Below are 102333 nucleotides of genomic sequence, written 5' to 3' on the forward strand. Positions count from 1 at the left end.
TTATAATCAATGTATTGAGCTATATGTACCACCATTTACATTTACGACGCCATATAAAAAAGACGTAGGATCAACATTGAAAAGATAAGCAAATTGAAATAATGAATCAACATCAATGCAACTTTCGCCAGTCTCGAATCGATTCATTTCTTCTTCTGTTACACCGATTAAGCTTGCCATTTTTTCTATCGATATTTTATGGTTTTCTCGCTGTTTTCGGATTTTTATCCCTAGCATTTTAGCAATGCTTTCCTTGCCCATAATAACCTCTACTAAATATTAAAATGAATATTATCAACCGGTGCGTAAATTATCACCAACCGTAAATTTATAAATTGACTTAAAATAATAAAACTCTGATTAAATGAATCGTTTTAAGACAATCCATTAATGAAAAACAAACAGAAAAACCAGATAAGCAGATGATATAATTAGATTATATCTATTTCATTGTTACATTTTAGTTGTGATGGTCATCACATAACACTTTAAGACCCAATAAAGATAGAAACTAGGTTATAGTCAGTCACCAGCTAATAAATTGTATTTCCAATTTAATTTAAATTCTAGCTTACATTTCCAATTTGATAAAACTATATTGCCAAATTTAATGTTATAACCTTAGGAAATTCGTGACAATTTGTATTCATCCGTATCAATAAGTTTCCACAAAGCAATTATAATAAAGAAAAATTTTTTTCATCATAAAAAAAGACGTTTTTTTTTATTTATTAGTCGAAATAACAAGATTAGATTCAGGTAATAATAATAAGACATTCTATATTACGCTTATAAGGTTAAAGCACTTTTAAGATTAGTAAGTTACATTATTTCAATCTTATTTTGAATCTCTAAAATAGATTACTATAACAGATCGTCTTAGATGTAAATAAAATTATGTCTCACACTTATGCCATATTCATTACTTTCAGTCTATACACAGTATGTAAAAATTAGGCAAATTACGTAAACGCCTAACAAGTGTATTTAAGCATTCAATCTAACCCCTCCCTTATCAAAACTTACTTAACTTCACATCTTTTTAATAAAATTGTCAGTTAGCATGCTATCCTATTACGAGCACCTATGAATACTTACCAGTCATCACACTGAGTTATTATATGACCTCTTATTTTATTGGTAAGTAAAAGAGACCTGAAAGGATAATCATGCTACAAGAAAGTGTTATCAGGGAAATCATTCTCTGGATAGAACAAAATTTAGAATCTCGCCTATCCCTAGATACTGTTGCCGATAAATCAGGATACACAAAATGGCACTTTCAGCGCCTATTTAAAAACCAAACAGGACTCGCACTTGGCTCCTATATCCGAGCAAGACGTCTTTCTTGTTCTGCTGTCGCATTACGGCTAACAAATGACAGCATAATGGACATTTCTCTAAGATACCGCTTTGACTCGCAACAAACTTTTTGCCGCGCGTTTAAAAAGCAATTTAATCTGACCCCTTCTGAATATAGAAAACGAGAAGGATGGAAAGTTGAAGGGTTCTGTTTACCTTTACGAGAGAGTAAAGAGCTCAGTGTTCAAGTTAAATTGGCTCAGTTACCCGCAATCAACTTACTCGGAACTAAGCATCGTTATACTAAAGATATTAATGAGTGGAACCTAAAAACCGATGAACTGCGCCGATACTATTGGAGGGCTTTTTTTGAGAAAAACCCTTATGTCACGCAGCATTTATATGCTATCCATGGTATTGACCAAAGCGCTAATGCAGAAGGGCATTTCCTATATACCACGGCTCTAGATGAACAAGATGTTAGTATTGCGCTTCCGCAAGCAACTAACTTACAGTTACCCTCAGGAAATTATTTAGAAATCAAAATCACTAGTAGCCTTCATGGTATAGATTACAATGACATTATCTATACTGCTTATGGGAAGGTGCTTGCTGAAATGGATATCGTCCGTGGTGAAGGGCCAGATGTTGAGCAATATGTCCTAAAGTCTAAACCCTCTTATGAGGCATTCATTAATGATTCACGCCATTTCATTCAAGAACTAAATTATTATATTCCCGTTATTATTTAACGACTAGGTATTTAACAACTAGCTATTTAACAACCAGCCAGCAAGCAACCCACACAAAAGTTGTATGGGTTGTTGAGCTAATAATTAAAAAGTCACATTCATTTTTGCCCAGAAATTTCTCCCTGGTTCATTCACTGGCACGTTGGATGAATAGCCAAAACCGCTGTTTCCAGCTAAATTAAGGTGCTCGCTATAGGTTTTGTCAAAAAGGTTATCAACACCTGCGCTTAATTTCATGTTTTCATTAATTTTATACGCTGTATTTAATGAAAAAATTGTGAAACCCGCACTTTTGCTAAAATCTTTACCCACTACATTACCATCATTAATGGCAACGCGATTTTGGCGGCTCACGACTCGTACTAAGCCTGTCGTGGTCCAATCGCCTTTTTCCCACGATAAGCCAAATCGGCTTTCCAACGGTGGCATTTGCGGTAATGCCTTTCCATCTGTACGGTTTTCGCCCCATGAATACGCAAGGCTTGCATCCGCTTTCCACTCATCACTGAGTTTTTGTGCAACACCGAGTTCTCCTCCCATAATTAACGCATCCACATTTTCCACCTGGCTCATTCTTGGATTTATTGCGCTATAACGGAAGAGAATAAAATCATCAACACGCCCTACATATGCAGAAACCCATGCATTGGTGTCTTCATGGCTATATTTAGCTCCAATATCTAGCTGAGTCGTTTTTTCAGTTTTTAGCTTATCAAACACATTATTGCTACCATCCGGGCCGAGTTTAGGCGAGAACAATTCCCAATAATCAGGAAAGCGTTCTGTATAACCGACACCTGCATATAACATGACAGGCGTACCCGATAAAGAATGCTCATAACGCGCAAAGCCTGCTGGCATCACAGTATTACGCCCTGAAGAACCTACTCCGGTATTATTTTCGACTATCACGCGGTCTAAACGTACCCCGCTGACCACTTTGCCTTGTTCAGTTGGATGCCAAGTTAGCTCGCTAAAAACACCATAATCTTGAAATTGTGCATCTTTTTTCCAGCTATTGTGATTGTTTTTTCGATGCTTATTGGTTTGCATGTCTGCGCCGACACGCAGTTCATAGTCTGACCATAACCATGTTCCCATCGTTCGCCCCCCCATGGTTTCACGGTCAACTCGCATTTTCATTGGCATATTCATCATGCCATGGCCACCATGCCCCATATGACCACCACTCATTCCGCCACCTGATGGAGAACGAAGCGAGTAGTTATCCATTATATGATCGGCATAATTGTAATAGACATTCGCTTCAATTTTATCTAACACATCGCTGAGATTACTTTTCTCAAAGCGCAATCCTAAGCTTTCGCGTTTAAACTGAGAGCCATCCATTCCCCTCCCCGCATAGCGAGCTTCCCCATCGCCTTTACCAGCAGTCAACTCTAATAATGTGTATTCATCAGGTGTCCAACCAACCGCAATATCAGTATTCCATTTGTCCCATTTAGACGGTACTTTGTCCCCATTACCATCTTTATAATCATTAGAACGTGACTTATTGCCAATAACGCGAATGTAGCCAGACTCATTACCTAAACTCACATCTGCATTGCCATCCCAACGCTCATTAGATGCGGCTAAAACACTCGCGTTTCCTTTCATTCCTGCTTCAGTAAATAGCGGTTTTTCACGTTCAAAACGGATGGTTCCCGCAGAGTTCCCAGGCCCCCATAAAACAGTTTGAGGGCCTTTAATCATATTCAGTACATCAAAGTTTTCCGGTGAGATATAAGATGTAGGCGCATCCATACGAGAAGGACATGCACCTAACATCTCGCTATCATTGGTCAAAATACGCAAACGCGAGCCGAACATGCCACGAAAAACAGGATCACCGTTAGTCCCACCGTTTCGTATTTGTGAAAAACCCGGAATAGTTTTGAGATAATCAGAACCATCACTCGCAGGGACGGGCTGCCTTGGTGTTTTAGGTGATGTCGTAATCGTTAATGGTGAATCAACTGGCGCAGTCACAATCATCACTGAGCTATCTGAAATTGGGCTTTGGTTGATTTCAGTTTTAGCGGCTGTAGACGCCGTAAAAATTGCACTAATTACCAGTGTTGCAATAGGAGCCACTTTAAAAACGTGTGTGTTCATTTTTTACCTGTTTCTTAGAGTATAGCTACGCTGCTTTCACCTCTTAGCTTACAAATACATTTTCAGCCCTCAAGGGGGAACCTCTTAAAAATCAAAGAAATTCAAGATGAACGAAAACGCTTTGCACAATAAAAGCAAAAGTAGCAATTTAATTAATTTGAAAATTTATAATATTAAGAAATCAGGAGATTGGTGGGGCTCGAGCGAGATGTAATGACCATGGTCTAAATAACCAAATGTGAGTGCAACTCTCAAAGGGAATAAATAGCGTTAGCGTGGCAAATTGCCGAATAACCGCAGCAATAAGTAAGATAAGAAATGGGAAGTGGATCAATAATTGGCAGTAACCACATGCAATATCTTCCATCGGAGACTGCCCTATCCCCGTCATTAACATATGGTTCATTGGTATAGAAACGTCACAGCCTTCAGACATAGGCATACTGTGATGCGAATGCATAGAAGAGTCTACCATCTCACTTTGTATATCTGTACAAGTGTCCATATGCACCATGGACTTAGAAACCAAAGGTGCAATAAACAACATTGCAATGGCAAGCAAAGCAAGATAAGCGGATAGCTGTTTGATAAAAGGGCGCAGGTGCAACGTTTTTCCGTCATCTCAGTATGAATTTTATAGTGCGGAATTGTATCTTATTTGGAAGGGTGTTGTTATTTATTTTCAGAATTAATGTTAACCACAGCGCAGCATCGCATACAAAAGACTAAAAAACAGACAATTGCTGATTAAAATCAATCTATTGATTAAATCTCTATTCTCAATACAACAGATTGAAATTAAAGTAAATAATAAGCTCATTATTTACTTTAACATTATTTGGCTATTAACCATCTAACCCTAGCGATTTAGATGAGACCATTTTGTGTTAACCATTACCTTGGTTATCTCTTCTTTAGTTTGAATTGGCTTGAGTTTATCCAGTTCAATCCAAACCGTTTTGGTTGATTGAAATCGGTTATCTGGCGTCAAACCACTCAATTTAATCTGTAAATATTGCTCTTTTTCTTTATCGCTAACACCTTGTTTAAATTCTTCATAAGCAACCATATATTTTTTTACTTCCTTGCCAGCTAACCCTTTTCTGAAAGTGACCAAAATTTTATAGCTGAGCTTTTCGTTAAGAAAATTTTTAACCACATCAGAGAGTGATTGATATGCGGCGATCTTGTCGTCTTTTGCTTTTTGAATATATTGTGGGCTTCTTGGAGCCTGACTTGGCTGATAATTAGGTTGCGCTCTCGCTAATGTCCTCTTTTGAACTGGCGTCCTGTGGGAGCGATTTAGATTGCTTGGCTCCGAAGCCGACCGATTTAATGCCAATGCCCCTGATATATTTTTTTGATGAATACTTGAAGGCTCTGAATAGGCGCGCCTTAAAGTAAAAACCCGAGTGGGAATTTTTGACCCTATCAGGTCAATCTGTTTTTTTTTAATACTACCAGCAAATTTATTTAATTTTAGCTGCTGATTCACAAGCTTTGTTTTAACTTCTTTATCTAATGGGAGTTTATTCAAATCTGATACGACTGGGTGAGAGATATTGGTTTGATGATAATTACGCATTAGTCGAGTGGCCATATTGCTTCCTTTTATCTAGTTATAAACTCAAACTATATTAAAAGAATTGATATCAGCTATCTTTAACAAACCGAAGTAATCAAAATCGTGGATTGTAATATGAAAGGGAGTGTTATACAGGCGAACACCTGTATAACACTATCAGTGAAAAAACTTACTTATCGGAAGGCTGCCCTTTCTTTTCATGCACCATCATCAGAGCTTGTTCAACACTGCGTTCGATAATAGGACGACGTTGGTCATTCTCTGGCAGCAGTTTTAGCATCATTTGCCAAGCAGAAATGGCTTCAGCGTAGCGTTCTTGCTCAAATGCATTGAATGCAAAAATACTCAACGCTTTCACATTAGTGCGGTCTTCTGCGATCAGCTTTTTAAGTAATTCTGCACCTTGGCGGTTATCTTCAGGATCAGAAGAGCGCGTCAAAACCTCCGCATATCCCATCACTACATTTTCATTTTTAGGGGCTAGGCGATAAGCACGGCCATAGGCATCGGTTGCCATAGTAGCATTCCCCAACACCATACCAATACGGCCTAGCATTTCCCACGCTTCTACATTTTGCGGGTCTTCCTGCAGTCGAGTGCGTAACCCTAAAGCAAGGTGTTCCATTTCCGCATTATTGAGTGGCGGCTCAGATGGGTCTAGTGCTCTATCTAACAAAGCAGGGGCTTGTTGATAGGCATTATTCCAATCTGCCACTTTCTCGTAACTGCCTACCTGATAATAAGCCCCACCCGCAACACCTAATGCGATGATAAACCCGGGTAAATAAACCCAATTGCTGGTACGAGAGGCCTCAGGCAATGCTTCCTCATCACCCTGCTCAACCTGTTTTAATCTAACGCGTTTTTTAGAACGGGCAAAAATGATCCAGCCGCCTACCGCTATAGCAACAAATGGTAACCCCCATAGCATCACCGTGAGCGGTGTCAGAGGTGGGTTATAAGTGACGAAGTAACCATAGCGAGCAACCATATAATCAACGATTTCATCGCGGTTTTTGCCTTCTTTCATTAACTCATACACTTTTTGGCGCAAGTCCAGTGCAATCATTGAGTTAGAATCCGCAATACTGTTGTTTTGACATTTAGGACAACGCAGCTCTTCGGTTAACTTACGGAATTGCTGCTCTTGCTGTTCATTATCGAAAGTAAACACTTCTGTCGATGCATATGTCACCGTTGCACTTAACGCTAACATCAATAAACCCAATAAATACCTCATTGGTTCGCCTCCTGATTATAGCGCTCCCAAAGGGGTTTAAATTCTTTTTCCCAAACGCGCTCGTCCATTGCCCCTGCGTGACGATAACGGATCACACCATTGCCATCAATTAAGAACGTTTCAGGTGCACCATATACCCCTAAATCAAGGCCTAACATACCTTCACCATCAAATAAACTCAGAGCATAAGGGTTACCCAACTCACGTAACCACACAATGGCCTTATCCCGTTTATCTTTATAATTCAACCCGACCACACGGACACCTTGTGCAGACAATTTATTCAAATATTGATGTTCTGCACGGCATGTTGGGCACCATGTTGCCCAAACATTCAACAAGATAGGTTGCCCTTGTGTTAGCACATCCGATTCATAATGTTGACCGGGGTTTTCTAGTGACTCAAGGCGAAAAACGGGCACTGGCTTACCAATTAAAGCGGATTCTAATAAGCGAGGGTCATCCCCTTCTGCATTACGCATCAATTGCCATAACAGAACCGCAGCAATTCCTGCAAAAATAATAAAAGGAATTAAGAAGACTTTGCGGTTCATGCTGTTTCCCCTTGTAATTTACGACGACGATAACGTGGGTCAAACAAGCAAAATAACGCACCGATAGCCATTAATACGCCACCAGACCAGATCCAACGAACAAACGGTTTATAATACAAACGCATCGTCCACGTATCTTTAGCAATTTCCTCACCCAATGCGGCATATAAATCGCGAGTAAAACCGCCATCGATCGCGGCTTCGGTCATAACTGCTCGGCTAACGCTATAAAAACGTTTTTCTGGCATTAAAACACCGATGACTTTGTCTTTCTCTTTCACTGAAATACTGCCAATAACGCCTTGGTAGTTAGGGCCATCAGCCTCTTTTACCCCATTAAATACAAAGGTATAAGCACGAATTGAAATGCTATCGCCCGGCTTCATTTTCACATCACGCTCAATACTGTAATTTTGGCTAAAGGCAATACCGACGATGGTTACCGCTAAACCTAAGTGCGCCAGTACCATTCCCCAATAACTTGGCGTGAGCTTGATTTTCTTACTGATGCGCACTCGCATTTCCGCGAACGCAAGAATAGCTATCCAGCACGCCATCATTAAGCCGACAACCGTCAATGCTTCTACCCTATCTTCCATTAATAATGGTAAGGCAAAAGAGAGAATAACGGTTAATACCGTTGCAATGATTAATAATTTTTTGATAGCCGCAGGGCGGTCACGCCCCCAGCGTACGAGTGGGCCAATTCCCAGTAACAAGGCAAATGGCACCATCAACGCGATAAACATGGTATTAAAGAACGGTTCACCAATGGAAATCGTACCCAGACCAATTTGTTTATGGACCAACGGTAGCAATGTACCGAGTAACACGACTAACATCGCTGCTGTTAGGATAACGTTATTGCCCAATAACATGGATTCACGAGACCATAGCGCATTGTTAACTCTTGAGCGTACTTTGTGCCCACGCAGTGCAAACACCAATAAAGAGCCGCCAATCACTAACACCATGAAGGCTAAGATGAATAACCCTCGAGATGGGTCTGAGGCAAAGGCGTGTACAGAAACCAATACCCCTGAACGGACTAAGAAAGTCCCGAGTAAACACAGTGAGAAAGCAAAAATCGACAATAATAGTGACCAGGCTTTAAACGTGGCTCGCTGTTCAGTAACGGAAAGTGAGTGGATCAATGCCGTCCCCACTAACCATGGCATAAAGGAGGCATTTTCCACTGGGTCCCAGAACCACCAGCCTCCCCAGCCTAATTCGTAATAGGCCCATGCGGAACCTAGCATGATCCCCAGTGTTAAAAAGAACCATGCTGCCATCGTCCAAGGGCGAGCGAAGCGCGTGAAAGAGCTATCTAACCGGCCACTTAACAATGCCGCAATCGCAAAGGCAAATGCCACTGAGAAGCCGACATAGCCCATATATAACAATGGTGGGTGGAAAATCAGCCCGGGGTCTTGTAGTAATGGGTTGAGGTCACGCCCTTCAATCGGAAAGGCCGGCAGCGTGCGAGAAAACGGATTTGAAGTGAAGATGATAAACAGTAAAAAACCAACGCTAACCATCCCCATGACGGCCAAAACACGGGCGACAATGTCGAGAGGCATTCGGTAACTGCAAATTGCTACCGCAAATGTCCAGCCGCTCATTAATAATACCCAAAGTAATAATGAGCCTTCGTGAGCTCCCCATGTTGCAGCAACACGATACCAAATTGGCAATTGCGTATTCGAGTTATTGGCAACATAAGTGACTGAGAAATCATTAACAACAAAGGCATTCACTAATACTAGGAATGCCCCTGTTACACAGAGAAAAAGTAACCATGCTAATGGACGCGATGATGCCATCAGGCGGGCATCATTGCGTGCCACTCCCCATAGCGGGTAAAAAGACAGCAAAACGGCAAGACCTAATGCCAAACACAGTAAAACGCTACCAATTTCAGGGATCATGATGCATTGTCCTTATAGGCAGCAGCTGGCCTGCGATGGTTTTCCTGCATCGCCTTTTCAACCTCTGGTGGCGTATAGTTTTCATCATGTTTAGCAAGCACTTCTTTCGCTAAAATATGATTATTCTCTTGTAATTCCCCTTGAACAACAACACCTTGCCCTTCTTTGAATAAGTCAGGCAAAATTCCATGATAACTTACGTCCACTTCACCTTCGGCATCATAAACTGTGAAAGTAATATTGACGGCATTAGAGACGGGGTCAGAATCACGTACCACACTACCGGGCATCACCATGCCGCCAACGCGCAAACGTTGCCCAACTTCAGGGATTTGCTGAGTTTCCCGCTTACCGTAGATGATTTCACCGGGGGTATAAAACAAGTCAATACTTGAGCGCAATGCGTAGAGAATCAATGCGAGGGTTAACCCCACGCCAACCAATATGGAACAGATCAACCAAAGTCGGTTACGACGACGAATATTCACACTCCCTCCCTACGCGCTCTTGCTGCTTTTTGTCTTACTTCACGAGCTTGCTGTTGAATAATTGCATTTATTATCATTTTTCTTTGTATGTATGTATGCAAACAGAGTAACAAAATAGGTATTAATGTCAGCGCAACCGCCAGCCATACATAAAAACCATAGCCGCCCATCGCCCAAAACTCACTCCAAGATGCAAATGCGCTAGTCATGATTGACGTCCTTTTTTATTCACAATATCTAATACCCATGGACGGTTACGTTCTAACATCAATAATTGACTACGTAAACGGATTAACGTTAATGAGATAAAAAGAAACAGGTAACCAAGGATAGCTAAACGTAGTGGCGTACGCATTACAGGATCGATGCTTTCTTGCATACGTGTAGATGGTTGGTGCAAGGTTTGCCACCATTCAACTGAATAATGAATGATAGGTAAGTTAATCACACCAATTAATACTAAAATTGCAGCGGCCTTTCCTGCTGTACGGCGGTCATCAAACGCATGCCATAAAGCAATAATCCCCACATACAGAAAAAACAGAATTAATTCAGAAGTTAAACGTGCATCCCATACCCACCATGCCCCCCACATTGGTTTACCCCATGTCGCACCGGTAACCAATGCGATAAAGGTAAATACCGCCCCGACAGGCGCCATTGCAGCTATCGCCAATTCAGAGACTTTCATTTGCCATACGAGACCGACAAAAGCGGTGATCGCCATGGTGGCGTAGATCCCCATTGACCACATTGCAGCAGGCACATGGATATACATAATACGATAACTTTGGCTTTGGACTTTATCGGTTGGCGCAAAGCCAAATCCCCAAATCCATCCCACTGCTAAACAAATTACACTCAATATGATAAACCACGGTATTAGACGCCCACATAACCGGTAAAGGTTAACTGGGATGGCAAGTTGATGAAGCTTTTTCCACATAGTTTAATTACCCTGATTTATTATATTGTTAGTAAATGCTGCGCGACAGAATCATACAATACACATTAAAAAAGCAAATATATTGATTTAACACAAATATAACTTAGGCTGATCATACTCAAACGCATAACCAGCCTATTTATTGATCATTACTTATAATTCATCGGTATAACTCATCATAAAATGATTACCTTAAATTAAAAGCCAGGTTCAACTTCACGCATGTCCGGCAACTTATGGGCGATCCCTTTATGGCAATCAATGCAGGTTTTGCCATCCGTGATGGCTTGGTCATGCATTTTAGCTGCAACCCCTTTTTGTGCCGTGAAATCCATATACTCAAAGTTGTGGCAGTTACGACACTCTTGTGAGTCGTTATTTTTCATCCGTCGCCACTCGCTTTGCGCCATCGCTAACCGATGGTCTTCAAATTTTTGAGGCGTGTCGATGATGCCAAAAATTTTTCCGTATAACTCCTTGCTCGCTTGAATTTTACGCACCATTTTGGGGCCGAACTCATGCGGTACGTGACAATCTGGGCAAGTTGCACGGACACCACTACGGTTAGTATAGTGAATAGTATCCATATATTCTTCATAGACATTCTCACGCATTTCATGGCAGCTAATACAGAACTCTTCCGTATTGGCCATTTCCATACCCGTATTGAAGCCGCCCCAGAAGATAACACCACTCACGAAACCAATCAGTAATAAGGTTCCTAATGCTAAACGGCTTGGCCTACGCCACCACCGCCATACTCGGCCGATTAGCCCAAACAAACCCTTTTTCTTCGGCTTGTCATCATGTGTTTGCTTATCATTGTTATTTGACATAATTCCCCCTTATTTCCCAAAACCTTTGGATGGGGTAAATGTGTTATCAACAATCGGTGCTGTGTCTGATTGCGGCACGTGGCACTGTAGACAGAAGTAACGGTTTGGTGCGACTTCGCCGAGGACTTTGCCTGTTGCATCCATAAAGTGCGTTGGGCTAACTCTTGGTGCCCCTGTGGTACGATAATTTTCCACGCCATGGCATTGCAAACAACGATTAGTATTAGTGGTAATTTGATAACCTTCAACACTATGTGGGATCATTGGTGGCTGATTCACATAGTTTAATGCCATTCTTTCTTGCTCTTTCGGAATATGAATGCTTCCTTCTGACGTACCGGATACTTCTGGTGATTGGGTCAGGTCTACACCATTAGCAGCCCAAACAAGACTGCTTACAACAAAGGCCATTCCAGCCACCCAACGGCTGATCGTCTTTTTCAGGACAGGATTTTTCATGATTTCGCTCCCGAACTCCATCTTAGTGTTATTTTAAAAACATCCTCAGAACAAACATCGATGCAACGACCGCAAGTGATGCAATCCTTATCTGATATCTGCGCTGGAGCTTGTTTATCTAGGACCGGTGCGCGCAGAACTTGCGGCTCCGGGCAAATGTGGAAACAGTCCATACAACGGCTACAGTTTTCTTTATTTTCCGCTGTAACAACCAATGCGCCTTTACACCCAGCTACGCCATATAGCGCACCTAATGGGCAAAGGTGACCGCACCAACCATGTTCCACAACTAATAAATCGAATAAAAACAGTGCAACTAAAACCAATGCACCGCTGCCAAAACCAAAAATTAAACTGCGCCCCATTAATGAAACGGGATTAAGCCATTCCCAAAGTAAGGTGCCTGTAATCGCAGAGCCGATCAGGATCACCACCAGCAATACATAGCGAATATTGCGGGGTATGGTTGCAGACTGGTTAAAATCAAACTTACGTCTTAACCACGCTGCGGCATCCGTCACTGGGTTTACAGGGCAGACCCAACTACAGAAAATGCGCTTACCCAACAGTGCATAAACCCCAAATACGATAGCAGCCCCAATTAGCGCGGAGATCCCCGGTAAGTAACCACTTGCTAAGCTCTCTAACGTAATTAAGGGATCAGTCAAAGGTACGGTGTCTAACAATAAGCTACTGCTGTAGTTACCATGTAAAATCCACACCCCAAACCAAGGCCCACTTAGGAACATCGCTAACACCAGCAATTGGCTTATGCGTCTAAACACCAACCATTTGTGGCTTTGCCACCAGCCTTTTTTTGCCTGAGCTTCACGTCCGGCATCACGTTTACGATTCGCCATTGTTACCCTCCAGCCAACCAAAGCGGTAATGGTGCCCTAACTCACCTTTTGCCAACGACCTTGGTAATACCTTGATAGCTGCCTCTTCCAATACACAGGCTTGTTCACATTTACCGCATCCGGTGCAGTAGTTGCTATTGACTGTGGGTAAGAAGCGCGCGTGCTTACCGGTTCGGTGGTTTTGTTCCAGTTCCAATGTGATGGCTTCATCAATCAGTGGACATACGCGGTAGCATACATCACACCTTAGCCCTTGAAAATTCAGGCAGTTTTCCTGATCGAGTAAAACGGCTAACCCCATGCGTGCATCGTTAATCGACTCAATGTCTTTATCCAATGCGCCACTTGGGCAAACCTTAGCGCAAGGAATGTCCTCACACATTTCACACGGGTTTTCTCGAGCGATGAAGTATGGCGTTCCAGAAGCCAAGCCTGATGCCAATGTCGCTAACTTCAACATGTCATACGGGCAGGCTTGAACGCATTGCCCACAACGGACACATGCACTGGCAAATGTTTTTTCATCAAGGGCGCCCGGCGGGCGGAGCTTGACGCCACTCGCACGGGACGTTTGTTGCTGAAGCCCCAGCACCACACCAACAGCCGCCAACCCGCCCGCAGTGCGGGCGACATCGCGTAAAAAGCGACGACGGCTGTTCTGGGACTTAGCCTGTTGAGACTTAGCTTTCTGGGGCATGAGCAATTACACCTTTTCCAGTTTAACGGCACATTTTTTGTAATCCGTTTCTTTTGAAAGCGGATCGGTTGCATCCAGTGTTAAGTTATTCACTAGCTGCGCAGCGTCAAAGAACGCCATGTAAACTAAGCCTTTTGGTGGTCTGTTACGGCCGCGTGTTTCAACAATTGTTGTCACATCACCACGACGTGAAACCACTTTGACTTTATCACCACGGCGTAAACCTCTCTCTTTTGCATCGATTGGATGAATAAACACTAGAGATTCAGGGAAAGCACGGTGTAGTTCAGGAACACGACGAGTCATACTACCAGTGTGCCAATGTTCTAAAACACGACCTGTTGATAACCATAAGTCATATTCTTTATCTGGCGATTCAGCTGCAGGCTCAAATGGCAGTGCAAAAATTACCGCTTTACCGTCGGGTTTACCGTAGAATTGATAGCCAGCACCAGCTTCAACATAAGGGTCATTTCCTTCGCTGTAACGCCACTGAGTTTCTTTGCCATCAACCACTGGCCAACGGATACCGCGCGCTTTGTGATAGTCATCAAAATCCGCTAAGTCATGACCATGACCGCGACCAAAGCCTGCGTACTCTTCGAATAGCCCTTTTTGTAAGTAGAAGCCTAATTCACGTGATTCATCGTTAAGTTGGTCTTCTGCTAACTCGCTCACAGGGAACTTCGTTACCGCTTGGTTAGCGAATAACACGTCATACAACGTTTTACCGCGTAATTCAGGTTTTTTCGCGAGTAACTCTTCAGGCCACACTTCATCCGTTGTAAAGCGTTTTGAGAACAACACCATCTGCATTAAGTCAGATTTCGCTTCGCCTGGTGCTTTAACTTGTTGGCGCCAAAATTGAGTACGACGTTCCGCATTACCGTAAGCGCCTTCTTTTTCTACCCACATTGCCGTCGGTAAAATCAAGTCAGCGGCTAACGCACTGACCGTTGGATAGGGGTCAGAAACCACGATAAAGTTGCGTGGGTCACGCCAACCAGGCATACGCTCTTGGTTGATATTCGGGCCCGCTTGCATGTTGTTGTTACACATAACCCAGTAAAAATTCAATTTACCGTCTTTTAAAGCACGGTCTTGGGCAACGGCGTGTAAACCGACTTTTTCAGGGATCGTCCCCGCGGGTAGTCCCCACACACCTTCGACTTTCTCACGGTGTTTTTCATTGGTAACCACCATGTCAGCAGGTAAACGGTGCGAGAACGTACCCACTTCACGAGCAGTACCACACGCGGATGGCTGGCCTGTTAATGAGAATGGCCCACAACCCGGTTGAGAAATTTTGCCTGTCAGTAAGTGCAGGTTATACGCTAAGTTATTTGCCCAAACACCACGAGTGTGCTGGTTAAAGCCCATGGTCCAGTAAGAAACCACTTTAGTTTTAGGGTCTGCGTAAAGTTTAGCTAACTCTTCTAACTGATCTTTTGGAACACCCGTCATTTCTGCGGTTTTGTCTAAAGTATATTCCGCAACAAAGGCTTTATATTCATCCCACGTCATTGGCTCAGATGCATCAGAACCTGCATTTTTCGCGTTTTGTTCGAGTGGGTGAGTTGGACGTAATCCATAACCGATATCTGTAGCACCACGACGTAAATTCACGTGTTTATCGAGGAATTCCTGATTAACTGCATTGTTTTGAATAATATAGTTTGCAATATAGTTCAGGATCACTAAGTCAGATTGTGGTGTAAAGACGATGCCGTTATCTGCTAATTCAAAGCTACGGTGTTTGAAAGTCGATAACACGGCAACACGCACGTCAGGGTTAGACAAACGGCGGTTAGTAATACGAGACCACAAGATTGGGTGCATTTCTGCCATGTTTGAGCCCCAAAGGACAAACGCGTCAGCATGCTCAATGTCATCATAACAGCCCATTGGTTCATCCATACCGAAAGTACGCATGAAGCCCACTACCGCAGAAGCCATACAGTGGCGTGCATTAGGGTCTAAGTTATTAGAACGGAACCCACCTTTGAACAGTTTTGATGCTGCATAGCCTTCCCAAACTGTCCACTGGCCCGAACCGAACATACCGATCCCTTCTGGGCCTTTTTCTTTTAATGTGGTTTTGACTTTTTCTTCCATAACATCAAAGGCTTGTTCCCACGTAATCGGTGTGAACTCCCCATTTTTGTCATATTCACCGTCTTTCATACGCAACATTGGCTGCGTTAAACGGTCTTTTCCGTACATGATTTTTGGTAAGAAATACCCTTTGATACAGTTTAAACCACGGTTTACAGGAGCTTCTGGGTCACCTTGGCTGGCCACAATGCGACCATTTTGAGTTCCCACCAGTACCCCACAGCCTGTCCCACAAAAACGGCAAGGGGCTTTGTCCCATTTAATACTTTCTTGTTGACCAACCACTGCTTTCGCAATGCTCGGTGCGCCAATACCTGCCGCCGCAGCAGCGGCCGCTATCGCATTGGCTTTCATAAAGCTACGACGACTGAGTTTCATAATCTTCCTCACCTTGCTCTTCCTGCTGGTGGTAAACCAGCGAAACATCTAGTACGCCGTCAATATCGCGTACTAAATCAATAGTATCTAACAACGTTCTACTACCTTGCCCTTCAACAACCACAATCAGTTTTCCGTTTTCTGGGGCGCTTAACGCCACCTCACAATTAGAAAATTGATTAATTTCTTCGGCCACAGTAGACAGTCGCTCACTTTTTACTTGTACTATTAAACTGCACACTTGATAGTTACTGTGCATGTTCATGCTCCACGGTAATGGCTGAAACTGGGCAACCTGCTACACAAGCACCACAGCCTGTACAACCTGGTGTTTCTACTTTTGGCTGGTATATACCTGCCATTGACGGACGAAAAGAGATGACTTCAGGCTCACAACTGTCTTGGCAACGACGACATTCAATCGAAAGATAAGCAAGACAATTTTGGCCAATCGAAATTGAGATATCCCAAGGTTGGGAATGTTTTGGAAGGAAAATAGGTTCTGGACATGCTGTTGCACATGCATAGCAAAATGTACATTCACCACGCTTAAAATCAACAACAGGGTAGCCCCCTGCTCCTGGTTGGATAATTGCCGTTTCGCAACTCTCAACACAGGCATTGCAACGGGTACACAATTCAATAAATTGCGTTTCACTACCACTCCATGGCGGCCGAACCACTGGAGCCGCGCTGCGCCACGCACCAGTTAATACTCCCCGACGGGTGAGATCAACCATGTTTTTTTCCTTTACATTGCCAACAAAAAAACTAAAACGTATTGATAAACCGCATTTTTTATATGTGTATTTATGAGAAATATTAACGATAGCAGCTATAAAAATACATACTACCAAGTAGGTAAAAGAGGTAATTCCCCGTATACGACTAGAAATAACCAGATTTACGCTATTTGCTATGCATGGCCTCAAAACAGCCTTAAAATGATAAAGGAATAGGGGTTTTTAATTATTTATTAACATTTTTTTAATGTGGATTATTAATTTAAACTCAATTTTTAATTTTTTAAATTATAACATCAACCAAAAACTACCACTAAAGTGGTATATGCAATGTCATTTAGCAAAAAAATATATGCATTTTTTTTGATATTAAACAAATTTTGTTTGTCACTTTTTTTTAAAAATAACCCAGAAATATTAAAGATAAAAATTTAATTAAAAATCAATAAACTACAACAAGCAAATGTAGAGTGTCAAAATAAGAATCATTACTAATTAATTATTGGAACTAACAATTTAGAACTATTAAAAAATAACTATATCAATTTCAATAATACCTATTTTTTATTATTTTTTCACATTCTATTTCCTTATTCCAAATTAACTCTTGATCAAAAACAATATTTTTAGTGTGGTTTTTTGTTACACATATAAATTGGCAATGTCTTGATAGTCTCTGTGCGCTTACTATCAAACCTAAATAACAAAAAGATACCCAAAATAGTTCGAGTCATAGGTCACAATACAAAAACAACTCGAAAAATGAAGGGATGACTGGCTAAAATTACTCGAGGCCCTTTTTATGGCAAACATAAGAAATAATGCACTATGCTTATTGAGTCTGGTTGCAGGAATATTTCTCTTTACCTCTGTTCATGCTCAAACTCCTACCAAAGATAGTACATCCACTATTAACGCTCGAAATGAAACTTTCGAAGCTGCTCACCCTGATCAATACCACTCTTGGCGAGCAACATCCGAGCAATCAAACCGTGAAGATGCATTAGCGGAAGACCCTCGCTTAGTCGTACTGTGGGCTGGATACCCATTCTCACGCGACTACAACAAACCACGTGGCCACGCTTATGCCATTATCGACGTCCGTGAAACCTTACGAACCGGTGCACCGAAAGACGCCCAAGATGGCCCGCTCCCGATGGCATGTTGGAGCTGTAAAAGTCCCGATGTGGCGAGGCTAATCCAAGAACATGGCGAAGATGGTTATTTCGAAGGTAAGTGGGCAAAAGGTGGCCCTGAAGTGGTTAATGTTTTAGGCTGCGCTGACTGCCATAAAACAGATTCTGCAGATTTTGCAAAAGGCAAACCAGAGCTAACGCTTTCTCGCCCTTATGCGGAGCGTGCAATGGAAACGATTGGCAAACCGTTTGATAAAGCCAGCCGATTCGACCAACAGTCCATGGTGTGTGGCCAATGTCACGTGGAATATTATTTCTCTGGCGATAAAAAAGCCGTGAAATTTCCATGGGATAACGGCACCAAAGTTGAAGAGATGGAAGTTTACTACGACAATGTTGGTTTCTCTGACTGGACCAACTCATTGTCGAAAGCACCGATGCTGAAAGCTCAACACCCTGAATATGAGACTTGGAGTGCAGGTATTCATGGCAAAAATAATGTGACCTGTATTGATTGCCATATGCCAAAACTGCAAAACGAAAAAGGCGAACTGTATACCAGCCATAAAATTGGTAACCCATTCGACAATTTCGAACAAACCTGTAGCACTTGCCATACCCAGAGCAAACAACAGCTGCAAGATGTCGTTGCTGAACGTAAAGTCGCTATCCAAGAGATGAAAATCAAAGCGGAAGACCAATTGGTTCGAGCTCACTTTGAAGCGAAAGCCGCATGGGATGCAGGCGCAACAGAAGATGAAATGAAACCAATCTTAACGGATATTCGTCATGCACAATGGCGTTGGGATTTAGCTATCGCTTCCCACGGTATTCATATGCATGCACCAGATGAAGGCTTGCGCATGTTAGGTGGTTCGATGGATAAAGCCGCAGATGCACGAACCAAACTCGCTCGTCTATTAGGTTCAAAAGGCATCACCCATGAAATTGCCATTCCAGATATTTCAACTAAGGAAAAAGCGCAACAAGCTATCGGTTTAGATATGCAAAAAATCAATGCGGAGAAACAAGAGTTCTTAAAAACTGTGGTTCCGCAGTGGGATGAACAAGCTCGTAAAAATGACCTATTAGCCAAATAACCATGATTTGCCCCAAATAATGGGGCAATACAACCAATGGAGTGAATATGAGCGTACTACGTTCGTTATTAACTGCTGGGGTGCTGGCAACAGGCTTATTATGGGCAACAGCCGCATCCACAACCCCACAAATGGCCCAAGAAAATGCAGAAGGCCGTTGGGTTGTTACGCAGCAACGCAGTGCTGACAAAGCCTGTTTAGACTGCCATAAGCCTGACCAAGAAGGCATGCATGGTACCCACGCAGAAGTGATTAACCCTAACAATAATTTACCCGTAACTTGCACCAATTGCCACGGTAACCCAGGGCCTGATCACCGTGAAGGCGTCAAAGATGTCATGCGCTTTAACAACCCAATGTATACCGTTGAGCAACAAAACAGTGTCTGTCTATCATGTCACTTGCCAGAACAACTGCAAAAAGCGTTCTGGCCTCATGATGTCCACGTCACTAAAGTGGCCTGCGCAAGTTGCCATGACCTTCACCCGAAACAAGACACCATGAAGGTACTGACTGATAAGGGCAAAGTAAAAATCTGCGTCGATTGTCACTCAGACCAACGCAATAACCCTGATTTCAACCCGGCAGCGGTGAAATTGCGTAAGGAGCAGCCATGAGTTGTTCTCGTCGTCAATTCATTATCTACTCAGGAGCACTGGCGGCGGTAGGAGGAGTTGCTAGCCATGCGCTAGCTAACACCATGAAAATAGATGGCGTTCGCTACGGCATGGTGCACGATGAAAATCTGTGCATCGGCTGTACGGCGTGTATGGATGCATGCCGAGAGGTTAACCAAGTGCCGGAAGGTGTTTCGCGGTTAACTATCATCCGTAGTGAGCCTATTGGCCAGTTTCCTGATGTTAAATACCGTTTTTTTCGCCACTCCTGTCAACATTGTGAAAGTGCACCTTGTGTCGATGTTTGCCCTACTGGTGCCTCTTTTATTGATAAAACGACAGGGATTGTTGATGTCAACCCCGACTTATGTGTCGGCTGCCAATATTGTATTGCGGCCTGCCCTTATCGCGTCAGGTTTATTCACCCCATCAATAAAACCGCAGATAAATGCGATTTCTGCCGTAAAACGAATCTAAAACAGGGTAAGCAGCCGGCTTGCGTCGAATCTTGCCCGACCAAAGCATTAACCTTTGGTAATTTAGATGACCCTAAGAGCGATATTTCGTTGATGCTAAAAGAAAAACCGACTTATCGATTCAAAATTGCACTCGGTACTCACCCCAAAATGTATCGGGTTCCGTTCAAATATGGGGAGGTTAGCCAATGACAACAGCTTCTGCTTTCCATTTTGAATCCTTAGTGTGGGACTGGCCCATTGCGGTTTACTTATTTTTAATTGGTATTTCAGCTGGGCTCGTGGTGCTTGCGGTGCTTATGCGCCAGTATTATCCCACTGCGGCTGGCAGTGATAGCACAATCATGCGCACAACACTGATTTTGGCGCCGACCACGATCATCTTTGGGTTATTGATCTTAATTCTCCATTTAACGCGTCCATGGACGTTTTGGAAATTAATGTTTCATTACAGCCCAACTTCAGTGATGTCGATGGGGGTGATGTTATTCCAAGTATATATGGCGGTACTTGTTATTTGGCTGGCTAAAATCTATGAAAAAGAGCTCATTGTTTTACAGCAAAAATGGCTGCCAAAATTGACGCTGATCCCAAGAGTATTAACCCTACTAAACCGTGCGATGCGTTTTCTCGATATTGTAATGCTAATATTGGCTGTTTTGCTTGGGGCTTATACTGGTTTTTTACTTTCAGCATTAAAATCTTATCCATTCTTAAACAACCCATTATTACCGGCTTTATTCCTATTTTCAGGAATATCTTCAGGTATCGCGGTATCGTTAATGGCAATCGCATTGCGCTATCGTAAAAATATCCATAATACTGAAACCGCATTTTTACATCGTATCGAAGGCTTTGTGATTTGGTTGGAGATATTCCTATTAGCGGCCTTTTTCGTCGGGCTAGCATTAGGAGACGATGGGAAAATTCGCTCATTAATTGCCGCATTAGGTGGTGGTTTCTGGACTTGGTGGTTTTGGATTGGCGTTGTTGGGTTTGGTTTTATTATTCCTCTTCTATTCAAAAAATGGATGGATAAAGGGCAAGGTGCAGTAAGAGTATTGATTATCAGTGGTGCAAGCCTACTGGGTGTCTTCTGCTTACGCTTTTTTGTGTTATACGCAGGGCAGTTGACCGTTGCATAATTCACTCAACAATAAGGGTAATCATTGGAACTAATACTCCCAGAAATTGGCTTTCTCTGCCTAACATTGGCACTTTGTATTGCCTGTTTTCAAGCATCATGTGGAGTTATTGGTTTTTTACGCCATATTCCGAGGCAAATGCCTCGGAATGTCCTTTGGACCTACTTACAATTTCTTTTCTTACTCGTTGCTTATTTTTGTTTAACCATCAGTTTTATTCAAAGTGACTTTTCTGTCGTATATGTGGCGCAGCATAGTCACAGGTTATCACCACTATATATTAAAATTGCGGCAGTATGGGGAGGCCATGAAGGGTCAATATTTCTTTGGTTGCTATTTATTTCAGCTTGGAGTTGTCTATTTGCTTGGCGTTATCGTCGGCAAACTCACCCTGTATTTCCCCTCACATTAACCCTACTTGCCATTATTAGTGCAGCATTATTACTGTTTATCGTCTTTTATTCCGACCCTTTTGTACGCATTTTCCCACCCGCTATAGAAGGACGAGATCTCAACCCAATGCTGCAACATTGGGGGCTAATATTGCACCCTCCGCTACTTTATTTAGGCTATAGCGGGTTAATGGTCGTGACCGCCTTGGCACTTGCATCCACGCTGTGCGGGCAATTTAACCAAACTATTTCAGGACTTTGTTGGCGCTTTGTCGTTCCTAGTTGGTGCATACTCACTTTGGGTATCACTTTAGGGTCATGGTGGGCATACAGCGAACTTGGTTGGGGAGGATGGTGGTTTTGGGACCCCGTTGAAAATGCGTCGCTGTTGCCATGGTTAAGTGCAACCGCGTTACTCCACAGCCTCAGCGTTACATACAAAACAGGTCATTATCGCCATTGGTCAATACTACTGGCGATCCTCACGTTTATTTTATCTCTATTGGGCACGTTGATTGTCCGTTCAGGTATTTTAATGTCTGTCCATGCGTTTGCTTTGGATAACGTTAGGGCTGTTCCCCTCTTTTTATTGTTCAGTTTTCTGAGTTTCGGTGCTTTATGTATATATGGCTGGAAAGCTAAAAATATTGATGATTCACCAACCAACATTAATCGCCGTCAGCTTTACTTATTACTCACGTTAATCCTATTTTCAACTGTATTATTTATTGTCCTAACGGGCACACTTTACCCAATGATTTACACATTATTTGGTTGGGGAAAAATATCGGTTGGGGCACCTTATTTTAATCAAACATTATTACCATTTGGTATTTTGATGCTAATTATAATGGCGGTCAGTGCCATTTACCCGCAGAACAAAACTCGCATTAAACCCCGATGGCGTATTCTTTTAATCATACTTCCCAGTATGTTATTAAGCTTCTTTCTTTGGCCTAAAGGGCTTATTATCGCCCTTTCTTGCGGCTTTTTATTTGCAATTTTGCTTATCTTTTGGCTACGTCCTATACATGCTATTCGACAACAATTCCCATCCCTTATTGCTCATACAGGAGTTGTGATTTTTGCAGCTGGCATTGCCTTGTCAGTTGGTAGCCACCACGAAACCAGTGTTAGTCTTTCTATTGGGCAATCTATTTCTCTCGCAGGTTATCAATTTCAATTCAACGAGCTGCAGCTTGGTGCTAAATCTAACTACACAACCGAAAAAGCCATCATACAAATTAGCAAAGCGGATCAACCGTTACACCAGTTAATCACTGAGCGCCGGTTTTATACCGCTCGTCAGCAATTAATGATTGAACCCGGTATATATTGGGGGTGGCTACGTAATTGGTATGCGGTATTAGGTGAGAAAACGGGAACAAATAGTTATGCAATACGTCTTTACGTCCAAGATGGCATTCAATGGATTTGGAGCGGTGCATTTGTGATGTGTTTTGGCCTATTAATAAGCTGGATAAAAAGGAGGATAAGAAATGCTTAAAGCTCTATTCGCACTTTTTTTCCTATTTTGCTCTTTTATATCCAATGCTCAAATTGTTGATGTGTGGCAATTTAATTCCATTGAAGAACAAGAATATTCTTTGCAGATAGCCTCACAATTACGTTGCCCTCAGTGCCAAAACCAAAACTTACTCGAATCTAATGCCCCGACAGCTGTCAGTATGCGTCATCAAGTCTTCAAAATGGTCGCTGAAGGGAAAGATAAAGCACAAATTATGCACTATATGACCGAGCGATATGGTGATTTTGTACTGTATAATCCACCGCTGACTTTTGGAACTGCCCTGCTTTGGTTTTTACCTGGAATTGCTTTAGTTGGAATTTTTTATTTAACGTTCAAATTCAACCGGTCACATAAACAACGGATCATAGAGAACAACTTTAGCCATCGACAGATATCCGAACAGTTATTATCCTCAGATACAACAACACCATCAGCTGTCCGGCTACAGCATGTTAATAAAGTACTTACCATATTCATTGTGTCGGTCGTTGTTGGTTACTTTTTCTCACCTCGATTTGAATTAGCCTATCAGGAATACCAACGTATTTCCGATCCCTTGCTATCATTCACACCATTACAGCAAGAACAAAATGATTTATTACGTTTGCAAAATGATATTCGCCAATCACCTAAAAACAGTGAGCTTTGGGCTACACTAGGTGAATATTATCTCTATCAAAATAGTTATGATAATGCACTGATTGCTTATCAGAGAGCTCTAAAATATGGAGGGGAAAATGCTCAAATATATTCCGCTATTGCAACCGTACTATATTATCAAGCAGGCCAACACCTAACAGATGATGTTAGAGTTGTAATCAATAAAGCATTAGAGATTGATAATCAAGAAGTTACTGCTTTGATGCTAGTCGCTTCAGATGCCTTTATGAATGCAAATTATGAGCAAGCAATTGATATTTGGCAAAAGTTATTAGATAGTAATAGTTCCCGTATTAATCGCTCTCAGCTCATTGAAGCTATTCATATGGCAAAAATAATGAAGAATAAAAAAGGCTAATCTTATTTTTATTATTAACTTTGTTACTTTAGGGATTAATACATAATAAATTATCACAATAGTGATTAAATATCCCTTAATGAAATGTCTATTTATTTAAATGTGTAATTTTTCGTTTCTTATTGATTACCATTGTTTCCCTTCTATATTACTTCAAATAATCTTATGTTAGATTGGCTCCAGTTAATTACCCCAAATGTAATTCAAGTATATCCACCTAAGTGAAATTAACAATTAAATTTAGCTTAAGTGCGGAATATTTCATTTCCTTTATATATTTTGGCATTCTTTGGGGATATCAAAAATAATTACATAAGAAATAAACACTATGAAAAATAAAATATTTTCATTTTTAGTCGTCGGCTTAATTGCGGGCGCTTCCTTTATAGGAGGCGTTGTAAGTAACTATACACCTGATTTAGATATCGTAGAAAAATCTCAAAAAGCAGTTGAGGATTTTTTAGCATTCCCCAAAACAGCTGAATATAAAAATGTTAAATATCATGAGATAAGAGAAACCTTAGATCATGGTATGCTAGGCTATGTATGTGGTGAGGTACTTATTTTCACTAGCCAAAACTCATATTCATTTCAGCGCTTTGTGGTCAAAACCTACCTTCATAATGATGGGCGTAATGTTGTTTCTATTCCATTAATAGATAGAGATGATAAAGAGTTTCCTGATAATGATTTTAATGTTATTTGGAATAAGTATTGTAATAATTAAAGAGATATAAAACCCAGTTTTTTAATAAGATATTTCCGAGAGTCACTTTTAATACTTCATTAATATATTAAGAAAATTCCAATTAAGTAATTACTTATATTTAATACATAGATAGCTATAAAAAATATTTACCATATTATTATCTACAGATTATCTCACACCACTGTATATATTAAGATAAACTAACAAATATCTTTTGAAGAACAACAGCATGCCAGTCCTCCAGTTAACATTACTTCTTGTATTGGAGGACATTTTACTGACCCATATGAACAAAAAACACAGCAATCCCCCTTTAATGGCTTTAATAATACCCCACAGTGCTTACATTCATAAAACCATTGGCAAGCGTCTGTCGACATTTCCTCGACTTGTTTAAAATGACACTCTGGACATGTTAGTTCTGATTTCAGTTCTATATGAAATTTACTCATCGACTTTCCCATAATTTTTTATCACACAGGTAGCTAAGAGCAGCATCTATTGAATACTAAATTCATCGAGATTTCTTTGCGCTTATACCCTATTTAGTGCCAATTCATACTGTTTTCCTCGTCACGCACCTAGCGTACATCACCCATCTTTTAATAGTAATTCATTGTTGCTTGATATAAAGTCTCAGCCTTTTTTCAAAATCGTTATTTTGGAGGCGAAATGTTTATTGGTTTTGATTACGGTACATCTAACTGTGCTGTCGCGGTCATGAAAAACGGGGTACCCACACTATTACCATTAGAAGGCGATAGTGTTTATATCCCATCAACCTTATGCGCGCCAACAAGAGAATCAGTCTCTGAGCATTTATTTCGCCATTGCAAAATATCCCCTTCAAATGAAATCGGGCAGCAAATTTTAAAAAGATCTATCGCGTTTAACCGTGATGAAGGGATCAATTTAATGCCTGAAGACATCGTATTTGGACAAGCCGCTTTAGATTTATATTTAAGCGACCCTAGAGATGTTTATTATGTAAAATCTCCGAAATCATTTTTGGGGGCGTCTGGCTTACATGATACCCAAATTAGTTTTTTTGAAGACCTTGTCTGCGCCATGATGAAAAATATAAAAGACACTGCAGAACAAAAGTTACAACAGATTATTGATGATACTGTCATTGGCCGACCTATTAACTTTCATGGCCGTGGGGGAGAACTCTCGAACCAACAAGCTGAATCAATACTCTATCGTGCCGCAAAGCGCGCAGGGTTTAATCATATTGCTTTTCAATTTGAACCTGTTGCTGCGGGGCTTGAATATGAATCAACATTGAATAAAGACCAGATTATCCTAGTCGTTGATATTGGTGGAGGAACAACAGATTGTTCATTAATCCAAATGGGGCCAACTTATCGAAATGCACAGGACAGAACACAATCCTTACTTGCTCATAGTGGGCAACGAGTGGGCGGAAACGACCTTGATATTTACCTTGCATTGAAACAATTGATGCCGCTTTTTGGGATGGAGAGCCAATCTTTATCAGGTATTAAAATGCCATTTCTACAATTTTGGAACCCTATTGCCATTAATAATGTTGAAGCACAAAAAGAATTTTATTCACGACAAAATTTAACTGCGTTAACACGCCTAAAACAAGATGCAAAAGAGCCTCAAAAAATAGCTCGATTGTTAGAAGTCTATAATGAAACACTAGGTTATAGCTTAGTACGTAAAGCTGAAGAGGCTAAAATTGCTTTATCGGATACGCCTAGTTATTTAGCTCAAATTAAATTAACTTCTGAAAAAATAGAGGTGGATATTCCACATGAATACATGGTGGAATCAATTGAATCACCGAAAAGTAAAATGATTGAGTTAGTTAAAGAAGCAGTCAAGCAAGGAGGAGTCAAGCCAGATGCCATTTACATTACAGGCGGGAGTGCTCGCTCACCAGTATTACACCAGGCTATTAGCCAAGAATTACCTAATATTCCGATAGTACGTGGGGACGACTTTGGTTCCGTTACCGCAGGATTAACACGCTGGGCTGAAACGTGTTTTAAATAAACAACAGAAACACTAATAGCGCAGAATAAATAAGATTCATATTTAGACTGCGCTATTGGTACAAATCTTATTTCTTAACTTTATGAACAATATCAAAGTACTTATCTTTATTATCTTGCTCTGGATAAATACGATATGTGTATTCTTCTGGGGTTACTGTGACATTTTCGACAACACGAGTAAATAAGACTTTACCATCGCCATCTTTTGCTGTTAATGAGCGGCTTTTGCCATTTTCATCAAATGACCAGTCACCTTTCATTTTAGGCTTTCCATCAAACGTGGTCATATTAAATGTACCATCTGGATAATACTCCGCTAAACCAAAAAAGTTAGCGACTTGTTTATCATCCGCATTAACTTCTTTTTTATCTTGATCTAAAGCTTCTGTCGTTGTCCAAACTTTGCCTACCATAATTTCTTCGTGAGCATTTAATTTATGTTCCGCACTCTGCGATTGGCTTGCTGCTGGAGTTGTCGCTGCCTGAACAGCAAATGACATAGTAGATACAACAGCAAAAAGTGTAGGTACTAATAATTTTTTCATTTTTATCCTCTAATAAATTAACTCAAACAACAATTTGATTAAGTTCAGATTAGCGATATAAAACCAATTTTTAAAATTATATTACGTTTATTTACAAGATAACATCTTATTACATTTAATATATATTGTTTTACAATATAAAATATATCGAAAATTAACAACTTTTAGCATTAACAATCTTAATCTTGGCTATTAAGCAACTTATTGACCAACCAATAACCGGCTTTTCCCGGTGGATTATTCTTAGACCAAACTAAATCCACATCAATTTTTCGAGGCCATAAATCATAATTAATACTCACCAAACGATTATGGCCAAATTGCTTAACTAACCATGTCGGTAATATAGCCCACCCAGCACCTTGTTCTGCCATTTCTAATAATAGTAAATAATTAGGTGCAAACCAGTTCTTTTCACTATTAATAATCATTTGGCTACTACTGCTTAGCCGTAGTTGGCGTGTCATTGTTAAATGCTGATAAGTTATTTTTTTCTCTTTAGCTAATGGATGGCTATTTAATACATACAAACCTAGTTCACCTTGAATAGGTAAACGAGAAAAGGAAATATCCGCAGGATATTCTGTTCGGGATTCCATCATTCCAACATGAGCTTGCTGGTTTTGGATCATTTCGATAACGTCATTATTTTCTGCAATTAAAAATTCGAATTCAAGATGTGGAAATTGCCTATCTAATGTCGTTAAAATATGCTCAGCATGTGGAGGTTGATAAATATCTGAAAAAGCACAACTTAGTCTAGGTTCAATATCTGGCAGTAATTCAACTCTTAGCGCTTGAAGACGCTCGTCTGCCGATAAAATATCCTCAACTAAACTCAAAACTTTTCTACCCGCAAAAGTTAATGTTGATTCACGCCCCTGCCTATTAAACAGCACAAACCCTAAATCATCTTCAAAACCACTGATCGTTGAGCTGACGGTTGATTGGCTTTTATTCAATTTACGTGCTGCAGCAGAAAATGATTTTAAGGATGCTGCCTCCACAAAGGTACGCAACGTTTCTATAGAATAATTCATAAGGTATCGCTTTTTTCGATGGCTGCCATTTTGTATATATATAAAAAATAGCAAATAATTGCACCCGATTTTTACCAAAAAAATAATTTTCTATATCTTTGAGGTAGTTATGAGCAAGCATACAAAAACATTAACTGAACGAATTTTTCATGCAGTTTCATTTGAAGTCATTGCTATCGCAATAACTGCACCGGTCAGTGCGTGGCTTTTAGGACGCTCAATTTTCCAAATGGGAACAGTGGCGATTGTCTTATCGACACTAGCAATGCTATTAAACGTAGTTTATAACATGATCTTTGACCGTTATTGGCCTTTGTCTAAGGGGCCTCGCCCAGCCAAAGTGCGCGTTTTTCACGCCATTGGTTTTGAATTAAGCTTTGTTATCATGGGTGTACCCATGTTGGCGTTTTTACTCAAAATGTCATTCTTAGATGCATTCTTACTTGAAATCGGCTTTTTTGCCTTTTTCTTATTTTATACCTATGCATTTAACCTCGGATATGACAACTTACGTGACCGTTGGTTTGCGAATAAAGAGAACACAATACACGTATCAGAAACAGTGGTTAAACGCTCTTAATTTAAAATATTAATTAAATATTCTAACGCCGTGTAGCTTATTATCTACACGGCGTTATTTGTATTTCAAGACACCGATAAAGACGCCAAAATAATTCTCTTTTCTTTTGTGAATGTAAAATGATGAATGCGTTTTATGCACTCATCATTTGCATAGATATCAATTTTATCATTGAACACGATCACCTATATTTACGGCATCGCAATGATTATTTCTACGATAACTTTATAAAAATACAGCTTAGATAGTTTATCTATTCAATAACATACCTAAGATAGAGTGTGAAAATGGGCGTTAAAAATGCTTTGCCTTCATTTTTGAGAACTTATTTATATAAAGTTATCCATTATTTTGTCCAAAATATAGGCAATGTTATTTAAAGGTATTCCGATGAACAAATTATTTATTTCCTCTGCATTTTTATTGGTATTTAGTCTAAATGCTCAAGCAGACGTAACTGCCCATAAAAATGCCATTATTTCTCTCAATTTTATTGAAAATAATACCGCTTATGCAAACCAAGCGGCTATTGCTAACCATGCAAAAGCCGCTAATTTATCTCCTAATGGTATTCAAGGTGTTACGAAATCTTTTGCACAAATGAATTTGCATGAAAAAGCAGTTACTGCATTAAGTTTCAATGAAAATAGTATGTCCGCAGCAAATCAAGCAGCGATTAATTCACATATAAAAGCGGGTAATTTATCAACAAATAAAATTAATGGCATCAGTAAAAGCTTTTTAGCGATGGATGACCATGAAAAAGCCGCTGTCGCCTTGAGTTTTACCGAAAACAACCAATCCCCTTCAATCAAATACTCAGTACAACAACACTTAAGTAGGAGCCAGACAAAGTCGTAAAAAAGAGAATAGTATTTAGCTGATTTATCACATAGTTAGCCTCATTAAGGCTTGGTTACTCACCAAGCCTTTTTATTTGAAATAATATTCCTTAAAAATCAAAGGATTAATATGTAATGAAATACGCCCATCAAAGTTGATAATAACTATCATTTGCAATTGATAATTATTAACATATAATTCGAGTCATTATTTTATCTTATGAGTTACAGTTCAAACATAACTACTTAATACCTGTATGGTTTGCCCTCTTTAGGTTCAGTGAGAAAAAATATTGAGGTTTTATGATGAGTCGAAAATTAGTGACTTTTATTCTATCAATAACATTACATGTTCTTGTTATTGGGTATTTAACCTATGTTACGGCTCAATCATTATCCTTAAAAAACCAAGCACAACAGGATGCGCCTATTATCTCGATCGCATTAACTCAAGCTGTCAACGTTGCAGAACCTGAAGAGATCCCCCAACCTACAGACCCCCTTCGTGAGGTAAAAATAGATCCCAGCCCAATAGCGGAACACGCTGCTATTGTTGTACCTAAAAAACCAAAAAAGGTGATAAAAACGCAAAAAGAGCCTATAAAACCTAGAGAACTGACTAAAAGAAATGAAAATACTCATAAACAAGCTGATTCAGAGGTTAAAAATGATTTACCGATCGCACAACAACAAAAAGCAGGTGACCTTGTTTCGTCTCAATCAGCAGGAATAAAAGGCCCCAAAAACCAATATGCAACGAGTGATACTAATAGCCAATTAATTAATGCTTACCGTGAAAAACTACGCCAAGAAGTTGAGAGAAATAAACAATACCCTCGCCGCGCAAAAAAAATGAAAAACCGTGGTATCGCAACAATTCAATTTCAATTAAGCCAAACCGGAGAAATTAGCTTAATTCGCTTAGCAAGTAGTTCAGGAAGTGATTTATTGGATCAGGCTGCTTTACTTGCAGTACAAAAAAGTCGTTCTGTCGGTAAACCACCAGCAGGTTTTGCTCAATCGATAACACTCAATATTGAATTTAATTAACCACCTTTGAAAATAAAAACTATTCTCACTAAAAAGTTACACCTTAATAGGATATTAGATGAGCAATTTATAGATAATTATTCTGCATTTACTTTTCAATCCTTTTAATAATATTAAAGTTCATTATTTTTTTAGAATAACAAATGATCCGAGAGAAATTTATTATTATTTTCTGACAATACTGCCAAAGATATTTCCCCCATTTCCCGAAAACGCCTTACCAAGAGAAATATTTTCTATATTAAACCCAATATTAACATTTCCAAATTTTTAACCTCTAATAAGAAAATAGAGAAAACCTTTTTATTCATGATGTTAGAGTGATATCAATTATCATTAATATTTATTTATTATGAAAAAGTTACCAGTTTTGCAAATATAACTTCGTTGATATGGCGCAAAAAAAACTAAATATGTCAGAGTAACATAGCCCTTGAATAACACTATATTTAATATGGTCATAAAGGCTAATATCAATGAATACAAAAAATAAATTATTAAATAGCCCTATCACAAGGCGCAATGTCGTGAAATCTGGCACTGCCAGCGGTTTATTTGCTGCAGTCGGTGGTTTATCACTTCCTTTTAATGCAAAAGCAATCGATAACACTCAAAACTCAACATCCCCTGAAGAAAAAGCCGTTTGGAGTTCATGTACCGTCAACTGTGGTAGCCGTTGCCTATTACGCCTTCATGTTCGTGACGATGAGGTATATTGGGTTGAGTCTGATACCACTGGGAAAGATGAGTATGGTAATCATCAAGTAAGAGCTTGCCTACGTGGTCGTTCAATCCGCAGGAGAATGAACCACCCGGATAGATTGAAATACCCAATGAAACGCGTAGGAAAACGTGGAGAAGGCAAATTTGTCCGAATTTCATGGGAAGAAGCCCTAGATACTGTCGGCAATAGCTTACGCGATACACTAAAAAATTATGGTAATGAAGCCGTTCATGTTTTGTATGGAACGGGTGTTGACGGCGGTAATATCACCAACTCAAATGTTCCCTACCGCTTAATGAATTCATGTGGTGGTTTCCTGAGCCGCTATGGCAGTTATAGTACCGCGCAAATTCGTGCGGGTATGAATTATCTGTATGGTTCTCAAGAAGCCAATAGCCCTGATGATATCGCAAATACAAAATTAGTTGTGATGTTTGGAAATAATCCCGCGGAAACTCGTATGAGTGGTGGAGGTGTGACTTATTATGTCGAACAAGCACGTGAACGTTCCAATGCGCGCATGATAGTTATTGACCCTCGTTATAATGACACTGCTTCTGGTAGAGAAGATGAATGGTTACCTATTCGCCCTGGTACTGATGGTGCACTCGCTGCTGCATTAGCTTACGTGATTATTACTGAGGATATGGTCGACCAAGAGTTTGTTGATAAATACTGTATCGGCTATGACGAAAAAACCTTACCGGCTTCTGCTCCTCAAAATGGTCACTATAAAGCCTATATTTTAGGCCAAGGTACTGATGGTGTAGCTAAAACACCACAGTGGGCCGCTAAAATTACAGGTATTCCAGCAGATAAAATCATAAAGTTAGCCCGTGAAATAGGCCAAGCAAAACCCGCTTATATTGTCCAAGGCTGGGGCCCTCAACGTCATTCAAATGGTGAGCAAACCGTTCGAGCAATTGCCATGTTAGCCATTATTACGGGGAATGTTGGCATCAGTGGTGGAAATTCAGGCTGTCGTGAAGACACTTATGATTCCGGTGTTGAATGGTTTCCAATGCTCGATAACCCAGTCAAAACTCAAATTTCTGTTTTCACATGGACAGATGCTATCGAACGCGGTACAGAAATGACTGCTATTCATGATGGTATAAAAGGGAAAGATAAATTAGATGTTCCCATTAAATTTTTATGGTGCTATGCCAGTAACACATTGATAAATCAACACAGTGATATCGCTCGCACTCATGAAATTTTACAAGATGACAGCAAATGTGAAATGATTGTTGGTATCGACCACTTCATGACAGCATCTGCAAAATATTGCGATATTTTACTACCTGATTTAATGCCTACCGAACAAGAAGATCTCATTCCTAGTGAGTCCGCAGGAAACATGTCATACATGATCTTAGGCCAACCAGCCACTAGCGCTAAATTTGAGCGTAAGCCCATCTATGAAATTTTGTCTGAAATTGCTAAACGCTTAGGCCCTGATGTCGAACAAAAATTCACTGAAGGCCGCACCCAACACGAATGGGTTAAATATTTATGTGAAAAAAGCCGTGAACGCTTCCCTGACATGCCAACTTATGAAGAAATGAAAACCGTGGGTATTTTCAAACACAAATGCCCAGATGAGCATGTCATTGGATTTAAAGCCTTTCGAGAGGATCCTCAATCCAATCCATTGAAGACACCTTCCGGGAAAATAGAAGTTTACTCTGAAAGCCTAGCTGAAATAGCGAAAACATGGCAATTAGCACCTGATGATGTGATTGACCCGTTACCAATTTACACCGAAGGCTTTGAAAGCCATATCGATAATCTTAATAAAAAATACCCATTACAAATGACAGGTTTTCATTATAAAGCCAGAACGCACTCCAGTTATGGCAACATTGATATCTTAAAACAAGCTTGTCGCCAAGAAATATGGATTAACCCAATAGATGCTAAAGCACGTGGTATTAAACAGGGTGATATGGTCAAAGTTTTCAATGACCGAGGTGAAGTTCATATTCCAGCAAAAGTGACACCAAGGATCATGCCAGGCGTGACTGCTATGGGCCAAGGGGCTTGGTTAGATGCCGATATGTTTGGCAAAAAAGTAGACCAAGGCGGGTGTATTAATGTCCTCACGACTCAACGCCCTTCACCGCTTGCTAAGGGGAACCCTCAGCATACTAACTTAGTTGAAATTGCTAAATTATAAGGAGCCCGGTATGTCACAACAATATGGTTTTTATATTGATACACAACGTTGCACGGGCTGCAAAACGTGCGAACTCGCCTGTAAAGATTTTAAAAACTTATCCTCTGATGTTCATTTTCGTCGTATTTATGAATATGCAGGCGGTGACTGGACTGAGCAAGATGGTGCATGGCATCAAAATGTATTTTCTTATTATGTTTCCATTTCATGCAACCATTGTGAAGACCCTGCTTGCGTTAAAGTTTGCCCAAGTGGCGCGATGCATAAACGTGAAGATGGCTTTGTCGTTGTCGATGAAAGTGTTTGTATTGGTTGCCGTTATTGCCATATGGCATGCCCTTATAGTGCACCTCAGTTTGATGCCGTTAAAGGGCATATGACGAAGTGTGATGGCTGCTATGAACGTGTAGCTGAAGGTAAAAAACCCATTTGTGTTGAGTCTTGTCCACTACGTGCATTAGATTTCGGGCCTATTGAAGAATTACGTACAAAATACGGTACTATCAATGAGATAGCTCCTCTACCAGCAGCACACTATACCAAACCCAATATTGTGTTAAATCTCAATGCAAATTGCCGTCCTGTTGGCGACACCACAGGTTATTTAGCAAATCCGGAGGAAGTTTAAAATGGGCGCAGGTTTACATGAATATCCGTTAATCTTCTTCACCGTTATAGGTCAAAGTGTTGCTGGCGCATTTATACTTATGGCTCTGGTATTATTAATGAAACCCATAAAAGAACAGCATCATAGAATTGTCATGAGCATGTTCGGTTTATGGGCATTAATGGGAATTGGCTTTTTACTGTCCATGTTGCATATGGGATCACCGATGCGCGCCTTCAATTCAATGATACGTGTTGGTCATTCAGCGCTCAGTAACGAAATAGTCAGTGGCTCAATATTCTTTGTCTTAGGTGGGCTGTATTGGTTACTGTCATTACTGAAGAAGATGCCCAAGTCTATTGGTACTATTTGGTTAATTGTCACAATTATTTGTGCGGCAATATTTATTTATGCCATATCTCGCGTATACCAAATTGATACCGTCCCAACTTGGTTTAATCATTATGGTAGTTTGCAGTTTATCTTAACCAGTTTTATTGCGGGGCCTGTACTTGCTGCATTTTTATTGCGCATAGCAAGCTATGATATCAATAACGTCCGCTTTTTTACATTAATCAGTATTGTTGCGGTGATTGCGAGTAGTATTTTGGTAACGGCACAAGGGTTTGAATTAGGCTCTATCCAAAGTTCAGTACAAAAAGCCTCAGAGCTTGTTCCTGATTATGCCTCGCTAATGGGATGGCGTACTGTTTGCTTAACATTGGGGCTAGCTTTCTGGATTTACCCGCATGTTAAAATGAAGAACCCTTCAATTATTGGGCTATTAGTCGCCGTCTTATTAGTAATTCTTGGTGAATTGATTGGTAGAGGCATATTCTACGGGCTGCATATGACTGTGGGTATGGCGGTTGTAGGCTAATTACTAATCCATTGTTTTTGCGATGATAAGAAGGACAATTACCTTCTTATCATCGACAACAATCTCATGTTTCGCTACGATCACATCAACGCATCATCATCAACATAGCAAGTGGACAAATATGGAACAAAAATTATTGGCAGATTTTTCGCTTTGCGCGCAAACTTTGGGAGCATTATTTTATTATGATCCTTCTGATGCACGCGTAAATACGTTAATTGATTTATTTACAACGAGCGAATGGTTAGCTGAGTGGCCATTTACTCAGGATTATGATTGCCAATCTATTGATAAACTCTTTCAAGATAGTCTTTCTGAAACAGAAACATTACAAGAAGCCTACCAGCGCTTATTTATTGGCCCTTATGCATTACCTGCACCACCTTGGGGTTCCGTTTATCTTGATAAAGAAAATGTTATTTTTGGTATTTCGACACTTGAATTAAGAGCATGGCTTCGTAATAACCAAATTAATATTGAATTAAATCAAAAAGAACCAGAAGATCATGTAGGGCTACTATTTCTTCTCACCGCTTGGGTGATTGAAAATAAACCAGAATTATTACGTGAATTTCTAGAAATACATTTTTTACCTTGGGTATATCGCTATTTAGAAAAAATGCAATTGCAAAGTGGGAATGCATTTTATGTAGCCAGCGCGCTGCTCGCGACTGAAACTTTAAAACATATCCAACAAGCTGTTCAATTAAATCCTGTCAATAAAGAAATCTGTCTTTAATTTTACCTTACTCAAATAAGTATTTTGCGAAGTATAACGCTCTCTAAATAATCTGACTATTTAGAGGGCTTAAAATATTATGGGGGTTTTTTAGGTGTATGGCAGGTATCACTCAGAAGTAAAATGCATCACTAATGGCCTAATTACTGAACCTGCGATAAAGCAGAATCGACATCAGCGAGTAAATCATCTATATCTTCACAACCCAATGAGAACCGTAATAACCCATCTGTTACGCCTTGCAATAATCTCTCCTCATCAGGAATACAAGCATGGGACATCATTCTGGGGTAGGAAATAATTGACTCAATTCCCCCTAAGCTGACCGCAACAAGTGGAATACGAACCGTATCTAAAAATCGTTTTACGTTTTCATAACTCCCTAAATCAAAGGAAACCACCATTCCGCCATTTTTAGACTGCTGCATATGAGTCATATGGTTTGGGTGTGAAGCTAACCCCGGATAAAAAACGTGTTGTACTTTTGGGTGCTCATTCAGATATTCTGCAAGCTTTTGTGCATTTTCACTGGCTCGCTCAACTCGCATTGCCATTGATTTTAAACCACGCATCGTCAGCCAGCTGTCAAATGGTGCAGCAATACTACCAATAGCAACTGCTGACTTATGTAACCACCTAGCGTATTCAGCGTTATTCGTTGCTACCGTCCCCAAGATCACATCACTGTGGCCATTAATAAATTTAGTCGCGCTATTAATAGAAAAATCAATTCCAAGAGAGATAACATCTGATAACAATGGCGTCATAAAGGTATTATCACAGATGGTGATCATATTATGCTGTTTCGCTATCCCAATAACAGTTTTTAAGTCAGTCACTTGTAATGTTGGATTAGATGGTGTTTCAATATAAAACGCTTTGGTGTTTTCCGTTATGGCTTGCTGATAATTCATTGGATTGGTCGCATCAACAAAGGTCACTGAAATGCCATAACGAGGCAGAAACTCAGTCATTAATTGAAAAGAACCACCGTAAATATTTTTGCAGGCAACGATATGGTCGCCCTGACTAAAATTAAGCAATACGGCACTTATTGCTGCCATTCCTGAAGAAAAAACCTCAGCAAATTTTGCATTTTCAATTGCGCAAATAGCCTCACTTAATGCATCTCTCGTTGGATTGGAAAAACGCGAATAAATATGGTCGTAACTTTCCTCAATATTGGCTTGTGAAAAAGTCGATGATTGATATAACGGGATAGAGGAACTTCCGGTATATTTATCCGTCATGGGGTAACCATGAATAACCTTAGTATTAATTTTCATAAATAAATCGCATTATCAAAAGTGTATTTAATCATTGCTACATTGATTTCAGAATAAGCAAAAATAGCGAGTGCACCACCCGTATAAATATCACGACCTAAGTATTCTGAAAGATTATTTAATTTTGCTAACGGTGTTAGCCCTTGAAGTAAATCTATTTTATTTATGGCGACTGATCGTTGTCTAATATTCATTGAATTATTCCCCTTATTAGTATGTAAAACCTAAATAGAGGTAAACCATCAGCGCAAATGCAGCTGTCACAGTGGCATAAGGCATTTGGGTACGAATGTGCTCAATATGGTCACAATCTGTTGCCATAGACGCCACAATTGCATCACTGGAAATGGGTGATGTCATGTCTCCGTATATTGAACCTGCAATGGCTGCACCAATCATATATTCAACAGGCATTCCAACTGAAAGCCCTAACTGCACACCGATTGGGATCATAATGGCAAATGTTCCCCACGATGTTCCCGTTGCTAATGACATCACCGCACTGATTAAAAAGATAAAACCAATTGAGAAAGCCGGCGAAATAACACCCGAGGTGACTTCTGCGATATAAGCACCGGTATTTAAATCGGAAGAAACGGTTCCCATTAAAAAAGCGAGGATCATCACTGAGCTAATTTTTACCATGCTGGCATAGCCGATATATAATTCTTTAAAGAAAGTCTCAATATTGAGTACTCGACGCGCTAAGAACCATACAAAAGAGACTAAAGTTCCAAACATGACTCCCCAATATACCGATGTTGAACCACTACCTTTACTAAAATCCCCATTACCTGTGATATAAAGCGCAACAGGTACCATTAAGACCGTTGATAAAATTGGGATAAAGAAGTTAAGAGAGGTATGACAATTAGGGTGATCAATAATATCTTCATCATCCTGCTCAGTTTCTTCCGCGGATAACAGCGTTAAAGCCTGCTGCTCTGCACGTAAATCTGCCTTTTTCATTGGCCCCCAAGACACATTGGAGAAAATATAAAATAGCACTGAAGCGAGAGAAAACCACGCCATGATATTAAATACCATGGAGCCGGCTAAAATTTCAAAAGGTTCTCCAGTAATAAGGCCTTTAGATATTTGTACGCCAATAACGCCCATCATTGCCGCTCCCCAACCATTGATCATGGCTGATGAACACACTGATACACAGGAAGTCTGCACAATGTAGGACATTTTTTCTGGCGAAACACCGTATTTTTTCGCTAATGTTTTTGTTGATGCTCCAGCAATTAATTGGTTAATAGAGCTTTCAATAAAAATTAATGATGTAATAATCATCGCCATTAATTGAACAGCTTTTTTATTTTTAATTAACTTTGTTTTATTCGTTAATAATTTAACTAATGATCGCACACCACCAGTAACAACGACTAGCCGCATAATACCGCCAATAATGACCATAAATAGAATTGTTTTAGTATTTCCCGGTGATGCAAATGTATTGATAATACCATCGAGCGTTCCATTTATACCCAATAATATATTGTGATCATATATAACGGTAAAACCAACTAATATCCCCAGTAATAATGACAATATAACTTGTCGTGTAAAAATGGCTAAAAGTATCGTCACCATTGGCGTGACAATGGTCCAAATTCCATAATCATTCATTAGATGCTCTCTTATTATATTTTATTTTGATTTTAATAAATTAAGATAATGCGTTTTCTAAATCATTTAATAAGTCTGTGATATCTTCAATGCCTACAGATAAACGTAACGTAGTATCATAGACATGGATACTTTCTCTTTCTTCTTTTGTCATCGACCCATGTGACATGGTTGCCGAATGGTTTACCATGCTCTCAACACCACCTAGCGATTCCGCTAAAACAAAATATTTAACTTTAGATAAAAATATTTTGGTGTCTTCAATATCCCCTTTCAAATTAATCGTCACAACCGCTCCACCTGTACGCATTTGTTTTTTGCATAATTCATGTTGTGGATGTGAAGCTAACCCCGGGTAATAAACCTGCTCCACCTTCGGGTGAGTTGATAAATATTTCGCGACTTGTGCTGCATTGCTACATTGTGCCGCCATACGTAAAGCCAATGTTTTTAATCCACGTAAAGCAAGGTAAGCGTCAAAAGGAGAGGCAATTGCTCCAAGGGTCGTTTTTAGAAAATCGAGGCGGCTGGCTAAGTCTTCTCTTTGGGTGATCACCGCACCACCAATTAAATCGGAATGGCCACCAATATATTTACTTGCCGATAACATCACTAAATCGGCTCCTAATTCTAATGGTTTTTGGTTCCAAGCTGTTGCAAATGTATTATCAACACAAGTTAAAATATTATGCTCTTTGGCAAGTGAACAAATGACATTGATATCAACTAATTCTAATAATGGATTAGTTGGGCTTTCAATCCAAATTAAGCGTGTGTTATCTTTTATTTTTGTTTTAACTTCATCAAGATTATTCAAATCAACATAGTCTATTTGGTGACCGCTATTAATGGTTGAAACTCGTTCAAATAACCGAAATGTTCCACCATAAACACCTTTCATCGCAATAATATGTGAATCTTTTGGTAATAAATTTAATACTAAACTTGAAGCAGCCACACCGGAAGCCGTTGCTGTTGCATAGCTTCCACCTTCGATTTCAGCTAATAAGGTTTCATATGCATAACGCGTTGGGTTGCTGCAACGTGAATAACAATATTCGCCATGCTCGGTTAAACTTTGTTGAACAAATGTACTGGCCGTTGTAATAGCAGGAAAAATAGCATGATTAACAGTATCTTGCTGCTTCCCACCATGAATTAAAACTGTAGCAATATTCTTAGTCATAATCTAAAACCCAATATAGTAAAATAAAAACGATATCTTTATATTTGTTGCCAAAAGAAATATGCCACAGGGAAATAGAAAATTTTTTCTAAAAACTGATGCCTTTTTCCAAATTAAGAGAAAACTTTTCTATTTGGATGTTAATATTCTTTAAATTCATAACGTTAGTTAATTACCAGCAAATGAGCTAGCCGTCACAATATTATTACTTTGTTTATCCTTCACAATCAACCATATCGCAAGAATCATATAACCCATTAAAATAAAACAATAAATGTTTTGTTTTGGTTAAATGTATCATCACGTAATGTAATTGATTGGTGGCAAAAACCGAGTTAATTTAACATTAATATCTGTAATTACTCTTAATTTCCATCGAGTAATACTATTAAAGAAGAATATGAGAGAAATTTATTCTCCCCCTCTCATTTCAGACATTTAACCCATATCGATGATTGTAGGGTTTAACGTTAATCTTGAATTAAAAACAGACAGAGTAAGGTAGGAATAGTATTATTAGCGCCATTATGTCTTTTATTCTATTTGAGATTGTATTGTGACTTCATTTGCTGACCTAAACGCGCTTTCTGCGGAACAACTCGCTAACTTGCAAGAGTTAGGCTACCTAAACATGACGCAGATCCAAGCGGCCGCTCTTCCCCCTATCCTTGCCGGAAAAGACGTTCGAGCACAAGCTAAAACTGGCAGCGGCAAAACGGCTGCTTTTGGTCTGGGTTTATTACAACATATTGACGCTAAATTATTTAAAACTCAGTCATTAGTTTTATGTCCAACTCGCGAACTGGCGGACCAAGTCGCTAATGAATTACGTCGTTTAGCTCGCGCGATCCCTAATATCAAAATTTTAACGCTCTGTGGTGGTGTGCCATTTAGTGTACAACGCGACTCCCTTGCCCATGCTGCTCATATTATTGTTGCCACCCCGGGACGTTTACTTGATCATTTAAATCGTGAAACAGTACAACTTGATGCATTGCAAACATTAGTTTTAGACGAAGCAGACAGAATGCTCGATATGGGCTTTATGCCAGATATTGAGTCCATCATTGACTACGCACCAATTAATAGACAAACACTATTATTTTCAGCTACTTGGCCAGATGAAATTGCACGAATTAGTCAGCAAATTCAGAATGACCCTCAAACAATTGAAATCAATAGTGTTGATGAACTTCCTGCCGTTGAACAACAATTTTATGAAGTCGCTCGTCACGAAAAAATTGAATTATTACAAAAACTCTTGAGCCGTGAACAGCCAGCTTCTTGTGTCGTTTTTTGTAATACGAAGAAAGATTGCCAAGCCGTTTATGATGCCTTAACCGCAAGCAAGCAAAGTGTCTTAGTGCTTCATGGTGACATGGAACAGCGTGAACGCGACCAAACTCTTGTGCGTTTCGCTAACGGAAGTAGCCGTGTATTAGTGGCTACGGATGTTGCCTCCCGAGGGTTAGATATTAAAGCCCTCGAAATGGTGATTAACTATGAATTATCATGGGATCCTGAAGTGCATGTTCATCGCATCGGCCGAACTGCACGTGCTGGAGAAAGCGGTTTAGCGGTGAGTTTGTGTGCACCAGAAGAAGCCCAGCGAGCCAATGCTCTAGAAGAAATGTTAAATATGAAGCTTAATTGGCAAGCCGAGCCTACAGGTATACGTATCGCTCCGTTAGAAGCGACGATGATGACCTTATGCCTTGATGGTGGTAAAAAAGCCAAAATACGCCCCGGTGATATTCTCGGTGCCTTGACCGGCGAAGTTGGCCTCAATGGTGCCGATATTGGCAAGATTGTGATCCACCCTACCCATGCCTATGTCGCACTCAAACGTGAAGTTGCGGTACAAGCTTGGAAACATTTACAGCAAGGGAAAATCAAAGGAAAATCCGTTAAAGCTAGGCTACTAAAATAACCAATATTTTCTGTGTTTCCTTCCAATATAAAAAGGAAGGAAACACATTAGTCATTCTATAATGCCACGTTATTTTCTTGCGGTAATGCCGATTTCGGTAAACCAAATATTTTGTCGAAAGCCCAATTAAAAAAGAAAGTATAAATTGGGATAAAAATAATTAGGGCAAAATCAAGTATTAATGCTTGTAAAAGACTAATTGACAACCACCATGCAATTAAAGGAATTAAAAAAACCACCAGCGTTAATTGAAATAATATGGCGTGTACAAACCGGCGCCTAAAAGTTCTAATGCGTGATTTTTGCTTTGATTCCCAATATTCAAACGCAGTATTAAAAATAAAGTTCCAGCTAACCGCAATCGTTGTTATGACTAAAGCTAATGGACCTGTTGTTTCCGCAGAATTACCAGAAAGAAAAGCTAATGCTAAAGCTGAAATTAACCAACCAATAACCTCATAAGCCGTTACAAAAACAATTTTACGTTTAATCCCCTGCATTTTTCCACCCCCAAAAATATCATTATCAATAAGGTGGTAAAATAAATATAATTCAATGATAATAAAAGTCAGCTTCTATCAGTTTTATTGAAAGGTCAACAATGCCATTTAATAGTGATAACTTAACAGTATTTCTTACTGTATTAGATAAAGGCTCATTTTCTGCAGCGGCAAGGGCCTTAAAACGCGTACCTTCAGCGGTTAGCATGGCAGTAGCGAATCTAGAGGCTGAACTTGGATTTGAATTATTTGATAGACATACGCGGGAACCTAAACCCACAGAAAAAGCGCTTTCATTAGCGCCCTACGCACGACATATTATTGCCAATTTATCTCAACTCAATACTTTTTCTCTGGAATTATCTCAAGGTGTTGAAAGCACACTGACCATTGGTATTGCGGCTGGTATTAATGCCAATTTACTCTTTGATGCTCTACATATTTTAAGCCAACGTTACCCTTTACTGCATATTGAACTGATTACCGCCCCTCAAGATGATCTTTTACCGTTATTACATGAACAACAAATTCATCTCGCAATTGTCTTTGGTGGTTTAAATGTTAATTCCCAAGAGCAGTTTCATTATATTGGCGAAGAATCAATTATTGCTACCATTTCTGCTAAACATCCCTCTCTACAAAATAAAACTTCACTTTATATCGAAGATCTTGTTGAAAGTCGGCAAATAATTATTGCGAGTCGTCAGCGTGAACTGAGTGATATCCGCATTCTAGTTTCCAGTAATTATTGGAAAGCAGACAGTTTTTCTTTAGCTCTCGGTTTAGTCGAAAGTGGTATGGGATGGGGAAATTTTCCTTTATCACTGATTAAAGATAAATTAAACGATGGCTCACTAAAACCCCTTGAGTTTAAAAATACTCCAAATGGCTTTAAGTTGCCTATTCATGCAGTATGTTTGAAAGGGCATGTGCTTAAACGTGGTGCACAAGAATGCATTGAATTACTAAAAAAAGTGACGCTACCCTCAACCCATTCTTAAATCGCCGCCATACTACTGATTCGGAGATAACCGTGCTTAATCAAACTATCAAACATATCCATAATATCCGTTTACCTGAGTGTGATGGGCTGTGGCGTATTGATATCGATAATCAGAAAATCCAAGCTATTCTTCCACAAATTGAAGGCGAAGTATTGCCAGACAGCGTAGACGGTGAAGGTGGTTTAGTAACCGCTCCCTTCGTTGAGCCACATATTCACTTAGATACCACTCAAACCGCTGGGCAACCCAATTGGAACCAGTCTGGAACGCTCTTTGAAGGTATCGAACGTTGGGCTGAGCGCAAAGCGATGCTCACCCACGATGACGTTAAAAGCCGAGCGTGGCAAACCCTTAAATGGCAAATAGCCAATGGTATTCAACATGTTCGCACCCATGTGGATGTGTCAGACCCGACATTAACTGCACTGAAAGCGATGTTAGAGGTAAAACAAGAAATCGCACCTTGGGTTGATGTGCAAATTGTTGCTTTCCCTCAAGAAGGTATCTTGTCTTATCCAAATGGCGAAGCCCTGTTAGAAGAAGCATTACGCCTCGGTGCCGACGTCGTTGGTGCTATTCCACATTTTGAGTTTACCCGTGAGTATGGTGTAGAATCTCTCCATAAAACATTCGCTTTAGCGCAGAAGTATGACCGTTTGATTGATGTCCACTGTGATGAAATCGATGATGAGCAATCCCGTTTCGTTGAAACGGTCGCAGCGTTAGCACATGCACAAGGCATGGGCTCTCGCGTCACAGCAAGCCATACCACCGCAATGCATTCATACAATGGTGCTTATACATCTCGTTTATTTCGCCTGCTAAAAATGTCTGGGATTAACTTTGTGGCTAATCCGTTAGTGAACATTCACTTACAAGGCCGTTTTGATACTTACCCTAAACGTCGAGGTATCACCCGTGTTAAAGAGATGCTAGCCGCGGAGATTAACGTCTGTTTCGGTCACGACGATGTATTTGACCCATGGTACCCACTAGGTACTGCCAACATGCTGCAAGTCCTGCATATGGGGTTACATGTTTGCCAATTAATGGGTTACCAGCAAATCAATGACGGATTAAAGCTGATCAGTGAATACAGCGCACGTACGTTGAACTTGCAAGATTATGGTGTGAGTGAAGGAAAACGCGCTAGTTTATTGATTTTACCAGCAGAAAATGGCTTCGATGCCGTGCGCCGTCAAGTCCCCGTGCGTTACTCTATTCGAGATGGCCAGGTGATCGCCAATACCCAACCTGCGGTAACCCAAATTCATTTAGAACAAACGGAAACAATCCGTTATGGATATACTCCAAAAATCTAACCATTAATTTTTTATTCCAAAATGGCTCCCTATAATCATCGGTGAGCCATTTATCTTGTAGCTCATCATTAAATTTAAATATGATCAGCCCGAAAACTAATCTTAATCGGATAAAAAGCAACTAATAGCGTATTTCTTACACAAAAGTCATTCCTATATACTAGACTTAATCCAATACTTATTGCAGAGCTTAAAAAGCTTTGGAGTGCAAATAAACGTCTTATAAGAACTCCTTTTTTGGTTATAAGTGCCATTTCTACGTATTAAGTGCATTTTCTATTGAAATTCAATGTGAACGTTTTATATTTTTTAGAGAGTTATCTGAAACTGGATTTGAGCTTTATTTATAGCAACAATAACGCTAATACACTGACTGTCATGCAGTGGTGGTCAATATTCCTGTTTTGCTGTACCGCGAATACGTCACAAATAAAGTTCTCTGAATCCCACTTTGAAAAAAATTGGAGATCAGATGAGTACTGAACACATCGTTAACCAAAAAAACACTATCGACCCTTGGCAACGCATTGCTGCCGAGCTATTAAGTGAAGCTGGCATTAAAATTAATGGTTCCCGCCCTTTTGATATTCAAGTTCACAACCCCCTATTCTTTAAACGCGTGCTACAACAAGGTTCAATAGGATTAGGTGAAAGCTATATGGATGGTTGGTGGGATTGCGAGCGCTTAGATATATTTTTCCAATATGTATTACGCCATAGACTCGATAAAAAAATACCTCATAACTTCAGTGATACATTAAAAATTGCTGTTGCACGTGTTCGTAATCTACAAACCTTAAAACGCGCTCGTATTGTTGGAGAAGAACATTATGACCTCGGGAATGACTTATTTTCCTTGATGCTCGACCCTTATATGCAATATTCCTGTGGCTACTGGAAAGGCATAGAAACGGTTCCTGAAAACCTTCATCTCGCACAAGAACAAAAATTAAATTTAATTTGCGAAAAACTGCAATTAAAACCGGGGATGCGATTACTTGATATTGGCTGTGGCTGGGGGGGACTTGCCGCCTATGCGGCAAAAAACTTTGGCGTTTCTGTCACCGGTGTCACTATCTCCGCGGAGCAACAAAAATATGCTCAAGCTCGCTGTGCAGGCTTAGATGTCAATATTAAATTAGAAGATTATCGAGGTCTCAATGACCAATTTGACCGTATTGTCTCTGTCGGCATGTTTGAGCATGTCGGCCCGAAAAACTATGCGGCTTACTTTGATGTTATTCAGCGCAATTTAAAAACTCATGGCCTGTTTTTACTTCACACCATTGGCTCTAACCAAAGTAAAGTGAATGTCGACCCGTGGATCAATAAGTATATTTTTCCAAACGGCTGCCTACCTTCTGTGCAAAATATTGGTGAAACCAGTGAAGGTAAATTAGTGATGGAGGATTGGCATAATTTTGGTGCTGATTATGACCATACACTCATGGCATGGTACTCCCGTTTCCAAGCCGCTTGGCCTGAACTCGAATTTAATTATACACCTCGTTTCAAACGCATGTTTTCCTATTATCTAAATGCTTGTGCAGGTGCATTTAGAGCTAGAGACATTCAGTTATGGCAAATACTTTGGAGCCCACAAGGTGTGAATGGAGGCCTACGGGTTGCTCGCTAAGCTTCTGTCTTGAACATATACCTTCGTTAATCTTACGGGCTAGTTAAAGAATCAATGTGTTTCATTCAACCATTGCTCAATAGCCTGTAAGCCTTGCTGCACATTATCTTTCAATTGAGTATCCGCCATTGGCTGCTGCTCTAATAACTCACAAGTTTTTACTGCACTTTGCATTCCTAAACTGGCACAACTGCTTTTTAACTGGTGAGCAAGGCGCTTGACTTGTTCTGTGTTATTTTCTGCTAGCGCAATGTCAATTTGGTCAATCAAAGGCAAGGAATGCTGTTTAAAAATACTCACCCATTCGCGAATTTTCGGAAGTCCCATTAGTTCGGCATCACTAATAAGCTGTTGTAAATCTATAAATTTCTCCTGAATACTAGGAGCAGGCAATGTATATTCACCGCCTGAAATATATTTAACGATTAACTTGTTTAACGTATCTCTTGGTACCGGTTTTTGAATAATTCCACGAAAAACTTGGCTGGTCCGTTGGCGTAAAGTTTCATCAATCACATGAGCACTAAAACCAATCAAAATCAATTGGGGATAGGTTTTCGCTAATTGTTTAGCTAAGGTGATACCATCGATATCAGGTAAACCGAAATCCACCAATGCCGCGGTAAATTGTTGCCCAGTTTGTAGGGCTGCTAGCGCCTCAGCTGCAGACCCAACAATAGTGACCTGTGCCCCGCTGCGGGTTAACATTTCCCCACTAATTTTCTGAGTCAATGGGTTGTCTTCTATGAGTAATAAATGCACGCCCAACATGTCTAATGGCAGATCAGCCGATTTACTTACGGGATGCGAGGCGATACATAACGGCAGTGTTAAACGAAAACAGCTCCCGCTCCCTAATTGGCTACTAACCGTTAATTCACCGCCCATCGCTTGCGCTAAACTTGCACTAATTGTCAGTCCAAGCCCCGTTCCACCCCGCTGGCTATCTACTTGCACAAATGGCTTAAAAATATCCGTAAATCGCGAGCTATCAATGCCGCACCCTGTGTCTTCCACTTCAATAAACCAATATTTGCCATAACGGCAACTGCGTAACGTAATTTGCCCCTGTTGAGTAAAGCGCAATGCATTACTGAGTAAATTTGTGATAATTTGTCGGATCCGTAGCGGGTCCCCTTGTAAAGCAATCGGCAAATCATCCGCAACATCTGCAACTAACTGAATAGCAGGGTTTTTATTACTCGCATTCATTAAATACAAAGTACTTTCTAATAACGGCTTGGGTTCGAAAGGCTCATCATTGATAGACACATTATGTCCTCCGGCTTCAATTGCGGAGTAGTCCAAAATGTCATTTAAAATGGCTAATAAAGATTCACCTGAGTCAGTAATTGCATATAAATCATCATGATACTGATTAAGTGCTTTATTTTCTAATAACAGTTGCGCTGTCCCCAAAATCCCATAAAGAGGAGTACGGATTTCATGGCTCATTGCCGCCAAAAATGCCGATTTCGCCTGATTGGCTTGTTCCGCTTCAGAACGAGCTTTTCGGTGCTCAACGACCATCACACGCAGTTCTGCCGTCCTCGCTTTGACTTCATCTGCTAGCTGTTCACGCTGATTATTTAAGGCATGAACACTTTCACGAAATGCATCCATTAAACGGCCAATAGTATCAAGCTCTTTCACTCCTGCGGTTTCAGGAAATGCGGAGTCAATATCGCCCTCTAACAACCGTTGAAGTGCTTGAGTCTGCTGCGCCAACGGTTTTGTCACTAAGCGATAAACCACTCGCCAAAGGATCAAAACCAATGAGAGTAGAGAGACAATACTCAATGCTAACAACCAATTCTGCCCCCGCTCACTGGCTTGCTTTAGTTGCCCCAATGCGGTTTGGTTACGCAGCTCAATGATGTTAACTAATTGCGCTACTTCACTACTAAAACGTGCAAATTGGTCAATATTATTTTGTGATAAAATCTGTAAACGTGTTGTGATGTCGTTATCTTGCCGGTACAACGCAATTAACTCTGTATAGCGCTTCACGCTATTTAACGCGTTTTCTACTTGGCCTCGCACTGCGGGGTCTTCAATATATTTTTGCCGACGTTGTAAGATTTTAACTGCAGAATTCAACTGTTTTTCTAATTCAGCCATATTACGGTGGGGCTGGTTTGAACCTAAATTAAGTACCATTTGCTGTACACGCATCGCGCTTAATCGAAGTTCATTCATTTGGCTAGCATATTCAAGGTCAATATCAATTAGTTGATCAAGGGCTTGTTGGGCTTGTTCCCCTTGATTCCTTTCGATAAGGTCATAAATACTGACCTGAGTTGCTCCCGCTGAAGTGGCAGCATTGTTTGCCTGACCATGTGCCATTTGGGCGATATCACCTGCCGCTGCAATTATATGCTGCCTTAATTGTTGTTGCTCTGCGCGCAGTTTTAACCGCTGCCCGACTAACTCACCCTGCTGGCTTAATGATTGAGCAATTTCTTTTTCTTGCTGTTCAATATCTTGTGTATTAAAACCTTGTTCTCGTAATGTTTTCAGTATATTCGTGATTTTCAGGCTTTGTGCTGTTAACATCCGCCCTTGTGCTAACCAAATACTTTCACTATCCGCATTTGTGAGATTTTGTGCAGAAAATAATTCCCAAGCACTTGCTTCGCTCAGTTGCCTTGCCATATTCATGGTTGGGATCAGAGCCTCGGTATTGGCCTGTTCAACTTGGCTAACAAAACGTAAGTTGTACCACCCTACAAGGGTGCTGATAAAGGTCAATGCGGCCATCAGCGCAAAGCCCATCCACAATCGTCTAGTTAGTGATAAATTCACGGTTTGGTTAGCCTAAAAATTAAAATGATTGAGTTAGCAGTAAGAAAGCATTTAGGATAACGGTTTCTGGTTTGTGAGGCTATCATGCGTGTATTGATTTTACTCCTGTTCATATTTCACTCGTTGTTGAACCTAGCAATGGCACAGAATAGTTCATTCATTCAGTGGCGTGATAACCTACATTTTAATCACCAAACACATGATCCCGTAACCGCCACAAAAACCTGGAAGTTGTGCGCGCTTTACCCTAGTTTAAAAGATTCTTATTGGTTATCAATTAATTATGGTATGCAAAAAGCGGCAAAACACTATGGCGTTGACTTAAACGTACTAGAAGCCGGTGGTTATAACCAACTAGCAACCCAACAAAAGCAAATTACGCAATGCCAACAATGGGGAGCAGATGCTATCTTACTGGGAAGTAGCACCACAACTTTTCCAAACCTTAGCCAACTCGTGGGAAATACGCCTGTCATTGAAGTCATCAATGCCACCCACGATAACACAATAAAAACCCGTGTTGGTGTACCTTGGTTCCAAATGGGCTATCAGCCGGGGCGCTATTTAGTGCAATGGAGCCAAAGCAAGCCATTGAAAGTTTTACTCATGCCAGGGCCATTAAATGCCGGTGGCAGCCATGAAATGGAACAAGGATTCCGAGAAGCTATTGCAGGTAGCCAAGTACAAATTGTGGACGTCGCACAAGGGGATAACGACCTTGAGGTGCAACGCAATTTGTTGCATGAAATGTTAGAGCGTAACCCTGATATTAATGTTGTCGTTGGCACAGCGATTGCCGCTGAGGCCGCAATGGGTGAAGGCCGTAACTTAACGAAACCACTGAATATTGTTTCTTTTTACTTGTCTCATCAAGTCTACCGAGGCTTAAAAAGAGGCCGAATAATTATGGCCGCCAGCGACCAGATGGTTTGGCAAGGTGAGCTAGTGATTGAACAAGCCATCAAAGTACTACAAGAGCAGCCGGTTCCAAACAATATCAGCCCGCCGATTTTAGTGCTTACTCAACAAAATGCCGATAGTGAACACTTACGCAATTCATTATCCCCTGGAGGCTTTAGGCCCGTATATCAATATACATCGGCAGCTAAAAAATAGCCTTCACCGTGCTGAGTTACTAATAAATCAGCATTGATTTTATGGCGTAAACGACGAATAAGTACATCCACGGTGCGTAAATCAGGGTGATCGACTCGTCGGGCAGATAACATACGTAACAGACGTTCTCGGGTTAAAATCTCCCGCGGGTTAGTCACAAACGCCACAAGTATTTCATATTCTGCCCGTGTGAGTTTGATAACCTGATTTTCAAATTGGAGTGTATGCATTGAGACATTTAGGCAATAGCCCGCAAACTGATAGCAATTATCTTGAGAAACAACTTGGGTTTGCGAAGGCTTAGCAAGGTCAATGCGCCAAAGTAAATTTTTAACGCGAACGACTAACTCCCTCAATTCCAAGGGTTTAGTAACGTAATCATCTGCTCCCATTTCTAAACCCACAATACGGTCAATTTGGTCACAGCGGCCGGTGACTAAAATAATCCCCACCGTGAAACGCTCACGTATTGCTCTTGTTAACATTAACCCGTTTTCATCCAGTAAATTAATATCTAACAGAATCAAATCAACGGCCTGCTGATCCATAATTTCACGTAGACCTGCACCATTCCCCGTCACAGAAACACGATATCCTTCTTGCTCAAAATAAGCCTGTAAGCGAGCCTGAGTAACGGGTTCATCTTCAACAACCACAATATGATGTGATGTCATTGATACTCTCTCTTCTGTTCATATCTGTTCATATTTGCTCATATCTTGCCGTAAGCTGTTCATTCTGGCTAGTACCGCTATTCATATTAACTCAATAAGATCGCCTGTATTAAACCATATAATTACAGGGGCTATTATGCGGAAACTCTGGAGAGCGTTGCGAAAACCAAGTGCTCGTTGGTCAATGCTAACGTTAATCGTTGTCGGGATTGCAGTGGGTGTTGCGTTAATCGTTGTCCCCCATGTTGGGATGAAAGTGACTAGCACCACTGAGTTTTGTGTCAGTTGCCATAGCATGGAACCCGTTTACGAAGAATATAAACAATCTGTACATTTCCAAAATGCATCTGGCGTACGCGCAGAATGCCATGACTGCCATATTCCCTCCGACCTTCCAGGCATGATTAAACGGAAACTCGAAGCAAGCAATGATATTTATCAAACATTTATTGCTCACTCGATAGATACCCCAGAAAAATTTGAAGCCAAACGTGCCGAACTTGCGGAACGCGAGTGGGCTCGCATGAAAGAGAATAATTCAGCCACTTGCCGCTCTTGCCATGATTATGACTCGATGGATCACGCAAAACAAAACCCAGAAGCGGCTCGCCAAATGCAAATTGCTGCGAAAGAAAATCAATCCTGTATTGATTGCCATAAAGGGATTGCCCATCAACTACCCGATATGAGTAGTGGCTTTCGTAAACAATTTGATGAGTTAAGAGCGAAAGCAAACAGTGATGCTGACATTCTTTATTCACTTGATATTAAACCTCTTTATGCCAATAAAGGGGATAAAGACCCCGCAGGCTCGTTACTTCCTGCCTCAGAGGTGAAAGTTCTAAAACGTGATGGCGATTGGCTACAAGTTGAAATAACAGGGTGGACAGAAACCGATGGTCGCCAACGCGTTCTATCTGAATTTCCCGGTAAGCGAATTTTCGTCGCTTCGATACGCGGTGATGTTCAAGAAAATGTGAAAAATTTAGAAAGCACCGTTGTCGCTGCAACAGATACGTCATGGAGCAAACTGCAAGCAACTGCATGGATGCAACAAGGCGATATGGTCAATGATATCAAACCGATATGGGCTTATGCAGATTCTTTATATAACGGTTCATGTAATCAATGCCATGGTGCGCCAGATATCGCTCACTTTGATGCTAACGGTTGGATAGGCACATTAAACGGTATGATTGGCTTTACCAGTTTAGATAAGCGAGAAGAGCGTACCTTACTGAAATACTTACAAATGAATGCATCTGATACCGCAGGATCTTCACACGGTGATAACGGAGTACAGAATGAAAAATAATCCAACTTTTCAAGCTTCTCGTCGACGTTTTTTGTTCCAGCTTGGCGGGCTCACTGTGGCAGGTATGTTAGGCCCTTCCCTATTAACACCGCGTAAGGCTAGCGCTGCGACAGTTGGCGAACAAGCTGCGGTAGTACAAGAAGGCATTCTGACTGGGTCACACTGGGGTGCAATTCGCGCCACTGTAGTTGATGGCCGTTTTATCGAAGCAAAACCTTTTGAACACGATAAATTCCCATCAAAAATGATTGCAGGATTGCCTGACCATGTACATGGCACCGCTCGTATCCGTTATCCAATGGTTCGTGTTGATTGGCTACGTAAACGTCATTTAAGTGATACTTCTCAACGGGGTGATAACCGTTTCGTACGTGTTTCTTGGGATGAAGCCCTTGATTTGTTCTATCAAGAACTAGAACGTATTCAAACAACTTATGGGCCAAGTGGGCTGCTCACTGCAAATGGTTGGCAATCAACCGGGATGCTCCACAATGCTTCAGGTATGTTAGCCCGCGCCATTGCCCTGCATGGCAATAGTGTTAGTACTGGCGGAGACTACTCAACGGGGGCTGCACAAGTCATTTTACCTCGAGTCGTTGGGTCGATGGAGGTTTATGAACAACAAACCTCTTGGCCGCTAGTCCTCAAAAATAGTAAAACCATCGTATTATGGGGCTCTGACCTGATTAAAAACCAACAAGCTAACTGGTGGTGTCCTGATCATGACGTTTATGAATATTATGAACAACTCAAAGAGAAAGCGGCTAATGGCGAGATAAAAGTCATCAGTATTGACCCTATAATCACCTCAACTCATGATTACCTTGGACGTGCAAATGTTCAACATATCGCTATTAACCCCCAAGCGGATGTACCACTGCAATTAGCCATCGCCCACACGCTTTACAGTGAAGGTTTGCATGATAAAACCTTCTTAAAAGAATACTGTGTCGGTTTCGAGCAATTTGTTCCCTACTTAATGGGAAAAACGGATGGACAACCCAAAGATGCACAATGGGCAGCTGAAATTTGCGGTATTGATGCCGACACAATCCGAGCTTTAGCTCGACAAATGGCAGCAGATAGAACCCAAATCATTGCAGGTTGGTGCGTTCAACGTATGCAACATGGTGAACAATGGTCGTGGATGATTGTTGTTTTAGCTGCGATGTTAGGTCAAATTGGCTTACCGGGTGGAGGATTTGGCTTCGGCTGGCATTATAATGGCGCGGGTACACCAAGCCGTCAGGGGATTATTTTAAGTGGTTTTTCCGGCTCAACTAAAGTGCCACCCATTCATGATAACAATGACTACAAAGGCTACAGCAGCACCATTCCTATTGCTCGTTTTATCGATGCGATTTTAGAGCCAGGAAAAACAATCAATTGGAACGGTAAAGCAGTTAAATTGCCACCACTAAAAATGTGCGTATTTGCTGGAACCAACCCATTCCACCGCCACCAACAAATTAACCGTATTATTGAAGGTTGGCGCAAGCTTGAAACGGTTGTTTCTATTGATAATCAATGGACATCCACCTGTCGCTTTGCCGATATCGTATTACCGGCAACCACACAATTTGAACGTAATGACCTTGACCAATACGGTAACCACTCAAATCGTGGCATTATTGCGATGAAACAGCTCGTTGAACCGCAGTTTGAATCACGTAATGACTTCGACATTTTACGCGATCTATGTCGTCGTTTTGGCCGTGAAGAAGCCTTTACTGAAGGTTTAGACGAAATGGGCTGGCTAAAACGCATTTGGCAAGAAGGCAGCCAGCAAGGAAAAGGCCGTGGTATTCATTTACCATCCTTCGATACGTTCTGGGAAAAAGAAGGCTATGTGGAATTTGAACATCCACAAATGTTTGTTCGTCATCAAGCGTTTAGGGAAGATCCCGACTTAGAACCTTTAGGGACACCGAGTGGTTTAATTGAGATTTATTCGAAAACCATTGCCGACATGCAATATGATGATTGCCAAGGTCACCCAATGTGGTTCGAAAAAGCGGAACGCTCCCACGGTGGCCCTGGTTCAAAAAAATGGCCATTACATTTGCAATCTGCTCACCCCGATTTTCGCTTACATTCACAATTGTGCGAATCTCCTGTATTACGCCAATATTATTCCGTTAGTGGCAAAGAGCCTATCTTTATTAGCCCTAAAGATGCAAAAGCCAGAGGTATACAAAATGGTGATATCGTTCGTGTTTTCAACGACCGAGGGCAAGTGTTAGCCGGAGCCGTGGTTTCGGACCTATATACAGAAGGCGTTGCTCGTATCCATGAAGGAGCTTGGTATGACCCGACTAAGGGTGGAGAAATTAATGCTCTGTGTAAATACGGAAACCCAAACGTATTGACATTGGATATAGGAACCTCTCAACTCGCTCAAGCCACCAGCGCACATACGACGATCGTGGAGATAGAAAAATACACAGGGCAAGTGGATAACGTCAGTGCATTCGATGGGCCAATTGAAATGGTGGCTCAATGTGAATATGTTCCTGCATCACAGGTGAATAGATGACCAAAGAAATTACTTTATCGTCAGAACAAATAGCCTGTGTTTATGCATGGTTAGCACAATTATTCTCACGTGAATTAGATAGTGCAACGATAACGCAACTTCAATCTAGCGAAATGATGGATTGGTTTACAACTATCGAACAGGAACCCGTTTTAATTTCGCCAATTCAAGAGGTTAAAACAAAAATCCAAGCGCTAATGATGCGAAATGATGCTCAGCTCGAATTAGCCGCAGATTTTTGCAGTTTATTCTTAATGTCAGATAAGCAATCCGCCTTACCTTACGCCTCAGTTTATCCAAACAGTGAGCATGGTAATGAACAGATTAAGTACCTATTAGCCGAGGCAGGAATGGAAACCAGTAAGGCATTTAACGAGCCTTCTGACCATGTTTCAATTTTTTTGGAGCTATTAAGCCACTTACATTTTTCATTAAATGAAGCCCATTTGGCGCAAGAAAAAGTGGAACAATTACGCCTAAAAACGTTGTCACTTTTACTGCAATGGCTACCGATATTTAGCCAAAATTGCCAACGATATGATGAATTTGGTTTTTATGCTGCTTTGAGTCAGCTGTTGTTAGCGCTAGTTCAATGGGATAAGCAAACCTAATAAATGCCATTTAAATAATTTATATATTATTCAACTATTATTAAAAACAAAGGGATATTAATAAATAATATCCCTTTTAAATCTTAGTCATAACACCTGAGTTACTGTAAAGAAATAAGTTTTTCACGGCTCAGCCCAGTGCTTTTCATTATTATCTCAATATTAACTCCTTGCTCCAAAAGATTCCGTGCAGTTGTTATATTTGCCTCTTCTTGGCCTTTTTGAAATCCTTCTTGCAGTCCTTCTTGTCGTCCTTTATCTTGCAATCGTTGCGCAATATTCATGATTGTCTCCTTATGCTTTTCTGTCTGTTCCCCTAAAACTTGAATAACTTGTTCAAAATTATGCGAGTCTAAAGCAATAAACAGATAATTGAGGATAGTTATGATGTCATTATCACTATTATAATGTTTATTGAGTGCCTTCGCCAAGAGAGGGAGTACCTGTTGGAATTCATCCCGAAGATATTTATGTTTCATCGCTAATTCCATTACCGCAATTTTTCGATGATTAACGAGTTCATTATCGTCAATAACGGTAATATCTACGAGTGGAAATGGTTGTGTGTATAACTCATGTGCAATCCCTGGTAATGGAAAACAATCCGTCCAAAGTTGTGTATATGGATAAGGCGAACGCGCCCCATGGTAAAATAATATCGGTACAACAATGGGTAATGTTGTTTTTCCTTGCTGAATATGCTGATTCATCGCTAAAAACGCATAATGCATTAAACGCCACGCCATGAGTTTATCGGGAGTTGATTGATGTTCAACTAAAAGATAAATATACCCTTCCCCTTGAGAGGTTTGTACTGAATACAATACATCCGATAACCGCGAGCGAAGTTGTTTATCAATAAACGAGGAATTTGTCAGCGATAACGTATTGAAATCACATAATGATTTTATATATTCCGGTAAATGAATTTCAAAGAAGTCTCGCGCATTTTCAATGTTTGCCATAAATCCTTTAAAAGCCGCATCATGTATCGTTGATGTCGTTTTTTTCTTCATTCAATAATCCTTATTGAAAAGAGCAACGACCACACAATAAAGCAAAATACCTAGATTGTCTGTTCAGTATAACGACATGATAAAATTCGAAATTTTGGAGTGAAATAATATTTATAATGTCAATATTATATTAATAAAAATAACGTTTGAGTAATACCACAAAGTATATCGATGGCTTTATTAAAAAGCACTAAAATAGTTTTTAACACTAGCACATTAAAATCACCACAACCTATTTTGAACAGCGATATACTACTCTACAAGCTTAACCATTTTTCCATTCTCTCCTCTTTGCAATTATTCCACGGTGCTAAATGACAATAGAATATAAACACAAACACACGTCTCAACTTTCAACAGAAAATAGAGAGGCATTGTATTCCGTGCTATATCAAAGCTTTGAGCAAGATTTTACCCATGATGATTTCGAACATGCTTTAGGGGGAATGCATGTTTTAGCCTATGACCATCAACAGATTGTTGGTCATGTTGCTATTATTCAACGCCATATGGCAATCGGTAACACGCCAATAACGGTTGGCTATGTTGAAGCGATGGCTGTACTAGAAAACTACCGTCGCCAAGGGATCGGTAAACAACTCATGCAGGCTACCAACCAAATTATTGCCAGTTGCTATCAGTTAGGCCTCCTTTCTGCATCAGATGAAGGCTTTCATGTATATCAATCTGTCGGTTGGCAGGTTTGGAATGGACCGTTGTATGAGCTCAACCAAGGCCATTATATCCACTCTGTGGATGAAGAAGGTGGTGTTATGGGGTGGTCAAAAAACAATTTAATTGATTTTTCACAGCCCCTATATTGTGACTTTCGCAGTGGAGACCAATGGTAGCCTATATGTGATAAAAGCCAGATAGGCTAAAAAACAACATTAGTTTTATTAAGCGGGTGTCAGGCCGGGTTGTACCACGCTATAAATTTGTTTTTTCAATTCTTCTTGCTTAGCCAATTGGTAAACATGTGAAGCAACATCTGCGCGCATCACTAAACCATGAACTTCAACCTCTTGTTGAAGAGCTGCTTTTCCCGTTGGCTCACCATATAATAACCCACCAGGGCGAACAATTACATAATCTAACGAACTAGTTTGTAGCCATGACTCCGCAAGGGATTTTTCTCTCACTGCCTGGCCAAACGCAGCACGTGACCGAGCAGACAAATAAGGCCATGAGTCTCCACAACCTAGTGACGTGACTAGCACCATACGAGATATACCTGCTTGCTCGGCACAATCAATCACCGTGCGGTGAGCTAAATAATCTTGCGTACCTCCCATGGTTGAAATAACCGTAGCAGTTGTTCCTGCGGCATGACAAGCTGCCTTAACCACCTCACTATCACAAGCATCGCCAATTAACACTTGTCCCCCTAAAGCCTCTAAACCTGATGCGGATTGCCTATTACGTACAACCGCGATGACTGGGCGTTTCTCTGCTATTGCCAACTGAGCAACCTGATGACCAACACCTTTTCCACCCGCGCCAAAAATTAACCATGGAGCCATTTTTTTCTCCCTTTGTTTTGAGTGATACATCAATCTATTTGTGATTTAAAGATCTAAAATTACCACAATATAGATGATAATGCGCATTATTTGCATTTATTATTTGAATCTATTTAAGCCGCGAATAGCTATCATCAACGATGGAAAAGTAAACAACACTAACTTTAATGTTTTTTATGTAATTCATTTAATCAAACTCATTAAAATGTGACTAGTTTAACTTTTTCGTAAAAAAACACTTATCATAAAAAATGATAAACCAACAAATTAATTACAAAAATAAATCGTAATATCAACAACTAACAACAAACAAAATACCAGTATCCCATTGATACCCATAATTATTTTAATGTTAATGCGAAGAATTATCATTTGCATTTATATTATTATTTGATTTAATACCTACCGTCATATATATGCGAAATAATAATTTCTTAATCAATAGTATCGTTAATATCTTTAATAAAAATGGAGTATTTCGATGAAAAAGTTAACTATTATCGCCCTAGCATTCGCCACGAGTGGGGTCACTTTTGCCGCTTCTGCTGAGATCGGCTTTGACCAAAGCCAGCCTTTCAACCCAAATGAACCTTCCGTGCGCGTTGGTAAAACAGAAGGGACAAATGGTGGCCATGGTGGCGCTATCGGAGATCCCGGTATTGGTGTGCAAACTGTATATGGTGGAAAAATAATTTCATTCTCAGGCCTAACAAAAATGGCACCAAAAAAACAGGGAAATGAAGCGCATGTGATTTCCATGCCGAATGGCCCTGGTTCACATGACAAAATGGGCGTATTTAACTTTGCCAAAGTCGCGGATGCTGAGGTGTATTTCGGTGAATGGTCATCGACAGGGCAAGTTAATGACGCCACACACACGGCTTACTACTCAGGTAAAGACATCACCACCAATATGCCAACAGCGGGCACTGCGGAATACTCTGTTAAAGGAATAAGCCAATATAACGGAGGTGCAATGGCCGCAGGTACCCTGACAGCTAACTTTGGTACTAAATCTTTAGCAGGGAATATTGGTGCGACGAACATTGATGCCACCATTAAAAATAATGCTACCTTCGCAGGAGATGCGACACTTAATGGCGCATTAGGTGAAACCCGCGGGCACTTTTTTGGCGACCAAGCTAAACATATTGCTGGGGTAACTGAATTCAGCGACCACAGTAAAGATATGGCCTTTGGGGGAAGCCGTGGGAATATTTCCCAGTAATCCGTAAATCAATCTCGGTGACCACAACAAAGCATCACACATTGCTGGTCACCGCCCTTTATTACCGAAGCTAACCCTATGCAATATCTTTTATTAACCCTTGCCATCATGGTTACAATGGTCGCGCCCTCTGCATTTTCAACCAGTCTGGATACAGACCGTGAACAGTTGTTATGGCAAAAAGATAAACAAAATTATCGTGATAAAAGTGCAGTTGTCCCCCATAAAGACCAATTGCTACTCCCAGATGACCTATCAATCAAACTAAATGGGGAAAACTATACCCTAAAAAATAACGCTCAAGATTTAGGCCAGGCGATTTATTTGGCAATCAACCATCGGCAATTTCAAGACGTACAACGCTTATTGCCTCGCTACCAGCAGCTAACTGATGCGGACCCATTACTTATTTTATTTGCAAAAGCAGAAATCGCTAAAACGCAAAACCATTACCCTGAAGCAATTGCCCACTACCAACAAATACTGGCACTGTCACCAAAGTTTCTTCGCATTAAGTTGGAACTTGCCCGAGCTTATTTTGACGATAATCAAAATAAGGAGTCTTTGGCTTTATTCCAAAACTTAATCAACGATGAAACACTTGCATTACCTGCCAGTGTAAAGCAGACCATCCAACAATTTATTAGCGCTATCGAAAACCGCACAGCTTGGAGCGGGAGTCTCTCTTTCGGATATAAAAATAACAGTAATATTAACCAAGTCCCTGATAAAAATAAAATTTGGGAAGTACCAGGTGGCACATTAAAAATGGACAACCCCATCGCGTCGTCAGGGCTCACCTATGACGCGAGCCTGAGTAAAATAATTCCTATCTCTGGCCATCATTCGCTGCAAATCAAGGGGACATCATATGGCGACCGCTATCCTCACTATGCCGAATTTAGTGAGAATACCACCTCTTTAGCTGCTTTATACCGTTTTAATGATGCGAATACCACTGTCGCCGTTGGCCCATTAGTTGAATTAAAAACAGTCAATGAAAAGCGTCGTTATTTAGGGATAGGTGGCAAAATTGAAGCTGATTATCAATTCAGCCCAAACATGATCCTCAGTATGTCCGCGGATCACCAACAGCTTCATTACCAAAAACCGTATGACAGTGCCGATGGTAATCGAAGTAGCCTACACCTAACGGGTGTCTATGGAATCACCCCAGATACCTCCCTATTTTTGGGAGCTGACGCGACGCGTCTCACCACAGAAGTTCGTAGTGATGATTATGACCAGTTGGGTGTCCGAGGCGGCTTCTATACCGTGATTACACCTGATGTGCATTTATTAGCACTAGCCACCTATCGAGAAAGCCAATTTCAAGCCTTCAATTACCTCCTGAATGTGAAACGCCATGATCGTGAAGCGATGTACTTTGCGCGGCTCAATTTTCCAAATTATTCATTTTTCACATTTACGCCTTATACCAGTTATCGCTTTCGTGACAATCGCAGTTCCGCAGATGGAATTTACTCCTATCACCAGCACGAAATTTCTATTGGGTTAGAAACCCGTTTTTAAGCGTTATGGCACAGAGAAAAACACTATGTATAAATACAAATTAACACCTATTACTACTGCAATTATTACTGCCCTTTTTATTCCATCGATTGCTTTAGGGGAAAAAGAAGAACACATCGGTACCATTACTGTCCAAGATTCCGCAAAAACTATCAAAGAGCGTGATCAACAAGGCTACGATGACCAATATGATGCAAAAGGCTCTAAAATTTATTTAGGAAAAGACCTTGTTGAGCGTTATAAAGGTACCAGTACCGCGGATGTGCTCAATAGCGCAGTTGGCGTCTATAGCGGTGACGCAAGAAACAGTGGTGCGTTAGACCCAAATATTCGAGGGATCCAAGGACAAGAGCGTGTTCCTGTTACGGTTGACGGCACAGAGCAATCACTAACAGTTTACCGGGGTTACAATGGGGCAAATAACCGTAATTATGTGGACCCAAACCTCATTAGTAGTATTGAGATTGAAAAAAGTGGTTCTCTTGCTGGTGATATAAAAACCTCTGTTGGTGGTGGGATAGCCATCAGAACCCTAGGAATAGATGACGTTGTCGCTCCAGATGAAAAGTTTGGTGTCAGCTTAAAATTAGAAACCAGCAGTAATTCAACTCGTGAACGTATTCCTCACTATGGTTATGGCGAAGATTACCGAGATCACCCAGAGATTTATAAAGATAATAACTCCGTATTCTCCGATCCTGTCGTCCACATCACACCGAAATCCCGAGGAAATGCACAATTTTTCAATTTTAAAGATAATGGCGGAAGAATAGCGGTTGGGACTCGACAAGAAAAATTCGATTTAATGGCTGCCTATGCCTATCGCCGCCAAGGCAACTATTTTGCAGGGAAAAATGGCGCTCACCGTTATAAAGAATCCGTTCAACTAAATGAACAACAAACAGTACAGCAACAACTTGGCCCAGATCCTTACTTACCTTTTGCTGCGAATGTATTTCTCCCCGGAAAAGAAGTGACTAATACCTCTAATGAGCTGGAATCTTATTTAGTTAAAACCAATTTATATCTCACTGAAAACCAAACACTACACCTTGGCTTTCGCCGGAGTGAAAGTACCTATGGTGAAATTATGCCCTCACGTTTAGGATTTGCTGAGCTTGAAGGTAAACAAGTGCTACCACAATGGCCGTTGGCTCACTTTACAGTCAATGCCTATAATGCCGAATACAAATGGAAACCCGAAGATAACCAATGGATTGACCTAAATGCGAATATCTGGATGACGCATTCCGTAGGAGATACCAATACCTCTGGCGGCTACCCTCGAGAGCCCAAAGAGCGTGACTGGGCCTTTGAGTATGGCTATGGCGATGGCAAAGATCCTAACATTGATGGCACGTTAATTAATACCGCAGCAACTAATTCTGAAAATGATCGCATTGGATTTAATTTACGCAATACCATGGCGCTCACCCCCGTTCTTGATTTAACCATTCGCGGTTCAATGCTCAAAGAAAAATTAGACTCAAATGACGTTCCACCATCGCAAACTGCTAGCCCGTTTATTGCCCTTCCACGTAAAGGCCATCGGCAAGAAACCAGTATTGCCTTTAACTTTAACTATCGCCCAACGAGTTGGTTGGAGTTGGATGCGGGAGCAAAATATATTGATGGCTGGACAGAAGATGATTACTTAAAAGAGCAAATGCGCAATCGAACCAAAGGTTTTCAAAACCCTGATGAACGACTTGCTAAACAGATCAATTACAACCGAATTTTAACCCAAGATGAATATAATAAGGCTATTGAAAATGGCTACCAACCCTTCAATGGTGGCTATAGGAACAAACAAATCTTACTCAAAACGATAGGGCTTGATGACACGAATTATACTGTTTTCATCACCAAGAGAAATAGCTCTCAACATCCAGAAGAAAATGGCGTTTTAGATGTCAATTTCCGCACGGAATGGAAATCAGATAAAGACGGGCGCTATACGACAAAAACGAACCCTTTCCATAACGGAACTTTTGACTCTCAAGCACGCGCTGTCGACCCAGTAACGGGTAAAGAAGTTTACGTCTATGGGGCAAGTTATTCGCATCCTTCAGATGATATCGAGCGAAAGCTCACTGAAGAAGAAAAATGGAAATTCTCAGGCAAACAAAAAAGCCATGGCTGGGCGCCTGCTTTTGGTGCCAATATTTGGTTGTCTGATAACGACCGCGTTTATGCGCGCTACATCGAAACAGTACGCTTGCCAAGTATTTTCGAAAATAGCATTGGGTTTGCTGGGGAAAGTGAAGCTCGCAAAGAGAAAATGTTATTCAAACCCGAACGTGCGAAAACCATAGAATTTGGCTATTCCCGTAATTTACAAGGGTTACTCGGTGCTGAACGTCACGCTGATGTGAAAATAGGCTATTACCATACTGTCATCGAAAATGCATTTGACCGTGATGGACGTCTTAATTTTGTTCAAGTAAAAGAGCATAAAACCGCGGGGATTGAAGCTTTGGCCCGCTACGATAATGGTGGGGTATTTATGGATATTGGTGTTGATTACCGCCTCAAAAATGAAGTTTGTGATGACTCCGCACCCGCTAATTTGGATCCAACTAACCGCTATAATATCTCTCAATGCACCACCGCAGGTTTCCCCGGTGGCTTTTTACGCACACAATTACAGCCTAAATATGCGATTAACTCTAACCTCGGCATGCGTTTTATGGATGAAACTCTCGAGGTGGGAACACGCTTACGTTATACCAGCAGCGTGCAAAATAAAGATGAACGGAAATTAATGCAGCAATTCCCAGGGAGTTATTCAATGGCAAATAATAGCCCAATGCACTGGACCCCGACCTTTACAGCAGATGCCTATGCCAGTTACCAAATTGATAAAAACATCAATGTCGAATTCTTAGTAACCAACTTAACTGATCGTTATTATATCGACCCACTAACACGCAGTATGATGCCAGCTCCAGGCCGCACACTACGCTTAGGATTAAATGCACAATTTTAGATAAATGCTGTTGATTTACCCACTATAAATATCCGCTGCTAACCTTAAGTAGGAGCGGATATTCATCACTTCAGTATCAGAAAAATAACCGCATAATGGTTTCGTCGAATTCATCTTGGTCAACAACTGCAAAACCAAACTGCTCAAAGAATGGTTTCATCATGTCATTGCCTTCAACATAACAAATTGATACGGACTTATATTTGCCCAAATTTTTAATTTCTTCCAGAACTAGCGGAATAGCCTGAGAACCAAAGCCTTTTCGTTGATGCTTTATATCAATCATCAATTGGTCAATAAACACTTCTTCTGGCCAACCATTTTCATGGTTTGAATAATATTGAACAAAGCCAACAGGCTCATCATCAACATAAATCCCTCGATTAATATAATGATCAAAAAATTTTGAGGCTGCGATTGACTCTGAGTTAAGAGCAACAAAGTCTTCCTGCTCTTTGGTTATCTCGAGGCAGATGATATCCACCCAATTGTCTTTGGTGATATCTTTTAGGGTAATAATCATAAACACCTTGCTTTAGAATTTACCAATTACAATACCGTTGTGATAAAAAGATGGCTAAACATAAATTTAGCAATAAATACTTTTTTGTTCGCGCCATTCGTGCCTTTGTATTTTTCAAGACGCAATAAACAAATAGCAGTCGATATGTTACGGATAACATTAATATCAGCATTTAGACTAAAATAAAATTTCGACTCATTTATTGCTTTCTAATTAATGAATATTCAAAATTGGGATCCAAGTCAAATATCACAGCCAAATACAATATTATTGTAATTTATCAAATTTTTTTGAAGAAACCTTAAAAAAACAAATTGGTTTATTAAACTAATAATCAGACTCAAATCAGGTAAAAGAAAAAACAAAAGATAGAATCACAATAATAAACTCCAATAAAATCTAAATTTTCATCATTATACAAACTCAATAAAAATAAAACCTTTTCATATAAAAATACATAAAACCTGAACAACCTCACATTTATTAGGTATTTGATAACTCTTCGCATTAATGCATCTAAAAATCAAAATCACTTATGAAATAACATGTTAAAAACTTAATAAAATATTGTATCACACTGAAAAGTAACAATATTTTTAATATTAAAATGCAAGAGAAATTCAATAAGCACATTTTTATTAATTAATTTTAATTAATTGATTTTAACCATGCCTTTTAGGCATGGCTAAGAGACTTTCGGAATATTGTCAAGAAAATAGTTTCATGGATAGTATGAATACGAAAATGATGCATTTTTATTATAAATATATACGAATAACTCTTAAAAACATTTCCAATGAAAGGTAACACTATGGGTATATTAAAAGATAGTAAGTTGCTTTTGGTTAGCTTACTTATCATTCTTCTTTCGGAAGCTATAGGGCAAATTAAAATCAGTTTAGTTATGGTTTTTCCAATGCTTTATTCCATGTTGATGGGTGGTATTATCAGTTTTCCAAAATTCAAAATCCTCAGCGAAAAAAACATGGCACACGCAAGCTCTATAATGAGTGTCGCGTTAGTTATCTTAATTGCAAAATTAAGCACCTCCGTTGGTGCATCTTGGGAAAAAATTATTCAAGCCGGTGGTGCATTAATCCTGCAAGAAATCGGTCACTTTATCGGTACCATTTTACTCGGTTTACCCCTTGCCATTATGTTAGGTATGGGCCGTGAAGCCGTTGGTGCAACTTACTCTATTGGTCGTGAACCCAATATCGCCATTATCGAAGCCAAATATGGTTTAAGTTCACCAGAAGGCCGTGGCGTTATGGCAATGTATATTTGCGGAACACTATACGGAGCCGTTTGGATGGGCATCATCGCCAGTGTTATCGCAGGACTCGATATTATGAGCCCTCTCGCTTTAGCAATGGGAGCCGGGGTCGGAAGTGGTTCGATGCTAGCTGCGTCAGTCGCACCATTATTGGAGCTTTATCCTGAACATGCTGCGGATATTCAAGCATTCTCATCCTCCGCAAACTTGATGTCTTCAGTATTAGGTCTGTACATCTATATTTTCTTCTCCTTACCGTTTGCCTCTTTCTTATACAACAAACTCAAAAGAAAACGTGCAACAGCATCAGCAGATACAGAATAAGGATATAAGATCATGAAAAAGATGGCAGAAATTGCAATAATCATCGTGTTAGTCATCATCTTCACTTCACTGGGTGATGCTCTCGGAGGCTCAATTTATGGCCGCGGCAGCTTTGGCGCAGTCTTTAGCGACTCACTTATCGCCATGGCATTATTAGGGGGTATGTCATTTGTGGCATACTTAATTGCACAGATCCCACCATTAGGTAAGTTACCTGTGATTTTCTGGGTATCTTTAATTGCTGCAGGTCTGTGTTCACCATTATTCCCTTACGATAAAGAAATGATCGCAATGACAGGTAAAATTTCACTCGCTGTCATCAGTACGACAGTTCTGGCATTTGCCGGTCTTTCACTCGGTAAAGATATTGATAAATTTAAAGCCATTTCATGGCGGATCATCCCAGTTTCACTGGCGGTCTTTACGGGAACTTTCTTATTCGCTGCACTTATTGGTCAAGTGACACTTTCATGGAGCGGCGTTATCTAACCAGAGGAAATATTTACCATGACAATGACCAAAGACCAATTGAAAGCCATCGTCTGCGAAACAATTGCATCCCATAAAGGGGATATCAAAAAATTAGCAGAAGATATTTGGGCAGAGCCAGAGCTAGGCTACAAAGAAACGAAAACAGCAAAAAAAGTGGAAGCCGCATTTTCTGCATTAGGCGTTAATTACCGAAACCAACTCGCATTAACAGGGGTTAAGGCTCGTCTAAAAGGTGGAAAAGGTAGCAAATATAGCATTGCTGTGATTGGTGAGCTCGACGCGATTATTTGTGCTGAACACCCAGAGGCCGATGATTTAACGAGTGCAGCCCATTGCTGTGGGCACAATGCGCAAATAGCCAATATGATGGCTGTGACTATTGGTCTGGTTAAGTCAGGTGCTATGCAATACCTCGCGGGAGACGTCGTTCCTTTCGCCGTTCCCGCTGAGGAATATGTTGAACTGGCTTATCGTAATAAACTGATTGAACAAGGAAAAATTAGTTATATCGGCGGTAAGCCAGAGCTGATATCCCTTGGCGAATTTGATGATGTCGATATGGCAATGCAAATTCATTTAACCAGCGTCAAACCTGAGCGTGATACTGGTTTTATTGAAATGTCGACCACCACCAATGGGTTTATTGGCAAGTTGATTAATTACAAAGGGACTGCATCCCATGCAGCGGCAGCACCTCACTTGGGTGTCAATGCCCTCAATGCCGCAATGATGGGGATCATGGGAGTAAATGCTATTCGCGAAACTTTCCAAGAAAAAGATTACATTCGTTTCCATCCGATCATCACGCAAGGCGGTGATTTGGTCAATGTCACCCCAAGTGATGTCCGTATGGAAAGTTATGTTCGAGCGTCAAATGTCCCAGCAATGATTGATGCGAATGAACGTATTACTCGCGCACTTGTTGCTGGCGCAATGTCTGTTGGTGCAGAGGTAGAAGTTAAAGATTTACCGGGTTACCTTCCATTATATAACAACGATACATTGAACAGTTTATTGCAACAAAATGCCCACAGCTTGATTGGCGAAGAAAATGTTTGGATTGCTGGGCACATGACTGGAAGCACGGATACAGGGGACTTATCACATATTATGCCAGTGAGTCACCCATGGATTGGTGCAATTCGTGGTGGGTTGCATGGTAAAGATTACGTTGTTTTTGATGATGATATGGCCTATATCCGCCCTGCTCAAATGATGGCAATGGCAATTATTGACCTGTTATTTGATGATGCGTCCCAAGCTAATGAGATGTTAGCTGATTACACCCCATTAATGAGCAAAGAGGAATACCTCTCATTTATTGGCTCTTTTAAGAACTAATTATTAAAACATTCCCCTTATTGCTATGTTCATTATAATAAGGGGAATATGATTTTTAGCTTTTATCCCACTTTTAAAATTTTTTCTTCGCATTAATTTAATTTCTTTTTACATTCGCCATCTCATTTAAAACAATTCCTAAAATCATGCCTCTCCCCCCTACTTTAAATAAAAAATTTAACTTAAATCCCACTCATGCTCACTTTAAAATACAAGTATTCCCAACATTAAAAACACAACCATAACCTATTGATATAGATAGACTTAATAAGCTAAACACTCTTTATATTATTGTTTTAATAAATTACCATCCTTATTATTCATGAGCCATGCAATACTGATATGATATAAATACGATCTCCGTCACGCTCACTTTTTTAATATCCACGTTAAAATTCACTCTATAAATTGATAGATAAAGAATAACGAGTAGAAGTAGAAATCATCCTATTTCTGAATCTAATTTTTAAAATACACATAAATTAAATGAGCGCGCTGTTCATTATTCCATGCTCACACCAGGGGCCCTTTAACAGCATTAAAAATGCTTTCTGTATACGGGATAAAACGTAATGACCAACAAATACAATATCAGTGAAAAGCTCTTTGCTTTAGAAACGTTTAGCAAAAAAACACGTCAGGATTTACATAAAATCCCTGAATTGTCTGGGCAAGAATTCAAAACCTCACAATATTGCCGTGAATTGATGGAAAGCTTTGGCTATAACATTCGTTTATTTGAAGGCTACACAGGCTTTACCGCTGATTTGATTGTCGACCCAACCAAGCGCTTAATTGCCTATCGTACCGACATCGATGGCCTTGAAATGCCTGATTTAACGTGCAATGAACACAGTTCTGTCCATGAGGGTTGCGCTCATAACTGTGGCCATGATACCCACATGACCATCGCCTTAACAGCAGCTAAATACCTCAGTGAGAACCGTTCTGAACTCACCCATAACGTCCGTTTTATCTTCCAGATGGCTGAAGAAGATATGCGCGTACCAGGTGCTAACAAAATGGTCGAAATGGGCTGTATGGAAGGCGTTGACGAGGTTTACGGTCTACACAATGATGCGGCCTTTGAAACGGGTTATATTAAATTCAATTCAGGGGTTATGTCCTCTTATGGCTCAGCGTGGACACTAGATGTCCACGGTGTTTCTGCTCACGGCTCAACCCCTCATAAAGGGCTAGATGCTATCCGCGAAGCAACGCGTATCATCGATTATATGGATTACATTGTTGCCAAAAAAACCGATCCTTTCAGCCCTGCCGTATTTGGTTGTGGCATGATTAACGGGGGAACCATCCCAAATGCGCTGGCAGATCATGTTCAGGCACGCGGAACCATCCGTTCAATGGATGAAGAAACGGACAAAATATTAAAAGCCAGCTTCAATGAAATTGTGGCTCGTAGTGAAGCCGGCGGGTTTAAAACAACACTGGAAGCCAGCGGGTATCCTGCTGTTGTCAACCACCCACAAGCAGCCAAAGTCATTTATGATGCCGCAGCCGCCTTTTTACCAATTGAGCATATTGATTCAAATGGTAAGCCAATGACTGGAAGTGAAGATTTCAGTTATATGATCAATGCCACTGAAGGTAAACTCGGTGCCATGTACTTTTTAGGAAGTGGTAATCAAGCAAAAGGGATTAATAATTACTTACATGCAAACCCTTATTTTGTTGATGACGACTGTTTGCTGATTGGCGCTCAAATTTTTATTAATATTGCCACTCGTTAGAATAAATATAATACACACAGTAATACTAAAGCCGAGTAAATCTCCTATTACTCGGCTTTTTTCTTAATCATCCGCAGATAAGTCATAGCTCAGGCAATTCTCTATATAACCTATCTTTCTCACTTTGTTCTGTAGGTACCCATTGGTTCGGTTGATGAATATAATTCAAATCAAGGTGAGGTGCGTAATGAGAGATAAAATCATACATATAATCTTTTAGGTGCATGTGCCGATTAATGCAAACATGTGTATAACTTGGCTTGACTAAGTGGCTAATATCAATACAGCGTAATGCCTCACTATCTTCCTCTGGGTCAAAAGCTACGGTTGAAATAATACCGACCCCAGCACCGCGTTTTACATAGTATTTAATAATTTCAGTATCTACGGCAGTTAAAACAACATTTGGCGTTAATTTATGTTGATAAAAGACTTGGTCGAGCTTCGAATGCCCTGTAAAACCAAATACATAGGTAATTAGTGGGTAGCCCGCAAGGTCTTCAATCCTAAGCTGTTCACATTGAGCCAATGGGTGGTCATGTGGAACAATAATACTGCGAGACCATTGATAACAAGGCATTACCAATAAATCATCATAAAGATGCATCGACTCGGTCGCAATGGCAAAGTCCACATCGCCATTATTCACCATCTCTGCAATTTGAGCTGGCGCACCTTGGTGAAAATGCAAAGAGATATTAGGGTAACGTGCGTTAAAACGCTCAATCACTTGCGGTAATTTATAACGGATCTGGGTATGGGTTGTTGCAATATGCAAGTTCTGTTTTATCGTCGTATCTTCATGAGAAACAATACTTTTTATTTTATCGAACTGTGCAAGAATATCACACGCGACATGATGAACTTTTTCGCCAATCGGGCTCAGAGACAATAAGTTATTATTTTTCCGATTGAATAATGAAACGTTCAGCTCATCTTCCAATATTTTAAGTTGCTTACTCACCGTTGGCTGAGAGGTATACAGTTTTTCAGCCGCATTAGTGATATTGAAATCACTTTTGACCACTTCAACAAAGCTTTTAAGCTGACTAATGTTCATTGCTGGGGTATCCAATGTAAAATGGACTAAAAATAAGATTTAAAAACTATAGCTGTAGTACAGTATTTTTGTTCGCTTATTATACCATAAGCAACCGTCCAGCTAGAAGCATCCTTTTAGCATTGCTGAGCTCGCATTTACATTTTTCACAAGATCCCCAAATAATACCGTTTTTATTTTCCCCATAGAAACAGAATACCGCTATCACCATAGCAGTATATGTAAACTGAACATACTTTTTATAAAACAGACAGATATTAAAAATAAGTATAGAGAAAATTAGTCATTGGTATAGCCATCTTCTTTGATGCCTTCATCAAATATAAAAATGATTATGTCTACATATAATTATTTTTAATAGCTTCTCTTTTAAGAAGCTATTAATTTTAATATTCTGCTTATAATGGGTAGCTCATATCAGCCTCACGCCCCAAAAAGTAATTTAAATCACACTCCAGTATATTTGCAAATATACATAAACGATAAATAGTGAAATTCTGTGTTCCTCTTTCATAGCGTGAAATTTGTTGTTGGCTCAAGCCTGATTTTTTCCCTAGTGTACTCGCAGACCAACCGAAAAGAAGACGGCGTTTACGAACCTGCTGCCCAATAAAACTATTAGAAATTTCAGTGTTATATACGTTCATACGTACTGTCCTAATTATAATGACACTATTATTTTTAGTGTTGTAGCCTTAAAATTTAACGCCCTGACATGCTATAAAAAAGCGTATTCGAGATTTACAACCTCAAATAAACTTATATTTCTCAAATAAAAACAAATCATAAACTCATATAATAAAAGTTATTAAACCATTACTATCAATTTAATTAATAAACTATTATGTTTTATATTAAAATTAACGATAATTAACACTAAACTCTGCATTTACATTCACTTTACCGTTAGTGATATCACTCGTCTTAATTAATGCACCATTATAAGTTAATAATTGTTCACTACTTGATGAATTGAAACGCCATGTCACCACTTTGCCTGAAGGGTTCTGAATTTCACCATTTGTGGACTTAATACGCAGTGCTATTCCTTTCGCTGAATCTTGGCTCGTGGAATCTAATGCAAAATAATCCGCATTAAAACTATCTGGAGTACCACTCATCGAAACATCAGCAACGGCGGCTGACTCACAATTTTGTAGTTTAATCGTAAATGGTTTCTCAGCTACAACACTTCCAGAAGGATAACTCACCGGCACATTGACCTTTTTAAAATCAACAGTCTGATCTTTTGATCCGGTATCAACCTCGCATCCCATTAATTTTATTTTGCCTTTAATCTGAACAGAAGCATCCAAAGCCAGTGCTCCTGATGAAACGAAGCTTATACCTGCGACTAAAACAGTTCTCCTAAATAAACGGCTTATGTTCATCCTCTCTCTCCCATATTAAATAACTATTATTTATTGATACCCAATACTGATATCAATACTCGCTTGTGCGAGACCACCGTCAACATTCCCTGTTTTATACAAAGTGGCTTCATAATCTAATGGCTGTGCCGTCGATGACCACTCAACAACTGTGCCATCGGGTTTTTGCTTTTTATTTTTATCCCCTTTTACGTTCACACCATAAACCAACCCTTGCGCACTGCCGGTGCCACTATTAATTGCAAAGTATTCAGGAAAGCCGGTATCAGCCTTACCAGACATACTCACGGAAACTTTATTAATTGTTCCCGCACAATTAGATAGTTTTAATGAAAATGGTTGAGTGACCAAGCCAGAAAGACCTGTTCCACTTTTTGTCGTTGTTACTGTTTTAAAATCGATTTCTTGATTCTTACCACTATTTCCAAATTCAACATCACATCCCGTAACGATTGCATTTCCAGTAAAATTTAACGATAAATCACTAGCCGATGAAAATAGAGGGCATAGCGAAAAAACCATGCCAAAAATATAGCAATACCTGTACGAATATAATTTCATAATCAGTCCAAATAATAATCGCAGATCAAAACTAACGAATAATGATGCTAGTTCTTGAATTAATCATTGCCTTATAACATGCATATAAATTATTGAATCACTTCTACAACAAAAATAGATAAACTAAACTTTCTTTGTCGTTTTAAGAAAATAAAACGACAATGTTATCAGTTATTTTAAATATCTATAAAACCATTCAATATATTAGTATTTTATTTATATGCTACGCTAACTTCGGCAACTGAACGAACATCTCCCCCGGTTATCGCATCTAACGTTTTAACTAATTCAGCACGATAAGGTAAAGTCACGCTAGCCCCTGAAAGGCTTCCCCAAACAACCGTGTCACCGACTGGCTTCTGGACTTTTTCTCCACCGGTTGTCTTTGCAATAATTTTAACGCCTACGCCTTTAGACATGTTTGCACCTTTATCAATCGCAAACAGCTCTCCACCAGCCATATCAGTATCAGCAGTACCTTTCATTGAAACATCAATACCTTTTAAATCTGCACAATTCTGAAATTGCAGATTAAAATCCTTTTTAGCTATTGAGCTTCCTTTAACCGCATTTTTAACTACAGTAACATCCGAAAAATCAACTAATTGGTCTTTGCCTGTGCCTGTTGAAATATCACAACCCGCCAACTTTATTGTTGCTTTCAATGTTAATGTTGCATCAGCCGCTTGTGCGCCTGAAATTAAAGCAATACCCGTCATAGCGCCCATTAGCACTAATAGAAAATTTTTCTTCATTTATATAGCCCTTAATTCAATATTATTAGTAATAATATTTTTAATATGGATACTCTATTAATTATATTTTACAGTGACATTTACAAGCCCAGTAATTGCCCCCGCAGTTACTACACCTGTTTTATATAATGTCGCTTTAAAAGGAATATTATTCGCTGTTGCTGTTCTTGCCCATAAAACCTCTTTCCCTGGTGACTGGACCGTTTTTGCCGTATCTGTTCCTTTAATACCAACCGCTAAACCACCAGCTTTACCAGCCCCCTCATCAATAGAATAGTAATCAGCAAAGCCCGTCACAGCTTTGGTTGTATCCATGACTAAACTAATATTTTTGAGGTTCGCACAACTAGTGAAATCTAAAGAAAAATCCACATCTTTTAAGGCTGAACTCCCTGTTCCCCCAGCTGTGGCTTTAGCTAAATCCACAGTACCAAAAGCGATCGCTTTTGTTTTACTACTCGCTGAAATATCGCATCCTGTTACAACAACATTTCCACTAAAATTCAACGTAATATCTGCTGCTTGTGCTGCACCACTGACTGCAATCAATAATGATAAAGCACCTACTTTTTTCATTGTTGACCACGGGAAATTACGACTACGCTCCATTGCCTTACTCATGGTAGTTATCTCCATTAATTTATATTATCTAAAGTCTAAACGCACAGTTACAATTGATGAATACTTACCAACCGTAGGGGCTAGACCAGTACTACTGAAAGGGTAGGTTTTGATTGTTACCGAACCATTTTGATTAGCATCTAATTGCAAAGGGAGTTTCCCTGTAGTCGGTGTTAAGCGACCATTAGGCCCTTCTATTGCAATAGCAATATCTTTATTATCCGTACTAAAGCCATCAGTAGTGCTATTTGGGTCAGCAGTGCCAATAAAGCGTACATCTAAGTCTGCATAAGCGTCCATATTCACACACTTTATGCTTAATGTTTTAGATTGCGGTACTACACCAGCGGGCATTACTCCTTTACCTGCTGCGACGAAATTTCGCTGAGGAATATCATTGAAAGGAATCGATATACTCTGGCCTGCATTAATCTCACATGCTTGTGGAGCAGTGACGTTCACATATAAGCTAACGCTGGCAATATTCGAGCCTGGCCAGCTATGATATAAAGATGCGAAAAAAATATAAAGATTCGGATAATTGATTACAGTATTACCAACAAATGGCTTCTTTACGTAAATATCCAATTCCCCTTTGGAGCCAGTGGTTATATTTTCTATAAGCTTCCCATTCGGAGGGCAAACCTCCTTGGTATTATTAGAGATGGGACCAAAAGGTATCTCCAGTATTCTCGAATCATTAATCGTTTGGTCCCAAAGACTTGCTTTCACACGAACATCCAGATACTCGCTAAGACTATACCACCCCGTAGCATGTCCCGGCGGCATCCTTTTAGTCTCAAACTCAGCCCAATAATAGGTGCCAGGTATATTATCTCCAGGAGAGCACTCACACTCTATTTGATAACCAGAGTTCTCACTCCAAGACCCTAATTTTAGAACCTCTCCGCCAACCTTATTAAACGCCGCATCTATATGGGCTGTTAAATTAGCGTTATAAGTTTTTACTGGGCCGACGGGTTTGCATGGTCCTCTGGCAAGAGCCATATCAGATAAAATGAGTAAAGTGGCACCGACCGCTCCGGGAATAAATAAAGATTTTATTATGCGCATATTTATTTTTGATTTCATTATCTCATCTCCCAAATCACTGACACTCTGCTTGCATCTGAATAATGCCAGCAACAGGTTTATTAATTTGTGCCACGGGAAGTTGATAGTTAACAAGGCAAGCTTGTGCAGCCTGAAGCCCCCACTTTATTTCCAATTGACCGCTCTCTGGTAACCCACTCATAAATAATTGTCCACCTTCTCCGACTATGGAGCTATTAACTGCTTTCCCGTTGTTTTGAACTAGCAGTGCAGATGCACCAAAAGGTATCATCGTGCCATTTTTATGTTTTAGTGTGATTAAAGCTCGGTACCCTACCTGAGTAATAAACTCAACCCTAGAAATCGCTCCTTTACTTGGCACAACACTCTTAGCACTTTCTTGTAATTCCACATTGTCACCCAATGTTTGTGTATCTAACTCAACATGGTTAAATCGATAGGCTTGAGCAAAAGGCAATATGGCATACCCCCTCCAGTCCGTCTTAACACCGGTATACCCTGTAACATTGGTATTTGCAGCGCCAGAAGCTTTCACTAAAATTGCAGTTTCATTAATTGGTTGGGAAAGCGTTACACCATCTCCGTGAATTAAAACACCACCTTCAACACCATAGTTTAACTGCCTAGAATCTTTACTATAGTTATAACCAAAGTTCATATTGCCGTAGCCACCTCGGTAACTGAGGCTTGCGCTACCACCATTACCTTGCCCTTTAGAACCATAGCTCTCCTGAACGCTATAACTGAGATTATTATCATCAAGCAATGTGCCTGATATCCCCGCTCGGTGAGTTGTTGGCCCATGGCGCTGGCTAACCATATTGTAAGTCGCCCATGTGTTAGGCAATAACGCAGAGAGTGGAAATGAACCATTAAAACTGAAAATTTGGTCTGTTTCTCTTTGGTTTGGATAGGTTGCTCGACTATAAGAAACACCGTAATTTAAAGGGCCCCAGTTATTGTTATAACCTACTTGTAATCGAGTTTGCTTGCCTTGCCCTTTCCAGAAGTCTTGTCGGTTAGCAGAAAAATAGATAGACCCTAAGTCTTTACCTAGTTGCTGCGTTAATGTGCCTTCAAGACGGTAGCGTCGGTGGTAAGAATAGCGGCTATCATCTGCAAAATCCCAATCTTGATATCTACGCTCAACGGCTTCTTGGAAGGTATAAAACCCTTCCGTTGAATAACGGTAACCTAATAAACGAAAGTCCGTGCCCGTATTAGCAAAAGATTTAGAGTACAATAAGCGATAAGATTGGCCTGTAGCGCCATTACCATATCGTGTTACATCTTCGCTATGAGCTGTTGTAATATCAAAAGAATATGCACCAAAATCGCCGATATTCTGACCAACCCCTAGCACCAGAGAACGGTAACGTTCTGCTACTTGCACACCACTATAAGCGGTCAAGCTATTTAGGATCCCCCAAACCAGAGAGCCTTGTGTGATAAATGGCCGCTGGCTACTGTGACCATTTCGATATTGCCCCGCTGAAAATGCATACTTAATTTGCCCTTGGCGGCGCAAAACAGGCACACTCGCAAATGGTTGAATAAAGCTCTGGATTGTTCCATCCGACTCTTTTATTTCTACCTCAAGGTCACCACTCGCAGCGGTTGGGTACAAATCCGTGATAGCAAATGGACCAGGAGCCACATAACTCTGGTAAACGGTATATCCATTTTGCTTAATCGTCACCGTCGCATTAGTACGTGCAATCCCACGTACCACGGGGGCATAACCTTTCAGGCTATCCGCTAGCATGTCATCATCAGTACCAATTTGTGCACCACGAATTTGCACACTGTCGAAAATATCGCCCGGTGTATAGGTATCACCCATAATTATTTGCGACTTCAACTGAGCAATATACCGCTGGAGATAGGTATTAATATTTTTCCAGCTATTATTACCATTACTGCTGTTCCACGTTGAATAATTACGTAAGCGCCATGCCCCCACGTTAACCCCAGAACGTAAGCTCAAAAAATAGCTATCACTCGACTTATCACTAATATGACTGCCTGTATTCGTCGAATTACTCCCTGTAAAGCTATAGTTTGTTAGCAATGCGGGGATCCCTTCATCCCACATTGATGGGTCAATCGTTCCCTTTGCTAAATTGGTCAAAGATGCTTGAGGAAAACTCAAATACAATCTCTGCTGATTAAAATCAAAATGGGATGATGCATAAGGAATAATTTCTTCAAAAGCTGAAAATGGCTTGCACTGAACAGGGTCTTGCGCATATTGAGCTAATTTAGGAAAAGCCTCAACACGGACACCATAAGCTTGTAATTGCTCATACGAAATACAAGGTTCTAATGATACGCCATCAGATGAATGACTAGCTTTATATTCCCTAGTGCTAAATTTTACATTCTGCTTTGCCACTGCTTGTTCATTAACATAAATATCGACCAAATACTCTCCGGGTAATTGATCCACATTGCCTTTTGACAATAAAGAAAAATCGGCAACGCTATTACTACTAATATTTTCTAAAAATTGAGAGTTAAACAATTCTTTCGCTAAAACAGGATAAGCGCTAAATATTCCCAATGTAATGCAAGAGAAAGCCAAAAGCTTCTTTCTATATCGTATTTTGTTCATTCCCTCGTTCCCTCTAATATATTGCGCAAAACTTTCTTATAAAAAAATAATAAAAGGTATCACACGACTTATCTTTCTATTAAAATTAACGCCTTATTTATTGAAGTGTCGCTTTTTGCAATTCAGAAGTGCCGCCATAATCATTGATAGTTGTAAATATTATCTGAGCACCCATATTTGCTGTTGAAGGTAACTTATAAACTGTGCTGCTCATCGGTAGGACAAGGTCAACTTTATCTATTTCACTGCCATTAACTTTCACTTCACTTAATGTGACAGAAAAAGGAGTGTTATTAACTATACGCAATTTATCACCCTCTTTTTTCCATACTAGAGCCTTATAGGAATCCATTGGGTTACCTTTCAAGCCAGCAGGTCTATAGAATAATTTCATTCTAGTTTTAATTGCTAGTTGTAAAGTATTAGCACTTTCTTCAGCTGGAGCAGGTGGAATGGCTTTTACATTGACATAATAAACCGACTCACGATCTTCAGGTAAATCCCCACCTGCACGAATAATGCGAAGCATATTTTCTTTAATAGGATCTAGTTTGAAAAGTGGCGGTGTTATAATGAATGGAGTTTTATTATTCCCTGAAGCATCCTCAACCCAAGATTGAATTAAATAAGTACTCTTATCATTATTATTTTTTAAACTAAGATTAGCTTCTTTCTTTGAGCCATCAAATACAACACGGGTGGAACCAACAACAACACCACCCGCAGCATAAATAGAGAAACTAAAACACATGAGTAAAAAAATAAGTATTAACTTATTAATAAAAAGGCTATTAAGAATCATTACATCCCCTTCGAACAAAAAAGCAGGCCACCAACATAGTGGCCTGAAGGAAATCAATATTATTTATATGTCAGGTTGAAATCTGCTGTTGCATTAGCAGAACCCGCTTTCACATCTTTCTTAGTAGAAACATAAGCTGCTGAGAAATAAAGGGTATTTGAACCAACTTGTAATGCAGTATCAGCTGTTGCTGTACCTAAAGCCAGTTTCTTACCTTTACCGTCATAGATAGCAACACCTACGTTTTCTGCTGAACCTTGGCCACCATCAAGTGCTAAAAGGGTTGCATCATCACCGTTAGACTGACCGGCAAATGAAACTGCGACATTTTTGAACTGAGCTACATCACAATTTAGTAGGCTAATTTGGAATTTTTTATCCGCTGATTTAGCCCCTGCATCTGCAAATGTAGCTGTTTTAACTTGAGACATTTGAACAGTTTGATCCCAAGAATTTTGTGCCACTTCACAAGGTGCAGTTACAATATCACCAACGAATTTAACCGTACCATCTTTAGCATTCGCAACTTGACCAACACAAAGTGCAGCAAAAATAGCAGTAGCAATAATCTTTTTCATTTCTAATTCCTTTTTACTGAATCAATATATAACCCAGTGTTAAAATATTTAATTTATTAATATATTATGGTTATCACTACCACATTAATTCCCATTAATGTTTGTGGCACCTGTTTAATCCATTAACTTATTAATCCTTATGCTATTAATCTGTTAAATAGAAATAGCCAGACACACTCCATGTAGTGAAATAGAGAAAAACATAGTTTCGTAAAGTTAGTTTCCATGATTGTCATTATCTATTAAAATAATATCACTCACCTCCTAGGTTTGGTTTAAGCTAATTATTAAGAATCGAAGGCTCTATTGTATTTTCCGTAAAACAGTAGAGACATCTGAACACAGCCACAGTGCATAGGTGTATTTTGAGAGGAATAGCCATAAAATGTAATAAGACAAAAAAGCAATTTATGTAAGTTATTTATTAAATTTATGACAGATAAATATTACAAAAATATACATTGCAGCAAATTAAAACGCTCATTAAACTAATAAAAAAAACAATTAATTTTTCATTTGGCACCTGCACCTAAGTTCATCGCGCTTTAATTTACTAGCCAGAAAGGGAAAAACATGAAAACAGTACTGATAGTCGATGACCATCCAGTAGCACGGCTTGCTGTAAGAATACTATTAGAAAAAGATGACATGACCATTGTAGGGGAAACCGCTGATGGCCATGAAGCTATCCAACTTGCCAAAACACTCTCTCCCGACTTGATCATGATAGATATAGATATCCCATCACTTAATGGGATTGATGTCATGCAACGATTGCGTAAAAATAACTACACTGGAGGGCTTCTAGTGCTATCTGCAAAAGATGATGACCATTACATTCGCCGCTGTGCAAGTGTCGGTGCTAGTGGTTTTATTAGTAAACGCAATAACTTAACGGAATTACATGTCGCCATTCATGCGATTAGAAATGGATATGGCTACTTTCCACTTAATCTCAATAAAATGGATACCTCCCCGAATAACCATCTTAATGACAAACAAAAAATCGCTGAGCTCTCTACAAAAGAATTACAAGTTTTACATTTATTAGCCAAAGGAATGAAAAGCATTAACATTGCACAACAAATGCGTATCAGCGATAAAACTGTTAGCACTTATAAAAGACGACTAATGCTTAAATTAGATCTTCACAATATTGCAGAGCTATACGACTTTATTCAACGCAATAATTTGGATTAATATATCGATGCGTAACCTAATCCTAATAGTTTGCTTGCTTATTGGTCTATTTCCTTGCTCATTTTCTGCCTTCCAACCTTATGAAGTCAGACTTTATAGCCAAATTGAAATTCTTCCATCAAAATTTGAATTGAGTGATCGTGATTGGAGATGGCTAGGAGAAAAACAAGAATTAGCTATTGGTGTCTACGCTCCTAATAATCCCCCTTTTGATTTAGTATTAGAATCAGGAATTTATAAAGGAATTTCTGCAGATAGCATTATGACCATCATGCGTAACTTAGGTTTGCGCTTCAAAGTCATCTACTACCCAGATAGAGACATGGCATTACAGGGCCTACTCAATGGTGAGATAGATATGTTAGCTGATGATGGCAAAAGACAAAGAAACGAAAGCTATGGTTTTCTCAAAAGCGCTCCATATATTCCTGATTATCCCGTACTTATTTCACGAAAAGCGGCAATGTCCAATAAGCACCCAATACCTCACGGTGCTCGTATTGCTACGGTTCAAGGCTACCCAAGCAATGAATGGATCAAAAAATATTTTCCCGACGCAAAGATTGAACGTTTTCCTTTACCACAAAATGCATTATCTTCCGTCGCATTTGGTGAAAATGATTATTTCCTAGGCAGAATGATCGTGGCTAATTTTTTACTTGAACGCCACTATGCAACAACATTATCCACTGCTGAGATTTTCTCTAATGAAAATATTGGCCCAGTCTTTCTCTTTCACCCTAAAAATGCGCAATTAAAGCGTACTGTGGATATCATTTTAAGCTCAATATCATTAGCTCAGCATGATATTATTTTTCATCATTGGAGTTCAAAACCTGATTTATGGGCACTAAAACAATCTGTTGTATTCACACAAAAGGAAATAGATTGGCTAAAACAACACAATGAGTTAAAAGTCGTCATTAATTCACTAAATGCCCCTTTCACATTTTTTGACTCACAAAAACAATTTCATGGCCTTTCTGCGGATATACTTAATCTGATCCATTTCAAAACAAATATTAATTTTAAAGTCATTGAAGCAAGCTCTGAAAAAGATGAGATTACTTTATTAAAACAAAATAAAGGGGATTTCATTGCTTCAATTACAAAAAACTCAAAAAATGATAAAGAATTATTATTTACTCGCCCTTATGTTCTCCCCCCATTTGTTTTAATTGTTAGGGACACACCATTAGCCCATAAAAAAATTGCTCAGGCAGCAAAACTTGCGATCACCCCAGATAATGCAATTCACGACTGGTTAACAAAGAACTACCCTCAAGTGGAATTAATTGAAACTAAAGATACCTATTCTGCTTTGCAAATGGTTAATGAAGGAAAAGTGGATGGTACCATCGAGAATCTTATCAGCGCTCACTATATGATTGACCGATATTTTCGTAATCGATTAAAAATCAGCGAACAATTAAGCGAAGACACAGCTTATATATCGTTTGCCGTAGGACGTGACCAGCCTGAGTTATATAGTATATTAGATAAAACAATTGCCTCTATTCCACCGAGAGATATATCAGTATTAACTAATAAATGGCTAGGCTCACCAGATGTTGAAATGGATACATGGACAGTATACCGTGCCGAGTTCTACACATTAGCTTGCATTGCCGCTATTCTTATTATTACATCTTTAATATGGAATTATTATTTACATCGTGAAATTCGATTAAGAAAATATACACAAAAACGCTTACAGGAACAGGCTATATTCTTAGAAACTCTTTATAATGGTACTCCTGTTCCTATTTATGTCATTGATAAAAACGGAACGATAATAAGTAGCAATTCAGCATGGGAGAGCTTTTTCAGTCCTGATAATGAAAACATAAAACAACTTTCATTAACATCACAACAACACCCGCTATCGGCAATTTACCAAAAATTGTATTCTCTTTTTGATGATCCTAAGAGTCTAGTTTCTCCACCTAAACGTTATCAAATAAAAAACAGAATGGGTGAAAGGGTGATAGTGCATCAAGCCGTCGCATATAGAGACAACCAAGGTAATATTTCTGGTCTTATTTGTAGTTGGCAAGATATAACTGAACATGAACAACTCCTTACCGAGCTCTCTAGTGCTCGCCAACGCGCAGAGCATGCAAGCCAAACAAAAAGCAATTTCCTTGCTATCATGAGCCATGAAATTCGTACCCATATCAGCGCAATTATTGGGTTATTAGAATTAGCCGCCACGAATAAAAATCAACAAGATGATATTACGGAATCAATTCAAATACCGTATGAGTCCGCATTATCATTGATGGGGCTTATAGGCGATATTTTAGATATGGCAAAAATTGAGTCAGGCAAACTGGAACTCGTTCCTGAGTGGGTAAAAAGTAATGAATTAGCAACGCCCGTTGTCCGTTTGTTTGAAGGACTAGCTAAACAGAAAGGTATTTCTCTACATTATCATCTTAATGCTATCCATCCTGATGAAATATATATCGACGTTTTTCGACTACGTCAGGTTATTTCCAATCTACTTAATAACGCAATTAAGTTTACTACCGAAGGAACGATTGAGATTATCATTAATTACCTCCCCAAAAACCATGATCAAAATATTTTAAGGATCATTATTTCTGATACCGGAATGGGGATTGAAGAGAACCGACAAGAGTTGATTTTTTCTCCCTATACCCAAGCTGAATCAAGCAGTAAACATAAAGGAACAGGCCTTGGCTTAGCTATTTGTAAACAACTTATATCCATGATGAATGGGACTATTACCTTATACAGCCAATTAGGGCATGGTACTCAATTTTTAATCGATATCCCCGTTAAGCATCGGAAAAATACTAGAGTTTCGCTTCCGACACTTTATAAGGCCACAAAAAATAATAAACGCTTACGAATACTTGCCGTTGATGACCACCCTGCAAATCGCCTGCTATTAGTACGCCAATTAACAAGATTTGGTCATCATGTCATTGAAGCAAAGAGCGGGAAACAAGCCCTAGAATTATGGAAAAAAAATGCAATCGACATAGTAATTACCGATTGCAATATGCCTGACATTGATGGGTTAGAATTGGCTCGGCAACTACGAGAAATATCTTCCCAAACTCTAATTATTATTGGGTTAACCGCAGATGCAAGGCAAGAAGAACGCCAACGCTGTATAGAGGCTGGCATGGATGACTGCCTATTTAAACCTTTACGTCTATCTCAGATTGAAGCTCTGCTATTACGCTGTACCCTTCAACAAATAGAAGAAGATACAGAAGAGCCCATTCCTCCAATGTTAAATAGTTTAATCAATTTAGATGCATTAATGCAGTTGACTCAAGATGACCAACAGCTATTAAATAAATTACTTCAAACAAGTCTTCAAGAAAATATAGAAGATATACAACAAGCAGAATGTTTATTCGAAAAACAAGACTGGCTTAATTTAGCGCATTATTGCCATCGTTTAGAAGGTTCTAGCCAAATTATTGGTGCTAAAAAAATCGCATTAGAATGTAAATTATTAGAAGAGTACTTCCTTACTGGTAATATATCTGATGAAGCAATATTAAAATTTAACCAAACAATGCGAACAATTAAAATCTTAAATCAAGCTATTGAAACATATCTTTCTATGCCACTTAAGTGCTAGATTTTCATGAGATAATTAGCAAACAAATAGAAAACGGGTGCGCCTTGGTGGTAATGCAAAGAAGTATGGGGTTAGAGTGTATTAAAACACTCTATCACTTGAGGTAATTTATAGCGGATCTGGGTGAATTGTTTTCCATACACAAGTTTTGTTCTATCGTCGTGTCTTCATAAGACACGATACTTTAAATTTTATCGAACTGCGAGGATGTCACACTCTACATAATGAACTTTGTCGCCAACCAAGCTCAGCGACAATAAGTTATTATTTTTCCGATTGAATAATGAAATGCTTAACTCATGATAATCACAAAAAATAAGTCAACAAAGGCTGTAAAACTAATCCTGTCAGGTAAAGACCTAAACCAAATACACTATGAGATAATAAACTCATTAACCGAGCTTTATTAGGATTTGGCACCTTACTGGCTGCAATACCTGCTCCCATCGCTGGTTGCATAATAAAATAAGGGGCAGCAACTGTAATTATTCCAAAAAGTAGCGCAGGCCATAATACAGGAGATGTAAACCAAATTTCGCCTACCAATAATATAAATATAAAGGCAAAAATAATGCCCGTTACATAGTGAACCCCCCAACCTAATGCATTCTCCGCAGGAATTATTGCCTTTTGGCCGATTGATGGGCGGTGTATAAACTGCCCATTTATCATATATCCCACCCAACGTCCTACCAGTGAAAAATTTAACGTCGATTGGCCACACAGTTTAAGGATAAGCGCCCATAAATCCATCACGATGGTTGCTCCCACCCCAAGAAAAACCACTAAAATTACTATTGAGAAAGTCATTATTAATTTCCTGTTCTATGAAAACTACCCACTACTTACCATCGAATAAGTCTGTAATATTAGCTAAAGCTGAATACAACGAAGGTAAAATAATGCTTTCACCTCCCCATGGAATAAAAACCGAAATAGAGGTTGACTTAAAGTCCACTTGAAGATGTAACATTCATGCTTTGATTTATCCAATAGCATAAATAGCTTTTCGAAAAAAAATGAATCGTAGTACAACTACGGCATAACCATTATCTATTTTATAAATTGAATACAAATTGTTAGTAAATAAATTCTAAGGCAGAATAAAGTGAGTACTTTCACAGATAACAGAAGTGCAATATTTAATAACACGTCACAAAACCTTTTAGTATGGGAACAGCAATTTAAAGCTGATGGCCCTGGTTTTACATATATGGCCAAATTTGACCATGGCGTATCCTATTCAGGTAACCTTGGGTTTGCTGAGCTGGAACAAAAAGAAGCATTAACACCCCAAACTATTTTTAATTTAGCCTCAGTATCAAAACAATTCACGGCCTTTGCTATCTTGCTATTAGAACAAAACAACAAGCTTGCTTTGCACGATCCTATTACTAAATATATTCCTGAATTACCTAAATACGCTAATGAGATTACGATTCAAGACTTGATTTATCATATTAGTGGCATGGTTGATTACATTGAATTGGCCTTGAATAAGGGGATTGATTATTCTGACTCCTTAGGACCAGAAGAAAGTTTGGCAGATTTAATTGCCTTCCCTCACCCACTTACCCCTGTCGGAACACAATTTGATTATTGTAATACGGGCTATTTTTTATTATCCATGATTATTGAGCGCGTTAGTGGCCAAAGTTATAACGAATTCGCCCAACAATATATTTTTAAACCATTACAGATGAGTAATACTTTTATTGTTGAATCGTATCCTGTTCACACAGCGATTGCTCGAGGTTATCGTGAAAATACTGAATCTGGCTATCAATTAAGCGAAAGTCTATGGACTCAAACAGGTGATGGCGCTGTTCATTCCAATGTCTTGGACTTAATGAAATGGGGTGAGAACTATACGAGTGGGAAAGTCGGTGGTAAAAAACTAGTCGAGAAAATGCTTCAAGCATTACCTTCCCATAATAGAACAGGTGAAGTCATTGAACATCACCAGCAATATGCCTATGGCGTTATTATTTCACAACACTTTGGCTTAATGCATTTCGAACATTCTGGGGGATGGGCTGGTTATGCCACCTATTTTCTACGTATACCTGATTTAGGCTTAACCGTTGCAGTTTTAGGAAATATTGAAGATTTAGATACGCAAAAAATTGCTTATGAGATCACCGATATCATTTTGACCCAATATAAGGAATTCTATGATGCCCCTGATAAATAATGATATTGCTGCATATTGGCTGAAAGAAAAAACTTCAGGCGAATGTTATTTAAATCAAAGTGATTTAGCCGTGTATGTAAACGCTCATATTGATGAAGACTATTTAGCGGTCGCTATTCAAGAACAAAATAAATATTGGCTTTCATTACATCCACAGCTCTGTGCTAAATTATCTATCACTCCCGATTTGACTAGAGAAGTTGCAGAAATATTGCGTGATACCCTCGCGGAACAATGGCATGGAGCAGACCAATTTTTTTATTTCAGCCAAGAAGCGTTATCAAAACTACAACAACAACAAATACTGAGTGATATTCGCGTATTAACAAATATAGATGCCGCCGTATTTCAATCTTTCTGTGAAGCATCTAGTGAAGATGATTTAGAAGGAGCGTCCGTAGAACTTGATCACTGGTTGGTGTACGGATTGTTTTCCAATGACCAATTAATTGCCGTTGCGAGTATGTATCCTTGGGATGATGAAAAGTTGGCTATCGCTGATTTAGGGGTTTTAACCTTATCTGAGCATCGTGGTAAAGGCCATGCACGCGAACTTGTCTCTGCCATTTGTAAAATCGCCTTAGAAAAAGGGTATCAACCACAATATCGATGCCAGCTAGACAATACTGCGTCCCTAGCACTAGCAAACTCGCTGGGGTTAATTCCATATATTAAATGGGATGTTATCGTTCACCCTAATGCTGAAATATAGAATCAATAGTAGAGAAAATAACTTTATGATTATTATAAGTAGTATTAATCAGGACAACTTATTTGATGTATGTGAATTGACCTCTAATTCAGATGGGATCGCCACAGTATTAGAAGACTATATCTGCTGTAATGCGACATCAATTGCAGAAGCAAGTTACTTCCCAAATTTTTACCCAAAAGCCTTATATTTCCAAAATAATTTAATCGGCTTTTTTATGTATAAGACAACAAGCTCTAATTTAAAAAAAGTTATGCTTTGTAGATATATGCTTGACTATAAATTTATTGGTAAAGGATTAGGTCGAAAGTCATTCAAAGCAATCCTCGATTTTTTCTCTGCGGAAGCTATCCAGCTTATTACATTAGGGATTAATGAAAAAAACACGGTAGCGAAAAACCTATACCAGTCATTTGGTTTTGAATTTACAGGTAATATTATTGATGGAGAGCATATTTATCATTTAAATCTATGATGTAATATGTATTAATTGCCTTAGTAAGGTAATTAATTTATCGATATTTTGCTTGTTTTTAAGGGAAAAAGTCTCTATCACGAATTAGATTAACGCTCATTGGTCATCGTTTCAGTGGCCAATAGTAATAGGCAGTAACACATTGTTTTTATTACTAACGGTCACTGTGACCTCTTTAAACCTTAGTGTAACCTCACCGTTATTGGCTTAACCCTTGCTGTAATCTTGCCGATTATAATTGATATTTAACACTAAAAAATTATTGTAATTTCTATCGTCCTATTTCATATTCAAATAGAACTTAACTAAAATTAATGGGGCATTATGGACAAGGCATTAATTGTTATTGACGCACAAAATGACTATCTTTCTGATGGCCGGTTTCCCTTATGGAATATTGATACTACTTTGGAGCATATATCCAATAAAATTTCAGAGTATGAAAGAACTGATGATATTGTGATTTTTATTCAACACTTATCACCACAAGGAGCCGCTTTTTTTGATGAAACAACAGATGGTTGTGAACTTATCTCTAAGCTCACTAACTTATCTCCAGGCCATTTGATTGTGACTAAAAAGCATGGTAATTCCTTTGATGAAACAAATCTCAATGACTTGCTTATAACCCATAATATTAACCATATCGAATTATGCGGGATGATGACTCAAAATTGCGCCCTATTTACTGCTATTTCTGAACAAGCAAAAAAATATAAATTATCAGTATTAGGTAACTGCTGTACAAGCGTCTCACCTGTAATCCATACTGTAGCACTGAGGGGCTTATCTAGAATAACGAATGTTATCTAAATTACTATAAATACACACCAAGGCTACGAACTCGTAGCTTTTTCTATTATCTTTGAGGTAACTTATTGATATTCACTCAGAGGAGCAAATTGTCCTGCAGGTATCGCAATGCTTATTTATATTGTGGTTACTTTTATCTCATGAGCATTATTAGAGTATTGCCAGCCAGTAACGAGCCACTAATTTCAGAGTCTCTTAATGATAAATTAACTATTGAACAATATAATCAGCGGTCAATATCATTATATTTCCACCATGTCCGTTGCAATCAATCCTAACTACATTTTTTGGTCTCTGTGTTATTAATGTGTGCGCGTTTTCGAAATGAGTTATTGATGTCAATTTATGATCGATTGCGCCAGATGTATAAATAGCCTCTACTGATAGCTTACATAAATCATAGTTCATTTTTTCAGCATAAAGAAAATCCCAATCACCATAATTAGACCTTTTTCCATCTGCTACTAATGGATCAATACCATTACTAGAATGTGCATAAAAACCAGAGCAAGCAATCATTAGCAAGCTAGCAACTATGTATCCTTTCATCTCACCATTCCATCAATTAGTTTCAGTCATGTTAGCTTAGCGGGAGTGCAAATTGAAGTTAATTAGCTGGTGGCACATAGCCTGGAAACATAATCAAAGTGCAATATATTATTAGAAATATAATTACGACTAACACCGTCATCCCAACCCAAGGATCCCATGGTTTCATTGAAAATCTCCATTTTTCATTGATAAAACATTATCCTGGAATGTTGGCACTTGGCGCTATAGTCATAGTGCATTTTGCTATAGCGAATATAATAGAGAAATATATTAAGTACCCAAGCCAATTACGCATATCACCCCCTCCAGTTGTATAGAAAACAAATACTAGGATAGATGCAGATTTCAGGCAATAACCAGCAATACCCCCAACAGTATGGAAAATAAGTGTTGATGATAATAACGCTTGGTATGCAGGATTAAAAAGAGCAGGAATAGAAAACTTCCGCTTTCATGATCTGCGGTATACATGGGCGAATTGGTTGATTCAGTCTGGCGTCCCGCTTTCAGTTCTACAAAAGATGGGCGGCTGGAAATCGGTTGATATGGATATGGTGAGAAGATATGCCCACTTAGCACCTAATCATTTAACTGAACATGCGAAGCAAATAGACAATATTTTCGATACTTGCGTCCCAAATACGTCCCAGTTAGGAAAAGTGGAGAATTTTAAATGATGGTAAGTGATTGAAAATTAATGGTACGCCCTACAGGATTCGAACCTGTGACCTACGGCTTAGAAGGCCGTTGCTCTATCCAACTGAGCTAAGGGCGCATTGATAATGCAGGCAGCCTATCTGGCTGATGGCGTTGAATTATACGGTTGCTGAGCGCTGAGTCAATGGCTTTTCGCTACTAAAATAACTATATGCTCATTTTATGTAATAGTTTGAACTGACAATGGCGTTAACTTCTGACAAAATAGAGTCATTACCGTGTCTCATATATGGATTAAGTTACAGATGTTAGCAAAAATTATTGATGGGAAAACGATTGCGCAGACAATTCGGCAAGAAGTTGCCCAAAAAGTACAATTACGTTTAGAACAAGGAAAACGTGCTCCCGGCCTTGCCGTGATTTTAGTCGGTGCTAACCCTGCTTCACAAATCTATGTCGGCAGTAAACGCCGTGCTTGTGAAGAAGTCGGTTTTATTTCGCGTTCTTATGATTTACCGGACACAACGACAGAAGCTGAATTACTCAAGCTCATTGATGATTTAAACCAAGACCCTGAAATTGATGGAATTTTAGTTCAACTTCCATTACCTGCGGGTATTGATAACGTCAAAGTCATTGAGCGTATTCACCCAGACAAAGACGTGGATGGGTTTCATCCATACAATGTCGGCCGGCTGTGCCAACGTGCACCACGCCTTCGCCCATGCACCCCAAAAGGAATTGTTACTCTGCTTGAACGTTGTGGTATCAACACTTATGGTTTAAATGCTGTAATTATTGGTGCATCGAACATTGTTGGTCGTCCAATGAGCCTAGAGCTTCTGCTAGCAGGCTGCACCACAACAGTAACCCACCGCTTTACTAAAGATTTAGAGCACCACGTTCGCCATGCTGATTTAGTGGTCGTCGCTGTGGGGAAACCTAATTTTATTCCTGGAGAATGGATTAAACCAGGTGCAATTGTGGTCGATGTCGGTATCAACCGTTTAGAGAGCGGAAAAGTCACCGGAGATGTCGATTTTGACGAAGCCGCGAAAAACGCAGCTTGGATAACCCCCGTTCCTGGTGGTGTTGGCCCAATGACCGTTGCGACTTTAATTCAAAACACCCTTCAGGCATGTGAAGAGTACCACGATATTTAATGTAATTTTGGAGTTATCATGGATATATTCAATTTAAATGGCCACCCACACGTTGAATTGTGTGATTTGCTGAAAATTGAAGGCTGGGCGGAAAGCGGTGCAATGGCAAAAGCCATGATTGCAGATGGCTTAGTTGAAGTTGATGGCGTGGTCGAAACACGTAAACGCTGTAAAATTGTCGCGGGTAAAATCGTTTCAATGGGCAGCGAAAAAATTAAAGTTGTAGAATAATACCGTTAGATAGGCTGAAATATTTCAGCCTATTTCCTTTCTAAAACCAATAGTGCCCTCCCTCCCCCTTTTCTTCAAAGTAACAATATTTATTGTAAGAACGATAAAATGCTTTTTTAGGTTTTAGACAAATTTTTTCTGTGATCACTTTTTCTGTAATAAGCATCTAAACAATTACGCATATTGAAAATTTAATTCATTGTTTTATATAAACAAATAATTTCAGCAACCACTTCAGCTTTGTCATTAAACACACAAATCACACCCTTATAAAATTTAACTTAGATCTCATTTTTTGTATTTCACATGTTAATCGCATAGACAAGATTAAACGATTCAGCTAACCTTGTTAACGATAACATGATTAACAAATAATCAGATCCGCTTGCAAGTCTTCTGGCTGATCCGGCTACGAATAATAATCAGGAGAAATTATGTTTAACTTACCAATAAGCGATATCCACCTTGCAGCTGCTGCATCTGATAAAAAAAATGCAATAGAACAAGTTGCCAAAGCATTAGAAAATGCAGGCTATGCAAAAAGCGGTTATGCGCAAGGAATGCTTAACCGGGAAACCCAAGCGCCTACCTTTTTAGGGAATGGTATCGCTATCCCACACGGAACAGTAGAGACGCGAGATCAGGTATTAAAAACGGGTTTTGCTGTCTTTCAATTCCCTGATGGTATTGATTGGGGTGATAACCAAACTGCTTATATTGTTATTGGCATTGCCGCTCAATCAAATGAGCATCTCGAATTGCTACGCCAATTAACCCACATAATCAGTGATGAACACACCGCTGATGCTATAGCCAAAGCTGACACCGCCGAAACCTTAAAGCAACTTCTAATGGGTGAGCGCCAAACTCAACCGGTGAAATTTGATGAATCAATGGTCACGGTTAGTGCTCAAGTTGATAATATAAATACATTGAAAATACAGAATATTATTAACCTACAAAACGCTGAAGCTATCAGCACCGACTTTATTTCTCGAGTTCTCACTCAAACCCCGTCATATTTAGGTCAAGGTATTTGGTTAAGTGATAGTCCAATCGGAAACATTGAGAATGCGATTGCGATATCGACGGTAAAAAAACCATTTAGCTTTCAAGGTAACCCCGTCAGCATTCTAATTACCCTCTCTTACGCTAATTATCAAATAGAGACTTTGTTACTAAAAATAAACAATTTATTGAAAAATAAAGAAGCAAATCTCATTCTCGAAAATGATAACGTTAACAAACTAATTGATTTATTGCGTCATGATGACTCACACACAGAAAGTGATTCATTGAATACAAACATATCTGGAATAACTCAGGACTTCACCATTCTTAACCCACATGGGTTACATACGCGGCCTAGCACTCAGTTAGTCACTGCTATTAAGCAATTCGAAAGCACGATTACAGTCAGTAATCTTGATGGTACTTCGACTCCCGTAAATGGTCGAAGCTTAATGAAAATTGTCAGCTTAGGGGCTAAATGTGGGCATCGTTTACGCATTCACGCAGAAGGTGTAGATGCACAAGAAGCCATCAATACCATTGGTGAGGCAATCAATTCAGGACTTGGAGAAAAAGTCGCATGAGCAGAAGAGTCGCAACGATCACGTTAAACCCTGCCTACGATTTGGTTGGGCTATTACCTGATATTCATCGCGGGGATGTGAACTTAGTCAAAACAGCAGGCCTTCATGCCGCTGGAAAAGGCATAAATGTGGCTAAAGTACTTAAAAATTTAGGGATTGATGTCACTGTTGGTGGTTTCTTGGGTAAAGAGAATCAAGATGGCTTCCAAAAAGCCTTCAGCGAAACAGGAATTGCTAACCGCTTTCAAGTTGTTGAAGGCCGCACCCGCATCAATGTCAAACTAACAGAGCAAACTGGTGAAGTTACCGATTTTAACTTTTCAGGATTCAGTATTACTAAAGCGGATTGGCAGCGTTTCGTCACCGACTCATTAAGCTGGGCGGGTCAGTTCGATATGATTTGCGTCAGTGGCAGTTTACCTCAGGGCATTGATTTAAATGATTTTACTCAATGGATGTTACGCCTTAGAGAACAATGTATGTGTGTCATTTTTGATAGCAGCCGCGAGGCCTTTGTCGCTGGGCTCAAAGCTTCTCCTTGGTTAGTAAAACCTAATCACCGTGAACTTGAAATTTGGGCCGGAAAACCGCTCCCTACCCAGCAAGATATCGTAAATGCCGCAAATCAACTTCGACAACAAGGTATTGCCCATGTGGTGGTTTCTTTAGGCGAAAAAGGCGCTATGTGGGTCAATTCATCGGGCGCTTGGTTTGCTAAACCACCTGAATGTGAGGTTATCAGCACCGTTGGCGCAGGGGATTCAATGGTGGGTGGATTAATTTACGGGCTAATGATGAGGCAAACAAGTGAGCACACACTTCGCTTAGCTACCGCGGTTTCTGCACTTGCTGTCACTCAACCCAATGTCGGTATCACAGACCGAGCGCAACTTGCACATATGATGACGAAGGTTGATTTACAACCGTTTACGGCTCAATGAGGATGAAAAGCATGAAAATATTAATCGCTCCAAGCCACCAGCAAGGCCCTGCTATTTGCTGGCTAGCCATCGATGCCTTAAAAAATGTATCTGCCTTACAAAATATCACCTTCACAGAACAACTTACTGATGCAGATATTGTGATTTGTTTCGATACTCAGTTGCCGGAAAATTTTAATTGCTCAGATAAAAAAGTCTATTTCGGTCACCCCGATGTCGCTGTTAGGCAACCTGCTGAATTTCTGTCATCTGCAATTAACGAAGCGACATTGTGTGAGCAAAAAATTACCGAGCCGCAGCATGCGAAAGCTTACTCTGTATTAGCCGTTACCGCTTGCCCAACAGGGGTTGCGCACACTTATATGTCCGCGGAAGCACTCGAGGCTGAAGCAAAAAAACGAGGCTGGAATATCAAAGTCGAAACCCGGGGCTCTGTCGGGGTTGGAAATGAAATTACGCCAGAAGAGATAGCACAAGCTGATTTAGTCATTGTCGCTGCCGATATCGAAGTCAATGTGGATAAGTTTTCGGGGAAGCCAATGTACCGCACCTCCACCAGTGCCGCATTGAAGAAAACAGCACAAGAAATGGATAGAGCAGTAGAAGAAGCAAATATATTCACACCACAAAGCGGAAAAACATCAGCCCAAACGAGTAGATCGACAGAAAAACGCGGAGTGTATAAGCACTTACTTACCGGGGTATCATACATGCTCCCTATGGTTGTCGCTGGGGGATTATGTACTGCGCTTTCATTTGCTTTTGGTTTAGACGCATCCAATGTCGAAGGCTCTCTGGCTTGGGCACTTAGCCTAATTGGCGGACAAACAGCCCTTGCATTAATGGTGCCTGTACTATCGGGTTATATCGCCTATTCCATTGCTGACAGAACGGGGTTAACCCCAGGTTTGGTCGGCGGGGTACTTGCAACCACTTTAGGTGCAGGGTTCTTAGGTGGGATCATTTCCGGTTTCCTTGCCGGTTATAGTGCTCACTTTATTAGTACCCGATTAAAATTGCCGCAAACTATGGAAGCGTTAAAGCCAATTCTAATCGTACCGCTCATTTCCACTTTATTCACGGGTTTAGCGATGATCTATGTCATTGGCCACCCTGTAGCGTGGTTAATGGATTGGCTAACTAACTGGTTAAATACCATGGGAACCACTAATGCGGTGATCTTAGGCGCAATTCTAGGGGCGATGATGTGTACGGATATGGGAGGCCCAGTCAATAAAGCCGCATATGCCTTTGGTGTCGGTCTATTAAGTTCACAAACCTATGCGCCAATGGCAGCAATTATGGCGGCAGGAATGGTGCCACCTCTGGCAATGGGCGTTGCAACACTATTAGCACGACATAAGTTTGTACCTGCTGAACGCGAAGCGGGTAAAGCCTCTTTTGTTCTCGGTTTATGTTTTATTTCAGAAGGTGCAATCCCATTTGCGGCCAAAGACCCGATTCGTGTTCTTCCTACTTGCATTATTGGTGGCGCAATAACAGGGGCGCTATCCATGTATTTTGGTATTCAGCTAATGGCACCTCACGGTGGTTTATTTGTGCTGTTAATACCCGGAGCTATTAATCATGTATTGATGTATTTATTCGCGATAGTGGCTGGTACGGTGGTTTCAGGTGTGCTTTATGCCATTGTCAAAAAAGCGACACCTAAAGAAGCCCAACAAGAAATGGCGAGTATCGCTTAATCACACAACTTTAAGTTCCATTCCTAGTCCCTGTTGGTAGTCTTATTCCCCCCCTTAATTGGGGGGCTTTTTATCCAATGAGAAAAAGATAATATTATTACTCGAAGGCCTTTCTCTTGGTTCAATATAACTATGCTGATATGAATCTAAACTTAAATTTTCTCGGTTTCTGATTACTTCACTGAGGTATTGAACAAATTTTTGATTTGTCCCCACTTCAGAATCGCTAACTCCTGAGCAATTTGTAATATGGATCATTGGAGCGATGAATTTTTGCTCAGTATTATTAACAGTCATACTGTAACTATCTACAATTAAATTATCCATTGTCTTTACTGGTGCTGTTCTTAAAAGTTTTATCTTCAATTCCGCAAAATTTTGTACTTTCCCTACATTAAAAAAAGATGAATACCCGTGAGTTTCAAAAACAGTTGTCGGTGACAAGACAACAACAGCGATTGGCTTTTCCTTCAGTATCTTTGTTAGACATTCTATTAGTGGAGGCTTGTTAGGAGCATTAAGAGACAATGAAGCATCTTTTATCTTTATATTTTTAATTGTTTTTTTGTCTATATTCGGAGTAACTTTTGGGGAGGAGTTATCGACTTTGCCAATATAACTAATAAAAGTTCGTTCTAATGGTACAACCCTCTGAGAAGGGTTGAAAAAGTTTCGGAGTTTTTGAGTAAACCTCGTAACTGGCTGATTAATTTTATTTTTTATTCCTTTTATGCATCTAGTGATATTTTTGGATGCATTACTTGAAACTTTATGAGTTTTTTTATATTCCTTGATGGCAAGTTTATACCTATCACTATATGGTTTAAATTCCATAATCCTCCCTATAATATCGCTGTTAATTTAAACAATATTTCATTAACAACGATTATTTTATAAGTGAATAACTATGTCTTTCAAATTTAGCCATCTAAATAAAAACAGTTAGATATCTATATCTAACCGCTTAAATATTTATAAGTTTTTTAACTCAATTAGTATTCGAAATATGACTCTTATTAATACGCTAAATAGTTCGTGTTGTGGCTAGGCGCCGAACGCGGATAACTTGGGGAGCATACAAAAGTATGTGACCCAAGTAGCCAAGTGATGGCAACACCGCCACAGCGCGAAATATGACGCGTATTATTTGCGACGCCAAGTGGTTCCCTGTGCCCCATCCTCAAGCACAATCCCCATGGCAGTAAGTTCATCACGAGCCGCATCCGCTTGTGCCCAATCTTTATTCTTACGTGCATCTAGGCGTTGTTGAATTAATGCCTCAATTTTTGCCACTTCCGCATCATCTTCAGTTTGTGCACCGCCTTTTAAAAAGACTTCAGGGTCTTGTTCTAATAAACCCAGCACGCTTGCTAACTCACGCAATTGTGCAGCCATACCATTTGCTGCTGACATATCTTCTGATTTCAGGCGGTTAACTTCACGAACCATGTCAAATAATACCGAATAGGCTTCAGGTGTATTAAAGTCATCATTCATCGCTTCAATGAAACGTGCTTTAAACTCGTCACCACCTGCAGGCACAGCCGACTTATCCGTACCACGCAACGCAGTGTACATGCGCTCAAGCGCAGTACGTGCCTGTTTCAAGTTCTCTTCTGTGTAATTCAGTTGGCTACGGTAATGGCCTGATAACAGAAAATAACGCACCGTTTCTGCATCGTAATACTCAAGCACATCACGGATAGTAAAGAAGTTATTGAGAGATTTAGACATTTTCTCTCTGTCTACCATGACCATACCGGAGTGCATCCAGTAGTTCACATATGGGCCATCATGGGCACAGGTAGATTGCGCAATTTCATTTTCATGGTGAGGAAACATTAAATCAGAGCCGCCACCGTGAATATCAAAATGGTTGCCTAACGTTTTGCTGTTCATGGCCGAACATTCAATGTGCCAACCTGGACGGCCTAAGCCCCATGGGGATCCCCAGCTTGGTTCGCCTTCTTTAGACATTTTCCACAAGACGAAGTCCATTGGATTACGTTTTACATCAGCAACTTCGACGCGAGCACCTGCTTGCAGCTGTTCTAAATCTTGACGCGATAACAGTCCATAATTTGGATCAGTTTTGACTTCAAACATCACATCGCCATTCGCAGCAACATAGGCATGACCACGCTCTATCAAGCTTTGGGTTAATTCAATAATTTCACCAATATGACGTGTTGCGCGTGGTTCGCTATCAGGACGTAAAATATTTAGCGCATCGAAATCTTTATGCATTTCAGCCAACATACGCGTTGTTAGCTCTTCGACACTTTCATTATTTTCTGCCGCACGTTTAATGATTTTATCGTCAATATCGGTGACGTTGCGTACATAATTTAAGTCATAACCCAAATAACGTAAATAGCGGCTAATTGCATCAAACGCCACAAATGTACGGCCATGGCCGATATGACACAAGTCGTAGATAGTGATGCCACACACATACATCCCAATCTTCCCTGCTTGGATGGGCTTAAACTCTTCTTTTTGACGACTTAGTGTATTAAAAATTTGTAGCATCTGAACTTTTCCATTTATTTGAAAAATGATTATCGATTTCTACCGATAAAATATCATGTTATTGAACCCCGATCACCTTAAGAATGCAAGGGTTTACCCCGCTTCCTTTTCAGTTTATTGATTAGGTTTAATACACATCTATTATGCTATAAACGGCCGACTAAGCTTCCTTCCGCTTCAAGTCAGGTTTTATCTGTGATATAAACGTGCTGATCTCAACGCTTTCGCAAGTTAGCGCACAAAAAACAATTATTCAGGATAGCTATTATGGTTACATTTCATACCAATCACGGTGACATTGTTATCAAAACGTTTGACGATAAAGCCCCCGTTACTGTCGAAAATTTTTTAACTTACTGCCGTGAAGGTTTTTACAATAATACCATTTTCCATCGTGTTATTAATGGCTTCATGATCCAAGGCGGTGGTTTTGAGCCAGGCATGGAACAAAAAAACACTAAAGCACCTATCAAAAATGAAGCTAACAACGGTCTAAAAAATACCCGTGGTACTTTAGCGATGGCTCGTACTAACGACCCGCATTCTGCAACAGCACAATTTTTCATCAACGTTGCTGACAACGACTTCTTAAACTTCCGTTCAGAACGCCCTGATGGCTGGGGTTACTGCGTGTTTGCTGAAGTGGTTGAAGGTATGGACGTTGTTGACAAAATCAAAGGTGTCTCAACAGGTCGTAGCGGCTTCCACCAAGACGTTCCACGCGAAGACGTCATCATTGAAAAAGTGACGGTCAGCGAGTAAACCTGAACGCATGTCCACTTACATCATTGCAGATTTGCATTTGAGTGAAGATGAACCGGCGATCACCGCCGGTTTTATTAATTTTATTCAACAGCAAGCCATCCATGCCGAAAGCCTATATATTCTCGGTGATTTTTTTAATTATTGGGTGGGCGATGATGATGCCAATCCGCTGCATCAGCTAGTTGCCAATGAATTGAAACAGCTCACAGAACGCGGCATTCCCTGCTATTTCATTCATGGAAATCGAGATTTTTTAATTGGTAAACGCTATGCGAAACAGTGTGGCATGACCATACTCCCACAAGAAACATTGCTCGAACTTTATGGTAAGCGCATTTTAATTCTGCATGGTGATACTTTATGCACAGATGATGCCGCCTATCAAAATTACCGTAAAAAAGTTCACACGCCTTGGATCCAACGAGTATTTTTACTACTCCCGCTCTTCGTACGTCGCCGTATCGCACAAAAAATGCGGCAAAATAGCCAATATGCAAGCAGCATGAAAGCCGAGTCGATTATGGACGTCAATTCACAAGCCGTTATTGATGCATTACAAAGGCACCAAGCGCAATGGATGATCCATGGTCATACTCACCGGCCTGCCATTCATGAGATAAATATTGGTGGTAAATTGCATTATCGAGGTGTATTAGGTGCGTGGCACCACGAAGGTTCAGCCTTTGTGATTAACGAGCAAGGCATTGAACTAACTTTCTTTCCCTTTGAGTAATTTTGCCTGACTAACCATTTTCAATATCTCCCACAACTGTTTGCTTATTTATTAATCACGCAAACGTTTTCCTTGCTGCTTTACCATGATATGATCAAGACAATTCAATTTCCCACCTCAGGGTGATGTTTTTTTTCAATACAGGAAAGCACCAAATGACTGCCCAAGTTCCTGCTCAATCTGCGGCAAAAATCGCCATTGTTATGGGTTCGAAAAGTGATTGGACGACCATGCAGCACGCAGCTGATGTATTAACAGAACTCCAAATCCCTTTTCATGTCGAAATCGTCTCTGCGCACCGAACACCAGATAAACTATTTTCTTTTGCTGAAACCGCCAAAGAGAACGGCTTTGATGTGATTATCGCGGGCGCGGGTGGTGCCGCACATCTACCAGGAATGATTGCCGCTAAAACATTAGTCCCTGTTTTTGGTGTTCCGGTACAAAGCGCTGCATTGAGTGGTGTTGATAGCTTATATTCTATCGTGCAAATGCCTAAAGGCATTCCTGTTGGTACGCTAGCCATCGGTAAAGCAGGCTCAGCAAACGCAGCGCTGTTAGCCGCGCAAGTATTAGCGATAAGTGATATTGCTATTTTCAATCGCCTCACTGCATGGCGAGAAGCGCAAACCAATGATGTGTTAAACAACCCAGACCCGAGGAACGCCTAATGAAACCCGTTTGCGTGCTTGGTAATGGCCAATTAGGCCGTATGCTACGCCAAGCTGGCGAGCCATTAGGCATTGCCGTTTTTCCTGTTGGTCTTGATGCAGAGCCCGAAGCGGTTCCTTATCAACAAAGCGTCATCACCGCGGAAATTGAACGCTGGCCGGAAACCCCGCTAACCAAAGAATTAGCTCGCCATAATGCCTTTATTAACCGTGATATTTTTCCACGTTTAGCGGATAGGTTTCCACAAAAAAGCTTATTTGATAGTTTGCAACTTTCCACTGCACCTTGGGCTCTATTAGAAACCCCCGAACAATGGCCTGAATTATTTGCCAAACTCGGTGATTTTCTCATTGTAAAACGCAGAACTGGTGGCTATGACGGGCGAGGCCAATGGCGTGTTCGCCCTGGCGATGAAATTAATCTTCCAGCAGATATTTACGGTGAATGTATCGTTGAGCAAGGTATTCCCTTTGACGCCGAAGTCTCTGTCATTGGTGCCCGAAACGCAGCGGGAAAATCCGTTTTTTACCCGATAACCCATAATTTGCACCAAGAAGGCATTTTACGTACAAGCGTAGCTTTCCCTAAGTCGACTAACCCGCAGCAGGAACAAGCTCAAGCCATGCTTAGCGCTGTCATGGATGAGTTAGGCTATATCGGTGTAATGGCAATGGAATGTTTTGTCGTGGGTGATAACCTACTGATTAACGAGATTGCGCCTCGAGTACACAATAGCGGCCACTGGACACAAAATGGCGCATCCATTAGCCAATTTGAGCTGCATTTACGTGCCATATTAGACCTACCGATGCCGTCACCTGAAGTGTATAGCCCTGCTGTTATGGTCAATTTAATCGGTACTGATGTAAATATAGACTGGCTGAGCTTACCCCTCGTTCACCTTCACTGGTATGAGAAAGAGGTACGCCCTGCTCGTAAAGTTGGCCATTTAAACCTTTCTCATAGTGACCACAACCAGTTATCTGCAACACTTAACGCATTGGCTTCACTTTTGCCAAATGAGTACAAAAGTGGCATTGAGTGGGCAAATGCAAAATTAGACTGGTACTCTCATCAATAAATAGGGAAAATAGCCCTATTCGATGCCCGAAACTATTTTCGGGCATTATGCTATTTTCGCCGTCATCCAGAAAACAAATATCCTGATTTAAGGTGTGCGGCATTACTGGAGTCAATATGTCCTCGCAGACTTTTAGTCCGTTTTATCAGTGGTGCATTCTTGTTCTGTTAGGACTTGTTTATTTTTTAGCCACCGCGACAACCTTTACCTCTCTTGGCGTGGTCTTGCCTGAAATGATAAGTGAGCTCAAATGGAGCTGGAGCGAAGCTGGGTTTGGCTTTACGCTACTGGGCTTAACTTGTGGACTTGCGAGTTTCCTCCCTTCTTTGTTGATCCGTAAAGTCGGTGTACGGGCTACTTTATTGCTAGGTACCAGTGTCTTTGTTGCGGGCTTTTATAGTCTTTATTCCACCCAAGCCATTAGCACCTATTTTTTAGGTACCGCATTAATTGGTGTTGGTTTCACCTTACTCGCCACCGTCCCGGGGACTTACGTACTTTCGCGGCTATTTGAAAAACAATCCCTTGCCTTTGGGTTATATTTCACCATCGGGGGCTTGGGGGGTGTTGCTGGCCCTTGGATTTACTTTTACGCATCAAACCAATTAGGCTCATGGCGCATGCATTGGGTTCTATGTGCTGTTTATCTTAGCATCGTCACGTTAATCACGATTTTCATGCTACGTGAAGGTAAAAAAGAGCAAGAGCACGCAAAAAAGGTGATGCAGAAACAAGTTAGTGACGCAAGCAAGCCTATTTATCGCACTGCTGAAGTATGGACAGTCGGCAGAGCGCTACGTACATGGCAGTTCTACTTGATTGCTGCGACTTATACCTCGTTTTTATGGTGTGGCATTACCGTTAACAGTTTTGCTGTTGCCCATATTGAAGAGCGTGGATTTGGCATGACCGTGGCGGTTTCATTATTAAGCACAATGGCATTTGTGAATGCATTCTCAAGATTTATTGGTGGAGCCGCTGGTGAATGGTTAGAACCGAAGAAACTATTAATCGGTAGCCTAATTATCATGGTGTTAGGTGTTATTTTCCTCAGTATTGCCACGTCATGGCTATGGTTAATTTTGTTTGTGTTATGCGTTGGTATTGGTTATGGCATGACCTTTTTGGCATCTAGTGTTTTACTGTCAAATTATTTTGGTCGAGGCCCATACCTAGAGCTATTCTCTGTGGTAAATTTAATCTCAACCGTTGCCTGTTTAGCGCCTTTCATTGCCGGTGGTATCAAAGACTTAACAGGCAGTTTCACCCCTGCATTTTTGGTTATTGCCGCGCCTGTTATCGTCATTTTATTGCTTACTTTGATGATGAAGCCCCCTGCC

General features: G+C 40.0%; 92 protein-coding genes, 1 tRNA gene and 1 pseudogene. 49 read left to right on the forward strand and 45 right to left on the reverse strand.

Going from position 1 to position 102333, the window contains the following annotated elements; translation table 11 throughout:
* Positions 1-6 precede the first annotated feature (6 nt).
* A complete protein-coding gene (locus tag PR800_RS14725; RefSeq protein WP_102137344.1) occupies positions 7-261 on the reverse strand; it encodes a helix-turn-helix domain-containing protein in 255 nt (84 codons plus the stop codon).
* A 908-nt stretch (positions 262-1169) separates the two neighbouring features.
* Here PR800_RS14725 and PR800_RS14730 point away from each other — a divergent pair.
* Positions 1170-2054: a helix-turn-helix domain-containing protein gene (locus PR800_RS14730; protein ID WP_166265486.1), complete on the forward strand. Its 885-nt coding sequence runs from the start codon at positions 1170-1172 to the stop codon at positions 2052-2054.
* Positions 2055-2138: 84 nt separating this feature from the next.
* Here PR800_RS14730 and PR800_RS14735 read toward each other — a convergent pair whose 3' ends face one another.
* The 16 genes from PR800_RS14735 to napF all read right to left on the reverse strand — a co-directional run bounded on the left by PR800_RS14735 (position 2139) and on the right by napF (position 16998).
* Positions 2139-4172 (reverse strand): TonB-dependent copper receptor, encoded by a 2034-nt coding sequence (locus tag PR800_RS14735; RefSeq protein ID WP_272531093.1) that lies wholly within the window; start codon positions 4170-4172, stop codon positions 2139-2141.
* A gap of 181 nt (positions 4173-4353) precedes the next feature.
* A complete protein-coding gene (locus PR800_RS14740; protein WP_395349629.1) occupies positions 4354-4719 on the reverse strand; it encodes a DUF2946 domain-containing protein in 366 nt (121 codons plus the stop codon).
* Positions 4720-5031: 312 nt separating this feature from the next.
* Complete coding sequence (locus PR800_RS14745) at positions 5032-5757, reverse strand: hypothetical protein (RefSeq protein WP_210843321.1); 726 nt, start codon at positions 5755-5757, stop codon at positions 5032-5034.
* A gap of 169 nt (positions 5758-5926) precedes the next feature.
* Positions 5927-6997 carry a cytochrome c-type biogenesis protein CcmH gene (locus PR800_RS14750; RefSeq protein ID WP_102139970.1) on the reverse strand — a complete coding sequence of 357 codons (1071 nt, stop codon included), beginning with the start codon at positions 6995-6997 and terminating at the stop codon, positions 5927-5929.
* Positions 6994-7551 carry a thiol:disulfide interchange protein DsbE gene (gene dsbE / locus PR800_RS14755; RefSeq protein ID WP_004262204.1) on the reverse strand — a complete coding sequence of 186 codons (558 nt, stop codon included), beginning with the start codon at positions 7549-7551 and terminating at the stop codon, positions 6994-6996. The genes PR800_RS14750 and dsbE overlap by 4 nt, the downstream gene beginning before the upstream one ends.
* Positions 7548-9479: a heme lyase CcmF/NrfE family subunit gene (locus PR800_RS14760; protein WP_102139971.1), complete on the reverse strand. Its 1932-nt coding sequence runs from the start codon at positions 9477-9479 to the stop codon at positions 7548-7550. Before PR800_RS14760 ends, dsbE begins: the two co-directional genes overlap by 4 nt.
* A complete protein-coding gene (gene ccmE / locus PR800_RS14765) occupies positions 9476-9967 on the reverse strand; it encodes a cytochrome c maturation protein CcmE (RefSeq protein ID WP_036958480.1) in 492 nt (163 codons plus the stop codon). The genes PR800_RS14760 and ccmE overlap by 4 nt, the downstream gene beginning before the upstream one ends.
* Entirely contained in the window at positions 9964-10176 is a 213-nt protein-coding gene (gene ccmD / locus PR800_RS14770) for a heme exporter protein CcmD (protein WP_004262214.1), read from the reverse strand. Before ccmD ends, ccmE begins: the two co-directional genes overlap by 4 nt.
* On the reverse strand, positions 10173-10913 hold the full coding sequence (locus tag PR800_RS14775; RefSeq protein WP_195697564.1) for a heme ABC transporter permease: 741 nt from the start codon (positions 10911-10913) through the stop codon (positions 10173-10175). The genes ccmD and PR800_RS14775 overlap by 4 nt, the downstream gene beginning before the upstream one ends.
* 197 nt (positions 10914-11110) lie before the next feature.
* Complete coding sequence (napC, locus tag PR800_RS14780; RefSeq protein ID WP_102139974.1) at positions 11111-11749, reverse strand: cytochrome c-type protein NapC; 639 nt, start codon at positions 11747-11749, stop codon at positions 11111-11113.
* A 9-nt stretch (positions 11750-11758) separates the two neighbouring features.
* The gene (napB, locus tag PR800_RS14785) at positions 11759-12208 is read right to left on the reverse strand and encodes a nitrate reductase cytochrome c-type subunit (RefSeq protein ID WP_004913351.1); all 450 of its coding nucleotides are present in this window, start codon (positions 12206-12208) and stop codon (positions 11759-11761) included.
* A complete protein-coding gene (napH, locus tag PR800_RS14790; RefSeq protein WP_102139975.1) occupies positions 12205-13068 on the reverse strand; it encodes a quinol dehydrogenase ferredoxin subunit NapH in 864 nt (287 codons plus the stop codon). Before napH ends, napB begins: the two co-directional genes overlap by 4 nt.
* Positions 13055-13765 carry a ferredoxin-type protein NapG gene (gene napG, locus PR800_RS14795; RefSeq protein ID WP_102139976.1) on the reverse strand — a complete coding sequence of 237 codons (711 nt, stop codon included), beginning with the start codon at positions 13763-13765 and terminating at the stop codon, positions 13055-13057. The genes napH and napG overlap by 14 nt, the downstream gene beginning before the upstream one ends.
* 6 nt (positions 13766-13771) lie before the next feature.
* Positions 13772-16258, reverse strand: coding sequence for a nitrate reductase catalytic subunit NapA (gene napA / locus PR800_RS14800; RefSeq protein ID WP_166265495.1), 2487 nt, complete (start codon positions 16256-16258; stop codon positions 13772-13774).
* Positions 16239-16517, reverse strand: coding sequence for a chaperone NapD (napD, locus tag PR800_RS14805; protein WP_181490085.1), 279 nt, complete (start codon positions 16515-16517; stop codon positions 16239-16241). The genes napA and napD overlap by 20 nt, the downstream gene beginning before the upstream one ends.
* A complete protein-coding gene (gene napF, locus PR800_RS14810) occupies positions 16507-16998 on the reverse strand; it encodes a ferredoxin-type protein NapF (RefSeq protein WP_004262238.1) in 492 nt (163 codons plus the stop codon). The genes napD and napF overlap by 11 nt, the downstream gene beginning before the upstream one ends.
* Positions 16999-17803: 805 nt before the next feature.
* On the opposite strand from napF, the gene nrfA reads away from it, so the two are divergent.
* The 7 genes from nrfA (at position 17804) to PR800_RS14845 (ending at position 25143) form a co-directional block, all read left to right on the forward strand.
* Positions 17804-19237, forward strand: a complete 1434-nt coding sequence (nrfA, locus tag PR800_RS14815; RefSeq protein ID WP_102139979.1) for an ammonia-forming nitrite reductase cytochrome c552 subunit — start codon at positions 17804-17806, stop codon at positions 19235-19237.
* Positions 19238-19284: 47 nt separating this feature from the next.
* Entirely contained in the window at positions 19285-19854 is a 570-nt protein-coding gene (gene nrfB / locus PR800_RS14820) for a cytochrome c nitrite reductase pentaheme subunit (RefSeq protein WP_102139980.1), read from the forward strand.
* The gene (gene nrfC, locus PR800_RS14825) at positions 19851-20522 is read left to right on the forward strand and encodes a cytochrome c nitrite reductase Fe-S protein (protein WP_102139981.1); all 672 of its coding nucleotides are present in this window, start codon (positions 19851-19853) and stop codon (positions 20520-20522) included. Before nrfB ends, nrfC begins: the two co-directional genes overlap by 4 nt.
* Entirely contained in the window at positions 20519-21475 is a 957-nt protein-coding gene (nrfD, locus tag PR800_RS14830; protein WP_166265501.1) for a cytochrome c nitrite reductase subunit NrfD, read from the forward strand. Before nrfC ends, nrfD begins: the two co-directional genes overlap by 4 nt.
* 24 nt (positions 21476-21499) lie before the next feature.
* Positions 21500-23374 carry a heme lyase CcmF/NrfE family subunit gene (locus PR800_RS14835; protein ID WP_102139983.1) on the forward strand — a complete coding sequence of 625 codons (1875 nt, stop codon included), beginning with the start codon at positions 21500-21502 and terminating at the stop codon, positions 23372-23374.
* On the forward strand, positions 23367-24416 hold the full coding sequence (gene nrfF / locus PR800_RS14840; RefSeq protein ID WP_272531094.1) for a heme lyase NrfEFG subunit NrfF: 1050 nt from the start codon (positions 23367-23369) through the stop codon (positions 24414-24416). Before PR800_RS14835 ends, nrfF begins: the two co-directional genes overlap by 8 nt.
* Before the next feature lie 328 nt (positions 24417-24744).
* Positions 24745-25143, forward strand: coding sequence for a hypothetical protein (locus tag PR800_RS14845; protein ID WP_102139985.1), 399 nt, complete (start codon positions 24745-24747; stop codon positions 25141-25143).
* Between the two features lie 182 nt (positions 25144-25325).
* Here the strand turns inward: PR800_RS14845 and PR800_RS14850 are convergent, their stop codons facing one another.
* A complete protein-coding gene (locus PR800_RS14850) occupies positions 25326-25589 on the reverse strand; it encodes a GDCCVxC domain-containing (seleno)protein (RefSeq protein ID WP_425516735.1) in 264 nt (87 codons plus the stop codon).
* Between the two features lie 208 nt (positions 25590-25797).
* Between PR800_RS14850 and yegD the strand changes: the two genes are divergently transcribed.
* Positions 25798-27150, forward strand: a complete 1353-nt coding sequence (yegD, locus tag PR800_RS14855) for a molecular chaperone (protein WP_210848566.1) — start codon at positions 25798-25800, stop codon at positions 27148-27150.
* 67 nt (positions 27151-27217) lie between these two features.
* Here the strand turns inward: yegD and PR800_RS14860 are convergent, their stop codons facing one another.
* A complete protein-coding gene (locus PR800_RS14860; RefSeq protein ID WP_272531095.1) occupies positions 27218-27697 on the reverse strand; it encodes a DUF4822 domain-containing protein in 480 nt (159 codons plus the stop codon).
* 179 nt (positions 27698-27876) lie between these two features.
* Complete coding sequence (locus PR800_RS14865) at positions 27877-28737, reverse strand: LysR family transcriptional regulator (protein ID WP_102139989.1); 861 nt, start codon at positions 28735-28737, stop codon at positions 27877-27879.
* A 109-nt stretch (positions 28738-28846) separates the two neighbouring features.
* On the opposite strand from PR800_RS14865, the gene PR800_RS14870 reads away from it, so the two are divergent.
* From PR800_RS14870 to dmsD, 7 genes are all read left to right on the forward strand, one after another.
* Positions 28847-29317 carry a multidrug/biocide efflux PACE transporter gene (locus tag PR800_RS14870; protein WP_166265513.1) on the forward strand — a complete coding sequence of 157 codons (471 nt, stop codon included), beginning with the start codon at positions 28847-28849 and terminating at the stop codon, positions 29315-29317.
* A gap of 390 nt (positions 29318-29707) precedes the next feature.
* Complete coding sequence (locus PR800_RS14875; protein ID WP_272531096.1) at positions 29708-30178, forward strand: hypothetical protein; 471 nt, start codon at positions 29708-29710, stop codon at positions 30176-30178.
* Positions 30179-30462: 284 nt separating this feature from the next.
* Positions 30463-31209: an energy transducer TonB gene (locus PR800_RS14880; protein ID WP_102139992.1), complete on the forward strand. Its 747-nt coding sequence runs from the start codon at positions 30463-30465 to the stop codon at positions 31207-31209.
* A 476-nt stretch (positions 31210-31685) separates the two neighbouring features.
* Positions 31686-34112, forward strand: coding sequence for a selenate/tellurate reductase subunit YnfF (gene ynfF, locus PR800_RS14885; protein WP_272531097.1), 2427 nt, complete (start codon positions 31686-31688; stop codon positions 34110-34112).
* A 10-nt stretch (positions 34113-34122) separates the two neighbouring features.
* A complete protein-coding gene (locus PR800_RS14890) occupies positions 34123-34740 on the forward strand; it encodes a DMSO/selenate family reductase complex B subunit (protein ID WP_102139994.1) in 618 nt (205 codons plus the stop codon).
* 1 nt (position 34741) lies between these two features.
* Complete coding sequence (locus PR800_RS14895) at positions 34742-35599, forward strand: DmsC/YnfH family molybdoenzyme membrane anchor subunit (protein WP_206275931.1); 858 nt, start codon at positions 34742-34744, stop codon at positions 35597-35599.
* Positions 35600-35720: 121 nt separating this feature from the next.
* Positions 35721-36338 (forward strand): Tat proofreading chaperone DmsD, encoded by a 618-nt coding sequence (gene dmsD, locus PR800_RS14900; RefSeq protein WP_102139996.1) that lies wholly within the window; start codon positions 35721-35723, stop codon positions 36336-36338.
* A gap of 143 nt (positions 36339-36481) precedes the next feature.
* On the opposite strand, the gene PR800_RS14905 is transcribed toward dmsD, so the two are convergent.
* From PR800_RS14905 to PR800_RS14920, 4 genes are read right to left on the reverse strand one after another with little or no spacing between them, the layout of a single operon-like run.
* Positions 36482-37624 (reverse strand): trans-sulfuration enzyme family protein, encoded by a 1143-nt coding sequence (locus PR800_RS14905; protein ID WP_102139997.1) that lies wholly within the window; start codon positions 37622-37624, stop codon positions 36482-36484.
* Positions 37621-37818, reverse strand: a complete 198-nt coding sequence (locus tag PR800_RS14910) for a hypothetical protein (RefSeq protein WP_272531098.1) — start codon at positions 37816-37818, stop codon at positions 37621-37623. The genes PR800_RS14905 and PR800_RS14910 overlap by 4 nt, the downstream gene beginning before the upstream one ends.
* A 16-nt stretch (positions 37819-37834) precedes the next feature.
* The gene (locus tag PR800_RS14915; protein WP_272531099.1) at positions 37835-39259 is read right to left on the reverse strand and encodes a Na+/H+ antiporter NhaC family protein; all 1425 of its coding nucleotides are present in this window, start codon (positions 39257-39259) and stop codon (positions 37835-37837) included.
* Positions 39260-39299: 40 nt separating this feature from the next.
* Positions 39300-40445, reverse strand: coding sequence for a trans-sulfuration enzyme family protein (locus PR800_RS14920; protein ID WP_102140000.1), 1146 nt, complete (start codon positions 40443-40445; stop codon positions 39300-39302).
* Between the two features lie 556 nt (positions 40446-41001).
* Between PR800_RS14920 and dbpA the strand changes: the two genes are divergently transcribed.
* Positions 41002-42375, forward strand: coding sequence for an ATP-dependent RNA helicase DbpA (gene dbpA / locus PR800_RS14925; RefSeq protein ID WP_166265528.1), 1374 nt, complete (start codon positions 41002-41004; stop codon positions 42373-42375).
* 56 nt (positions 42376-42431) lie between these two features.
* Here the strand turns inward: dbpA and PR800_RS14930 are convergent, their stop codons facing one another.
* Entirely contained in the window at positions 42432-42875 is a 444-nt protein-coding gene (locus PR800_RS14930) for a PACE efflux transporter (RefSeq protein WP_102140002.1), read from the reverse strand.
* A gap of 101 nt (positions 42876-42976) precedes the next feature.
* Here PR800_RS14930 and PR800_RS14935 point away from each other — a divergent pair, with 101 nt between their 5' ends.
* The 3 genes from PR800_RS14935 (at position 42977) to cfa (ending at position 46837) form a co-directional block, all read left to right on the forward strand.
* A complete protein-coding gene (locus PR800_RS14935) occupies positions 42977-43876 on the forward strand; it encodes a LysR family transcriptional regulator (RefSeq protein ID WP_272531100.1) in 900 nt (299 codons plus the stop codon).
* A gap of 32 nt (positions 43877-43908) precedes the next feature.
* Positions 43909-45201, forward strand: coding sequence for a cytosine deaminase (locus PR800_RS14940; protein ID WP_195697573.1), 1293 nt, complete (start codon positions 43909-43911; stop codon positions 45199-45201).
* 472 nt (positions 45202-45673) lie between these two features.
* Complete coding sequence (gene cfa, locus PR800_RS14945; protein WP_239979069.1) at positions 45674-46837, forward strand: cyclopropane fatty acyl phospholipid synthase; 1164 nt, start codon at positions 45674-45676, stop codon at positions 46835-46837.
* A gap of 51 nt (positions 46838-46888) precedes the next feature.
* Here the strand turns inward: cfa and torS are convergent, their stop codons facing one another.
* Positions 46889-49642: a TMAO reductase system sensor histidine kinase/response regulator TorS gene (gene torS, locus PR800_RS14950; protein ID WP_272531101.1), complete on the reverse strand. Its 2754-nt coding sequence runs from the start codon at positions 49640-49642 to the stop codon at positions 46889-46891.
* Positions 49643-49735: 93 nt separating this feature from the next.
* On the opposite strand from torS, the gene torT reads away from it, so the two are divergent.
* Positions 49736-50758, forward strand: a complete 1023-nt coding sequence (gene torT / locus PR800_RS14955) for a TMAO reductase system periplasmic protein TorT (RefSeq protein ID WP_407072551.1) — start codon at positions 49736-49738, stop codon at positions 50756-50758.
* On the opposite strand, the gene torR is transcribed toward torT, so the two are convergent.
* Complete coding sequence (torR, locus tag PR800_RS14960) at positions 50731-51432, reverse strand: two-component system response regulator TorR (RefSeq protein ID WP_272531103.1); 702 nt, start codon at positions 51430-51432, stop codon at positions 50731-50733. The genes torT and torR overlap by 28 nt on opposite strands.
* A gap of 136 nt (positions 51433-51568) precedes the next feature.
* Between torR and torC the strand changes: the two genes are divergently transcribed.
* From torC to torD, 3 genes are read left to right on the forward strand one after another with little or no spacing between them, the layout of a single operon-like run.
* A complete protein-coding gene (torC, locus tag PR800_RS14965) occupies positions 51569-52747 on the forward strand; it encodes a pentaheme c-type cytochrome TorC (RefSeq protein ID WP_102140009.1) in 1179 nt (392 codons plus the stop codon).
* A complete protein-coding gene (torA, locus tag PR800_RS14970) occupies positions 52737-55283 on the forward strand; it encodes a trimethylamine-N-oxide reductase TorA (RefSeq protein WP_102140010.1) in 2547 nt (848 codons plus the stop codon). The genes torC and torA overlap by 11 nt, the downstream gene beginning before the upstream one ends.
* Positions 55280-55894 carry a molecular chaperone TorD gene (gene torD / locus PR800_RS14975; protein WP_272531104.1) on the forward strand — a complete coding sequence of 205 codons (615 nt, stop codon included), beginning with the start codon at positions 55280-55282 and terminating at the stop codon, positions 55892-55894. The genes torA and torD overlap by 4 nt, the downstream gene beginning before the upstream one ends.
* 101 nt (positions 55895-55995) lie before the next feature.
* Here torD and PR800_RS14980 read toward each other — a convergent pair whose 3' ends face one another.
* Positions 55996-56910, reverse strand: a complete 915-nt coding sequence (locus PR800_RS14980; protein WP_210848557.1) for an Rpn family recombination-promoting nuclease/putative transposase — start codon at positions 56908-56910, stop codon at positions 55996-55998.
* 314 nt (positions 56911-57224) lie between these two features.
* Here PR800_RS14980 and PR800_RS14985 point away from each other — a divergent pair, with 314 nt between their 5' ends.
* Positions 57225-57761: a GNAT family N-acetyltransferase gene (locus tag PR800_RS14985; protein ID WP_195697580.1), complete on the forward strand. Its 537-nt coding sequence runs from the start codon at positions 57225-57227 to the stop codon at positions 57759-57761.
* A gap of 48 nt (positions 57762-57809) precedes the next feature.
* Here PR800_RS14985 and PR800_RS14990 read toward each other — a convergent pair whose 3' ends face one another.
* Positions 57810-58433: an SDR family oxidoreductase gene (locus PR800_RS14990; protein ID WP_210848556.1), complete on the reverse strand. Its 624-nt coding sequence runs from the start codon at positions 58431-58433 to the stop codon at positions 57810-57812.
* A 481-nt stretch (positions 58434-58914) separates the two neighbouring features.
* On the opposite strand from PR800_RS14990, the gene PR800_RS14995 reads away from it, so the two are divergent.
* The 3 genes from PR800_RS14995 (at position 58915) to PR800_RS15005 (ending at position 64183) form a co-directional block, all read left to right on the forward strand.
* Positions 58915-59661 carry a Slam-dependent surface lipoprotein gene (locus PR800_RS14995; protein WP_206275941.1) on the forward strand — a complete coding sequence of 249 codons (747 nt, stop codon included), beginning with the start codon at positions 58915-58917 and terminating at the stop codon, positions 59659-59661.
* A 78-nt stretch (positions 59662-59739) separates the two neighbouring features.
* Positions 59740-61194, forward strand: a complete 1455-nt coding sequence (locus PR800_RS15000; RefSeq protein WP_102140016.1) for a porin family protein — start codon at positions 59740-59742, stop codon at positions 61192-61194.
* A gap of 25 nt (positions 61195-61219) precedes the next feature.
* The gene (locus PR800_RS15005; RefSeq protein WP_272531105.1) at positions 61220-64183 is read left to right on the forward strand and encodes a TonB-dependent receptor plug domain-containing protein; all 2964 of its coding nucleotides are present in this window, start codon (positions 61220-61222) and stop codon (positions 64181-64183) included.
* A gap of 76 nt (positions 64184-64259) precedes the next feature.
* On the opposite strand, the gene PR800_RS15010 is transcribed toward PR800_RS15005, so the two are convergent.
* Positions 64260-64706, reverse strand: a complete 447-nt coding sequence (locus PR800_RS15010; protein WP_166265558.1) for a GNAT family N-acetyltransferase — start codon at positions 64704-64706, stop codon at positions 64260-64262.
* An 811-nt stretch (positions 64707-65517) separates the two neighbouring features.
* Here PR800_RS15010 and PR800_RS15015 point away from each other — a divergent pair.
* From PR800_RS15015 to PR800_RS15030, 4 genes are all read left to right on the forward strand, one after another.
* Positions 65518-66306, forward strand: coding sequence for a DUF3100 domain-containing protein (locus PR800_RS15015; protein ID WP_036958500.1), 789 nt, complete (start codon positions 65518-65520; stop codon positions 66304-66306).
* Between the two features lie 12 nt (positions 66307-66318).
* Positions 66319-66795: a hypothetical protein gene (locus PR800_RS15020; protein WP_004262394.1), complete on the forward strand. Its 477-nt coding sequence runs from the start codon at positions 66319-66321 to the stop codon at positions 66793-66795.
* An 18-nt stretch (positions 66796-66813) separates the two neighbouring features.
* Positions 66814-68139 (forward strand): amidohydrolase, encoded by a 1326-nt coding sequence (locus PR800_RS15025; protein WP_272531106.1) that lies wholly within the window; start codon positions 66814-66816, stop codon positions 68137-68139.
* Positions 68140-68711: 572 nt separating this feature from the next.
* Positions 68712-69890: a M20 metallopeptidase family protein gene (locus tag PR800_RS15030; protein WP_272531107.1), complete on the forward strand. Its 1179-nt coding sequence runs from the start codon at positions 68712-68714 to the stop codon at positions 69888-69890.
* A gap of 82 nt (positions 69891-69972) precedes the next feature.
* Here PR800_RS15030 and PR800_RS15035 read toward each other — a convergent pair whose 3' ends face one another.
* The 10 genes from PR800_RS15035 to PR800_RS15080 form a co-directional block, all read right to left on the reverse strand.
* A complete protein-coding gene (locus tag PR800_RS15035) occupies positions 69973-70950 on the reverse strand; it encodes a LysR substrate-binding domain-containing protein (protein ID WP_102140021.1) in 978 nt (325 codons plus the stop codon).
* 398 nt (positions 70951-71348) lie between these two features.
* Entirely contained in the window at positions 71349-71597 is a 249-nt protein-coding gene (locus tag PR800_RS15040; protein ID WP_102140022.1) for a helix-turn-helix domain-containing protein, read from the reverse strand.
* Between the two features lie 213 nt (positions 71598-71810).
* Positions 71811-72341 (reverse strand): fimbrial protein, encoded by a 531-nt coding sequence (locus PR800_RS15045; protein ID WP_166265567.1) that lies wholly within the window; start codon positions 72339-72341, stop codon positions 71811-71813.
* Positions 72342-72371: 30 nt separating this feature from the next.
* Positions 72372-72902 carry a fimbrial protein gene (locus PR800_RS15050; RefSeq protein ID WP_148241599.1) on the reverse strand — a complete coding sequence of 177 codons (531 nt, stop codon included), beginning with the start codon at positions 72900-72902 and terminating at the stop codon, positions 72372-72374.
* A 212-nt stretch (positions 72903-73114) separates the two neighbouring features.
* The gene (locus PR800_RS15055; protein ID WP_210848553.1) at positions 73115-73657 is read right to left on the reverse strand and encodes a fimbrial protein; all 543 of its coding nucleotides are present in this window, start codon (positions 73655-73657) and stop codon (positions 73115-73117) included.
* A 57-nt stretch (positions 73658-73714) separates the two neighbouring features.
* Entirely contained in the window at positions 73715-74278 is a 564-nt protein-coding gene (locus PR800_RS15060; protein ID WP_166265573.1) for a fimbrial protein, read from the reverse strand.
* 24 nt (positions 74279-74302) lie between these two features.
* On the reverse strand, positions 74303-75370 hold the full coding sequence (locus PR800_RS15065) for a fimbrial protein (RefSeq protein WP_206275944.1): 1068 nt from the start codon (positions 75368-75370) through the stop codon (positions 74303-74305).
* Positions 75371-75386: 16 nt separating this feature from the next.
* Positions 75387-77966, reverse strand: coding sequence for a fimbria/pilus outer membrane usher protein (locus tag PR800_RS15070; protein WP_272531108.1), 2580 nt, complete (start codon positions 77964-77966; stop codon positions 75387-75389).
* 97 nt (positions 77967-78063) lie between these two features.
* Positions 78064-78768, reverse strand: a complete 705-nt coding sequence (locus PR800_RS15075) for a fimbrial biogenesis chaperone (RefSeq protein WP_210848550.1) — start codon at positions 78766-78768, stop codon at positions 78064-78066.
* Between the two features lie 59 nt (positions 78769-78827).
* Entirely contained in the window at positions 78828-79346 is a 519-nt protein-coding gene (locus tag PR800_RS15080; RefSeq protein ID WP_210844506.1) for a fimbrial protein, read from the reverse strand.
* Positions 79347-79919: 573 nt separating this feature from the next.
* Between PR800_RS15080 and PR800_RS15085 the strand changes: the two genes are divergently transcribed.
* Positions 79920-80546 carry a response regulator gene (locus tag PR800_RS15085; protein ID WP_102139331.1) on the forward strand — a complete coding sequence of 209 codons (627 nt, stop codon included), beginning with the start codon at positions 79920-79922 and terminating at the stop codon, positions 80544-80546.
* Between the two features lie 7 nt (positions 80547-80553).
* The gene (locus PR800_RS15090) at positions 80554-84171 is read left to right on the forward strand and encodes a response regulator (protein ID WP_210844505.1); all 3618 of its coding nucleotides are present in this window, start codon (positions 80554-80556) and stop codon (positions 84169-84171) included.
* A 306-nt stretch (positions 84172-84477) separates the two neighbouring features.
* Here the strand turns inward: PR800_RS15090 and PR800_RS15095 are convergent, their stop codons facing one another.
* A complete protein-coding gene (locus PR800_RS15095) occupies positions 84478-84981 on the reverse strand; it encodes a DUF2938 domain-containing protein (protein ID WP_210844504.1) in 504 nt (167 codons plus the stop codon).
* A 298-nt stretch (positions 84982-85279) separates the two neighbouring features.
* Here PR800_RS15095 and PR800_RS15100 point away from each other — a divergent pair, with 298 nt between their 5' ends.
* From PR800_RS15100 to PR800_RS15115, 4 genes are all read left to right on the forward strand, one after another.
* Positions 85280-86365 carry a serine hydrolase domain-containing protein gene (locus tag PR800_RS15100; protein ID WP_210844503.1) on the forward strand — a complete coding sequence of 362 codons (1086 nt, stop codon included), beginning with the start codon at positions 85280-85282 and terminating at the stop codon, positions 86363-86365.
* Positions 86346-87077 (forward strand): GNAT family N-acetyltransferase, encoded by a 732-nt coding sequence (locus tag PR800_RS15105; protein WP_102139336.1) that lies wholly within the window; start codon positions 86346-86348, stop codon positions 87075-87077. The genes PR800_RS15100 and PR800_RS15105 overlap by 20 nt, the downstream gene beginning before the upstream one ends.
* 25 nt (positions 87078-87102) lie before the next feature.
* Positions 87103-87552: a GNAT family N-acetyltransferase gene (locus PR800_RS15110; protein ID WP_168222860.1), complete on the forward strand. Its 450-nt coding sequence runs from the start codon at positions 87103-87105 to the stop codon at positions 87550-87552.
* Between the two features lie 324 nt (positions 87553-87876).
* Complete coding sequence (locus tag PR800_RS15115; protein ID WP_210844502.1) at positions 87877-88365, forward strand: isochorismatase family protein; 489 nt, start codon at positions 87877-87879, stop codon at positions 88363-88365.
* 210 nt (positions 88366-88575) lie between these two features.
* Here the strand turns inward: PR800_RS15115 and PR800_RS15120 are convergent, their stop codons facing one another.
* Complete coding sequence (locus tag PR800_RS15120) at positions 88576-88914, reverse strand: hypothetical protein (RefSeq protein WP_102139339.1); 339 nt, start codon at positions 88912-88914, stop codon at positions 88576-88578.
* A gap of 371 nt (positions 88915-89285) precedes the next feature.
* Between PR800_RS15120 and PR800_RS15125 the strand changes: the two are divergent.
* Positions 89286-89594 (forward strand): annotated as a pseudogene (locus tag PR800_RS15125) (tyrosine-type recombinase/integrase); the annotation flags it as partial.
* Positions 89595-89615: 21 nt separating this feature from the next.
* Here PR800_RS15125 and PR800_RS15130 read toward each other — a convergent pair.
* Positions 89616-89692: transfer RNA gene (locus PR800_RS15130), tRNA-Arg, on the reverse strand.
* Between the two features lie 187 nt (positions 89693-89879).
* On the opposite strand from PR800_RS15130, the gene folD reads away from it, so the two are divergent.
* The 5 genes from folD to fruA all read left to right on the forward strand — a co-directional run bounded on the left by folD (position 89880) and on the right by fruA (position 95210).
* The gene (folD, locus tag PR800_RS15135) at positions 89880-90737 is read left to right on the forward strand and encodes a bifunctional methylenetetrahydrofolate dehydrogenase/methenyltetrahydrofolate cyclohydrolase FolD (protein WP_102139361.1); all 858 of its coding nucleotides are present in this window, start codon (positions 89880-89882) and stop codon (positions 90735-90737) included.
* Between the two features lie 18 nt (positions 90738-90755).
* A complete protein-coding gene (ybcJ, locus tag PR800_RS15140; RefSeq protein ID WP_004260239.1) occupies positions 90756-90968 on the forward strand; it encodes a ribosome-associated protein YbcJ in 213 nt (70 codons plus the stop codon).
* A gap of 434 nt (positions 90969-91402) precedes the next feature.
* On the forward strand, positions 91403-92563 hold the full coding sequence (gene fruB, locus PR800_RS15145) for a fused PTS fructose transporter subunit IIA/HPr protein (RefSeq protein WP_210844479.1): 1161 nt from the start codon (positions 91403-91405) through the stop codon (positions 92561-92563).
* Positions 92560-93504, forward strand: a complete 945-nt coding sequence (fruK, locus tag PR800_RS15150; protein ID WP_210844478.1) for a 1-phosphofructokinase — start codon at positions 92560-92562, stop codon at positions 93502-93504. Before fruB ends, fruK begins: the two co-directional genes overlap by 4 nt.
* A gap of 11 nt (positions 93505-93515) precedes the next feature.
* Positions 93516-95210, forward strand: coding sequence for a PTS fructose transporter subunit IIBC (gene fruA, locus PR800_RS15155; RefSeq protein ID WP_102139364.1), 1695 nt, complete (start codon positions 93516-93518; stop codon positions 95208-95210).
* Positions 95211-95264: 54 nt separating this feature from the next.
* Here the strand turns inward: fruA and PR800_RS15160 are convergent, their stop codons facing one another.
* On the reverse strand, positions 95265-96044 hold the full coding sequence (locus PR800_RS15160; protein ID WP_210844477.1) for a hypothetical protein: 780 nt from the start codon (positions 96042-96044) through the stop codon (positions 95265-95267).
* A 309-nt stretch (positions 96045-96353) separates the two neighbouring features.
* Positions 96354-97742: a cysteine--tRNA ligase gene (gene cysS, locus PR800_RS15165; protein WP_210844476.1), complete on the reverse strand. Its 1389-nt coding sequence runs from the start codon at positions 97740-97742 to the stop codon at positions 96354-96356.
* Between the two features lie 267 nt (positions 97743-98009).
* Between cysS and ppiB the strand changes: the two genes are divergently transcribed.
* The 5 genes from ppiB to PR800_RS15190 all read left to right on the forward strand — a co-directional run.
* On the forward strand, positions 98010-98504 hold the full coding sequence (gene ppiB / locus PR800_RS15170; protein WP_166265616.1) for a peptidylprolyl isomerase B: 495 nt from the start codon (positions 98010-98012) through the stop codon (positions 98502-98504).
* Positions 98505-98514: 10 nt separating this feature from the next.
* Complete coding sequence (lpxH, locus tag PR800_RS15175) at positions 98515-99240, forward strand: UDP-2,3-diacylglucosamine diphosphatase (protein ID WP_166265619.1); 726 nt, start codon at positions 98515-98517, stop codon at positions 99238-99240.
* Between the two features lie 155 nt (positions 99241-99395).
* Positions 99396-99911, forward strand: coding sequence for a 5-(carboxyamino)imidazole ribonucleotide mutase (purE, locus tag PR800_RS15180; RefSeq protein WP_195697598.1), 516 nt, complete (start codon positions 99396-99398; stop codon positions 99909-99911).
* Positions 99911-100993 carry a 5-(carboxyamino)imidazole ribonucleotide synthase gene (purK, locus tag PR800_RS15185; protein WP_210844475.1) on the forward strand — a complete coding sequence of 361 codons (1083 nt, stop codon included), beginning with the start codon at positions 99911-99913 and terminating at the stop codon, positions 100991-100993. Before purE ends, purK begins: the two co-directional genes overlap by 1 nt.
* A gap of 116 nt (positions 100994-101109) precedes the next feature.
* A partial coding sequence (locus PR800_RS15190; RefSeq protein ID WP_272531109.1) for an MFS transporter occupies positions 101110-102333 on the forward strand: 1224 nt, incomplete at its 3' end.

Source organism: Providencia sp. PROV205, from assembly GCF_028479505.1.
In the GTDB taxonomy this organism is placed as follows: domain Bacteria; phylum Pseudomonadota; class Gammaproteobacteria; order Enterobacterales; family Enterobacteriaceae; genus Providencia; species Providencia huaxiensis.

Coding starts and splice junctions, on each gene's coding strand:
- PR800_RS14725 (WP_102137344.1), bottom strand. CDS start 261: ATGGGCAAGGAAAGCATTGCTAAAATGCTAGGGATAAAAATCCGAAAA.
- PR800_RS14730 (WP_166265486.1), top strand. CDS start 1,170: ATGCTACAAGAAAGTGTTATCAGGGAAATCATTCTCTGGATAGAACAA.
- PR800_RS14735 (WP_272531093.1), bottom strand. CDS start 4,172: ATGAACACACACGTTTTTAAAGTGGCTCCTATTGCAACACTGGTAATT.
- PR800_RS14740 (WP_395349629.1), bottom strand. CDS start 4,719: ATGTTGTTTATTGCACCTTTGGTTTCTAAGTCCATGGTGCATATGGAC.
- PR800_RS14745 (WP_210843321.1), bottom strand. CDS start 5,757: ATGCGTAATTATCATCAAACCAATATCTCTCACCCAGTCGTATCAGAT.
- PR800_RS14750 (WP_102139970.1), bottom strand. CDS start 6,997: ATGAGGTATTTATTGGGTTTATTGATGTTAGCGTTAAGTGCAACGGTG.
- dsbE (WP_004262204.1), bottom strand. CDS start 7,551: ATGAACCGCAAAGTCTTCTTAATTCCTTTTATTATTTTTGCAGGAATT.
- PR800_RS14760 (WP_102139971.1), bottom strand. CDS start 9,479: ATGATCCCTGAAATTGGTAGCGTTTTACTGTGTTTGGCATTAGGTCTT.
- ccmD (WP_004262214.1), bottom strand. CDS start 10,176: ATGACTAGCGCATTTGCATCTTGGAGTGAGTTTTGGGCGATGGGCGGC.
- PR800_RS14775 (WP_195697564.1), bottom strand. CDS start 10,913: ATGTGGAAAAAGCTTCATCAACTTGCCATCCCAGTTAACCTTTACCGG.
- napC (WP_102139974.1), bottom strand. CDS start 11,749: ATGTCAAATAACAATGATAAGCAAACACATGATGACAAGCCGAAGAAA.
- napB (WP_004913351.1), bottom strand. CDS start 12,208: ATGAAAAATCCTGTCCTGAAAAAGACGATCAGCCGTTGGGTGGCTGGA.
- napH (WP_102139975.1), bottom strand. CDS start 13,068: ATGGCGAATCGTAAACGTGATGCCGGACGTGAAGCTCAGGCAAAAAAA.
- napG (WP_102139976.1), bottom strand. CDS start 13,765: ATGCCCCAGAAAGCTAAGTCTCAACAGGCTAAGTCCCAGAACAGCCGT.
- napA (WP_166265495.1), bottom strand. CDS start 16,258: ATGAAACTCAGTCGTCGTAGCTTTATGAAAGCCAATGCGATAGCGGCC.
- napD (WP_181490085.1), bottom strand. CDS start 16,517: ATGCACAGTAACTATCAAGTGTGCAGTTTAATAGTACAAGTAAAAAGT.
- napF (WP_004262238.1), bottom strand. CDS start 16,998: ATGGTTGATCTCACCCGTCGGGGAGTATTAACTGGTGCGTGGCGCAGC.
- nrfA (WP_102139979.1), top strand. CDS start 17,804: ATGGCAAACATAAGAAATAATGCACTATGCTTATTGAGTCTGGTTGCA.
- nrfB (WP_102139980.1), top strand. CDS start 19,285: ATGAGCGTACTACGTTCGTTATTAACTGCTGGGGTGCTGGCAACAGGC.
- nrfC (WP_102139981.1), top strand. CDS start 19,851: ATGAGTTGTTCTCGTCGTCAATTCATTATCTACTCAGGAGCACTGGCG.
- nrfD (WP_166265501.1), top strand. CDS start 20,519: ATGACAACAGCTTCTGCTTTCCATTTTGAATCCTTAGTGTGGGACTGG.
- nrfF (WP_272531094.1), top strand. CDS start 23,367: ATGCTTAAAGCTCTATTCGCACTTTTTTTCCTATTTTGCTCTTTTATA.
- PR800_RS14845 (WP_102139985.1), top strand. CDS start 24,745: ATGAAAAATAAAATATTTTCATTTTTAGTCGTCGGCTTAATTGCGGGC.
- PR800_RS14850 (WP_425516735.1), bottom strand. CDS start 25,589: ATGGGAAAGTCGATGAGTAAATTTCATATAGAACTGAAATCAGAACTA.
- yegD (WP_210848566.1), top strand. CDS start 25,798: ATGTTTATTGGTTTTGATTACGGTACATCTAACTGTGCTGTCGCGGTC.
- PR800_RS14860 (WP_272531095.1), bottom strand. CDS start 27,697: ATGAAAAAATTATTAGTACCTACACTTTTTGCTGTTGTATCTACTATG.
- PR800_RS14865 (WP_102139989.1), bottom strand. CDS start 28,737: ATGAATTATTCTATAGAAACGTTGCGTACCTTTGTGGAGGCAGCATCC.
- PR800_RS14870 (WP_166265513.1), top strand. CDS start 28,847: ATGAGCAAGCATACAAAAACATTAACTGAACGAATTTTTCATGCAGTT.
- PR800_RS14875 (WP_272531096.1), top strand. CDS start 29,708: ATGAACAAATTATTTATTTCCTCTGCATTTTTATTGGTATTTAGTCTA.
- PR800_RS14880 (WP_102139992.1), top strand. CDS start 30,463: ATGATGAGTCGAAAATTAGTGACTTTTATTCTATCAATAACATTACAT.
- ynfF (WP_272531097.1), top strand. CDS start 31,686: ATGAATACAAAAAATAAATTATTAAATAGCCCTATCACAAGGCGCAAT.
- PR800_RS14890 (WP_102139994.1), top strand. CDS start 34,123: ATGTCACAACAATATGGTTTTTATATTGATACACAACGTTGCACGGGC.
- PR800_RS14895 (WP_206275931.1), top strand. CDS start 34,742: ATGGGCGCAGGTTTACATGAATATCCGTTAATCTTCTTCACCGTTATA.
- dmsD (WP_102139996.1), top strand. CDS start 35,721: ATGGAACAAAAATTATTGGCAGATTTTTCGCTTTGCGCGCAAACTTTG.
- PR800_RS14905 (WP_102139997.1), bottom strand. CDS start 37,624: ATGAAAATTAATACTAAGGTTATTCATGGTTACCCCATGACGGATAAA.
- PR800_RS14910 (WP_272531098.1), bottom strand. CDS start 37,818: ATGAATATTAGACAACGATCAGTCGCCATAAATAAAATAGATTTACTT.
- PR800_RS14915 (WP_272531099.1), bottom strand. CDS start 39,259: ATGAATGATTATGGAATTTGGACCATTGTCACGCCAATGGTGACGATA.
- PR800_RS14920 (WP_102140000.1), bottom strand. CDS start 40,445: ATGACTAAGAATATTGCTACAGTTTTAATTCATGGTGGGAAGCAGCAA.
- PR800_RS14930 (WP_102140002.1), bottom strand. CDS start 42,875: ATGCAGGGGATTAAACGTAAAATTGTTTTTGTAACGGCTTATGAGGTT.
- PR800_RS14935 (WP_272531100.1), top strand. CDS start 42,977: ATGCCATTTAATAGTGATAACTTAACAGTATTTCTTACTGTATTAGAT.
- cfa (WP_239979069.1), top strand. CDS start 45,674: ATGAGTACTGAACACATCGTTAACCAAAAAAACACTATCGACCCTTGG.
- torR (WP_272531103.1), bottom strand. CDS start 51,432: ATGACATCACATCATATTGTGGTTGTTGAAGATGAACCCGTTACTCAG.
- torC (WP_102140009.1), top strand. CDS start 51,569: ATGCGGAAACTCTGGAGAGCGTTGCGAAAACCAAGTGCTCGTTGGTCA.
- torA (WP_102140010.1), top strand. CDS start 52,737: ATGAAAAATAATCCAACTTTTCAAGCTTCTCGTCGACGTTTTTTGTTC.
- torD (WP_272531104.1), top strand. CDS start 55,280: ATGACCAAAGAAATTACTTTATCGTCAGAACAAATAGCCTGTGTTTAT.
- PR800_RS14980 (WP_210848557.1), bottom strand. CDS start 56,910: ATGAAGAAAAAAACGACATCAACGATACATGATGCGGCTTTTAAAGGA.
- PR800_RS14985 (WP_195697580.1), top strand. CDS start 57,225: ATGACAATAGAATATAAACACAAACACACGTCTCAACTTTCAACAGAA.
- PR800_RS14990 (WP_210848556.1), bottom strand. CDS start 58,433: ATGGCTCCATGGTTAATTTTTGGCGCGGGTGGAAAAGGTGTTGGTCAT.
- PR800_RS14995 (WP_206275941.1), top strand. CDS start 58,915: ATGAAAAAGTTAACTATTATCGCCCTAGCATTCGCCACGAGTGGGGTC.
- PR800_RS15000 (WP_102140016.1), top strand. CDS start 59,740: ATGCAATATCTTTTATTAACCCTTGCCATCATGGTTACAATGGTCGCG.
- PR800_RS15005 (WP_272531105.1), top strand. CDS start 61,220: ATGTATAAATACAAATTAACACCTATTACTACTGCAATTATTACTGCC.
- PR800_RS15010 (WP_166265558.1), bottom strand. CDS start 64,706: ATGATTATTACCCTAAAAGATATCACCAAAGACAATTGGGTGGATATC.
- PR800_RS15015 (WP_036958500.1), top strand. CDS start 65,518: ATGGGTATATTAAAAGATAGTAAGTTGCTTTTGGTTAGCTTACTTATC.
- PR800_RS15020 (WP_004262394.1), top strand. CDS start 66,319: ATGAAAAAGATGGCAGAAATTGCAATAATCATCGTGTTAGTCATCATC.
- PR800_RS15025 (WP_272531106.1), top strand. CDS start 66,814: ATGACAATGACCAAAGACCAATTGAAAGCCATCGTCTGCGAAACAATT.
- PR800_RS15030 (WP_272531107.1), top strand. CDS start 68,712: ATGACCAACAAATACAATATCAGTGAAAAGCTCTTTGCTTTAGAAACG.
- PR800_RS15035 (WP_102140021.1), bottom strand. CDS start 70,950: ATGAACATTAGTCAGCTTAAAAGCTTTGTTGAAGTGGTCAAAAGTGAT.
- PR800_RS15040 (WP_102140022.1), bottom strand. CDS start 71,597: ATGAACGTATATAACACTGAAATTTCTAATAGTTTTATTGGGCAGCAG.
- PR800_RS15045 (WP_166265567.1), bottom strand. CDS start 72,341: ATGAACATAAGCCGTTTATTTAGGAGAACTGTTTTAGTCGCAGGTATA.
- PR800_RS15050 (WP_148241599.1), bottom strand. CDS start 72,902: ATGAAATTATATTCGTACAGGTATTGCTATATTTTTGGCATGGTTTTT.
- PR800_RS15055 (WP_210848553.1), bottom strand. CDS start 73,657: ATGAAGAAAAATTTTCTATTAGTGCTAATGGGCGCTATGACGGGTATT.
- PR800_RS15060 (WP_166265573.1), bottom strand. CDS start 74,278: ATGAGTAAGGCAATGGAGCGTAGTCGTAATTTCCCGTGGTCAACAATG.
- PR800_RS15065 (WP_206275944.1), bottom strand. CDS start 75,370: ATGAAATCAAAAATAAATATGCGCATAATAAAATCTTTATTTATTCCC.
- PR800_RS15070 (WP_272531108.1), bottom strand. CDS start 77,966: ATGAACAAAATACGATATAGAAAGAAGCTTTTGGCTTTCTCTTGCATT.
- PR800_RS15075 (WP_210848550.1), bottom strand. CDS start 78,768: ATGATTCTTAATAGCCTTTTTATTAATAAGTTAATACTTATTTTTTTA.
- PR800_RS15080 (WP_210844506.1), bottom strand. CDS start 79,346: ATGAAAAAGATTATTGCTACTGCTATTTTTGCTGCACTTTGTGTTGGT.
- PR800_RS15085 (WP_102139331.1), top strand. CDS start 79,920: ATGAAAACAGTACTGATAGTCGATGACCATCCAGTAGCACGGCTTGCT.
- PR800_RS15090 (WP_210844505.1), top strand. CDS start 80,554: ATGCGTAACCTAATCCTAATAGTTTGCTTGCTTATTGGTCTATTTCCT.
- PR800_RS15095 (WP_210844504.1), bottom strand. CDS start 84,981: ATGACTTTCTCAATAGTAATTTTAGTGGTTTTTCTTGGGGTGGGAGCA.
- PR800_RS15105 (WP_102139336.1), top strand. CDS start 86,346: ATGATGCCCCTGATAAATAATGATATTGCTGCATATTGGCTGAAAGAA.
- PR800_RS15110 (WP_168222860.1), top strand. CDS start 87,103: ATGATTATTATAAGTAGTATTAATCAGGACAACTTATTTGATGTATGT.
- PR800_RS15115 (WP_210844502.1), top strand. CDS start 87,877: ATGGACAAGGCATTAATTGTTATTGACGCACAAAATGACTATCTTTCT.
- PR800_RS15120 (WP_102139339.1), bottom strand. CDS start 88,914: ATGAAAGGATACATAGTTGCTAGCTTGCTAATGATTGCTTGCTCTGGT.
- folD (WP_102139361.1), top strand. CDS start 89,880: ATGTTAGCAAAAATTATTGATGGGAAAACGATTGCGCAGACAATTCGG.
- ybcJ (WP_004260239.1), top strand. CDS start 90,756: ATGGATATATTCAATTTAAATGGCCACCCACACGTTGAATTGTGTGAT.
- fruB (WP_210844479.1), top strand. CDS start 91,403: ATGTTTAACTTACCAATAAGCGATATCCACCTTGCAGCTGCTGCATCT.
- fruK (WP_210844478.1), top strand. CDS start 92,560: ATGAGCAGAAGAGTCGCAACGATCACGTTAAACCCTGCCTACGATTTG.
- fruA (WP_102139364.1), top strand. CDS start 93,516: ATGAAAATATTAATCGCTCCAAGCCACCAGCAAGGCCCTGCTATTTGC.
- PR800_RS15160 (WP_210844477.1), bottom strand. CDS start 96,044: ATGGAATTTAAACCATATAGTGATAGGTATAAACTTGCCATCAAGGAA.
- cysS (WP_210844476.1), bottom strand. CDS start 97,742: ATGCTACAAATTTTTAATACACTAAGTCGTCAAAAAGAAGAGTTTAAG.
- ppiB (WP_166265616.1), top strand. CDS start 98,010: ATGGTTACATTTCATACCAATCACGGTGACATTGTTATCAAAACGTTT.
- lpxH (WP_166265619.1), top strand. CDS start 98,515: ATGTCCACTTACATCATTGCAGATTTGCATTTGAGTGAAGATGAACCG.
- purE (WP_195697598.1), top strand. CDS start 99,396: ATGACTGCCCAAGTTCCTGCTCAATCTGCGGCAAAAATCGCCATTGTT.
- purK (WP_210844475.1), top strand. CDS start 99,911: ATGAAACCCGTTTGCGTGCTTGGTAATGGCCAATTAGGCCGTATGCTA.